This window comes from Acinetobacter sp. CAU_H_29a_1 (genome assembly GCF_058599505.1).
In genome coordinates this window covers 1,960,244-2,073,863 of record NZ_CM178655.1, presented here as the reverse complement: position 1 = coordinate 2,073,863, position 113,620 = coordinate 1,960,244, and the positions used below count along the sequence as shown (strand labels likewise).

General features: G+C 40.5%; 125 protein-coding genes, 2 tRNA genes, 11 pseudogenes and 1 other annotated feature (2 of these 139 cut by a window edge). Of the genes and pseudogenes, 83 read left to right on the top strand and 55 right to left on the bottom strand.

The features are described 5' to 3' along the window. The 3 genes from AC4MDD_RS10385 to AC4MDD_RS10375 form a co-directional block, all read left to right on the top strand. On the top strand, positions 1-324 hold the 3' portion of the coding sequence (locus AC4MDD_RS10385; RefSeq protein WP_491881578.1) for a DUF58 domain-containing protein. Its footprint begins 576 nt before the window's first position; 324 of the gene's 900 nt are visible here — the last part of the coding sequence; its start codon lies beyond the left edge, outside the window; it ends in the stop codon at positions 322-324. 9 nt (positions 325-333) lie between these two features. Next, on the top strand, positions 334-2,325 hold the full coding sequence (locus AC4MDD_RS10380; protein ID WP_491881577.1) for a transglutaminase TgpA family protein: 1,992 nt from the start codon (positions 334-336) through the stop codon (positions 2,323-2,325). A 43-nt stretch (positions 2,326-2,368) separates the two neighbouring features. Then, positions 2,369-2,445 (top strand) — tRNA-Val (locus AC4MDD_RS10375). Between the two features lie 200 nt (positions 2,446-2,645). Here AC4MDD_RS10375 and AC4MDD_RS10370 read toward each other — a convergent pair. Further along, complete coding sequence (locus AC4MDD_RS10370) at positions 2,646-3,314, bottom strand: hypothetical protein (protein ID WP_004693567.1); 669 nt, start codon at positions 3,312-3,314, stop codon at positions 2,646-2,648. 385 nt (positions 3,315-3,699) lie between these two features. After that, positions 3,700-4,919, bottom strand: a protein-coding gene (locus tag AC4MDD_RS10365; RefSeq protein ID WP_491881576.1) for an IS3 family transposase whose coding sequence is annotated in 2 segments (ribosomal slippage) — positions 3,700-4,643 and positions 4,643-4,919 — 1,221 coding nt in all. Because the reading frame shifts where the segments join, the coding sequence is not laid out codon by codon here. Continuing rightward, positions 4,528-4,644, bottom strand: a sequence feature (AL1L pseudoknot). Its footprint overlaps the gene before it by 117 nt. Before the next feature lie 273 nt (positions 4,920-5,192). Between AC4MDD_RS10365 and AC4MDD_RS10360 the strand changes: the two genes are divergently transcribed. From AC4MDD_RS10360 to AC4MDD_RS10350, 3 genes are read left to right on the top strand one after another with little or no spacing between them, the layout of a single operon-like run. Beyond that, a complete protein-coding gene (locus AC4MDD_RS10360) occupies positions 5,193-6,488 on the top strand; it encodes a S8 family peptidase (RefSeq protein WP_491881575.1) in 1,296 nt (431 codons plus the stop codon). Positions 6,489-6,506: 18 nt separating this feature from the next. Next, complete coding sequence (locus tag AC4MDD_RS10355) at positions 6,507-6,701, top strand: hypothetical protein (RefSeq protein WP_491881574.1); 195 nt, start codon at positions 6,507-6,509, stop codon at positions 6,699-6,701. Between the two features lie 55 nt (positions 6,702-6,756). Continuing rightward, complete coding sequence (locus AC4MDD_RS10350) at positions 6,757-8,061, top strand: autotransporter outer membrane beta-barrel domain-containing protein (RefSeq protein WP_491881573.1); 1,305 nt, start codon at positions 6,757-6,759, stop codon at positions 8,059-8,061. Positions 8,062-8,157: 96 nt separating this feature from the next. Here AC4MDD_RS10350 and AC4MDD_RS10345 read toward each other — a convergent pair whose 3' ends face one another. From AC4MDD_RS10345 to AC4MDD_RS10315, 7 genes and pseudogenes are all read right to left on the bottom strand, one after another. Then, positions 8,158-8,511 (bottom strand): hypothetical protein, encoded by a 354-nt coding sequence (locus tag AC4MDD_RS10345; RefSeq protein ID WP_004693562.1) that lies wholly within the window; start codon positions 8,509-8,511, stop codon positions 8,158-8,160. A gap of 209 nt (positions 8,512-8,720) precedes the next feature. Beyond that, positions 8,721-9,227, bottom strand: a complete 507-nt coding sequence (locus tag AC4MDD_RS10340; protein WP_491881572.1) for a GNAT family N-acetyltransferase — start codon at positions 9,225-9,227, stop codon at positions 8,721-8,723. 61 nt (positions 9,228-9,288) lie between these two features. Beyond that, entirely contained in the window at positions 9,289-10,584 is a 1,296-nt protein-coding gene (locus tag AC4MDD_RS10335) for a Y-family DNA polymerase (protein WP_004693560.1), read from the bottom strand. Positions 10,585-10,604: 20 nt separating this feature from the next. Beyond that, the gene (locus AC4MDD_RS10330; RefSeq protein ID WP_491881571.1) at positions 10,605-11,228 is read right to left on the bottom strand and encodes a LexA family protein; all 624 of its coding nucleotides are present in this window, start codon (positions 11,226-11,228) and stop codon (positions 10,605-10,607) included. A gap of 230 nt (positions 11,229-11,458) precedes the next feature. Beyond that, positions 11,459-12,112, bottom strand: a pseudogene (locus tag AC4MDD_RS10325) (linear amide C-N hydrolase); the annotation flags it as partial. Positions 12,113-12,152: 40 nt separating this feature from the next. Beyond that, complete coding sequence (locus AC4MDD_RS10320; RefSeq protein WP_004693555.1) at positions 12,153-12,674, bottom strand: chromate transporter; 522 nt, start codon at positions 12,672-12,674, stop codon at positions 12,153-12,155. Further along, positions 12,671-13,246, bottom strand: a complete 576-nt coding sequence (locus AC4MDD_RS10315) for a chromate transporter (protein ID WP_491881570.1) — start codon at positions 13,244-13,246, stop codon at positions 12,671-12,673. The genes AC4MDD_RS10320 and AC4MDD_RS10315 overlap by 4 nt, the downstream gene beginning before the upstream one ends. Before the next feature lie 108 nt (positions 13,247-13,354). Here AC4MDD_RS10315 and AC4MDD_RS10310 point away from each other — a divergent pair, with 108 nt between their 5' ends. Beyond that, positions 13,355-14,239 carry a LysR family transcriptional regulator gene (locus AC4MDD_RS10310; protein ID WP_490768726.1) on the top strand — a complete coding sequence of 295 codons (885 nt, stop codon included), beginning with the start codon at positions 13,355-13,357 and terminating at the stop codon, positions 14,237-14,239. 153 nt (positions 14,240-14,392) lie between these two features. Next, entirely contained in the window at positions 14,393-16,147 is a 1,755-nt protein-coding gene (locus tag AC4MDD_RS10305; RefSeq protein ID WP_491881569.1) for an amidohydrolase, read from the top strand. On the opposite strand, the gene AC4MDD_RS10300 is transcribed toward AC4MDD_RS10305, so the two are convergent. Continuing rightward, entirely contained in the window at positions 16,138-16,773 is a 636-nt protein-coding gene (locus tag AC4MDD_RS10300; protein WP_491881568.1) for a TetR/AcrR family transcriptional regulator, read from the bottom strand. The genes AC4MDD_RS10305 and AC4MDD_RS10300 overlap by 10 nt on opposite strands. 110 nt (positions 16,774-16,883) lie before the next feature. Here AC4MDD_RS10300 and AC4MDD_RS10295 point away from each other — a divergent pair, with 110 nt between their 5' ends. The 8 genes and pseudogenes from AC4MDD_RS10295 (at position 16,884) to AC4MDD_RS10260 (ending at position 27,182) form a co-directional block, all read left to right on the top strand. Next, entirely contained in the window at positions 16,884-17,906 is a 1,023-nt protein-coding gene (locus AC4MDD_RS10295) for an HlyD family secretion protein (RefSeq protein ID WP_491881567.1), read from the top strand. Between the two features lie 17 nt (positions 17,907-17,923). Continuing rightward, positions 17,924-19,735, top strand: a complete 1,812-nt coding sequence (locus AC4MDD_RS10290; RefSeq protein WP_491881566.1) for an ATP-binding cassette domain-containing protein — start codon at positions 17,924-17,926, stop codon at positions 19,733-19,735. A gap of 10 nt (positions 19,736-19,745) precedes the next feature. Beyond that, on the top strand, positions 19,746-20,876 hold the full coding sequence (locus tag AC4MDD_RS10285) for an ABC transporter permease (RefSeq protein ID WP_491881565.1): 1,131 nt from the start codon (positions 19,746-19,748) through the stop codon (positions 20,874-20,876). Positions 20,877-20,895: 19 nt separating this feature from the next. After that, positions 20,896-22,011, top strand: coding sequence for an ABC transporter permease (locus tag AC4MDD_RS10280; protein ID WP_491881564.1), 1,116 nt, complete (start codon positions 20,896-20,898; stop codon positions 22,009-22,011). A 174-nt stretch (positions 22,012-22,185) separates the two neighbouring features. Further along, positions 22,186-22,830, top strand: coding sequence for an RluA family pseudouridine synthase (locus AC4MDD_RS10275; protein WP_125281431.1), 645 nt, complete (start codon positions 22,186-22,188; stop codon positions 22,828-22,830). 136 nt (positions 22,831-22,966) lie between these two features. Beyond that, a complete protein-coding gene (gene rapA, locus AC4MDD_RS10270; protein ID WP_491881563.1) occupies positions 22,967-25,804 on the top strand; it encodes an RNA polymerase-associated protein RapA in 2,838 nt (945 codons plus the stop codon). A 159-nt stretch (positions 25,805-25,963) separates the two neighbouring features. After that, entirely contained in the window at positions 25,964-26,230 is a 267-nt protein-coding gene (locus AC4MDD_RS10265) for a PAAR domain-containing protein (protein WP_005399638.1), read from the top strand. Positions 26,231-26,367: 137 nt separating this feature from the next. Then, positions 26,368-27,182, top strand: a pseudogene (locus AC4MDD_RS10260) (alpha/beta fold hydrolase). 38 nt (positions 27,183-27,220) lie between these two features. Here AC4MDD_RS10260 and fabR read toward each other — a convergent pair. Continuing rightward, entirely contained in the window at positions 27,221-27,916 is a 696-nt protein-coding gene (gene fabR, locus AC4MDD_RS10255; protein ID WP_004693528.1) for an HTH-type transcriptional repressor FabR, read from the bottom strand. 140 nt (positions 27,917-28,056) lie between these two features. Between fabR and AC4MDD_RS10250 the strand changes: the two genes are divergently transcribed. From AC4MDD_RS10250 to AC4MDD_RS10240, 3 genes and pseudogenes are all read left to right on the top strand, one after another. After that, complete coding sequence (locus tag AC4MDD_RS10250; RefSeq protein WP_035326479.1) at positions 28,057-29,124, top strand: ferredoxin reductase; 1,068 nt, start codon at positions 28,057-28,059, stop codon at positions 29,122-29,124. A gap of 14 nt (positions 29,125-29,138) precedes the next feature. After that, positions 29,139-30,233 carry a fatty acid desaturase family protein gene (locus AC4MDD_RS10245; RefSeq protein WP_491881562.1) on the top strand — a complete coding sequence of 365 codons (1,095 nt, stop codon included), beginning with the start codon at positions 29,139-29,141 and terminating at the stop codon, positions 30,231-30,233. Positions 30,234-30,322: 89 nt separating this feature from the next. Next, positions 30,323-31,158, top strand: a pseudogene (locus tag AC4MDD_RS10240) (transposase family protein); the annotation flags it as partial. Between the two features lie 12 nt (positions 31,159-31,170). Here the strand turns inward: AC4MDD_RS10240 and AC4MDD_RS10235 are convergent. Beyond that, a complete protein-coding gene (locus AC4MDD_RS10235; protein ID WP_007116247.1) occupies positions 31,171-32,199 on the bottom strand; it encodes an IS701 family transposase in 1,029 nt (342 codons plus the stop codon). Positions 32,200-32,249: 50 nt separating this feature from the next. On the opposite strand from AC4MDD_RS10235, the pseudogene AC4MDD_RS10230 reads away from it, so the two are divergent. Next, positions 32,250-32,666 (top strand): annotated as a pseudogene (locus AC4MDD_RS10230) (transposase); the annotation flags it as partial. A 400-nt stretch (positions 32,667-33,066) separates the two neighbouring features. Here AC4MDD_RS10230 and AC4MDD_RS10225 read toward each other — a convergent pair. Then, the gene (locus AC4MDD_RS10225) at positions 33,067-33,723 is read right to left on the bottom strand and encodes an HAD-IB family hydrolase (protein ID WP_491881561.1); all 657 of its coding nucleotides are present in this window, start codon (positions 33,721-33,723) and stop codon (positions 33,067-33,069) included. Further along, positions 33,690-34,895, bottom strand: a complete 1,206-nt coding sequence (locus AC4MDD_RS10220) for a DUF1615 family protein (protein WP_004980175.1) — start codon at positions 34,893-34,895, stop codon at positions 33,690-33,692. Before AC4MDD_RS10220 ends, AC4MDD_RS10225 begins: the two co-directional genes overlap by 34 nt. Positions 34,896-35,311: 416 nt before the next feature. On the opposite strand from AC4MDD_RS10220, the gene AC4MDD_RS10215 reads away from it, so the two are divergent. The 8 genes from AC4MDD_RS10215 (at position 35,312) to AC4MDD_RS10180 (ending at position 39,376) form a co-directional block, all read left to right on the top strand. Next, positions 35,312-36,481, top strand: a complete 1,170-nt coding sequence (locus AC4MDD_RS10215) for a type I restriction endonuclease (RefSeq protein WP_491881560.1) — start codon at positions 35,312-35,314, stop codon at positions 36,479-36,481. A gap of 269 nt (positions 36,482-36,750) precedes the next feature. After that, entirely contained in the window at positions 36,751-36,966 is a 216-nt protein-coding gene (locus AC4MDD_RS10210) for a hypothetical protein (RefSeq protein ID WP_004693517.1), read from the top strand. Positions 36,967-37,244: 278 nt separating this feature from the next. Continuing rightward, a complete protein-coding gene (locus AC4MDD_RS10205) occupies positions 37,245-37,454 on the top strand; it encodes a cold-shock protein (RefSeq protein ID WP_004693516.1) in 210 nt (69 codons plus the stop codon). 341 nt (positions 37,455-37,795) lie between these two features. Continuing rightward, complete coding sequence (locus AC4MDD_RS10200) at positions 37,796-38,083, top strand: head-tail connector protein (RefSeq protein ID WP_491881559.1); 288 nt, start codon at positions 37,796-37,798, stop codon at positions 38,081-38,083. A 255-nt stretch (positions 38,084-38,338) separates the two neighbouring features. Then, positions 38,339-38,608 carry a hypothetical protein gene (locus tag AC4MDD_RS10195; protein ID WP_491881558.1) on the top strand — a complete coding sequence of 90 codons (270 nt, stop codon included), beginning with the start codon at positions 38,339-38,341 and terminating at the stop codon, positions 38,606-38,608. 104 nt (positions 38,609-38,712) lie between these two features. Next, positions 38,713-38,838 (top strand): hypothetical protein, encoded by a 126-nt coding sequence (locus tag AC4MDD_RS10190; RefSeq protein WP_017397253.1) that lies wholly within the window; start codon positions 38,713-38,715, stop codon positions 38,836-38,838. A gap of 77 nt (positions 38,839-38,915) precedes the next feature. Beyond that, positions 38,916-39,203: a hypothetical protein gene (locus AC4MDD_RS10185; protein ID WP_336000315.1), complete on the top strand. Its 288-nt coding sequence runs from the start codon at positions 38,916-38,918 to the stop codon at positions 39,201-39,203. Between the two features lie 96 nt (positions 39,204-39,299). Next, a tRNA-Met gene (locus tag AC4MDD_RS10180) sits at positions 39,300-39,376 on the top strand. Between the two features lie 189 nt (positions 39,377-39,565). Here AC4MDD_RS10180 and AC4MDD_RS10175 read toward each other — a convergent pair. Next, the gene (locus AC4MDD_RS10175; RefSeq protein ID WP_490747864.1) at positions 39,566-39,937 is read right to left on the bottom strand and encodes a winged helix-turn-helix transcriptional regulator; all 372 of its coding nucleotides are present in this window, start codon (positions 39,935-39,937) and stop codon (positions 39,566-39,568) included. A 99-nt stretch (positions 39,938-40,036) separates the two neighbouring features. Between AC4MDD_RS10175 and AC4MDD_RS10170 the strand changes: the two genes are divergently transcribed. After that, positions 40,037-41,038: a zinc-binding alcohol dehydrogenase family protein gene (locus AC4MDD_RS10170; RefSeq protein ID WP_491881557.1), complete on the top strand. Its 1,002-nt coding sequence runs from the start codon at positions 40,037-40,039 to the stop codon at positions 41,036-41,038. Between the two features lie 380 nt (positions 41,039-41,418). On the opposite strand, the gene AC4MDD_RS10165 is transcribed toward AC4MDD_RS10170, so the two are convergent. Then, positions 41,419-42,000 (bottom strand): hypothetical protein, encoded by a 582-nt coding sequence (locus AC4MDD_RS10165; protein ID WP_004693507.1) that lies wholly within the window; start codon positions 41,998-42,000, stop codon positions 41,419-41,421. Positions 42,001-42,436: 436 nt separating this feature from the next. On the opposite strand from AC4MDD_RS10165, the gene AC4MDD_RS10160 reads away from it, so the two are divergent. The 3 genes and pseudogenes from AC4MDD_RS10160 to AC4MDD_RS10150 all read left to right on the top strand — a co-directional run. After that, positions 42,437-42,646: a cold-shock protein gene (locus AC4MDD_RS10160; protein ID WP_004693506.1), complete on the top strand. Its 210-nt coding sequence runs from the start codon at positions 42,437-42,439 to the stop codon at positions 42,644-42,646. A gap of 106 nt (positions 42,647-42,752) precedes the next feature. Continuing rightward, complete coding sequence (locus AC4MDD_RS10155; RefSeq protein ID WP_078390397.1) at positions 42,753-42,980, top strand: hypothetical protein; 228 nt, start codon at positions 42,753-42,755, stop codon at positions 42,978-42,980. Between the two features lie 887 nt (positions 42,981-43,867). Then, a pseudogene (locus tag AC4MDD_RS10150) lies at positions 43,868-44,497 on the top strand (TonB-dependent receptor plug domain-containing protein); the annotation flags it as partial. Between the two features lie 50 nt (positions 44,498-44,547). Here the strand turns inward: AC4MDD_RS10150 and AC4MDD_RS10145 are convergent. Beyond that, a complete protein-coding gene (locus AC4MDD_RS10145; protein WP_491881556.1) occupies positions 44,548-45,480 on the bottom strand; it encodes an IS5 family transposase in 933 nt (310 codons plus the stop codon). A gap of 22 nt (positions 45,481-45,502) precedes the next feature. Here AC4MDD_RS10145 and AC4MDD_RS10140 point away from each other — a divergent pair. From AC4MDD_RS10140 to dusB, 3 genes are all read left to right on the top strand, one after another. After that, a protein-coding gene (locus AC4MDD_RS10140; protein ID WP_435370513.1) for an IS3-like element ISAba14 family transposase occupies positions 45,503-46,647 on the top strand; the annotation gives its coding sequence in 2 pieces (ribosomal slippage) (positions 45,503-45,767 and positions 45,767-46,647; 1,146 coding nt in all). Positions 46,648-46,826: 179 nt separating this feature from the next. Then, positions 46,827-47,276 carry a cytochrome b gene (locus AC4MDD_RS10135; protein ID WP_489774418.1) on the top strand — a complete coding sequence of 150 codons (450 nt, stop codon included), beginning with the start codon at positions 46,827-46,829 and terminating at the stop codon, positions 47,274-47,276. A 143-nt stretch (positions 47,277-47,419) separates the two neighbouring features. Next, positions 47,420-48,445: a tRNA dihydrouridine synthase DusB gene (gene dusB / locus AC4MDD_RS10130; RefSeq protein WP_491881555.1), complete on the top strand. Its 1,026-nt coding sequence runs from the start codon at positions 47,420-47,422 to the stop codon at positions 48,443-48,445. A 40-nt stretch (positions 48,446-48,485) separates the two neighbouring features. Here dusB and AC4MDD_RS10125 read toward each other — a convergent pair whose 3' ends face one another. Together AC4MDD_RS10125 and AC4MDD_RS10120 are read right to left on the bottom strand one after the other, a co-directional pair. Beyond that, entirely contained in the window at positions 48,486-49,538 is a 1,053-nt protein-coding gene (locus tag AC4MDD_RS10125) for an NAD(P)H-dependent flavin oxidoreductase (RefSeq protein WP_491881554.1), read from the bottom strand. Positions 49,539-49,638: 100 nt separating this feature from the next. Further along, positions 49,639-50,404, bottom strand: a pseudogene (locus AC4MDD_RS10120) (IS5-like element ISAba31 family transposase). Positions 50,405-50,604: 200 nt separating this feature from the next. On the opposite strand from AC4MDD_RS10120, the gene AC4MDD_RS10115 reads away from it, so the two are divergent. Both AC4MDD_RS10115 and AC4MDD_RS10110 read left to right on the top strand, forming a co-directional pair. Further along, positions 50,605-51,864, top strand: coding sequence for a putative DNA modification/repair radical SAM protein (locus AC4MDD_RS10115; RefSeq protein WP_491881553.1), 1,260 nt, complete (start codon positions 50,605-50,607; stop codon positions 51,862-51,864). Between the two features lies 1 nt (position 51,865). Next, on the top strand, positions 51,866-52,642 hold the full coding sequence (locus AC4MDD_RS10110) for a TIGR03915 family putative DNA repair protein (RefSeq protein ID WP_234305091.1): 777 nt from the start codon (positions 51,866-51,868) through the stop codon (positions 52,640-52,642). Positions 52,643-52,932: 290 nt separating this feature from the next. Here AC4MDD_RS10110 and AC4MDD_RS10105 read toward each other — a convergent pair whose 3' ends face one another. The 3 genes from AC4MDD_RS10105 to ahpF form a co-directional block, all read right to left on the bottom strand. After that, positions 52,933-53,631 carry a VIT1/CCC1 transporter family protein gene (locus tag AC4MDD_RS10105; RefSeq protein WP_234951731.1) on the bottom strand — a complete coding sequence of 233 codons (699 nt, stop codon included), beginning with the start codon at positions 53,629-53,631 and terminating at the stop codon, positions 52,933-52,935. A gap of 120 nt (positions 53,632-53,751) precedes the next feature. Then, positions 53,752-54,093, bottom strand: coding sequence for a hypothetical protein (locus AC4MDD_RS10100; protein WP_491881552.1), 342 nt, complete (start codon positions 54,091-54,093; stop codon positions 53,752-53,754). A gap of 180 nt (positions 54,094-54,273) precedes the next feature. Continuing rightward, on the bottom strand, positions 54,274-55,839 hold the full coding sequence (ahpF, locus tag AC4MDD_RS10095) for an alkyl hydroperoxide reductase subunit F (RefSeq protein WP_491881551.1): 1,566 nt from the start codon (positions 55,837-55,839) through the stop codon (positions 54,274-54,276). Between the two features lie 237 nt (positions 55,840-56,076). Between ahpF and AC4MDD_RS10090 the strand changes: the two genes are divergently transcribed. Then, positions 56,077-56,295 (top strand): DUF1653 domain-containing protein, encoded by a 219-nt coding sequence (locus AC4MDD_RS10090; protein WP_010326569.1) that lies wholly within the window; start codon positions 56,077-56,079, stop codon positions 56,293-56,295. A gap of 30 nt (positions 56,296-56,325) precedes the next feature. Next, positions 56,326-56,931 carry an O-methyltransferase gene (locus AC4MDD_RS10085; RefSeq protein WP_004693480.1) on the top strand — a complete coding sequence of 202 codons (606 nt, stop codon included), beginning with the start codon at positions 56,326-56,328 and terminating at the stop codon, positions 56,929-56,931. A gap of 25 nt (positions 56,932-56,956) precedes the next feature. On the opposite strand, the gene AC4MDD_RS10080 is transcribed toward AC4MDD_RS10085, so the two are convergent. Together AC4MDD_RS10080 and AC4MDD_RS10075 are read right to left on the bottom strand one after the other, a co-directional pair. Continuing rightward, positions 56,957-57,160 (bottom strand): KTSC domain-containing protein, encoded by a 204-nt coding sequence (locus AC4MDD_RS10080; RefSeq protein WP_004980128.1) that lies wholly within the window; start codon positions 57,158-57,160, stop codon positions 56,957-56,959. A 138-nt stretch (positions 57,161-57,298) separates the two neighbouring features. Next, positions 57,299-58,729, bottom strand: a complete 1,431-nt coding sequence (locus tag AC4MDD_RS10075) for a pyridoxal phosphate-dependent aminotransferase (RefSeq protein ID WP_062032676.1) — start codon at positions 58,727-58,729, stop codon at positions 57,299-57,301. Positions 58,730-58,957: 228 nt separating this feature from the next. On the opposite strand from AC4MDD_RS10075, the gene msrB reads away from it, so the two are divergent. The 6 genes and pseudogenes from msrB to AC4MDD_RS10045 all read left to right on the top strand — a co-directional run. Further along, on the top strand, positions 58,958-59,377 hold the full coding sequence (gene msrB / locus AC4MDD_RS10070; protein WP_004693474.1) for a peptide-methionine (R)-S-oxide reductase MsrB: 420 nt from the start codon (positions 58,958-58,960) through the stop codon (positions 59,375-59,377). Continuing rightward, positions 59,374-59,856 carry a glutathione peroxidase gene (locus tag AC4MDD_RS10065; protein ID WP_110975958.1) on the top strand — a complete coding sequence of 161 codons (483 nt, stop codon included), beginning with the start codon at positions 59,374-59,376 and terminating at the stop codon, positions 59,854-59,856. Before msrB ends, AC4MDD_RS10065 begins: the two co-directional genes overlap by 4 nt. A gap of 68 nt (positions 59,857-59,924) precedes the next feature. Next, positions 59,925-60,731, top strand: a pseudogene (locus tag AC4MDD_RS10060) (AraC family transcriptional regulator). A 44-nt stretch (positions 60,732-60,775) separates the two neighbouring features. Then, positions 60,776-60,988 (top strand): hypothetical protein, encoded by a 213-nt coding sequence (locus AC4MDD_RS10055; protein ID WP_491881550.1) that lies wholly within the window; start codon positions 60,776-60,778, stop codon positions 60,986-60,988. After that, positions 60,958-61,410: a LysE family transporter gene (locus tag AC4MDD_RS10050; RefSeq protein ID WP_491881549.1), complete on the top strand. Its 453-nt coding sequence runs from the start codon at positions 60,958-60,960 to the stop codon at positions 61,408-61,410. The genes AC4MDD_RS10055 and AC4MDD_RS10050 overlap by 31 nt, the downstream gene beginning before the upstream one ends. Positions 61,411-61,579: 169 nt before the next feature. Beyond that, positions 61,580-61,960: pseudogene (locus tag AC4MDD_RS10045) on the top strand (TonB-dependent siderophore receptor); the annotation flags it as partial. Here the strand turns inward: AC4MDD_RS10045 and AC4MDD_RS10040 are convergent. Further along, a complete protein-coding gene (locus AC4MDD_RS10040) occupies positions 61,960-62,910 on the bottom strand; it encodes an IS481 family transposase (protein WP_006582413.1) in 951 nt (316 codons plus the stop codon). The pseudogene AC4MDD_RS10045 and the gene AC4MDD_RS10040 sit on opposite strands and share 1 nt — an antisense overlap. 74 nt (positions 62,911-62,984) lie before the next feature. After that, positions 62,985-63,750: pseudogene (locus AC4MDD_RS10035) on the bottom strand (IS5-like element ISAba31 family transposase). 79 nt (positions 63,751-63,829) lie between these two features. Here AC4MDD_RS10035 and AC4MDD_RS10030 point away from each other — a divergent pair. Continuing rightward, positions 63,830-64,363, top strand: a pseudogene (locus tag AC4MDD_RS10030) (TonB-dependent receptor domain-containing protein); the annotation flags it as partial. A gap of 57 nt (positions 64,364-64,420) precedes the next feature. Here AC4MDD_RS10030 and dapC read toward each other — a convergent pair. From dapC to AC4MDD_RS10005, 5 genes are all read right to left on the bottom strand, one after another. Next, positions 64,421-65,590 carry a succinyldiaminopimelate transaminase gene (gene dapC / locus AC4MDD_RS10025; protein ID WP_491881548.1) on the bottom strand — a complete coding sequence of 390 codons (1,170 nt, stop codon included), beginning with the start codon at positions 65,588-65,590 and terminating at the stop codon, positions 64,421-64,423. 24 nt (positions 65,591-65,614) lie between these two features. Then, complete coding sequence (gene glnD / locus AC4MDD_RS10020; protein WP_491881547.1) at positions 65,615-68,281, bottom strand: [protein-PII] uridylyltransferase; 2,667 nt, start codon at positions 68,279-68,281, stop codon at positions 65,615-65,617. A gap of 28 nt (positions 68,282-68,309) precedes the next feature. Continuing rightward, the gene (gene purT / locus AC4MDD_RS10015) at positions 68,310-69,524 is read right to left on the bottom strand and encodes a formate-dependent phosphoribosylglycinamide formyltransferase (RefSeq protein ID WP_491881546.1); all 1,215 of its coding nucleotides are present in this window, start codon (positions 69,522-69,524) and stop codon (positions 68,310-68,312) included. A 221-nt stretch (positions 69,525-69,745) separates the two neighbouring features. Then, positions 69,746-70,093, bottom strand: a complete 348-nt coding sequence (gene ygaH / locus AC4MDD_RS10010; RefSeq protein WP_491881545.1) for an L-valine transporter subunit YgaH — start codon at positions 70,091-70,093, stop codon at positions 69,746-69,748. Beyond that, positions 70,090-70,842, bottom strand: coding sequence for an AzlC family ABC transporter permease (locus tag AC4MDD_RS10005; protein WP_062034766.1), 753 nt, complete (start codon positions 70,840-70,842; stop codon positions 70,090-70,092). Before AC4MDD_RS10005 ends, ygaH begins: the two co-directional genes overlap by 4 nt. Before the next feature lie 101 nt (positions 70,843-70,943). Here AC4MDD_RS10005 and AC4MDD_RS10000 point away from each other — a divergent pair, with 101 nt between their 5' ends. After that, the gene (locus AC4MDD_RS10000) at positions 70,944-71,426 is read left to right on the top strand and encodes a hypothetical protein (protein ID WP_178928627.1); all 483 of its coding nucleotides are present in this window, start codon (positions 70,944-70,946) and stop codon (positions 71,424-71,426) included. A gap of 301 nt (positions 71,427-71,727) precedes the next feature. Here the strand turns inward: AC4MDD_RS10000 and AC4MDD_RS09995 are convergent, their stop codons facing one another. Then, positions 71,728-72,423 carry a Crp/Fnr family transcriptional regulator gene (locus AC4MDD_RS09995; RefSeq protein ID WP_490450764.1) on the bottom strand — a complete coding sequence of 232 codons (696 nt, stop codon included), beginning with the start codon at positions 72,421-72,423 and terminating at the stop codon, positions 71,728-71,730. A 117-nt stretch (positions 72,424-72,540) separates the two neighbouring features. Between AC4MDD_RS09995 and AC4MDD_RS09990 the strand changes: the two genes are divergently transcribed. Then, positions 72,541-73,080 carry an Mpo1 family 2-hydroxy fatty acid dioxygenase gene (locus AC4MDD_RS09990; RefSeq protein WP_078390125.1) on the top strand — a complete coding sequence of 180 codons (540 nt, stop codon included), beginning with the start codon at positions 72,541-72,543 and terminating at the stop codon, positions 73,078-73,080. Between the two features lie 59 nt (positions 73,081-73,139). Here AC4MDD_RS09990 and AC4MDD_RS09985 read toward each other — a convergent pair whose 3' ends face one another. The 10 genes from AC4MDD_RS09985 to AC4MDD_RS09940 form a co-directional block, all read right to left on the bottom strand. Further along, on the bottom strand, positions 73,140-73,478 hold the full coding sequence (locus AC4MDD_RS09985) for a hypothetical protein (RefSeq protein WP_078426512.1): 339 nt from the start codon (positions 73,476-73,478) through the stop codon (positions 73,140-73,142). Between the two features lie 190 nt (positions 73,479-73,668). Beyond that, a complete protein-coding gene (ychF, locus tag AC4MDD_RS09980; RefSeq protein WP_004693442.1) occupies positions 73,669-74,760 on the bottom strand; it encodes a redox-regulated ATPase YchF in 1,092 nt (363 codons plus the stop codon). A gap of 145 nt (positions 74,761-74,905) precedes the next feature. After that, a complete protein-coding gene (locus tag AC4MDD_RS09975; RefSeq protein ID WP_491881544.1) occupies positions 74,906-75,616 on the bottom strand; it encodes a haloacid dehalogenase type II in 711 nt (236 codons plus the stop codon). 255 nt (positions 75,617-75,871) lie between these two features. Further along, on the bottom strand, positions 75,872-76,531 hold the full coding sequence (locus tag AC4MDD_RS09970) for a methionine ABC transporter permease (protein WP_004693438.1): 660 nt from the start codon (positions 76,529-76,531) through the stop codon (positions 75,872-75,874). Further along, entirely contained in the window at positions 76,512-77,582 is a 1,071-nt protein-coding gene (locus AC4MDD_RS09965; protein ID WP_491881543.1) for a methionine ABC transporter ATP-binding protein, read from the bottom strand. Before AC4MDD_RS09965 ends, AC4MDD_RS09970 begins: the two co-directional genes overlap by 20 nt. Positions 77,583-77,593: 11 nt before the next feature. Beyond that, the gene (locus AC4MDD_RS09960; RefSeq protein WP_491881542.1) at positions 77,594-78,430 is read right to left on the bottom strand and encodes a MetQ/NlpA family ABC transporter substrate-binding protein; all 837 of its coding nucleotides are present in this window, start codon (positions 78,428-78,430) and stop codon (positions 77,594-77,596) included. 9 nt (positions 78,431-78,439) lie between these two features. Continuing rightward, positions 78,440-79,282: a MetQ/NlpA family ABC transporter substrate-binding protein gene (locus AC4MDD_RS09955; RefSeq protein WP_491881541.1), complete on the bottom strand. Its 843-nt coding sequence runs from the start codon at positions 79,280-79,282 to the stop codon at positions 78,440-78,442. 22 nt (positions 79,283-79,304) lie between these two features. Further along, on the bottom strand, positions 79,305-80,723 hold the full coding sequence (locus AC4MDD_RS09950) for an LLM class flavin-dependent oxidoreductase (protein WP_491881540.1): 1,419 nt from the start codon (positions 80,721-80,723) through the stop codon (positions 79,305-79,307). Further along, a complete protein-coding gene (locus AC4MDD_RS09945; RefSeq protein WP_491881539.1) occupies positions 80,723-81,946 on the bottom strand; it encodes an SfnB family sulfur acquisition oxidoreductase in 1,224 nt (407 codons plus the stop codon). The genes AC4MDD_RS09950 and AC4MDD_RS09945 overlap by 1 nt, the downstream gene beginning before the upstream one ends. A gap of 10 nt (positions 81,947-81,956) precedes the next feature. Then, the gene (locus tag AC4MDD_RS09940) at positions 81,957-83,159 is read right to left on the bottom strand and encodes an SfnB family sulfur acquisition oxidoreductase (protein WP_491881538.1); all 1,203 of its coding nucleotides are present in this window, start codon (positions 83,157-83,159) and stop codon (positions 81,957-81,959) included. Positions 83,160-83,539: 380 nt separating this feature from the next. Between AC4MDD_RS09940 and AC4MDD_RS09935 the strand changes: the two genes are divergently transcribed. Both AC4MDD_RS09935 and AC4MDD_RS09930 read left to right on the top strand, forming a co-directional pair. Further along, positions 83,540-84,304, top strand: coding sequence for a glutathione S-transferase family protein (locus AC4MDD_RS09935; protein ID WP_491881537.1), 765 nt, complete (start codon positions 83,540-83,542; stop codon positions 84,302-84,304). Positions 84,305-84,584: 280 nt separating this feature from the next. Then, positions 84,585-85,055 carry an Lrp/AsnC family transcriptional regulator gene (locus AC4MDD_RS09930; protein WP_004693423.1) on the top strand — a complete coding sequence of 157 codons (471 nt, stop codon included), beginning with the start codon at positions 84,585-84,587 and terminating at the stop codon, positions 85,053-85,055. Positions 85,056-85,433: 378 nt separating this feature from the next. On the opposite strand, the gene AC4MDD_RS09925 is transcribed toward AC4MDD_RS09930, so the two are convergent. Then, on the bottom strand, positions 85,434-86,183 hold the full coding sequence (locus AC4MDD_RS09925; RefSeq protein ID WP_004693421.1) for a YebC/PmpR family DNA-binding transcriptional regulator: 750 nt from the start codon (positions 86,181-86,183) through the stop codon (positions 85,434-85,436). 261 nt (positions 86,184-86,444) lie between these two features. Further along, positions 86,445-87,017: a 1-acyl-sn-glycerol-3-phosphate acyltransferase gene (locus AC4MDD_RS09920; protein ID WP_490450753.1), complete on the bottom strand. Its 573-nt coding sequence runs from the start codon at positions 87,015-87,017 to the stop codon at positions 86,445-86,447. 979 nt (positions 87,018-87,996) lie between these two features. Between AC4MDD_RS09920 and AC4MDD_RS09915 the strand changes: the two genes are divergently transcribed. Beyond that, the gene (locus AC4MDD_RS09915; RefSeq protein ID WP_000102417.1) at positions 87,997-88,872 is read left to right on the top strand and encodes an IS982-like element ISAba825 family transposase; all 876 of its coding nucleotides are present in this window, start codon (positions 87,997-87,999) and stop codon (positions 88,870-88,872) included. Between the two features lie 58 nt (positions 88,873-88,930). Here the strand turns inward: AC4MDD_RS09915 and AC4MDD_RS09910 are convergent, their stop codons facing one another. The 8 genes from AC4MDD_RS09910 to AC4MDD_RS09875 all read right to left on the bottom strand — a co-directional run bounded on the left by AC4MDD_RS09910 (position 88,931) and on the right by AC4MDD_RS09875 (position 92,841). Next, positions 88,931-89,194 carry a hypothetical protein gene (locus AC4MDD_RS09910; RefSeq protein WP_004693415.1) on the bottom strand — a complete coding sequence of 88 codons (264 nt, stop codon included), beginning with the start codon at positions 89,192-89,194 and terminating at the stop codon, positions 88,931-88,933. Continuing rightward, complete coding sequence (locus tag AC4MDD_RS09905) at positions 89,195-89,404, bottom strand: hypothetical protein (RefSeq protein WP_171263857.1); 210 nt, start codon at positions 89,402-89,404, stop codon at positions 89,195-89,197. Next, a complete protein-coding gene (locus AC4MDD_RS09900; RefSeq protein WP_491881536.1) occupies positions 89,397-89,816 on the bottom strand; it encodes a DUF551 domain-containing protein in 420 nt (139 codons plus the stop codon). The genes AC4MDD_RS09905 and AC4MDD_RS09900 overlap by 8 nt, the downstream gene beginning before the upstream one ends. A gap of 111 nt (positions 89,817-89,927) precedes the next feature. Next, a complete protein-coding gene (locus tag AC4MDD_RS09895; RefSeq protein ID WP_491881535.1) occupies positions 89,928-90,605 on the bottom strand; it encodes a 3'-5' exonuclease in 678 nt (225 codons plus the stop codon). 12 nt (positions 90,606-90,617) lie between these two features. Further along, positions 90,618-91,355, bottom strand: a complete 738-nt coding sequence (locus AC4MDD_RS09890; protein ID WP_491881534.1) for a hypothetical protein — start codon at positions 91,353-91,355, stop codon at positions 90,618-90,620. Between the two features lie 30 nt (positions 91,356-91,385). After that, positions 91,386-92,060, bottom strand: coding sequence for a hypothetical protein (locus AC4MDD_RS09885; RefSeq protein WP_058869364.1), 675 nt, complete (start codon positions 92,058-92,060; stop codon positions 91,386-91,388). Between the two features lie 44 nt (positions 92,061-92,104). Next, entirely contained in the window at positions 92,105-92,413 is a 309-nt protein-coding gene (locus tag AC4MDD_RS09880; protein ID WP_394999286.1) for a hypothetical protein, read from the bottom strand. Then, positions 92,413-92,841, bottom strand: a complete 429-nt coding sequence (locus tag AC4MDD_RS09875) for a hypothetical protein (RefSeq protein WP_491881533.1) — start codon at positions 92,839-92,841, stop codon at positions 92,413-92,415. The genes AC4MDD_RS09880 and AC4MDD_RS09875 overlap by 1 nt, the downstream gene beginning before the upstream one ends. A 207-nt stretch (positions 92,842-93,048) precedes the next feature. Between AC4MDD_RS09875 and AC4MDD_RS09870 the strand changes: the two genes are divergently transcribed. Continuing rightward, on the top strand, positions 93,049-93,288 hold the full coding sequence (locus tag AC4MDD_RS09870; protein ID WP_131230200.1) for a hypothetical protein: 240 nt from the start codon (positions 93,049-93,051) through the stop codon (positions 93,286-93,288). On the opposite strand, the gene AC4MDD_RS09865 is transcribed toward AC4MDD_RS09870, so the two are convergent. The 3 genes from AC4MDD_RS09865 to AC4MDD_RS09855 form a co-directional block, all read right to left on the bottom strand. Continuing rightward, positions 93,285-93,485, bottom strand: coding sequence for a hypothetical protein (locus AC4MDD_RS09865; RefSeq protein ID WP_131230202.1), 201 nt, complete (start codon positions 93,483-93,485; stop codon positions 93,285-93,287). The two genes, AC4MDD_RS09870 and AC4MDD_RS09865, sit on opposite strands and share 4 nt — an antisense overlap. Positions 93,486-93,650: 165 nt before the next feature. Then, on the bottom strand, positions 93,651-93,953 hold the full coding sequence (locus AC4MDD_RS09860; protein WP_491881532.1) for a hypothetical protein: 303 nt from the start codon (positions 93,951-93,953) through the stop codon (positions 93,651-93,653). Positions 93,954-94,031: 78 nt separating this feature from the next. Next, entirely contained in the window at positions 94,032-94,802 is a 771-nt protein-coding gene (locus AC4MDD_RS09855; protein ID WP_131230301.1) for a LexA family transcriptional regulator, read from the bottom strand. A gap of 129 nt (positions 94,803-94,931) precedes the next feature. On the opposite strand from AC4MDD_RS09855, the gene AC4MDD_RS09850 reads away from it, so the two are divergent. The 31 genes and pseudogenes from AC4MDD_RS09850 to AC4MDD_RS09700 form a co-directional block, all read left to right on the top strand. Then, positions 94,932-95,156: an XRE family transcriptional regulator gene (locus AC4MDD_RS09850; RefSeq protein ID WP_131230303.1), complete on the top strand. Its 225-nt coding sequence runs from the start codon at positions 94,932-94,934 to the stop codon at positions 95,154-95,156. Between the two features lie 58 nt (positions 95,157-95,214). Then, positions 95,215-95,715 (top strand): phage regulatory CII family protein, encoded by a 501-nt coding sequence (locus AC4MDD_RS09845; protein ID WP_491881531.1) that lies wholly within the window; start codon positions 95,215-95,217, stop codon positions 95,713-95,715. 48 nt (positions 95,716-95,763) lie between these two features. Continuing rightward, the gene (locus AC4MDD_RS09840; protein WP_491881530.1) at positions 95,764-96,051 is read left to right on the top strand and encodes a hypothetical protein; all 288 of its coding nucleotides are present in this window, start codon (positions 95,764-95,766) and stop codon (positions 96,049-96,051) included. Beyond that, the gene (locus tag AC4MDD_RS09835; protein ID WP_491881529.1) at positions 96,048-96,356 is read left to right on the top strand and encodes a hypothetical protein; all 309 of its coding nucleotides are present in this window, start codon (positions 96,048-96,050) and stop codon (positions 96,354-96,356) included. The genes AC4MDD_RS09840 and AC4MDD_RS09835 overlap by 4 nt, the downstream gene beginning before the upstream one ends. Then, positions 96,353-96,710, top strand: a pseudogene (locus tag AC4MDD_RS09830) (hypothetical protein). The gene AC4MDD_RS09835 and the pseudogene AC4MDD_RS09830 overlap by 4 nt, the downstream one beginning before the upstream one ends. Continuing rightward, positions 96,707-97,630 carry a hypothetical protein gene (locus tag AC4MDD_RS09825; protein WP_094148715.1) on the top strand — a complete coding sequence of 308 codons (924 nt, stop codon included), beginning with the start codon at positions 96,707-96,709 and terminating at the stop codon, positions 97,628-97,630. Before AC4MDD_RS09830 ends, AC4MDD_RS09825 begins: the two are co-directional and overlap by 4 nt. Next, complete coding sequence (locus tag AC4MDD_RS09820; RefSeq protein ID WP_491881528.1) at positions 97,627-98,373, top strand: ATP-binding protein; 747 nt, start codon at positions 97,627-97,629, stop codon at positions 98,371-98,373. Before AC4MDD_RS09825 ends, AC4MDD_RS09820 begins: the two co-directional genes overlap by 4 nt. After that, a complete protein-coding gene (locus AC4MDD_RS09815) occupies positions 98,370-98,627 on the top strand; it encodes a hypothetical protein (RefSeq protein WP_491881527.1) in 258 nt (85 codons plus the stop codon). The genes AC4MDD_RS09820 and AC4MDD_RS09815 overlap by 4 nt, the downstream gene beginning before the upstream one ends. After that, a complete protein-coding gene (locus tag AC4MDD_RS09810) occupies positions 98,624-98,806 on the top strand; it encodes a hypothetical protein (RefSeq protein WP_490738433.1) in 183 nt (60 codons plus the stop codon). The genes AC4MDD_RS09815 and AC4MDD_RS09810 overlap by 4 nt, the downstream gene beginning before the upstream one ends. A gap of 165 nt (positions 98,807-98,971) precedes the next feature. Next, complete coding sequence (locus AC4MDD_RS09805; protein ID WP_491881526.1) at positions 98,972-99,376, top strand: DUF559 domain-containing protein; 405 nt, start codon at positions 98,972-98,974, stop codon at positions 99,374-99,376. After that, positions 99,373-99,861: a hypothetical protein gene (locus AC4MDD_RS09800; RefSeq protein WP_348958675.1), complete on the top strand. Its 489-nt coding sequence runs from the start codon at positions 99,373-99,375 to the stop codon at positions 99,859-99,861. Before AC4MDD_RS09805 ends, AC4MDD_RS09800 begins: the two co-directional genes overlap by 4 nt. A 104-nt stretch (positions 99,862-99,965) precedes the next feature. Continuing rightward, on the top strand, positions 99,966-100,490 hold the full coding sequence (locus AC4MDD_RS09795) for a hypothetical protein (protein ID WP_348958676.1): 525 nt from the start codon (positions 99,966-99,968) through the stop codon (positions 100,488-100,490). 995 nt (positions 100,491-101,485) lie between these two features. After that, positions 101,486-101,659, top strand: a complete 174-nt coding sequence (locus AC4MDD_RS09790; protein ID WP_171255704.1) for a hypothetical protein — start codon at positions 101,486-101,488, stop codon at positions 101,657-101,659. A gap of 265 nt (positions 101,660-101,924) precedes the next feature. After that, complete coding sequence (locus tag AC4MDD_RS09785; protein ID WP_491881525.1) at positions 101,925-102,362, top strand: putative endonuclease domain-containing protein; 438 nt, start codon at positions 101,925-101,927, stop codon at positions 102,360-102,362. Continuing rightward, positions 102,322-102,963 (top strand): putative metallopeptidase, encoded by a 642-nt coding sequence (locus tag AC4MDD_RS09780; protein WP_491881524.1) that lies wholly within the window; start codon positions 102,322-102,324, stop codon positions 102,961-102,963. The genes AC4MDD_RS09785 and AC4MDD_RS09780 overlap by 41 nt, the downstream gene beginning before the upstream one ends. Before the next feature lie 59 nt (positions 102,964-103,022). Then, positions 103,023-103,472: a DUF2280 domain-containing protein gene (locus tag AC4MDD_RS09775; protein ID WP_490738021.1), complete on the top strand. Its 450-nt coding sequence runs from the start codon at positions 103,023-103,025 to the stop codon at positions 103,470-103,472. Beyond that, on the top strand, positions 103,453-104,706 hold the full coding sequence (locus tag AC4MDD_RS09770) for a PBSX family phage terminase large subunit (protein ID WP_491881523.1): 1,254 nt from the start codon (positions 103,453-103,455) through the stop codon (positions 104,704-104,706). The genes AC4MDD_RS09775 and AC4MDD_RS09770 overlap by 20 nt, the downstream gene beginning before the upstream one ends. Positions 104,707-104,715: 9 nt before the next feature. Beyond that, on the top strand, positions 104,716-106,119 hold the full coding sequence (locus AC4MDD_RS09765; protein ID WP_491881522.1) for a DUF1073 domain-containing protein: 1,404 nt from the start codon (positions 104,716-104,718) through the stop codon (positions 106,117-106,119). Continuing rightward, a complete protein-coding gene (locus tag AC4MDD_RS09760; RefSeq protein WP_491881521.1) occupies positions 106,088-106,774 on the top strand; it encodes a phage head morphogenesis protein in 687 nt (228 codons plus the stop codon). Before AC4MDD_RS09765 ends, AC4MDD_RS09760 begins: the two co-directional genes overlap by 32 nt. Positions 106,775-106,809: 35 nt before the next feature. Then, on the top strand, positions 106,810-107,046 hold the full coding sequence (locus AC4MDD_RS09755; protein ID WP_178905251.1) for a hypothetical protein: 237 nt from the start codon (positions 106,810-106,812) through the stop codon (positions 107,044-107,046). 17 nt (positions 107,047-107,063) lie between these two features. Further along, positions 107,064-107,972: a hypothetical protein gene (locus tag AC4MDD_RS09750; RefSeq protein WP_491881520.1), complete on the top strand. Its 909-nt coding sequence runs from the start codon at positions 107,064-107,066 to the stop codon at positions 107,970-107,972. Then, complete coding sequence (locus AC4MDD_RS09745) at positions 107,969-108,298, top strand: hypothetical protein (protein WP_491881519.1); 330 nt, start codon at positions 107,969-107,971, stop codon at positions 108,296-108,298. Before AC4MDD_RS09750 ends, AC4MDD_RS09745 begins: the two co-directional genes overlap by 4 nt. 62 nt (positions 108,299-108,360) lie before the next feature. Next, complete coding sequence (locus AC4MDD_RS09740) at positions 108,361-109,695, top strand: DUF2213 domain-containing protein (protein ID WP_491881518.1); 1,335 nt, start codon at positions 108,361-108,363, stop codon at positions 109,693-109,695. A 3-nt stretch (positions 109,696-109,698) separates the two neighbouring features. After that, complete coding sequence (locus AC4MDD_RS09735) at positions 109,699-110,175, top strand: structural cement protein Gp24 (protein ID WP_317455349.1); 477 nt, start codon at positions 109,699-109,701, stop codon at positions 110,173-110,175. Between the two features lie 63 nt (positions 110,176-110,238). Then, a complete protein-coding gene (locus AC4MDD_RS09730; protein WP_348958689.1) occupies positions 110,239-111,249 on the top strand; it encodes a DUF2184 domain-containing protein in 1,011 nt (336 codons plus the stop codon). Positions 111,250-111,259: 10 nt separating this feature from the next. Further along, positions 111,260-111,655: an STY1053 family phage-associated protein gene (locus tag AC4MDD_RS09725; RefSeq protein ID WP_491881517.1), complete on the top strand. Its 396-nt coding sequence runs from the start codon at positions 111,260-111,262 to the stop codon at positions 111,653-111,655. Positions 111,656-111,657: 2 nt separating this feature from the next. Further along, the gene (locus AC4MDD_RS09720; protein WP_348958691.1) at positions 111,658-112,044 is read left to right on the top strand and encodes a DUF4054 domain-containing protein; all 387 of its coding nucleotides are present in this window, start codon (positions 111,658-111,660) and stop codon (positions 112,042-112,044) included. A gap of 23 nt (positions 112,045-112,067) precedes the next feature. Further along, positions 112,068-112,544 carry a hypothetical protein gene (locus tag AC4MDD_RS09715; RefSeq protein WP_348958724.1) on the top strand — a complete coding sequence of 159 codons (477 nt, stop codon included), beginning with the start codon at positions 112,068-112,070 and terminating at the stop codon, positions 112,542-112,544. Further along, the gene (locus AC4MDD_RS09710) at positions 112,531-112,899 is read left to right on the top strand and encodes a hypothetical protein (RefSeq protein ID WP_178905265.1); all 369 of its coding nucleotides are present in this window, start codon (positions 112,531-112,533) and stop codon (positions 112,897-112,899) included. The genes AC4MDD_RS09715 and AC4MDD_RS09710 overlap by 14 nt, the downstream gene beginning before the upstream one ends. A gap of 2 nt (positions 112,900-112,901) precedes the next feature. Further along, positions 112,902-113,441, top strand: coding sequence for a phage neck terminator protein (locus AC4MDD_RS09705; protein WP_178905267.1), 540 nt, complete (start codon positions 112,902-112,904; stop codon positions 113,439-113,441). An 8-nt stretch (positions 113,442-113,449) separates the two neighbouring features. After that, positions 113,450-113,620, top strand: partial view of a DUF3383 family protein gene (locus AC4MDD_RS09700; RefSeq protein ID WP_491881516.1) — the start only. 945 nt of this gene lie beyond the right edge of the window; the window shows 171 of its 1,116 coding nt (coding positions 1-171); the start codon lies at positions 113,450-113,452; its stop codon lies beyond the right edge, outside the window.

The window sequence follows — 113,620 nt, the reverse complement described above, 5'->3', positions numbered from 1 at the left end:
CCGGACATGGATGAATTCCGAGAATTGCGAAATTTTAAAGAGGGTGACTCTTTACAGGCGGTTTCATGGAAACAAGTGGCACAAGGACAAGGTTTATTTATTAAAGTCTTTGAACAACATCAGGATCAACACAGTTTAGACATCCACTATGCACATATGCCGAGTCCTTCACATGAAGAAAAATTAAGCTTAATGATGGGCTTGGTTGAACAATGTGAGCAGTTACAATACGCCTATGCCCTGTATTTACCTCATACTGAACTGGCCAAAGGGATAGGGCGAGAACAGTACCTTCAAGCCAAATTACTTTTGGCGCAGGCATAGGTGAGTAATATGCACTCTTCTATTCGTATTGTCATTGTGCTGACACTGAGTTTGATTTGGATCACACAACTAAGTTTTAGTCCTGTGCTATTGAGTGTCATTTTCGCCATTTGTATCGGTTGTCTATGGTATTTCATGAAATCCACGGGCAACCATTTCCCGAAATGGGCAATTTACATTTTGACCCTTGCTGCTCTAGCAGTCACTTTTTGGAGCTATCAAAGCTTCTTAGGGGTGGAAGCGGGCGTAGCCGTTTTAAGTATCTTTCTCTTTGCTAAAGCCTCAGAAACAAAAACGCAGCGTGATGTGATCATTTTGTTTAACTTTGCTTTATTTGTTGCGGCGAGTATGTTTTTACATAGTCAGTCATTTATGACGGCGGTGATGGTTTTACTCTGTTTATTGAGTTGTTTGTTGGGGCTATATCGAGTGCAAACCCATTATTTTGCATCTGAAAACTCGAATCGTATGGCATTAAGGCAAGATGCAAAACACGTCATTAAATTTGTAGGTCTCGCACTGCCTTTTTTTGTGCTGCTGTTTATCTTTTTCCCGCGTTTACCGCCACTTTGGCATATTCCAATTCCTGAAAATAAAGCAGTGACAGGCATGAGTGACAGTATGTCACCTGGAGATATTGCGCAATTATCCCAGTCCAGTCATTTGGCTTTTCGTATTATTGGGGATGTCACTCAGCTCCCCAATCGTTCAGAGCTTTATTGGCGCGCGATGGTCTTAGATCAATATGATGGGCAAAAGTGGACCAGTAGTTTTATTAATCAACAAGGTATTGCGGATAATACCTTAACGCATATCTCTACATCCAAAAAATGGAACTATCAATATCTACCCGCTGATGTCGCGATTCCGTGGATTATGGCATTGGAATATTCACAACCCTTAGAGCGACGTTATCAGCTGCGTCAGGATTGGAGTATTCAGGCTTATCGTCAAGTCCAGCGGGTGGAACCTATTGCATTGCAATGGATGGGAAATGTTCAAGTTTCTCAGAGTGAATTATCTAAGGTACAACGAAGCATAAACTTAAAAGCGCCTGAGCACATGGACTTGAAAGCGCAGCAATTGGCACAGCAGCTGTTTAAGCAAAGCGACGAGAACCCGAAACGTTATATCCAAAATGTTTTGGGATGGTATCGCAACAATGGTTTTAGCTATACCTTGCAGCCGGGCTTGTTGGGACAGCATCGTATTGATGAGTTTTTGTTTCAATCCAAACAAGGTTTTTGTGAACATTATGCTTCTAGCTTCGTGATGCTGATGCGTTATGCGGGAATTCCAGCGCGTATTGTGGTTGGGTATCAAGGTGGCCAGCCTTCACCAGATGCAAAAAGTTGGGAAGTTCGACAGTTAGATGCGCATGCATGGACGGAAGTCTTTGTGGATGGGCGCTGGAAACGCTATGACCCAACAGCGATGATTGCACCACAGCGTATTGAACAGGGTATGCAAGATTTAATGAGCCAAGATGCCAGTGTTTGGGGTGAGAGCAGTCGATGGAATGTACAGCGCTATTCGGTATTAAACAAAATGCGCATTTGGAGTGATTACGCAAGCTACCAATGGCAAAGTAAGGTGGTTGGCTATAATGCAGAGACTCAACGAGGTTGGTTACAGAAGCTAGGACTTGAATCCAGTTATTCATTGGTATTGCTGATTATGATTAGCATCGGGGGATTAGTTTTACTGTACTGGTGCGTTATATTTTGGCGTAAACGTGCTCAAACTTCTGAATATGACATTGTCATTCAGTCTTTTTCTCGAAGCTTAACAACTGAGCAGCGTAAACAAGATGCCGAAACGGTAAATCAATGGTTGTTGTGCTTAGCTCAAGACGTTAAACCTGAACAGCAAGTTTTATTTAAGCAGGCGGCTGATTATTATCAACAAATGCGTTATTCCAATACGTTGAATTCAAAAAATATTCAACAATTTAAACGGATGCTTAAAACTTGTGCATCTGCTTTAAAAAACAAGAAATAGCGCTTGTCATACTTTTTAAAAGTGAATATTATGCTTTTACTTCAGGTGTATAGCTCAGTTGGTTAGAGCGCTACGTTGACATCGTAGAGGTCTCCAGTTCGAGTCTGGATATACCTACCAAAATTCGTTGATATTTCAACACATTAAAGCCCACTTAAAAAGTGGGCTTTTTGTTTTCGGGGTATTTTCGGGGAATGGCGTAATTCCCCAATGTGGAAAACTCGCTCATTTAAACTTAAAAGCAATTATTAACGGTAGCTAAATCAATTGAATTACGTATAACGCGTATTATGTTAATTTTAGTCATTCTTATAGAAAGTCTAAAGCAAAAAAAAGATGATATAAAAAATAAGGATTAAACCGACAAAACCGATAACGATTTTAATCCCATTTTTTTGGGGCTCTTGATAGATGGGTTTTTCTATAATTATTGGTTTTTCTATAATTTGGAGTTCTTGCCAAGCTTTCAGCTCTTGAGAGCTCAGGTACCAATTAGTTTTATTTCTCTGAGAAAATTTAGAATTTTTTTGTGCTGGATTAGAGGAATCAACTTGAATTATTAGTGAATTAATAAATTTCCAACCATATTTTTCAAATTCCTTTATTTCTTCTTCATTTAACTCCATTTCCCATGAATATTCTCCGTGGGTATTACACAATACTCTAGTATCTAAAATATATTCACCATTTTTTTCAGCAAAGCAATGATCTCTATCCATATGTAATATCTTGGGTTCATTGGGGTGATCAGTGGTAATAATCCGACATAAATATAAAAATTTAAGACAAGCTTTATACTCTGAGTCATAAGCTTGAGTTTCTATAACCTTCCCTGTATCAATTACTAAGATTAGCCATTTACCATCAATTAACCTAATACACCAAGCCTTTAGGTTGTTTTTAAAGCATAACTCGTTGCCATGTCTATTAAGCAATTTTGCTTTGTTAGAAGGAAATAAAGTTTGAATATTATTTATATTAAGAGACATACAATACTGATTTCCACTTCTACATTGATCAATGCAATTTATCTTAAACTAATTGTTTAGATATTCCATTTAACATACTGGCGCTTATATGAAATCAAAAGCTGATGATTCAAGTTGTGAAAGCATCAGCTTATTGGCATGATGAACGATAGCTAATCCGCACTGGTTTAGGTGCTTCATGACCCTAGCGATCCGTTATCTTCACAGTTGCATGGCCAGCCAGTGCCTGCGCATATTTCTTCCCATACTTTTGTGTAATGTTATAAATACCCAAAGCACGTAAGTCATGCAGCGATGGTCGTTGGTTTAGTTCTAAATGATCATACGCACCAGATAAGTCCCGATACTGAACCGTACCGACTATATCGGAGACAGTTTATTTAAGTTATGCAACACAATCTAAGGTGTTGATTTTATCATAGTACATATTTTCAAACTCAAATGGTGAAACATAGCCAATAGAACTATGTAGCCGCTTTTTGTTAAACCAGTCTACCCAATTCAATGTAGCTAATTCAACATCAGCTAAGCCTAACCAATCTGCTTTTAAATATTCAATCACCTCTGTTTTGTATAAGCCATTCACCGTTTCAGCCAGAGTATTATCGTATGAATCACCAGTTGTTCCTACAAAGGCTCTTAAGTTCGCAGTTTCCAATCGCTGAGTATAGCGGATTGAAAGATACTGCACCCCTCGGTCACTATGATGAATCACATTCTTAGGCATACCCCGACTATTGAGTGCATGCTCAAGGGCATGAAGTACCATATCGGTATTCATTCGGGTGGAAACTTTCCAACCAACGATTGCTCGTGAGAACACATCAATGATAAATGCCGTATATACCCACCCAGAATGAGTCTGAATATAGGTAAAGTCAGCGACCCAAAGGTTGTTGGGATGTTGAGCTGTGAAATCACGCTTAACTAAATCATCAGCTCTTTTTTGCTGATCATCATGATGTGTCGTACGCTTATTCTTACCACGCCATACACCTTGTATTTCAAGTTGTTTCATCAAGCGTGTTACCGTGCAGCGGGCAATAGAATATCCTTCTTGTTTAAGTTGTTGCCAAACTTTACGAATGCCATAACGCCCATGGCTCTCTTGCCAAATTAACTTAATTTGCTCAGCATAATGTTGATCGTGTAAATCTCGTTTCGAACGCTTTTCAGGGTTCTGTACTAGATCAAGCTGGCGATAGTAAGTGGATGAGGCAATTGGCAATATTTGACAAATCGCTTCAACACCATACAGGGCTTTATGATCACGAATGAAATCAACCATTATTTGTGTGGGCGGCCTAACTCCGCCTGTGCGAAAAAAGCAGCTGCCTTACGAAGAATTTCATTGGCTCGTTGTAGCTCTTTGTTTTCACGTTCTAGTTGTTTGATACGCTGTTGATCTGACAGAAGTTGCACTACGGCTGGATTCTGTAGTTGTTTATGTTTTTGATGCCAAGCACGCAAAGTTTCAGGGGTACAACCGATTTTAGGAGCAATAGCTGTAATTGCAGCCCAAGTAGAAGGATAATCTTGTTCAGATTCAAGCAGCAAACGTACTGCTCGTTCTTTGATTTCTGCGGTGTATTTTAATCTTGTCATAGCGACATTCTCTCAAGAAAATGTGTCTCCTACAATCTCGGTACGGTTCAATTCATCATTATCACGTGATAGGGTCAATATTGGTCTGAGTGTTTTTTGTTCTATTAACTTTGTGAGGTGCAGATAAAGTTGCTTCAGGCTTTCGAAAATATCTTTCACTAAGGTATGATGACTGGCCTGTGATTGCTGGGGCAAAAATCCCAAAACTGTACCAACAGTAAAAAATAATCACTTGCTTTTTATAATAATTTTTATTTTTATTGGGTAAATTAGATGACCAAAAGTCACAATTTTGTGGGTTTAAAACGCCAATTTTTTCCTTCTGTTTTAGCGCTTGCGATTGGTAGTGTTCTCGTGGGTTGCGGAGGAGGTGGTGGGGGAGGTTTGGCTGAAACGAGTTCTCATATCACGCAACAGCCAACTAAAGGAGAAAATAATCCTGGTTCTGGTGGTCAAGATACGGGTACTGGCGGTGAGCAAAATCCTAATTCAGCATATATCTATGATCCGCAAAAATTTAATGTTGAAGAGCCTGATACTTCCCTAAATAAAGTGGGTGTGGGGGTGCTAGATTCTGGTGTGGGTACCAATGATTATTTAGAAGATTCTGTCAAAAAGGTTTTCCGTTATATTGAGGACTATCAAGCGGGGACTCTTACACGTGAAGACTTAACCTATCGTGGGATCGACATTCAAGATATTGATCCTGGAACCCATGGCACAATTGTCGCGCAAATTATTGCGGGTAAAATTCCTGCGAATGCAAAATATCCATTAACAGAAAGCATTGAAGGAATCGCTAAAGATATTGCTGAAATTTATGGCGTTTCTACAAGCGAGAGCAATAATGGTATTGGTTATGCAACCACAGCATATTTGGCAGCACTGAATCTCAATCAAGAGTATGGAGTGAAGTTATTTAATGGTTCCTTCGGTACTGTGGGTATGCAAGGTATTTTCCATGATGATGTTACTCAATATGCAGCACGTTTAGCCGATGGTGGCTCCTTAGTGGTCATGGCAACAGGTAATGCTGGTCTTGCTGTGCCAAGCGATGAGGTGTTGTTACCAACCCGAAATAGTGCAATTGAAAAAGGCTGGTTGGCTGTTACAGGCTTAAATGCTGAGCATACTGACTTGTATCGCAATACCAAAGGCGAAGGTGCGAATAATTGCGGACTTGCGGCACGTTGGTGCTTAGCTGCTGATTATATTGTGGGGCCTATTCAAAGTGATAAAGCTGGTAGTTTGATTTGGTTCTACGGAACATCGGGTGCAACGCCACAAGTTACCTCTGCTGCAGCATTGGTATGGAGTAAATACCCATGGATGACTAATGATCAAGTACGACAAGTATTGCTGACTAATGCCGACTATATGGATGACGGTTCTGGTCTCAATCAACTCTATAACGAGCGCTTTGGCTGGGGCGCATTGGATATCTGGAATTCTTTAAGTGGCCCGCAGTCCTTTTTAACAGTGTTTAATGAAAACTTCGAAGCAAACGTGACATCCAATGTTGCGATTTTTTCTAATGACATTGATGGTGATGCAGGTCTTGTTAAATAAGGAACTGGTACTTTGGTAATGGCTGGTGACAGCAATTATACGGGAGCAACAGATGTCCAATTAGGCAAGTTACAAGTCACTGGAAATATTGATTCTACCGTGCGTGTGGGAACGCATGGGACTTTATCTGGTACGGGTCAGACAGGAGCTGTGGTCAATCAAGGAATTGTTTCAACCCAAGATGGTCGTTTAACGGTAAACGGTAAACGGTAACTATACGCAAGAAAGTACAGGAACTCTTGCTTATGGTTTAGAGCACTATTTAACCGTGAAAGGTGATGCCACACTTGCTGGAAAACTCGAAGTTTCTGCACAGAATAAAGGCATGGTGACAGAAGGAACGCATCAGGTACTGAATGCAAATCAGGTTGCAGGTCAGTTTGATAGTTATAGCTCGACCAGTGCATTTTTAACTGTGAAAGGGTTGAGCCAGACCAACAAAGATGTTGCGGTAGATGTTGCACTCGCGGATGCAAAAACAGCAGGAACGCTGAGTAGTGGGATTTCTGATGCCTCAGGTGAGTTGCTGAATAAACTGATGGCAAAAGCCAACACACAAGCAGTTGCAGGTCAATCGACGCAGTTAACAGACTATGTGGCTAATGTACAAAAAGTGGCAACGGCAACGGCTGCACAAGCAGTGTTGAACTTAAATGCGGGTGCTTTATTTTCAGAGACGCCATCAGTATTGCTTCGTAATGACACCTTGGTTAATGCACAAATTGCACAGCGCTCATATCAAGTGAGTAAACAAGGGCTAACAGGAGCATGGGTAACAGCAGGCTATCTAGATAATACCAGTGAAGCAAAAGGTTGGGATACTGTTGAGTCTGAAATTAAGACCCTATCTGCAGGTGCTGACTTCAAAGTGACAGACCATGCTATTTTAGGTGCCTACATTTCGGACTACAACGAAGACTCTAAATTTAGTGCATCGAATGGCAAGAGTGAAACTGAGCTGACAACAATAGGTATATATGGTCAGTGGTTATCAGATCGCAACTATTATGCTGCTGCAAATGCACAATATGGCTTTGGTGATACAACTTTTGACAGAACGGTGACCGATGGCATCAAGACTGATGCAAGTCATGCTAAAGCTGATTTAGATAAATATGGTATTTATACTGAGTTTGGCTATGCTCTGCCAATGGAGCAATTCTCAATTTCACCATACTTTGCACTCAGTCATAATGCGGTATCTCTAGATCAAGTGAAAGAGTCAAGTGATCTAGGGGTGACGGTTGGTGATACGACTGCCAAAGAAAGCAAAGCACATGTTGGAAATCGCGCAGATTATCAAGTGACACAGCAGCTGAAACTAGGTGGTTATGCAGAATACGCATATGCCTTTGATCGTTCATTGCCAAATGTAAGTTTGACATCAAACATTGATCATTCAGTAGATGTTCGCTATCGCGCACCGTCATTTGACAAAGACTTTTTACTTTATGGCCTAGGCTTTAATTATTTAACAGCAAACTCTAAATGGAATATTTTTGGAGATGTGGCTGGGAATGCACTTAATGCAGAAGACTATCAAATGCAGCTTGGTCTGAAATATGCATTTTAAGTTTTTTGCTAAATAAATCGTGATTTGAAAGTAAAATAAAGGTCATGTAGGACTTGTCCCACATGACCTTTTCTAATAAACGCTTAGATATGACGTTTATTTCTTAAACTCAGTAATCTGGATTGGCTTGTCTTTGACAAACTCGACAATGCCTTCACTTCCTTTGATGTGAATAGAAACACCTTTGCCGTCAGTCATGAGCATACCACTTGCTGCTGGTGCACTTTTCAGCATGAATGTTCGATCTGAGTTATCCGTCATCATCGCTGTTTCAAAATTATCAGATGACTTCAGTTCAATGGTTAAATCCATTGGGCCAGTGAAGTGAATCACTTGTGTTTCTGCAGCATTACTGCCTGATGTATTTTCTTGAGTGACTTTTCCCGTTGGTGCAGAAGTACAACCCACTAAGGCTAAAGTAACGAGTGTTGCACCTAAAGCATTTTTCATAAAAATGACCTTTTTATATATAAATCATAAGTCCATATATACTATTTGTTATATCTTAAGTTTAAAAGTTTGCTTTACATTCGCTTTACATAAATGGAATTTTACGCTGTATAAACGTACTGTTATTCACCTTAAGCGGTTCAAAATACGGTTTAAAATATTCATTCAAACCTTACACAACAGAGTAAATTGATATTTAAAAGTTCAATTTATTCAGTGGCATTAAATGCGTCATGATAACTGACAACGCCCTGCGGTATTTCTCCATTGAAACTAAGGGCTTGAAAGTATTCGCTAGGAACGCTAGGTAAAACCAACTCTAGATTAGGCCGAAACCCAAAGCGATGATAATAATTGGGGTCGCCTAATAGAACACAGCCTTTGGCACCCAGTTGTTTTAATTTTTCAATGGATGCCTGCATCAGCTGTGACCCAATGCCCAAACCTTGTTTAGTTGGGCAGACAGAAATTGGGCCTAGGCCATACCAACCTGTTGTACCTGTCGAGATAGATACAGGTGAAATGGCGACATGACCGATAATTGAATCATCTTCAACAGCAACCAAAGAAATCGTAAGTTGACCGCTTTTTCGGAGGTTGTTCACAATGAATTGTTCAGTATGGCTGGTATGTTCTGCATTTAAAAATGCAGTGCGAGTCAAGGTCTCAATGCTTTCAATATCTTCTGGCTGTTCGTCTCGAATCGTGATGTTCATTAAAAAATCCTTATGAGTATTCGTGTAGTGTAAAGTGATCTACTTTTATGAAGACTTAACTTCAACCCACTCTAAATAGCTCCGACCAGTTGCTCAAATAGGCAGGAGAGCGATTGCACTGATTCATTTGCCAAGGTTCTTTTTTCTCATGGCAAACCCCTAAAGAAATCATATTTTTACCAAAACGTTCAGTAATGGCATCCATGGTATTGAAGAGTTCTTCACGGTCATTTTTATGGCTATAGTCGGTAAAAAGATCATGCACAAATTTAGATTTATCTATAATTTCCAAAAGGACGATGCCCGCCTTTTTGTATTTAAACCCTGACTTGTAAATTTGGTCAATGCCTTTCATGGCCGCCTGTGTAATTTCAAGTAGATCATCGGTGTGTTCATGCATGTGTACAATGGTATAGGGCGAGTAATGTTCATTTTGGCTAAAACGACCTGTTTGAATATATACCCCGATCATTTTACAAATAGAGCCATCATGACGTAAGCGTTTAACAGCACTGGCAACATATAAGCGTACAGAGGCTTTGATGTCATCAATTTCATACACAGCTTGACCATATGAGCGACTACTAATAATTTGCTTATGCGCAACCTCATCACTTTCAATATTGATGCAAGACATCCCTTGAAGCTCACGGACAGTCTTTTCCATCACTATGCTAAATTGCTTTTTAATTTCACTCGGCTTGGAGTCGATCAAATCTAAAACCGTATAAATACCCATCGAGTTTAGCTTTTTGCAGTTCTGTCGACCGACGCCCCAGACTTCACCGACCTCCACATCTGCAAGCATGTATTCAGCAGTACATGGGTCCATGTGTGCCAAATTGCACACGCCATTTAACGCCTTATTTTTCTTGGCTAAATGATTGGCAATTTTGGCTTCTGTTTTAGAACGACCAATTCCAATACAGCAGGGAAGACCAAGCCACTGCCATGCCTTGTCTTTCATGTCTTTGGCATAGTCAGTGAGGTTAAATAAATGCTCATAAGCGGTTAGCTTTAAAAAACATTCATCAATGGAATAGATCTCTTGTTCATCGGCTGCCACATATTGCCCCAATAACTGCATGAAGCGGCGAGACATTTCCCCATATAAAGCATAGTTACTCGAAAACACTTGAATATTATGCTGCTGGACAAGTTCTTGAATTTGAAAAAAAGGGACAGCCATGCCAATGCCGAGATCCTTGGCTTCTTGGCTTCGAGCAACTACACAACCATCATTATTACTTAATACAATCACAGGGCGGTCATTGAGCTTTGGATTAAAGACGCGTTCACATGAGACATAGCAATTATTCACGTCAACGAGCGCGAATATTTCAGTTTCATTTTTCATATTGCTTCTTCTTATTATTCTTAACGGTGGTACAGACGTTTTAAGTTAAACGTCACCACTCCCCAAATGACAAAGGTTTGATTTTCTGTAGGAATAATATGTTCATACTCGGGGTTTTCAGCTTTTAGCCAAAGTTGAGGCAAAGGGTAGTTTTCATCTCCAAAAATGTCTTTGATGTCCGACTTTGACATTTTGTTTGTCATCATCAGTCTTTTAATAGTGGAGTCATTATTATCAATTAAAGCCACCACAATGTCGTAGTGTTTGGCTTCAATACTCCGATCAATAATAATCGGGTCATTTACTTCAAGACCTACGCCCAACATTGACTCACTGTCTACATGAGCGATGAACGTTGAAATGGGGTTTTGTATTAAGAATTCATTGAGATCGATGGCTTTGCCTTGCTCATCTTTAGTGCTGAACGCTGGGCCTGCTGGAATGCGTTCTAAAGAAACAGGAATAGAGACTTTGGACTGAGGTAGAACAGGAGACAGCCTAAGTTGATCCGCAAGTTCAGCTTGCTGCGCAATTTGTTCGAGCATGCTATTGATGGTGGGACTGGGTTTACCTTCTGGCCCCATGATATCTTGTAAAGACGACCATGCGTCGTCCGAGAAGTAGATAGGTAACTTCTTTGACATGGTGAATACTCCTACGCTACAAGGCGTGTTTGGAAGTGGAATCTGTCTGTTTAGAATATGCTGATGTGGGTGAAAACTCAAATTTAAAAACACTGAATAAATAATGCTCCGTCAATTTTGGTCGCGGATAAGAAAAAGTAAGAAACTTTCTTTTAGATGATGAGTAGCCCTTTGATCAGGGCTATTATTGATGGTGATTATATTTTTAAGCCGATGATATAACTGAAAACTTAGGGATTAGTTCCTAAAAACTCAAAAGGTTTGGTGACTTTAAAGGATGCATTGGCTTTGCCTGCATATGTCATCGCTTGGTCTGGGCCAAGTTCTAACTTCTTGGTTTGACCATCTTTAAAGTTAATTTCCTTTAAATCGACCCAAAACACATTTGGTGAAACGGCAGATTCAAAGAAATATAAACCACGTTGATGATTGACCACCGTACGCCAACGGGTTGAGGAAATATTCGGCTCTTCTTCAGTGTTTAGGCCAAAAGGGACTGAGGTATTGCGGATGACACTAAATACACTGGCGAGCGAATGGTCTGGAGTTGCATTTTTTGGAATCGCATTGATATAAAAAGAAGCACGGGCAAAACGATCAGATGCGCGGTTAGTGCCTGGAAGCATGGTTGTGCCACCAATTTGCTTCCAATAGCTATTTAAAGCGAGCTGTTGATCAAAGGTTGGCGAGTTGGTCATCACTTGATACTGTCGACCATGATGAATGACTTGTTTACCGTTAATATACTCAATAATGGCACTATCACCCGTGGCATCGGAAATGGATAAATGCAGGGTAGCTAAACGTTTCTCACCCGTAACTTGGTCAGTCACAACGATGAAAGGCTCTTTTTCGAGTGCCTGAATGGCTTCATTCACTGTGGCATTTATCTAGGCTCTAGACTAGCAGAATAGATATGTTAGTCTAGAGCCATAAAAAAAGTGCGCCTGACATTGCTCCAAAGAGCATGACCCATAGTGGATGAATTTTTTTCACTAAGCTTAACCCCGTTGCCACGATAACGATCGCGATAAGTAACCAGTTCTGAGCAGATGCTGCGGCAATAATATAGGCACTGACCAAAACCAAGCCGACAGTAATTGGTTTCAGTGCTTTTTCAAACATGCTACGTAGCGGATGATCCTTAAACTGATTCCAAAACTTGAGTGCAAATATAGTCAGTACAGAAGAGGGCCCAAACTTCGCCAGTGAAGTCACAAACAGTCCAGCAGGTCCAGCCACATGCCAGCCGACCAGTGGCACAATCATCATATTGGGGCCCGGAGCCGCTTGCGCCATGGCAAACATGGTGCTGAACTCTGTAGCAGTAAGCCAACGATGCACTTCGACCACTTGATGTTGCATTTCAGGCAAAATGGCATTGCCGCCACCAAAGGCCAATATAGAAAGCTGGGTAAAAACGATAGCTAAGGTGATTAAAATCATGCGTTTTTTCCTCTTTTTTTCAAGCTTAAGACTGCGACATTGATGCTGACTAAGATCAGTAACGTTAATGCCAAGGGAATCTTAATGATCAACATAAAGACAATGGTCAGTGCAATAGTAAAGATCGTGAGGTAACTTTTCAGAATGGGTTTCAACATTTTCAACCCCATCGCAAATAGTAAACCTGCTGCCGCTGCTGCTAGTCCCTGTATCATGTGCTGAATCACGGGGATACTTTGAAATTGGGTATAGAGCTGATACAACAAAATTACAATCACCGTCGGTGCAAAAATCAACCCTAGAACAGCACTAATAGCACCTTTAACCCCCTGAAACTCATAACCAATCGCAACGGCCATATTAATGATGTTTCCTCCAGGGAGGATTTGACAGACACCCAATAAGTGCGTGAACTCTTCCGTGTTGAGCCATTTTTGGTCTTCTACAACCATTTGATGTGCAAGTGGCAATACGCCACCAAAGCCCATGAGTCCCAGCTTCATAAAGCCTGCAAATAATTCCCGTGAAGTTGGATGGGTTATTTGTTCAGCAGGGAGCACTTCAGGGTTCATGTCTTTCGCCTTTTGTGGAATGTGCCCAGTATGAACCTGTAGAGATATGTTGAAAAATGCTATTTTTGACGTTATATATACTGAAAAAGTATGTTTGATAGGGCAGACATGATCGATATCCATAAACTCAGAGCATTTGTTGCAGTGGTAGAAGAAAGTAATATTTCGCATGCTGCTGTTCGTTTGAATATGCAACAACCACCGTTGACACGGATTATCAAAAGCTTGGAAGAAGAGTTGAATACTCAACTGCTAAAGCGTTTGCCGCGTGGTGTTGAGGTGACAGAAGCGGGCAAGGTTTTATACAAAGAAGCCCTTGCGATATTGGCGCATGCACAGTTAATTCCTAAACGTGTGCAGGATATTTCTTTGGGGGTCGAAGGTCAGATTAATATTGGCTTTACCAACTCGGTTGGCTTACATCCTTTTTTACCTACCTTGCTGCGTAACTTTCGGGAAACTTTTCCACGTGTTTCAATCCATCTGGAAGAAGATGGCAGTAGCTCGCTGATAGATTCCATTAGTAATGAAAAAAATGACATTGTGTTCTTACGTAAACCCGCACCCATTGGCCTTGGTTTAACCAGTCTACATGTATTAGATGAACCACTCATTGTGGCTTTACCCAACAATCATCCTTTGGCTGAACAAGCCGAACCGATTCACTTGCTGGATCTTGAACCGCATGATTTTGTGTTATACCGACGTTTAGCTGGACAAGATTTATTCGATAATATTTTGGCCAGTTGTTACCAAGCTGGATTTAGTCCCAAAATTGTACAAGAAGCGCCACGTTTAACTTCAAGCTTAAACTTGATTGCTGCGGGGATTGGTTTATCCATCGTACCTGAGGCCATCCGTGACTTTTGGAATAAGCAGATTGTTTATAAAATGCTCAAGGCCAATAACCCTTGCATTGCGCCGATTTATGCAGTGTATAAAGAAAATATAGACAATGTCCGTTTGCAACACATCTTAAAGTTATTGCAATAATCTGTTGAATATTGAGCACCTTATTCTGCCTGACAAGAGCCGGCTTAAAGTGCTAAGGTAGAGTGATGATGTGTTGTATTTAAAGTTTTATACCTATAACGAATGCTCGTACGGAGCAAAATATAATATTTAGCAATATGAGGTGTTTAACCCATGCTTTTTAATAAGGTTTCTTTTGCACTCACGGCTCTACTTTCTTCCACTGTGGTAATGATGAGTGGTTGTGCAACCAGTCTGTCTAGCACCACTTCAAACACACAACAACAGTCGCAAAATGCCTTATTGGTCTATGGTGGCCCCATTTTAACCATGCAAGGCATGCAGCCCAGCTATGTCGATGCCATGTTAATTCAAGATGGAAAGATCCGTTATACAGGCACATTGTCTGAGGCTGAAAAGCTTGCGCCACAGGCGAAACGCTTAAACTTGAATAACAAGACCGTCATCCCTGGCATCATCGATGCCCATAGTCATTTAAACTCTGTCGGTATGCAGCAAACTGTGGCAAATTTATATCCGCCGCCAGATGGCAAGGTGGTGAGTATTGCCACACTTATCCAAGAAATGAAGGCGTGGGCGAAGCAAAATCCAACCTTTGTCCAAGCCACTTCTGGTTGGATTATTGGCAATGGTTATGATGATGCCCAGCTACAAGAGAAAGCTCATCCGACAGCCACAGATTTAGATCAGATTTCAACGACTCAACCGGTGCTGATTTTACATCAGTCAGGGCATTTGGCCTCTGTGAATCACAAAGCGCTAGAGTTGTTAGGCCTTAATGAAAAAAGTAGCAACCCCAGTGGTGGTGTGATTCGACGCGTAGTGGGGACCAATATTCCGAATGGTGTACTGGAAGAAAGTGTTGTGATTGAAGCCATGTTACAGGCTTTTAAAACGGTCCTACCTGAAATGATGCAGCAGATGGCGTTGACTGCGGTACAGACCTATATGAAAAATGGTTATACCACGGTACAAGAAGGACGAGCTGATCGTGGTACTTCAGAACTTTGGCGCAGTTTGGCCAATCAAAACAAATTAGCCATCGATGTCGTTTCTTATCCTGATATCAGTTCTGAACAGGCGTATATGCTTGAAAAAGGTGTAAGCAAAAACTATGTCAATCACTTTAGAATTGGTGGCGTGAAAATTAGCTTAGATGGTTCACCCCAAGGTAAAACGGCATGGTTAACCGAACCTTATGTGGTTCCGCCTGAAGGGAAAGATAAGAACTATCGTGGCTATCCTGCATTTCCAGAGCAAAAAACAGTCCAGCACATGATTGACTTGGCTTTTGAGCACCAATGGCCAATTTTGGCACATGCCAATGGTGATGCCGCGATTGATCAATACCTTAATGTGATTGCCAATGCGCAAAAGAAATATGATGCCTCACAGCGACGAGATGTGATTATTCATGCGCAAACCATGCGAGAGGATCAACTGGATCGGGCGAAACAGCTTCACTTGATTCCCTCATTTTTTTCTTTGCATACCTATTACTGGGGCGACTGGCATGTGGCACAAACCTTAGGTGAAAAGCGTGCTGAACACATCTCACCAACAGGTTCGGCCTTAAGAAAAGGCATGATTTTCACCGAGCATCATGATGCTCCTGTTATCCCACCGAAAAGCATGATGGTGTTGGATGCAACGGTTAATCGCACCACGCGAACAGGCAAAGTTTTGGGTGAGGCACAAAAAGTCAGCCCGTATATCGCACTTAAAACGATGACGGACTGGGCTGCATATCAGTATTTTGAAGAAGATATCAAAGGCACATTAAGTACTGGGAAATACGGTGACTTTGTTGTTTTGAGTGACAATCCAATCACAATTGAACCATCTAAAATCAAAGACATCAACGTTCTTGCAACCTATAAGCAAGGACAGTTGGTTTATCAAAGATAAAGTTGTTTAGCGGCCTGTAAACCTGCAACTGAAAAGGTCATGAGATGTTTGACCAAAAGTGCAGGTTCAAGCTTGGAGACATTTTTAAGTGGGCTTGGACCATTTGCATCTGCCAAAATCAACATCATACAAGGCGCGACTGTGCTGAGTACACAAGGCAAAAGTGCAGGGTGATTTTCATCAATGCCTGAAACTTGGCTAATAATTTTTTTAACCAAAAGAAACTTTCGCGCACCATCATTTTGCATAAACGAGTATAGGTGGGTAGTCGGTGAAAAAAGTTCGCGAACAAACACTTTGCTATGCCAGACATCGGTTTCAACCAGCTTACCGATCAGGCTTTCAAAAAAAGCTTCCAGTTTCTCAGTAGGCGTTTTAGAGCTGTTAAGCAAGGTTAAGAGTTCTTGTTCATCAATATAATGCGTATGTGCTTCGGCAAGTACGGCACGATATAAGCCATCACGACCATCGAAGTGATAGTTAATGGCAGCTAAATCGACTTCGGCCAGCTTGGCAATGGCTTTACTCGTGGTTTTTGCAAAACCATCCTGAGCAATTAGGCGGCCAGCAGCATCCAAAATTTTCGATTTGGTTAAATCACCATCGCTACGTCCAGCTCTAGACATTATTTACTCTGCATCAAAATTTAGACTTGAAGTATATCTTTCTTAACTGAATTGTTATAGTTTAAATTAAATTTAAACTTGTATTAAAACTAAGCGAAGGTTTGGTGTGCATGAACAAAAGTAAGTTCATATTACTGGTTGGGGTATTGCTCATTGCTGTAGCGGCTGCATTGTTGTGGTTCAGTCGAGAAAAAGATGATCCCGATCATCTGGTGCTATATGGCAATGTTGATATTCGACAAGTCTCGCTGGCATTTGAAACGGCTGGGCGTATTCAAAGCTTATCTGTTCAAGAAGGCGATCGCGTTCAAAAAGGTCAGGTTCTTGCAGAACTGAATACGGACTCGCTGACTATACAAGCACAGCAAGCCCAAGCACAGTTACAAGTTCAACAGCAAACCTTAAATGAACAAGCTGCGGGCAATCGACCTGAAGAGATTACCCAAGCGAAAGCGAAAGTACAGTCTGCCCAAGCCCAATTTGAAAATGCCGATAAACAATACCAACGTTTAAATGTCTTAAATCGGAGTACTGCGGGTCAAGCGGTGAGTAAGCAAGAGGTTGATGCTGCAAAAAGCAATATGAAAATGGCGGAAGCGGCTGTAGGTGAAACCAAAGCCAACCTAGAGCTACTTTTGAAAGGTGCGCGCCCAGAAGATCGTGAAGCGGCTAAAGCACAATATGAATCGACCAAGGCCAATCTTGATTTGATTGATTACCAAATTACTCAAAGTAAGCTGCTGGCACCTGTGAATGGCGTTATTCGTGCACGTTTACAAGAAGTCGGCGACATGACGACTTCAAACAAGTCCGTCTATACCATTGCCCTGATCCATCCTAAATGGGTGCGTGTTTATGCCAGTGAAATGGATCTTGGGCATATTAACATGGGCGCAGCAGCACAAGTCATTCGTGACTCACAACCAAATCAGCCCATCACAGGAAAAATTGGTTATATCTCATCTGTGGCGGAATTTACCCCGAAAACGGTACAGACCGAAGATATTCGCACGACTTTGGTGTATGAAGTCCGTATTTATGTCGATGACCCGAATGACCAACTGAAGATGGGACAACCTGTAACGGTGAACATAGCCAAATCATCGCGTCCAACTGCCAAGAACAATCCTTAGGGCAGGGGAGTATGTCGATGTCAGTAGAGAGCATTGTGATTGCCACGGATTTAAACAAAACCTTTAAAACAGAACAAAAAGGTTTAAATGATGTGCAGGCTTTGCAAGGCATAAATATGCAGATCAAGGCAGGACAACTAACGGCTTTGGTTGGGCCTGATGGTGCTGGTAAAACCACATTTTTAAGATTGATCGCAGGTTTATATGAGCCAACTACTGGAAGCTTAGAGGTCTTAGGAATGGATGTCGCCAAAGATCCACAATCTGTGCAAGATCGTATCAGCTACATGCCGCAAAAGTTTGGTTTGTATGAAGACCTCAGTATTCAAGAAAATTTAGACTTGTATGCGGATTTGCATGGCGTGCCAATGGACGTTCGCAAGGAGCGTTTTGCACGTTTGCTCAAGATTACCGACTTGGCGCACTTTACTGAGCGTCCCGCAGGAAAACTCTCTGGGGGTATGAAGCAGAAGTTAGGTTTGGTCTGCACTTTAGTCCGTTCACCTGAACTATTGCTGTTGGATGAGCCAAGTGTCGGTGTCGATCCACTCTCACGCCGTGATTTGTGGATCATCATTGAACAATTGGTGAGGGAGGAGAGCCTGAGTGTCATTCTCAGTACGGCGTATATGGATGAAGCTGAGCGCTGTCATCAGGTTTATGTCATGTTGGATGGGCAAGTCTTAAAGCAAGGTACACCCGACGAGCTGACGGCTCAGGCACAGGGACAAACATGGCAAGTAAAACCCAGACCTGACATGAAGGCGCGGGTGTTACAAGCACATTTACTTGATCATCAATATTATATTGCCGATGCAGTGCCCAAAGGAGATGTAGTGCGTTTTATTACGCGAACTGAAAGCTCAACACTTCCTACAGATCTGTTACCCAAAGGCCTTGTTGCGGAACAGAGGCCAGCAGAATTAGAAGATGCATTTATGTTGCTTTTACATGTGGCGAAGCATACTCAAAAAATGGTATTGGCACAGGAAAATTTAGCTTTAGACCCTTCAATAACTTTGATAGAAAACTCTGATCCACCACAAGTGAAAACAGAGCAGAGTGTAAAACAGCAGCTTGAAAAACCTGTGATTGTGGTGAAGGATTTGGTACGCACCTTTGGTGATTTTACCGCCGTGGCCAGTACCTCGTTTGATGTGTATCGAGGCGAAATTTTTGGTTTACTTGGCCCTAATGGTGCAGGTAAGACCACGACGTTTCGTATGCTCTGTGGCTTACTGCCCGCCAGCAGTGGTGTGTTGGAAGTGGCAGGCATGAATTTACGTACAGCTCGTGCGCAGGCAAGGGCAAAAATTGGTTATGTATCGCAGAAGTTTGCCCTGTATGGCAATTTGAGCGTATTGGATAATTTAAAATTCTTTGGTGGCGCTTATGGCTTATCGGGCAAACAGTTAAAGCAGCAAATTGATAAAGCGTTGCTCCAATTTGAACTTAAGCCATACGCAAAAAGCGGTGATCTACCAAATGGTTTTAAACAGCGTTTGTCGATGGCAGCAGCACTGTTACATCAGCCTGAAATTGTATTTTTAGATGAACCGACCAGTGGTATTGATCCGTTAGCAAGGCGCTCTTTTTGGTACACCATTGGAGAGCTAGCGAACCAAGGCATGACCATTATTGTGACCACACACTTTATGGAAGAAGCTGAATATTGTGATCGGATTGCGATTCAAGATGCAGGGAAATTGTTGGCGATTGGCACACCTCAACAGATTCGTGGGATGGCACAATTAGAGGGTGTAAACGATATGAATAGCGCTTTTATTGCCATCGTTGAACAGTCCCGTGCGGACATGCAGGCTCACTGAGGAGCGTCAGATGAATCATTTCTCAGCTTTCTGGACACGACTGTTTGCCTTGACACGTAAAGAATCCAAACAGCTGCTTCGTGATAAAAGTAGTATGGCGATTGGTTTCATTCTACCGATTATTTTAATTTTGTTGTTTGGTTATGGACTGTCTTTCGACTTAACCAACGGACGCGTTGGGGTGGTGGAGCAACAGCCCACGCCACAGAGTCAGCAACTGATCAGTGGGCTAAACGGCTCTAAATACATTACCGTCAAGCATTATACAAGCTTTAGCCAAGCTGAAGCCGCAATGGGCAATGCTGAAATTGATGCTATCGTTAATATACCCAGCAACTTTGCGGAGCAATATGCAAAGGGGACTGGTACTGTTCAAGTCATTACCAATGGCCGTGCCACCAGTATTGCTTCGGCTTTGCAGGGTTATATTACCAGTGCGCTTAATACCACCAGTTTGATACAAGCAGACCGAACAAATGCAGATTCAGTGGGTGGCATTATCACGGTTGAACAACGTATGTGGTTTAACGAGTCTGCAAATAGTACATGGTTTTTAGTACCGGGTTTAATTGTCCTAATTTTGACCTTGGTTGGAGCATTTTTAACTGGCTTGCTGATTGCACGTGAGCGCGAGCGTGGCACTTTAGAAGCATTATATGTTACGCCCGTACGTCCTCTAGAAATTGTACTTTCAAAACTGGCGCCCTATATCGTGATTGGGATGATCGATATTGTGATGTGTTTAGTTGCAGCACATGTTCTGTTTGATGTCCCCATCCGCGCATCACTGCTCTCTGTCATGAGCGCCTCTTTTTTATATTTAATGGTGTCGTTACTGCTGGGTCTGATGATTTCAGGCCTATCAAAAAGTCAGTTTCAAGCCAGTCAAATGGCACTACTTGCCAGCTTCATGCCTGCTTTAATGCTTTCAGGTTTTGTGTTTGATACACGGAACTTACCGCTAATTGTGCAAGTTATTAGCAATGTTTTACCTGCAACGCACTATATGACTTTGATTAAAACCCTATTACTCGGTGGTGATGATTGGTCTTTGTGGTTCAAGGAATGTGGCATTTTATTGATTTATATTCTGCTATTCACGGTAATGACCGCGCGTACGCTGAAAAAGCGTTTGGGCTAGCGAAAGGAAAAATGGTGTTATGGCAACGTTAATACGCTGGTTTCTTTATCTTTGGGTGCTGATCCGAAAAGAGTTTTTAGCCATTTTAGTCGATCCTGCCAATCGGGTGACCTTAATCGCGCCTGTATTTATCCAAGCGGTCTTGTTTGGTTATGCCGCAAGTTATGATGTCAATCATGTTGATTATGCCGTGCTGGATCAAAGCCGAAGCCAAAGCTCACAACAAGTTTTAGCGCATTTAGATGGTTCAGGAATTTTTAAACGAACAGCAGATTTGCAAAATAATCAACAAATCCAACAGGTGATTAATGATCGAACAGCCTTGGCGGTCATCACCATTCCTGCTGATTTTGAGGATAAGCTAAATAATCAAGAGTCTTCGCCGATTCAAGTGATTCTAGATGGGAGAAACTCATCGACTGCAAGTATGGCGGGCTCCTACATCAGTAGTGTGGTGGGGCAGGTCAATCAAGAACGATTGGGAACTAGCTTAGCGATTACGGTACAAGCGCGAACATGGTATAACCCGAATGTCGAGTCGAGATGGGGCATCATGCCATCTCTGATTGCAACTTTAAGTATGATGCAGACACTGTTACTTTCGGCACTTTCAGTAGCACGCGAGCGTGAACAAGGGACTTTTGATCAGCTCTTGGTGACACCTTATACCCCGACGCAGATTATGATTGGGAAGGCCATTCCGCCGATTATTATTGGGGTTATTCAATCTTCCATTATTTTGGCGATTATTCTGTTCTGGTTTCAGATCCCGATGAATGGCTCTTTGACCTTACTTTATTTTGGATTATTTGCCTTTAATATTGCCGTTGTGGGGGTGGGACTGTCGATTTCAGCGATTGCACTCAATATGCAACAAGCCATGCTGTATACTTTCTTTTTGATCATGCCTTTAACGCTTTTATCAGGCTTACTAACTCCTGTACAAAATATGCCTGAAGTATTGAATTGGCTGACTTATGCCAACCCGCTACGCTTTGGCATAGACTTGGTACAACGGGTGTATTTGGAAGGTGCGAGTTTTGCGCAAGTGAAATGGGACTTTGTACCAATGTTAATATTAGCCATAATTACCTTGCCTTTGGCTGCGTGGTTATTTAGAAATCGTTTGTCATAATAGAGTGATATCTCTATGTCTCACTTATCGATACAGACTGTGATTCGGCGTTTGACGTTAAATAATGCAATCAATATCGGTTCATGATTAAAAAAAACGATTTTTGCATTGTATTTCTGGCTTAAGCTTTTTATTATTGCCCGCTTGTTTTCGCGATCAGCTTGGAATGGAACCTTGAGTAATTTTCTAACCGAACACCTGATTCATCGAGATGAAGACTTTATGGTCATCCATAAGCCTGCAGGTATACTCACCGTTCCGGGGAAGACAGAAGACTTACAAGATTGTATGATCAATCGTTTAGTCAAACTAGAACCTAAAACACTACTGATCCACCGTCTTGATCGCGATACCTCAGGTATCTTAGTTTTTGGTCTCAGCCGTTGGGGACAAAAATCCATTTCTCGTCAGTTTCAAGAACGCCAAACCGATAAAACCTATCAAGCGATTGTGGCTGGTCATTTAGATGGTCAGGGCACTGTTGATGTGCCTGTGATTTATGATCCATCCCGTCCACCGTTACATATTGCAGAGCCTAGTCATAACAAGCCTGCTGTAACTGAGTGGAAAGCCATTGAACATTTTGAAATACAGGGTCAGCCCGTGACTCGTGTGGCGCTCACCCCCATTACAGGGCGTTCGCATCAACTTCGTGTACATATGCAGTTTTTAGGTCATCCTATCGTGGGAGATACACTTTATGCTGCGCCTGACCAGCAAGATTTGATGCCGCGTTTGTGTTTACATGCAGAGCGTTTGAGTTTTCATCATCCCCAAACCAATGAACGTATCGAATTTATTTGTCCAGTACCATTTTAAGTACGTGGAATCATCAAATTTGCTCACTTTTTTAGTGAGCTTTATGTCAAAATATATTGCTTAAAGGTGTATAATTTTGCTCAAATATCAAACAATGTTTGAGCATTAAATTTGCAGTCCTAACTTGTAGATAAAGGTGGAAAAATTGCAGCAGTTTGCTATTGGTCAACGTTGGTTATCAGATACAGAAACGGAACTAGGTCTAGGAGTTCTTATTGATGTAGATGAGCGATCTGTCAGCATCTTATTCCCTAAAAGTGATGAAACACGTGTATATGCACGGAATAATGCACCTTTATCACGTATCATTTTTAACGTGAACGATGAATTACAAGATCAAGAAGGCACCAAGTGGGCGGTTGAATCACATGAAGACCGTCATGGTGTGGTGCGTTATAACGTTGTTCGTCGCTTAGAAGATGGCACGGAAGAACGTAAATCCCTGAATGAGACCCGCATTGGTGCTCAAATTCAGCTGTCTAAACCGCTTGATCGCTTATTGGCAAGTCAAATTGACTATAAAGAATGGTACGACTTACGTATTGAAGCAATGCTGATGCAAGCCAATATGAAGTCGAGCCCTTTACGTGGCATGGTTGGTTCACGTGTCGGTCTGATTCCTCATCAGCTGTATATTGCACACGAAGTGGGTCAGCGTTTTGCACCCCGTGTCCTTTTAGCCGATGAAGTTGGTTTAGGGAAAACCATTGAAGCTGGATTGATCATCCATCAACAGCTTAAAACGGGCCGTTCAGAACGCATCCTAATTTTGGTACCCGATTCACTGCAATATCAGTGGATGATTGAAATGCGTCGTCGTTTCAATTTGAACTTCTCATTATTTGATTTAACCCGTACGGCTTCAATCAAAGAACATGATCCTGAACTGAATCCATTCTTAACTGAACAATGCATTATTGCGTCAATCGATTTGATGATTGACCATGATGACTTGCGTGAACAAGCCCTAGAAGCTGGTTTCGATCTGTTGGTGGTCGATGAAGCACATCACTTGATGTGGAATGAAGAAGACGGTGGTAATGACCGCTATGACTTGATCGAAGAGCTAGCAGAAAAAACTCCGGGTGTTTTACTGTTAACGGCAACTCCAGAACAGCTGGGTGTGGAAAGTCACTTTGCACGTTTACGTTTACTTGACCCACAGCGTTTTAGTTCGCTAGATCGTTTCTTGGATGAAGAAACCCAGTATCAACAAACTGCAAAAATTGCTGAAGTACTGATGTCAGATATGCCACTTGAAGAAGGGCATTTAGCTGCATTGGAAGGTTTGCTAGGACATCGTATTGAAGATGCACCCGAACAACGTTTCCGTGCCATTCATGAGCTTTTAGACCGTCATGGTACAGGGCGTATTTTGTTCCGTAATACCCGTGAAGCCATTCAAGGTTTCCCAGGTCGTGACTGTCAGCCTGCACCTTTGCCTGCACCAGAAAACTGGTCTAAAGACGGTAAATTACGTGAACAAATGTGGCCAGAAGAAGCACAGCTTGACGGTGCGTGGATGGAAGCTGACCCGCGTGTCATGTGGCTCATGGAAAAACTACGTACAGATTTAAAACACAAAAAAGTGTTGTTGATTGCACGTAGTGGTCCAGTAGTTGAAGCGCTTGAAAATGTACTCCGTTTACATGCGGGTATTCGTACCGCTATGTTCCATGAAGGCATGAGTTTACTTGAGCGTGACCAAGCGTCGGCCTACTTTGCTGAAGAATCTTATGGTGCACAAATTTTACTGTGCTCTGAAATTGGTTCTGAAGGTCGTAACTTCCAGTTTGCATCAGATTTGATTTTATTTGACTTGCCTGCGAACCCAGATGTACTTGAACAACGTATTGGGCGTTTAGACCGTATTGGTCAAGAAAATCGGATTCAAATTCATGTGCCGTATCTAATTGGTACAGCGCAAGAACGCATGTTCCGTTGGTATAACGAAGCATTAAATATTTTCAGTAATATCTCGCCAACGGCGCAAACTTTACAAGAAAACTTTATTGTTGAATTGAAAGATTGTTTACTGAAGGATAAAGGTCAGCAGTTTGATGACTTACTCGAAGCAGTTAGCGTGCAACGCGAAGCCTTAGAAGCAGAGCTACAATCAGGTCGTGACCGTTTGCTTGAATACAACTCTTGTCGTCCAATTGTGGCGCAAGAAATTGTACAAGCGCTTGAGTCTTATGATGACAACACCACTTTGCCAATGTTTATGAAGCGCTTTATGGCGTCGACAAACATTGATTTTGACGAACAAAGCAACGGTACAGTCATCATTAAACCAACCGATCAAATGCAAGTTCAAGGCCTAACCTTGGACGAAGAAGGTATGACTGCGACCTTCTACCGCGATCAAGCTCAGATACGTGAAGATGCTCAGTATTTAACCCTTGAACATCCATTTACTGAAAGTGTGATGGAAATGATCAACACTCAAGGTTTTGGTAGTACCAACGTTGCAGTCTTGAAGTCAGCGGCTTTACCACAAGGTTCTGTGTTGTTAGAAGTGTGGTTTAAGGTCGATGTAGTTGCACCGAAAGCATTGAATTTGCCTTCAAGCTTACCGCAGCAGCTGGTTCGCGTTTTGTTAAGTGAAAAGGGTCAAGACCTGTCGCAGAAAATTGCGCCTGAAATCTTAAAACCGTACTTGCATCATTTGGATGGTAATAGCTGTCGTCAAGTCGTGAAAGCACGCCGTGAAGTGATTGAACAGCGTTATGTACAAGCATTAGAGCTTGCACGTGCGGCTTTACCGAGCTTTGTGCAACAGGCGAAAGAAGTCTACGGCAGTAAGTGGCAATACGAAATTGACCGTCTGATTTACTTAAAGCAGTTTAATCCGAGTATTCGTGAAGACGAAATTTCGCGCCTACAAAAACTGCAAAAAGAAGGTCTTGGTTTGCTAGATGGCTTATCGGTCACACCAGAAGCAATTCAAGTGATGGTTGTGGTTAAACCATAATTCGAATCGCTGTATGAAAAGCACCTTCGGGTGCTTTTTTAATGAATTTTAAAAAAGGGATGTCTAAGTTGTATTTGAAAAGTAATTCATTGAAATTTTAAGCGCTTGCTTATGCTAGAATTTTCGCCATTAAAACTCTAATGTATCGAACAATAAATTATGTCTAAAGCTCTAGTAACAATGGGTTCAAAAACAACACATGGTGGCATCGTCACTGAGTGTGAAAACAGTTTTGTGATCAATGGTATTGCTGTGCATTTAAATGGAATGAAGCACTTTTGTCCAAAGTGTCGAATGGTGGTTTCTGCGATTGCAGCAGATCAGAGTACAACGGTCTTGGGGCGTGCTGTGGTGATTGCCGGAGACAAAACCAACTGTGGCGCTACTTTCTTAGGCAATCAAAATCTAACTGTTTCTGCAAAGTGATCTCAGATCTATCACGGAATATTTTTAAAAAGTGGCCGAAGTGATCAAAGTCCATGACTTAGGATTCATCCTGCGCCATTTCGTTTAGATTAAAAAACGATTATGGTAAAGATGCTATAAAAATAGATTTGAATGACATGAGCAAACCAGCCTTACACTTTACCCATGCAAACGGCATTCCCTCGGGCAGCTATCAAAAATTTTTCCAGTTTTTAAATAAAGATTTTGATGTCAAAGCAATTCCGATGATTGGTCTAGATCCGCGCTATCCCGTGGAATACCGTTGGGAAGCGTTGGTGGATCAAGTTATTTCAGATATTGAACAGCAGTTTCCACGGCAACAAGTGATTGGTTTAGGGCATTCTTTTGGCTCTTTACTCACACTTATGGCGGCTTATAAAAAACCACAGTTGTTTTCGCAAGTGATTATCATGGACCCACCGTTTGTGATTGGTTCCAAGGCCTTTTTATTTGAAGCGTTACAAAGGCTAGGATCAAAGTCCATTGAAAAACTAACCCCGCTGCGGTGACCGTCAAACGTCGTGATCATTGGGAGAGTGTTGAACAGGCCAGTCAGGCGCTTAGACCGAATCGTATTTTTAAAGACTTTGATGAACAGTGTTTTGCGGACTTTATAGCGTGTGGTTTAAAAAGTGATTCGACTCGAAATGGGGTGACGCTAACCATTCCCAAACATACTGAAGCTAAGATCTTCAGGACAGTGCCTGCATGGTGGTGGCGTACCCCACGCAAAGCACCTAATATGCCAATTCATGTGCTGACTGCAAAAGATAGCCAGTTCTATAAGCAAGGTTTACCCCAAGGGATGAAAAAGACCTATGCGATCGACTATAGTGTGCTTGAAGGCGGGCATATGTTTCCGCTAGAACAACCGAAACAGACCGCCGAATTTGTGCACCAGCTCATTAAAGAGCAACAGCGAAACAAATAAGAAGATATTTCAGTGAATCTGTTGAGTGTAATAACAGATTAGCGAATCATCGCCTCATCCAAATGACGTGAACCTTCCAAAATCATGCGAATCATGATCATAGTTTGTTCAGCCATTTTTTTACGCTCTACACTTGGCATATCAATCACTTTGGCACCCATATTGAAAACCAGTTGTGTGATTGCCATGGACACCAATTCAGGGTGGAAGAGTTTGCTATTATTTAAACGTTCTAAACGAATTAAATCATCTTTGAGTTCTTGCTGGAAATAATTCAACTGTCTTTCGACCGCATTTTTATAAGATGCTGAACCCGTATATGCTTCGCGTAATAGCAGGCTTAAGTTGCCGTCATCCGCATCTAGTTGTTCAATAAAAACTTCGACTGAGCTACGAATAATACTTTCTTGGCGAATGGCCTTAATCCGTGCTTCATGCAAAATTTGGCGTAGCACAACACCTGCACGTTCAATCAACTCAATAGCAAGTTCATCGGTATCTTTAAAATGACGATAAAAACTATTCGGCGCAATGCCTGCTTCACGTGCGACTTCGCGCAAACTGAGGGATGCAATACTTTTTTCAGGACCAATCAAATTTAAAGCAGCTTGAAACAGTTCATCTTTTGTAATCGTTGCTTTTCGACCAACACTACGTGCAAGCACTGGTGCATGTTTTTTTGAAGCTTCATGCTCTGTGTTGGTTGTATGGGTTTGAATGGTGGTCGGTGTCATATTTATCAAGTAATTAAATCAATCGGTTCATTATAGCCCCACTGGTCGGCATTGTGAAACGAAACGAAACAATCAGAGTATATATACAAATATATATACATGTGTATAATAATTCAAAATCTATGGCGTGGTCCTTTACTATGCAGATCCTTGAAAGAACTAAATCTCCTTTAACTGAGTATGCTGAGAGTGTTATAGACCGACACACAGCTAACTTTTGGCTTCAAAAAATCAACCCACTTTGGTCGATACACCAAGCTTTGGGTAAAGTGGTAAAAAAAGAGCAAGTTGCACACGATATGGTGAGCTTGACGCTGCAAACCAATCGTCATTTTCAAATGGGGCAAGCGGGGCAACACCATCCTGTATATGTCGTGGTTCAAGGCGTACGTTATGAACGTACCTATAGTTTGACCCAGATTGATGCGCAACATGTCTTACTGAATGTAAAAATGGTAGACCAAGGCAAGGCAAGTCATTGGCTATGTGAGCAGGCTCAAATCGGCGATGTTTTAGAATTCGGTCAGCCTTATGGCGATATGCAATTGACTGTAAATGATCAACAGTTAATTTTACTTGCTGCGGGCAGTGGTATTACCCCCATGCTGAGTTTACTGAAACGTTTAGAGAAGACCGCTAAGCTTAAAAAGCAGCCTGTACATTTGATGTATTGGGTGAAAAAACATACTGATGCAGCTTTCAAAGCATATTTTGAGCAACTAGCAGCACAATACTCAAACTTCACATTCAGCATGTTTTATACCCAAGAGTCAGATGAAGGTGAGCGTTTAAACCAAAACCATATGTCTGGATTGGATCAGCTTGAAAATGCAACGGTATATGCATGCGGCCCTTCAGGTTTTGTGGCTACGGTTGAGCAGCTTTTCGCTCATGCCAATACCTTAAAAACTGAAGCGTTTAGCATGAGTCCATTTGCAAATGATGATGTTGGTTTTGTGAATATTACCTTAACAAAGTCGAAGAAAATTTTAAGCATTCCAAAAGGCCAATCCATTCTTGCAAGTTTGGAACAGCAAAATGTGAAGCCTCAACATGGCTGCCGTATGGGAATCTGTAATAAATGTGCCTGCAACAAAGTCGAAGGTTCGACTAAAAACTTGGTCAATGGTGCACAAAATTCTGAGCCTGGAAATTTTCTAAAAATTTGTGTCAACACGGCACAAACCGATCTAATTGTTGATTTATAAGGGGAATAAATACAATGAATATGCCTGTTAAAGTTGAATATTTTAAAAACCCGAAGAATCGTGAGTTAACGACATTTGAGTTAGATGAACTTGCACGTGAGCTAGATGCCATTAAGCAAGAAGTACTGGATGATATTGGCGAGAAAGATGCGCAATATATTCGTCGTGTCTATGCAGCGGTGCGTTATGCATCTATTGCAGGTCGTGCATGTTTATTTGCAGGTTGGTTCCCACCTGCATGGGTGTTGGGCACGGGCTTGCTGAGTTTTGCCAAGATTATGGAAAACATGGAATTAGGTCATAACGTGATGCACGGTCAATTTGACTGGATGAACGACCCTAAGTTTAATGGTCAAAACTATGAGTGGGACATCGTAGGTACAGCAGACAATTGGCGTCAGACTCATAACTATAAGCATCATACTTATACTAATATTAAAGGGATGGATGATGACATTGGCTATGGTCTGCTTCGATTATTCCCAGAACAACGTTGGAAACCGGGCTTTTTATTGCAACCGATTTATAGCATTCCATTTTGTTTGTTGTTCCAATGGGGCGTTGCGATCCAAAATTTGGAGTTAGGCAAATACTTCAAGGGGCGTAAAAGCAAAGCACAGACTTTAGCTGAATGGAAACCTATGCAGCGCAAAATTGGTAAACAATTGTTTAAAGATTATGTGTTTTTCCCACTTATTGCAGGACCTGCGGCGTTGCCTGTGTTTACAGGGAATTTAGTTGCAAATGGTATCCGTAATATGTGGACATTTAGTGTGATTTTCTGTGGTCACTTCACCAAAGACGTGGAAGTTTTTCCGAAAAAAGTACTGGAAAATGAAAGCCGTGGTCACTGGTACATGCGCCAAATTCGTGGTTCGTCAAATTTAACAGGTTCAGAAGCATTCCATATTTTGACAGGGCACTTAAGTCATCAAATTGAGCATCATTTATATCCAGATGTACCTGCGCGTCGTTACCGTAAAATGGCGCCGAAAGTACAAGCAGTGTGTGAAAAATATGGCATTAACTATAACAATGCCAGCTTAGTAAAACAGTATGGTAGCGTCATCAAACGTATTGTGAAATATGCGTTTCCCTTTAAAAAGTAAGTAAAAAAGCCACTTCATTTGAAGTGGTTTTTTTGTTATTTACTTTGTCCCGTCCTGAAATAAGTTTACACCTTTAAGAGGCTTATTTTATGGAACATGAACGAGAATAAAGAGTTAAACGTACACAAGGTGATTATAGCTTTGCCTTTAAAATGATGGTTGTACATGAAGTAGAAAAAGGGCAAATTACTTATAAACAAGCTCAGGCAAAATATGGTATTCAAGGAAGATCAACTGTGCTGGTATGGTTACGCAAGCACGGACAACAGGACTGGACTTCGAATATGCCGCCTTCTTCTAAACGCCAATTAACACCCCAACAACGAATCCGCCAATTAGAAAAGCAGTTAGCCGCAGAAAAGCTTAAAACTGAATTTATTCAGGATGTGATTTATCACATTGATAAAGAATGTGGGACTGATCTTGGAAAAAAGTATACCGAGCACGTTTCAAAGATTGGCAAAGCCAAAGAGGACTAAGCGTTTCACGTTATTGTCAGTGGTTGGGAATCACCCGACAAGCTTATTATCAAGCAGAAAAACGTGCTCAAATGACTGCACAAGCAACTGAACAAATACTTGAGTTGGTTATGGAATATCGTTGTCTCATGCCAAGTATCGGAACACGTAAGTTGTATTGGCTTATTAAAGGCAAATTGTTGCAGCGTGGTTTAAAGTGTGGACGGGATCAGTTATTTAAAATATTGAAAGAGCATAATTTATTGATTCGCCCCAAGCGTCGCTATACAAAAACTACGGATAGCAAGCATTGGATGAAGAAGCATCCAAATTTATTAAAGGATTATTCAGCAGTGCAAGCCAACGAAGTCTTTGTTAGTGATATTACTTATGTTGAGAGTGCTGAAGGCGTACATTATTTATCATTGGTGACAGATGCTTATACCCGTCAGATTAAAGGTTATAGGACTTACGCACTATTATTTATAGATTCTCTGTGGTAGCAGATGATTTTTATCGAGAATAAAGTCATCAATGAAGTTTTTGATAACTGGTCTAAATAATTTCTTCTGCCAACGATATACATTTTCAAAGATCCGCTCAAACTGGTTCTTTTGTATCTCGACGTAGGCCATCAAGGCTGAAAAAATATGATTCAAAATCAGTTTAGATCGTCTTACTTGAAACTTTTCAATATGACAAACCTGTTTAATCACCCGGTGATATTGCTCTATTTTCCAATGACTTGAATGTAATTCATGAAAACCCTCAAAGGACAATAAATCATCTTCATCTTGATGCACAATATAAAACCTCTGCTGTTCTTTTAACTGAGTCTTAAATAATTGTACAAAGCCAAAATCTTTGAGCCAGACCACTTGACCCTGATGGAAATTTGGCAATAAACGCAGTTGAAACCATTGTCCTTTTTCTGGGGAAACCTTACGGTTACAGTCGATACCAAACATAAATCGAATACCATATTTTCTTATGGTTTTTAGATTTCCAGTCGATGAATACCAACTATCACCTGTAATAAATTGAATCTTTGCACCCCAACTGAGTACTTCACTTAACATATCCATAAAGTAATCATTCTTGGTTTTACTTTCAGATTTGTCATAAATTCGGAAATTAATTGGAATATTTTGACCATTCTGATCTGTCGCATACAAGGTAATGAGATTAATACCCTTGACGGATCGGTGGTGTTTGCCTGACCAAAAATAGCTAACCAAGTCCATATGTTGACTATAGGGTTTATCTAAAACAGTATCATCAATACTGACTATAAGTTTATTATTATCAATATGTTGAATTGCTTCTTGATATAGGTCGTGAGGTGTGTAGTCTTCACGTTCTAGAAAGCGATTTACACTATCATGCGAGATGTTATAAGTCTCGGCAAGTTGTGTGCAGCTAATAGAGTTCGGTTCTGTCATGAGAAAGCCCATATAAATGGGTAATGTACAAGTTGCTGTAGAAGCATGTTTAATTCGTCTGATCACAGATACTTTATAAAGTATTTTAATACTTTTTTGAATCCGTCAATGCGTAAGTCCTAGGTTATAAGTTATCGAATGATATGCGTGCGGAGAATGTTATGCAGGCTCTACATATGGCGATGCAGCATGTGACGGATCGAGCGACTAGGATGATTCATCATTCAGACAGAGGCTCTCAGTATTGCTCTGAGCTATATCAATCGGCATTGCGCCATTATGGGATATGTCCTTCCATGACAGATGGATACCTTGCGAAACAGTGTTTCTCATATCAAAATGCATTAGCAGAGCGGATTAATGGAATATTAAAGCAGGAGTTTTTAACTACACGATGTCAAACCATGAAGGAGTTAGATCACTTAATTACGGAATCTATCATGATTTATAATTGCTATAGACCACATTTAAGTTTAAATATGAACACCCCGAATCAGATGTATGAGCAAACTAAAACCGAGCTAATTGCTTAACTCGGTTTGAAGTGGAATACTGTCAATCTATTTCAGGACAAGACAACTAAATTGACGTAATGTCTTTACCAGATGATTGTAATCACCTTGTTTGGCGATATTGAGCACATGTTCAATCTCGTGTTTTAACCATTTTTGTTTTGAAGCATTAAAAGCGAACTGCGCCAATAATACAAAGGGGCTTTCACCGAATTAGATCGAAAGACCTTTGACATACTTGGGTGGAGATAACTGTTCCATACTGATGCCTTTTTATAATTTAAGTGGAATGGTTCTCAAAATATTTTTATTAGGCAAAATTTATCATAAATATATTTTTTGGTAAATAAAACATACTGAATTTTAATAATAAATATTTTTAAAAATTTAATATGGTTAATTATTAAACTGTGCTTAATAATTAGCTTATTTGACGATGATTTGATGTATTTGACAAGTCGGGAAGGCTTAAATCTGTCCCTACCAAATAGCTAAAATCGGCTAAAGACAACATTTGTTTATCTTCAATACTGTTTCCATAAGCATAAACGGCATGATAACTATCCAGCGCATATTTTTCTTGGATACGTTGCGCTTTGTACTCACAACTACAGTCTGCAGTCAGATAGCGCCCTGTATAGCGTTGCTGGTCTTGTTCAACTTGGGTACAGATCAGATCGATTGAGAGGATTTCACACACATATTTTAAATAGATATCAATCGAGGCAGAGACCAAAACGACATCATCACCTAAACTTTGGTGTTGCTTCAGTTGGCTATAGAGTGCTGGGTTGAGTCCTTTGATTAAAAGTTCTGCATAGCGTTTTGCATAAGCGTCAATTTCGCTCACTTCAGCTTGCTTAAACATCGCATGGAAGAGCTTAGAGCGCATATCATGCGCAGGATAAAAACCTAAATAATAACTTTGAATATAAGGCAGAACTTTTAAGCCTTGTAGGGCAATATGCCGTTTCGAGTGTACATAGAAGATGAACCCCGTAAAACTATCTTTGTCATACAGGGTGCCATCAAAGTCAAATAAGGCTAGATTTTTATGCGCTTTGCACGTTGCATGCATGTTTGATAACGTCCATTGACACGAGTGGCAAACCAGTTGGTATTATAGTCACGGCTGAGCTTCGGACCAGAAATGACGACTTCTGGCATCATGGCATAGAAAGGTTCTTTTTTAGTGACTTCTTGATAAAGCTTAGCCACAGCGCGATAGGTTGCTGTATCTTCAAATTTCTTCTCTTTCTCTTTTTTCAGGTCAGAGCGAATTTGACGTGGAGTAACCAAAATATTGTGCTGAGCGAAAACGCTGATGAGTTCACGCTCTGATTGACTCTTTGCAGATTTAGGTGAGCCATCTTTGCCATAAAGCAACAAGTCACCGTCTAAATCAAGTTCAGCTTCAGTTAAGTCATTTAACATACTTTGGAAAGCTGCATTTCGACTTGAGTACATACCCGAGTTATAGTCAGCAAAACGGTAAAGCGGTTTGTCATAGTCAGCAGGGTACATCATCAGTCGGTGGATGCCGTAGTACAGACCACCATATTGGCTATAAAGGTCGGTACGTAGGTCAGCCATGCTGCCACCTTCGCGTTTATTATCTTTGGCATAACCGATATGCACTTGCATTGAACCCAATGTAGTAATTGGGTTCATTTTTTCGCCCACGTCTTGACCCACAAGTTTGGCTGCACCTGTGAGTGCACTGACGTGATAGTGCTTTGACATATAGTCAAAAATTTCACGGTACAGTTCATCCAGTTCACGTTCTGTTTTAACGCGGCGCATTTGGCTTAAATAGTTATCTTCAGGGCTTGGCTGCTCTTTTAAAACCTGTTGGAAATAGCCTGCAATGGTGCCACCAATGGCATCGCCGAGCTTATCTTTAAATTTTTCATCTAAGCGATCTTGGACTTCTTTAACCGCTTTTTCACCTAAACCGTAAACTTGTGGGTCTGCAACAAAGTTAGACTCTTGATCAACCACGGCAATGATCGAACACATATTCTCTTTATTTTGCGGAATACCAAACTGCTCTGAAATATCGTAAATATCTTCAGCCCATGAACGGCGGTCATTTACGCGTCCGGGAATGATGCGTGCGATTTGTTCAGCATTGAGCTTAGGCTCATCATCTGTCCACCATGAACGATCACCGCAGGCGGTTAAGCCTATAGATATGGCCAAGACACTTAGTGTTTTTAAACCAGAAGAAAGAAACAGCTTTTTATTCATAAACAGAGAACACATGATAAAAGGTGAGCCGAAACAGCAGGTGCAGTATACTATGTCGGTCGAAAAAGTGATGAATTTATATGTATATTGGTCGGTATCAACTGTCAAATCATTTGATTGTTGTTCCGATGGCAGGTGGGTTCGATTATTAAGAATAATGAATGTTATTCAGCCTGTTATCTGTTTTATTATGACGGATGGCGCAAAATTAGTGTAATAGATTGAGGAGAACTTAACTTATGATTCTTCCATTTTTTGAACTTCTTTTTTTAATAAATCAAACAGAAAATAGTCCAACGAATAGACTGTAATGAGATTCTAAAAACAAATTTAAATTAATATTTGAAAAATAAAGTAAAAGGGTTAAGATTTAAAATTAGATCAAAAAATATACTTGTAATAATAATGAGGGGAATATGGAAAATTTTATTAATAGACTAAGAAGCCATATTGAGCATGTGAAAAAAGTAGGGGGCCACTGTACTACAGAAGAAACAACTAAGCAGGCTTTAATCCTTCCTCTATTAGATATTTTAGGTTTTAGCCCTTATGACCCGACCAAGGTGCTTGCAGAATTTGCAGCTGATTTTCCAGGTGTGAAATCTACAGAAAGAGTTGATTATGCCCTTTACTGTAATGGGCAACCTGTAATGTTTATTGAAGCAAAACCTTATGTTGCTAATTTAACGAATCATGCTCCGCAGCTATCTAGATATTTTAATAGTAGTTTAGGGGTGACGATTGGCGCGATCACAAATGGTAAAGAATGGAGATTTTTTACTGATTTAATTAATCCAAATGTGATGGATGATAAGCCATTTTTAACAGTTGATTTTACGAAGAATAAAGCCGAGGATTTGACACAGCTAGCTGAGTTTAAACATGATAATTTTCATGTAGAAAAGCTACGCTTTTTTGCTGAAGAAAATCAATATATCCAGCAGTTTAAAACTGTAATAAAAAGAAGTATTAATGAAGTTGATATTGATTTTGTTCGCTATGTGGCTCAACAAGCAAGTATTCTTCGTCAATTAAACACTAAATTTTTAGAGTCAATTCAGCCTTTTGTAAAACAAGCTGTTGAGCAGTCAATTAGTGATACCGTTGTTAAAGGACTATCTTCGCCTACAATTATTACTGCCCAGCCAGTTGAACAAAAAGTAGAGGAGACTATTGAGATTGTACCCGAAAGCTCAACACTATCTGACATTGTTAACTCTGAAAATGAAAGAATTGTGACTACTGTTGATGAACAGGAGTTAAGTCGTATTGTGACAGAGCTCTTTCCTGAAGTTGAATTGGTGGCTAAAGACACAGAAAGCTATTTTAGCGTGCTGTTTCAGAATAAAAATAATCGCTGGTTATTTAGATATGATGTAAATCGTAAGAGACCAACCATTCAGTTTGCAGTAGCAATTGATGACTATCGAAAAAAAGAGTTAGAGCGGGCAGGATTGGAAGTGCAAAATAACGGTCAAGTTTTTTTAGATAAACCTGAACACATATATAGAGCCGTAGGCATTTTAAAAGATTGCTTGGATTACTGTAGTAATGATGACAACTTTAAAAGAGCATCTAATTCCTAATAGAAAAAGCCACTTTATAAGTGGCTTTTTCATAGCACAGTAAAACTTCATACTTGAGAGATAGGATAGACCTTACTTTGTCATTACAAGTCATCCTTGGACGTGACCGTCTTGCAAAGGTATCAAACGATGTTTCTAATTTTCGATGAACTATGAATAAGAGTTATGGAGTACAGCCAAAGGCTCGATAACAAGCCTCAAAAGCTTATCAAAGAGTAGGCTTCCTTATTTGTGCTATAGTTTAATTGTTACTTAGCAGGTAGAACAATATGAATATCTGTATTGGTGGTGACTTGGATGGTCAAGTAGTGATTTTAAATAAGATGCGATTTAATGCAAAAGAGATAGATCAAAATAAATCATCGAGCTATATCAAGCAAAAGTATGTTAAGGGCGATCAAGTCTTTAATTTTTGGCGACATGCAGAAATGAAAATATGGGATGTCACCCATCAAGTTGAGTTGATTTTAGGAAAGAAAAATTAGCTAGAAGCGGGCAAATAAGCTTTATTCGCTTTTAGTGAAGATTTTCTTATCAATATGGATAAAAAAGCATTTCATGTGAGGTTGGGTGGTAGCAATAAAATAATATGTTAAGGTCTATCTATTGCACGCTAAAAAGCTTATAGTGATAGTGTATTAGAATTATTTATTTTATTGTATTTACTAAAGTTATTTCGCAATTGATTCAACTCTGCGGTTTATCCGATGTATATGATTTAAAAGATTAATTCTTATATTTTTCAAAATTTAAGAGAATATTTATGTCAAACATTACAACTGGTACCGTTAAGTGGTTTAATGAAACTAAAGGCTTTGGTTTTATTTCTAGCGATACTGGAGAAGACGTTTTTGCACACTTTAGCGAAATCCAATCAAACGGTTTCAAAGTGTTGAATGAAGGTCAACGTGTTCAGTTTACGATTGTAGCTGGCAAGAAAGGCCCTCAAGCAAGCTCTATCACAGTAATCTAAGAATATTGTGAATTAAAAAACCCGCTTCAGTTAGCGGGTTTTTTAATGGCAGCTTATTTACTACTCAGTTGTTAAGGAGTCGTACGCTCACTATCTTTAAGCGGTGAATGGCTTATTTAAAAAATATATGAACAAATATTAATTGATCTATAAGAAATCTTTTGAAGGACTTATTAAGAATAGTAGAAAAATCCCTAGATAAAGGGATTTCAATGCCAAGTAATCAATATAAGAATATGAATGAGGTGAAATTGTGATATTTGCTATGACACCGTAAAAGACTCTAGGAACGAGTTTAGTGATGAAAGTGTAAAAGCTGACTCGGAAAAATGGAGTGATCTATGAGTATTGTTGAATTACATGAAGTGAAGTGCCACTTACACTATGCCGATGATAGCAATGATGTTTCATTAAAAAGCTTTATTGTTGCTGCTGACGCTATAATTAAAAATTACATTACAGATAATTTTGCATCGGAATATCCATCTGTCATTAAACAAGCAGCTTTATTATTAATTGAATACTGGGAACAGCACAGAAAAGATGGGGGAGAGGTGTCTGTAAATGGTAACTACTTGCCGATACCCGTACTCTCTTTGCTTAATCTATATCGTAAGCCCACTGTTTGATAGGTGATGTAGATAATTGTATGTATCTTTAGGCATGATATATTTGAAATCACCACATTGTAATTGAGAATTATTTGCATTTATTGGGTTTCTGCGTTAGAATCAATTTCAAGAATAAAATAAAATTTGACAATGATGTTTCATTAACCCAGCTCTATTGATTCTCCAAAGGCTGGGTTTTTTATCTGCTTTAACAAAAAATAAAATTAGGTTAAATTATACCGATTGTTAAAATAATTATGAGAATAAAAGATCATGAACAAAAAATTTGAATTACATGTACTCAGCCAAATCTATGACTTTCTAATTGAAAGAGAAGGATTCACTGCTCTGAATCTTCATTTTAAGGTTATGGAATTTTTTAGGGAGTTACATGTGGGGGATAAGAGGGATTTTATTGTTTTGGCACCAAATAAAATCTCAGGTAATTTTGGTGAGGTTACTCATATTCATTTATTAAATATTCCTCATTTCCATGAAAAAGACAAATTCATTTATTGGGCACATAAAGCTCTAAATCGCTAAGCGCCTCATCTGTAAAGAAAGAGAATGAGGTTGTTTCATAAATTAAACATTGAAATCTTTAGATTTTGATAAGTTATATTTTTAAATCGTGCTAGGCAAAAATGATGAAAATATTTGCAATAGTAAGTTTAGTTTTAATGCTGGGATTAACGGCATGCCAAAAAAGAGATACAGATACGAAAGAGCAGGATAAAACTACAACGCCACATTCCATGGATAAAGATCAGTAAGAAAAAGCTTGCCAAATGGTGGGCTTTTTCAAGAGTTAAAATGGTATAGTAGTGCTGTCATTTAAGTACTTTTTTCTATGTCTGAAACCTATAAATACATTTACACCCAAATTAGTACATTTGGATCATTACCTACACATAAAGTTCTTATAAGTAGTGTAGGAAGGAAGACAAAATTAGTTTTCGCTGATAATACTTTTGTTTATAGTACTGTTTCTAATTGGGCTTTAAGTCATTCGGGTCTTGATTCTAGGAAATCAATATGGTCTGAAGAGCCTAAATCATTTTTAGACAGTGAAAAAACAAGATTAAGCATCTATAGAGCCTCACATCCTGCTTTTATCACTGAAGCAAGCATTGGTTAAGCACTAGAATTTGTATGTTGCTCATGTAATAACTGCTTATATTACAAATAAAGTTTGCTTTGTGGGTGCTTAGGGCGTATAAAGCTAACTCGTTGATGCGGGATGGAGCAGTCTGGTAGCTCGTCGGGCTCATAACCCGAAGGTCGTTGGTTCAAATCCAGCTCCCGCTACCAACGAAAAAGATTCAAAGTTTATAGCCTAGTCTTCACAGATTAGGCTTTTTTTATGGCTGGTTAATTTTATACATAGCGGTTTTTAAGAACGTGCTTTTATACAAGTTACTGGAATGGTGTGTAAGCAGTGAAAGCACAGTATTTCTAGAAAATATCAGAGTTGTAAGTGACGTAAAACAGGTTTAAGTTTTATTCTGATTCTAAAGGCATAATGGGTTTTCCAAATAAACCAATATTTTTATCCCCCCATTGTTTTAATGCAACCAAAATAGGTGCTAAAGAAGTGCCTAGTGTTGATAATCGGTATTCTACTTTAGGAGGAACAACGGCATAAACCTTTCGTAGAATCAGTTGATCCTCTTCAAGTTCACGTAATTGTCTAGTGAGCATTTTTTGAGTGACATTTGGAATTTTCTTCCTCAGTTCATTAAACTTTAAAACATCATCTTCTAATAAATGCCATAAGATAATACTCTTCCATTTACCATCAAGTAAGCCTATGGCAGCTTCAACAGAACATCCTGGTGTGCAATCAAAACGCGAATGTTTTAGCTTACCCATTTCAATAGTATCCTTTTGGTAACTATAAGACGAATTTGTCTGTATAACTTAAAAAAGAATATTAAGTAAACTCAAATAACAAAACAAGAGGACAAGTGAATGAAGGCTATTTCTTATATTGACGGCATGGATCATGGATTTCAAAATCCATTGGTAGATATTGAAAAAGCGATGCCGAGCTTAAAAGATCGGGATTTGTTGGTTAGAATCAAAGCGATCTCGGTTAACCCTGTTGATACTAAGGTTAGACGAAATCCAGTAGCAGTAGGCAACACGCGTATCTTAGGATGGGATGCAGTGGGTGAGGTTGTTGAAGTCGGTTCTAGTGTGCAACATTTTAAAGTCGGAGATCAGGTCTGGTATGCAGGTGATTTAACTCGAGATGGGAGTAATGCTGAATATCAAGCAGTCGATGAGCGTATTGTTAGCTTAAAACCTCAAAGTCTTAGTGATGCTGAAGCTGCTGCACTGCCATTAACCGCTATTACAGCGTGGGAAATGTTATTTGATCGTTTCAATGTTGATTTAGATCAATCTGATAATATTTTAGTGATTGGAGGGGCTGGCGGCGTAGGGTCTATTGCAATTCAATTACTCAAAGCTAAGACAAATTTAAAAGTTATTGCTACAGCATCTAGGGAAGAGACTAAAGCATGGGTTAAGTCTTTAGGGGCTGACTATGTCATCGATCATACCGAAGATTTAAATACGCAAATCAAAGCATTGGGCTTAGATGCACCTCAATATATTTTTTCAACCAATCAAACAGAAACGTATCTTCCTCAAATCTCTAAGCTTATTGCTCCACAAGGAAAGTTTGGCTTAATCGATGATCCGAAATCACTAGATATCGGTGAGTTTAAGTCTAAGTCGGTTTCTGTACATTGGGAGTTCATGTTTACACGTTCAATGTTCAATACAACAGATATTGAACAACAATCTCAGCTCTTACATCAGGTTGCAGAACTAGTAGATAACCACAAAATTAAAACCACGCTGAATCAAACTTTAGGCAAAATTAATGCGAAAAATTTAAAACTTGCTCATGAACTGATTGAAACTGGCCGAGCGAAAGGAAAAATCGTTTTGGAAGGCTTTTAACTAGTTTTAAGCTCAACTTAAATAAATGGGTTAATTTTTAAGTTAAACACTTGAAACTATACAATTAGGATCAATATTCTCAGCAAGGCCATTCTAGGGTTCAGCGCACTAGGATGGCTGTCCTCTTTTCGAAATCCGTTTCACTCTTGTACACATAATAGAGAGCTTTTGGAATAATTTTTTCAATTCATTAAGTATTATGTTGTAAAGAATGAAACACACAACTTTGATTTAATATATTATCCTCAGCATAAGTCTAGATAGAGCGCCGTGTGGCGCTTTATCTTTATTTAAGTTAAATCAAAACAGTGCTTTGTGAGTATTAAAAATCTTAAGTATGGAGGATTTTGTATAGTTGTGATTATTTGAATACCCAAGAGCTATTTCACTGTTCCTGCTTTTTGCATTTCTTGGTAAAGCTGATCAAGATAATGTTGTTGTTGGACGTTATCTTTAAAGTATCGTTGATAATTCACACTACAACTATCGATATCGGCGATATTATTGAGATTGAATGTCCAATCATCCGTATTTTTAACACGAATGCCTAAGTCATCACTACATTTCTGCCAAAGTTGAGAAAATCGTGTCTGCTTATTGCTAGGGAGTTGGTTGAAGCGTGCATAAACGCTGAAGCCTTTCATTTCTGAGTTAAAATATTTGTGAATAAAACCAATGGGTACACCAGCCCAATTCATTGATTGATCTTCTGGGAAGAAAATCCTGATGAGTTTTTTTTCGTTCAGTAATGAATCTTGTTGGCCTGATTTAAAATGTTGTTCTTCATATTCTAGTTTTGTGCCTATAGGTACATTGATCTTTTTCACGATCATTGGTTGTGTCGTGATGTAATAGGGATAATCAGGCCTACTATTGCCGCCTGTAGGGTTCATATTGCCAACACATGCTCCCAAATTTGAGAGTAGGGCGATGCAAAAGATTAATCTAACTTTATTATTCATTATTGATCCTAAAAAACTTTCTTTAAAGGCTATTTTATTTATCCAGAATGAACCCATAGTACACCTTATGCGAAACGTTTGAAATTTCACCTCTAGCCTCAATATTTTGGTTCAAGCTATTCTAAGGCTCAGCACACGACTAGGGCTTTTTTTTAGATGCTACAACTACTATTTTTAAGGACGTTTCAATTGATTGCAGGAAACACCTAATATAATTAAAATTTATGACAGCTATAAATAGCTTGAATATTTATTTTTTTCATGTATACTTGGCCTAACTAGAAAAAAGTAATGTTTAGTAAATCTTCTTTAAGTATCGCAGTTTTAGTCATAATCCTCCGTTGTTTCAGATATTAAGCTCCACTTTTATTATTTTCAAAGTTACATCTAGTCATTTATTTTTGACTAAAATTATTAAAATTCAGCAGGATATATTATGTCTACTACAGTTACCGGTACAGTTAAATGGTTTAATGAAACTAAAGGCTTTGGTTTCATTCAACAAGAATCTGGTCCAGATGTTTTTGCTCACTTTCGCGAAATCGCTAGTTCAGGCTTCAAAACATTGCATGAAGGCCAACAAGTGTCATTCAGCATAGAGCAAGGTCAAAAAGGCCCAAATGCTGTAAATATTGTTGCTTTATAAGAAGCATTAAATATAAAAAAGCACTGAATAGTGCTTTTTTAATGACCAAAAATTATTAATTAAATATTTATTCCTTGTTGGAATATATGAAAAAAACTGGTGAAATTTGAAAAAACTTAATACATTAATTGCTAAATCTTCAAATGGTACTGAAATTATAGTCTCGTTAATTCCTCTAAATAAAATGCAAAATACCCGTGATGGATTCAAATCTATTGAAGTGGGTAAGCGTGTGTTGCTTCAGTCTGGAATCGAAGTGGACTTAAATTTAGATGGTAGAACATTTTATACCGCTTTAAATCAATTATTTAAATTTAACTATAAAGTTGCCTAACTAAATATTTGATTATATTGTTTTTAAATGAATTAATATTATAGGTATAGAAAAAATGTTAAAGAAAACGTTACTGTCAAAGATCAATTCGGTACTGAATACTCTATTCAGGCAACTGTAGATAAAAACTCTTGCAGCACAATGTTGCATTCAAATTTAAGATATATAACTATTGATGGCGAAGATATTCGTCCTGGTTTTGAAATGTTCTTCCAAAGTCTCAATAGCGGTAAAATTTTCAAGTTGATCTGAATGTTATTATTTTTAAGTTGGTCGTGATGACTAATATTACATTATCTTAATCACCCCCAATTACTCCTCCTCAAATCTATTTGAATTATAGAACAGTTATTTTAGATAATTTGAAGAGGGCTATGTCAGGCAGAATACTTTTGTTAATAAGTAGTTTAATAACATAGCTAAAATGTATTCTTAGCAAAAAATCTTCTGTGAATGTCAAGAAAAATTCATTTTATTATATAAATATTATAGGTTTAATGATTGTTAGCTTGTCCCCGAGGAATTCTTAATCTCCAAATTTCTTCCAATAATTGGTTTCTCGATGCAGCCCTTTGCCTATTATTCCTTATATTCCTAGCTCAATTCGCTCCTAAATGAGTTCACAGAAAGTTTTCCGCAAATGGGTTTTTAAAAACCAAATTCATAATAGGTGTCTGCCGTATGACAATATGACCTATATCATATTTGAGCTCATTGAAAGTAAGTATAGAAATGCTAGCGTATGACGATCAACACCTGTTTGAAATGAAGGCTGCTTTTTCGTATTCAAGATAGAATTTACTGCATTAAAAATATAATAAAAAGTTTTACAATAAAGATAATAATAATTATCATTCTCGAAAATATTCTACAAAAGAGGAATAAAAATGCGCTTGTCACACTTTAGTCTTTGTCTACTTACGGCAGCTATTTGTACCCAACTGTATGCTGAAGACACAGCAACAAATGACTCTACAACACAAAATACTGAAGCTAAACTTCCAACTATCGTGATGACAGCAACACGTACACCGAAAAGCATTTCCGAAATTGCAGGAACTGTCCAAACCATTTCTGCTGATCAAATTGCGCAACAGGCTGGTCCAGGTCGTAAAGTTGCAGATATTTTGGCGCAACTGGTTCCATCTTTAGCACCAAGCAGTGGAACGAGTAGTAATTATGGTCAAACTATGCGTGGACGTAATGTACTTGTAATGATTGATGGGGTATCACAAACCGGTTCACGTGATGTAGCGCGTCAGTTAAATAGTATTAGCCCAAATATGATTGATCATATTGAGGTGGTTTCAGGTGCGACCAGTATCTATGGTTCAGGTGCGACTGGCGGAATTATTAATATTATTACCAAACGTGCTGACAAGTCTGAGCTTGTAAGCTTTCAAACGAAATTAGGTGTGACATCGGCCGATAATTTCCGCGGTGACAGCCTAGCTTATCAAGTGGGACAAACAGCTTCATTTGCAAATGACAAAGTCGACGGTTTTCTTGGCTTAGAGGCTTTGTTGCACAAAGATTTAAAATTAAAGCTACTCTGAGCTAGTCAAATTTAAGACACAACTCGGGTATGAGGTCGGCCTAATTCCGTAAATTTATTTAATACTGCCACACGTGCATGAATCTCATTGACTTGGCTTTGAAAGTTTCTCGCACTGAGTTTATCCCCCAATAATTTGATGCAATGCATCTTGGTTTCAACCAAACTGCGCCGATGGTAACCTGACCATTTTTTCCATATTATTCTTCCTAAATGCTTAACTGTTCGAAGTAATTCATTTCGCTCTCGCGAATGAACTTTTGTATCTTTCCAAGGTCTCGCATTTTTCCTAGATGGAATCACTGCATGCGCTTGCCGATCTGCAATGACCTGACGGCATTGTTTTGTGTCATAAGCCCCATCTGTATAGACTGAATCAATCTGTTCATCCAATGGGATTTGATTTAGTAAATCACCAAGGACTTGCGAATCACTCACATTGTTGGTCGTGAGTTGAACTGATCGTATTTGTAGGGTTTCAGCATCTATACCAATATGAAGTTTTCGCCATTGGCGACGATATTCAGGCTGATGTTTCTTGCGTTTCCATTCACCTTCACCTAAAAACTTTAAACCAGTAGAGTCGACAAGTAGATGTAGTCCATCACTACTTTTTTGATAGCCAATTACAAGATCAATATGCTTTTGTCTTCTGCAAATGGTGGAATAATCTGGCGCTGTCCAATCTAAACCACAAAGCTTAATGAGGCTTTTCACAAAGCCAGTGACCATACGTAAAGAGAGTCGAAATAAGGATTTAATCATTAAACAGCATTGGATGGCTGTATCTGAATAAGTTTGATTTCGACCATGTTTACCTTTGGGTTGAGCGTACCATTGAGTCTTGGGATCAAACCAAATCGAAATGTTTCCTCGATTAATTAAGGCTTGAGAGATGGATCCGTAAATTTGAACAACTCCTATAAGTGATATTCTGCTCCTCAAATGATGTTATAAACATCAATATATGGAGTATTTTATGGCACGTAGACCAAGAAGAAATCATTCAAATGATTTTAAAGCTAAGGTAGCACTTGCTGCGATTAAAGCAGAAAAAACACTTGCTGAATTGAGTGCTGAATTTGATGTTCATCAAAACCAAATTATTGACTGGAAAAATCAATTGATCTCAGCTTCCTCGCAAGCTTTCGATCAATCAAAAGCTCCATCAGAACCCCCCATTGATCTTAAAAAGTTACATGCAAAAATCGGTGAGCAGGCATTAGAAATTGATTTTTTAGAAGGTGTGTTGAAGAAACTGGGCCGCTTCAACCACAAAAGTTAATCGACGACTCACTTCAGATTTCAGTATCTAAGCAAGCTAAGCTGCTGAAAGTCTCCCGTGGTTGTTATTATTATCGCCCAAAACCTGTTAGCTCATCAGATCTGAAGCTGATGCGATGTATTGATGAATTACATATGCAATATCCTTTTGCAGGCAGTCGTATGATGCGTGATTTGTTGAATCGTCAAGGGCATCATATAGGACGACGTCATACACGTACTTTAATGAAGAAAATGGGTATTCAGGCGTTATATTGCAAACCAAATTTAAGCCAGGCTAATCAAGCTCACCGTAAATATCCATATCTGCTCAAAGGGTTGGCTATTCAGCGCAGTAATCAAGTGTGGTCTACGGATATAACGTATATCCCTATGGCAAAAGGCTTTGTTTATTTATGTGCTGTGATTGATTGGCATAGCCGCAAGGTACTTGCGCATAGGGTATCGATTAGTATGGAGGTGGATTTTTGTATTTCGGTTTTAAATGAAGCGATTGAAAAATATGGATCACCTGAAATATTTAATACAGACCAAGGCAGTCAGTTCACCAGTGATGCATTTATTGATGTATTGAAATCAAATGGCATTCAAATCAGTATGGATGGTAAAGGTCGATGGGTAGATAATGTGATGGTTGAACGATTATGGCGGAGCGTTAAATATGAAGAGGTGTATCTCAAAGCTTATAGCAGTGTCACAGATGCGAAAAAGCAATTAAGTGCATATTTTGAGTTTTATAATTTGAAACGACCTCATTCGAGTCTAGACAAAATGACACCAAATGAGTTTTACTATGATCAGCTACCCCAACAAAACAAGGTGGCTTAACTAGAGCGGAATATCACTTATAAATACGCTTTTAGTTGTTCAAACAAGTGGGACCACCTCTCTTGATTGTATTTGGACCAGTTGATTGTACGGTAGATATTAGGTGCAGGCTTCTTCATTCGGAAATTATATTGCTGAATTAGACCTTACGAACAGCTTTGTGCAACAAAGCCGTTGCAATGGTATATCTGACTGCAGGTGATCCCACAATAACAGACTGGAAAGGCCAGATTCATGTTGCAGGTGGGATTTTAATATTTATTTTATTTTTCTTGAGATTGAGTTTTGTTTTTCTGTATAGAAAAAGTATTCCTAAAACTGAAATAATTAATTCTTACCAGATAATGTTATTTAAAACGGTCAGATTTTTCCTTTACTTAAGCTTATGTATTGTTCCAATTGCGGGGTGGATGACATTATCGAGTTTTACTGATAATTTCCACGTTTTATCTTTAAATTTACCGCTTTTGAGTACTGTTTGGGGGAGTGACTATATTGCAGATGCGCATCAATTTTTAGGGAATCTCTTTATTGCGCTCGTGGGTTTGCATGCCTGTGCGGCATTGGTTCACCACTTCATTTTCAAAGATAACGTCTTAAAAAGTATGCTTTTTAAAAAAATGATGTGATTTAGAGGCTATCTGATGGCTGCCTTTTAGATTCGTCTGGCTTTTTTATTATGAGTATTTCATAGTCACATAACACATGATAAAAGATGAGCCGAAAGTGTAGATGCAGTATACTGTGCCAGTCGAAAAAGTGATGAATTCATATGTATATTGGTCCGTATCAACTGTCAAATAATTTGATTGTTGCTCCGATGGCAGGCGTAACTGACCGTCCATTTAGGTCTCTGTGCAAATACTTTGGTGCAGGGCATGCTGTCAGTGAAATGATGACATCAGACCAAACGTTACGGATGAGTAAAAAAAGCTTATATCGTGCTAATTTTGATGGTGAATTGGCGCCTATTTCAGCACAAATTGCAGGATCAGATCCCAAAGAGTTAGCGGAAGCTGCACGATATCAGGTCTCAAATGGTGCTCAAATTGTGGACATTAATATGGGGTGTCCTGCCAAGAAAGTCTGTAATAAGCTGGCGGGTTCTGCACTTTTAAAAGATGAAGACTTGGTGGCTCGAATTTTGGATGAAGTTGTGGCTGCAGTTGATGTACCTGTCACACTTAAAACTCGTTTGGGTTTTTTGAATGGTCATGAAAATATTTTGCGTGTAGCGAAACGTGCGGAAGAGGCGGGTATTGCTGCGTTAGCATTGCATGGGCGGACCCGTGAAGACATGTATTTGAACACGGCTCGTTATGATTTGATTAAAGAAGTCAAACAGCTCATTCATATACCAGTGGTTGCCAATGGGGATATTGATAGTCCAGAAAAAGCCAAATATGTACTCGATTATACCGGTGCAGATGCAATTATGATTGGTCGCGCTGCGCAAGGGCGTCCATGGATTTTTCGTGAAATCGCACATTATTTGGAGACAGGTGAACATTTGGCTGCACCAAGTATTCAAGAAGTAAAAGAAGTTCTACTTGGACATCTTGCCGAACTGTACACATTTTACGGGGAATATTCTGGCTGCCGAATTGCACGTAAACATATTGCTTGGTACACCAAAGGTTTACGTTCAAGTAATGAGTTTCGCCAGAACATGTACAAAGTGGAAAGTACAACTGAACAATTTAAAGTGGTCGCGGACTACTTTGACCAATTACTTATTCATGGTGAAACCATGAATGACGTACAAGTTGAACAGGTCAATTTATTGGAAACCAAATAAACAAAGCTCCACGTATGGAGCTTTGAGTGAATAACGCGATTTAATAGCTGACTTGTTGCATTTCAACCAACAGTTGGTTAATTAAGTCCGGTGCTTCCATGGCACGAATTTGCGACACATTTGTACCTGCCCAAAATGCGCCAAAACCTTGATCGCCTTGTTTGGTCGCTGCGGCATGTAATTGTTTTCCAAGATCATAACAGTATGGATATGCAGCAACCGTAGGGCGATTCGGTAAATCAATTTGAGTATGCCAGTGACCCAGTAAACCGCGCGCAGGGCGACCTGAAATACTGGCACTTATTTGTGTGATGTGCTCATGGAAAAGTGCATGACGGTAGGCATCATTGGCATTCGATGTTTTGCATTGTACGAAAGCTGTCCCCAACTGTACCGCACTCGCACCTAGGCTTAACATCTGCTGAGCCTGTGTACCATTCATAATGCCACCCGCAGCAATAATCGGGCACCGACAGTGCTGAGTCAGTAATTGTACGAGGTCGACCGTACGTATTGCACTATCAAAATGTTCATTAAAAATCCCGCGGTGTCCACCTGCTTCTATGCCTTGAGCAATAATAAAATCAATTCCTGCTGCTTCAATGGCCTGTGCTTCCGCTAGGTTGGTTGCAGAAACCATGGTTAAAATGCCAGCGTCTTTTAGCACCTGTATTTGGTGCGGATGCGGAATACCGAAGTGGAAACTCACGGCTTTAGGGCGAGTCTCAAGTACAACATTTAAAAAGTCATCATTGTCCAAAAAGCTAGGATAAATACAGTGCAGTTGAGTAGGTGGTTCTGCATCGTATTGTTCAAAATGAGGTCTTACAAAATCAATCCATGTTTGTGCGATAGTTGGATCAAGTTCGACACTTTGATGACAGAAAAAATTAACTTGAAAAGGTTGTTCAGTTAGTGCTTGGGTTTTTAAAATTTGAGTACGTGCGGCCTCTGCTGTGTTTGCGCCTAATCCAAGTGAGCCTAGCCCGCCTTGATTTGAAACCTCCGCTGCAAGCTCTGGTGTAGAAACACCGGCCATCGGTGCAAGGAAGATAGGATGTTTAATTTCAAGACGTTCTAATAATAAAGACATGTACTTGCTCCTTTTACATATAGACACTTTGCCCAAGCACTGCAAAATTGGCAAATAATATTCAGTATTTTCTCGAAAAATATCTAGGGTCTGTTGACATTTACTGTTCATAATTAACCCTATAAAGGTAGCCATAAAAATATACAGGCTAAAGCAACAGAACTTTGATAATTTCTTTTGAGCTTGTCATATCGAGTAGCTATTCCTCTAAATTGCTTTAATCTACAAAACATATTTTCAACTAAATGCCTGATTTTATATAAATACCAGTCCATATGGTCATTGTTCGATTGGCTATTTGTTTTCTTTGGTATATTCGCTTTAGTGCCTGTTTTCCTGATCTGTTCACGCAGTGGTTCTGAATCATAGCCTTTATCTGCACATACCACTTTTGTCTCTTTTAAATCTAATGTTGATATTAAATCAGGTGCAACTTTAACATCATGTGTGGTTCCATCGGTAATCATGAAATCAATAGGATTGCCATGTGCATCAACAATCAAATGTATTTTTGAGGAGTTTCCTCCTACACTTTTAGAAATAGATTGATTCGCTATGCCGGCAGAATGTTGATGAGCACGTACATGAGAGCCATCAATAAAAATCCACTCCATATCGGGGCATGAGGCTAATAATTTGAATAATCTAAGTAACTTACCGCTGCTTGACCAACGATTAAAACGTTTGAAAATAGAGTTTGAATGACCAAAACAACAAGGAATATCTCGCCACGGACAGCCTGTTCTAATTCTATAGAGAATAGCTTCAATAAAATTGCGTAAATTTGAGTTGTGGTGAATGGATAAATTACGCAGAATAACTTTCAACTTTTGCCAGTGTTGATCTGTCAGCATGGTACGAGGCATAGCGAATAGTAAAATTGGGTTTGGCGATTTGATTTTACTACTTCGCTATTTTTTTAAGCTAAAAGTGTCAACACACCCTAAAGCAATCACGTTTATTTTTCGGTTTTTAGCGACGGGCTATGTCGTTGGGTATGTGTATTGGTAATGCTTTTAGTCTGAATTTTTTTATACTTTTATTTTAGATTTTACCGAGGATCGTCATGACCGATCGTATCCGTGAAAAGCTACAGATTTTAGCTGATGCAGCTAAATATGACGTGTCCTGTTCGTCCAGTGGTAGCAATCGTAAAAACAAAAACCAAGGTTTGGGGAATACAGGAAACGGTATCTGCCATAGTTATACAGAAGATGGTCGTTGTGTTTCATTACTTAAAATTCTATTTTCAAATGTCTGTATTTTTGATTGTTCGTACTGTGTTTCTAGACGCTCTAATGATGTCAAACGAGCCGCGTTTACCGTACAAGAAGTGGTGGATTTAACCATCAACTTTTACCGCCGCAATTATATTGAAGGTTTATTTCTCAGTTCAGGTATTTTTAAATCAGCTGATTTCACTATGGAGCGAATGCTACAAGTAGTGAAAAAGTTACGCCTTGAAGAGAACTTTAATGGTTATATTCACCTAAAAACGATACCAGGTGCTTCCCAAGAGATTATTACCGAGGCGGGCTTATATGTAGACCGCATGAGTATTAACTTGGAAATGCCGACAGAAGTTGGTTTAAAACAGTTTGCACCTGAAAAATCACATGCAGAAGTACAAAAGGACTTGGGCATTGTACGCGATCGCTTAATTAAGTTGACGGATGAGCGGCGTGTGATTCAGCATGTGCCGAAGTTTGTACCAGCGGGACAAACCACTCAGATGGTGGTGGGCGCACATCAAGAAACAGACAAAGATATTATTTTAATGGCAGATCATCATTACAAAGTGTATCAGCTCAAACGGGTGTATTTTTCAGGTTATATCCCAATCAATGAACAGGAAAAAATGCTTCCTGTTGTGGGTTCTGCACCGCCATTATTAAGAGAAAATCGGCTGTACCAATCGGATTGGCTCATGCGTTTCTATGGTTTTGATGCGCAGGAAATTGTGAATGATCAGCATCCGAATTTAGATTTGGACATCGACCCGAAGCTAAGTTGGGCACTACGTAACCCTGAGCATTTTCCTGTTGATATTCAACATGCAGACTATCGTATGATTTTACGTGTTCCGGGGATAGGTGTTCAATCGGCTAAAAAAATTGTGCAAGCTCGTCGTTTTGGGCAGATTTATATCGATCAACTAAAGCGTATGGGCATTGCTTACAATCGGGCACAGCATTTTATTCGCTGTGCAGATACGCCAAAGTTTAAAAAAGAACAACAAGCGAACCAGATTCGGCAGCACATTTTGCAATCGGGGCAATCTAAATATCAAAAACAGCTTTCACCTCAACTGGGCTTTGGTTTTTAGTATGTCGATATATTGCTTTGATCAAAGCATGACTGGGTTGCTGAGTTGTGTGTATAGGAGCTTTCAGTTTAAAGATTTTGACGTCAAGCTTGCATCTAACAATTCCCAAGCCAGCTTGTTTGATGAGTGTATTGAGGTTGCTTCAAATGATGAACACGCAGAGCGAGTTTGGCGGGGATTAAAACAAAAAATCACAGCTGAGAGTCTGCGATCTTTTTATTATTGCTTTCTGTCTGAGCAGGAACAGGCACATCAACATCTTTTTAATTTCTGTATCTATGTGTTTAAAAATACACATGCGGTAGATCATAACTATGCGCATACGGATGTATTGGCTGTTTCGCAGTGGGCCAAACAAGTGGGCAGGGAAAAGCATCGTATGGAAGCTTTTGTCCGCTTTAAAAAATGTCAGGATGGATTGTTTCTAAGTTTGGTACAGCCAGATTTTAATGTTTTACCACTGATAGAACGGCATTTTAGAAACCGATATCAAGACCAAAGATGGTTGATTTATGATGAAAGAAGAAATTTTGGAATTTATTATGATTTGACAGCTGTGCATCAGGTGAAGATGGATGTGGATCAAATTGATCATGCACACAAAGTCGGACACAGCCAGTCCTTTAGTGTTGAATTAGATGATGATGAGCTGCTGTATGACCAGTTATGGAAAGATTATTTTAAAAGTATCAACATCGAGGCAAGAAAAAATATCAAAATACATGTGCAATATGTTCCTAAACGCTACTGGCGTTATATGAATGAAAAAACAATCTAGCGAGATGTAAGCAGGGAGGAGTTGGTTCATCATTTCTATGACGTTTTGGGCTGCTATGATGAAGAAGAACAGACGTTAAACAATTCATACTAATTCGAGGCTAAGCTTTCTCACCTGTAGACTTGAAGCGCAACCGTCAGTAATGGTGCATCTGAGTAGTGGCTCAGAGAAAAATGTGCAAGCTTAAAGTTGATGATGAATGATGCTTCAAATAGTAAAAAGCCCATTCAATCCATGGGCTTTTTACATTTTTAATAGGTAGATTGTTAACGCTTATCGTGTTGTTGACGTTAAACATGCACATTAAATAGTGAACCAATCCAACTGGCAAACAGCATCGCAAAAATCCCCCATAGCGTCACACGAAATGCGCCTGTCCACATAGATGTCCCAGAAAAATAGCTTGATAAAGCCCCTAAACCGAGTAAAGACAGTACGCCTGTAAGGGCAACTGACTGAGTCAGATAGCCTTGAGGGCTTAAGAGAATGGCCAGCATGGGAAACAGAGCGCCCAGTGAAAAGGCGAGGGCAGAAGAGCCCGCGGCTTCAAGTGGTTTAGCACTGGTATTTTCATGGATGCCTATTTCATCACGTGCATGTGCAGACAGTGCATCATGTGCGCTGAGTTGCACCGCGACTTCATGTGCTAGCTCGGGTTCTAGTCCGCGTTGTATATAAATTTGAGTCAGTTCTTTAAGTTCTAAATGCGGGTTTTTATCTAATTCTCGGGCTTCATGTTTTAAGTCAGCTTCTTCAATATCTGATTGAGACTTCACCGAAATATACTCACCCGCAGCCATAGAGCTCGCACCTGAAATGAGCCCTGCAATACACGTGATGAGTAAGGTATGGCTGGTTGCGCCACTGGCCGCCATCCCCATAATCAAACTGGTCACTGAAATGATGCCGTCATTGGCACCCAATACCGCTGCACGTAGCCAACCAGTACGATGAATTAAATGAGGTTCAATATGGTGAGAATAGGACATGACGATAGATCATCCTCAAAGTTTTAAAGTTATGATTTATTTAATAATGCAAGTTTCATCTACTATAGCATAGCCCATAAAAAAGCCTCCGAGTGGGAGGCTTTTTTAAGCTTAGAAATATTATTGCGCTTTTTCTTTTACATCAGCAGCGCCTTGTTCTACTGCACCAGCAACATGAGCTGTTGCTTCTTTAGAGGCATTTTTAACATCTTCAGCAGCAGCTTCTGTTTTCGTAGCAGCTTCGTCAGCGGCAGCACCAATTTTTGCAGATGCTTCATCTGCAGCTTTTTGAGTGTCAGATACGGCTTCACTTGCAGCTTTGTTAATGTCATGACCTGCTTGTTCAGCAGCATTTTCAAGGTGTTCACCTGTCGTTGCACCTGTTTCAGGTGCTTTTTCTTTTGAACAACCCACTAAAACAACAGCAGCAGCAAGACCTAAAGCAATAAGTAATTTATTCATTTTCATATCCTTTTCGTTTTATACCCAAAAGTAGGGGTTGGGCAAAATATAATCTAATTTGAATGTAAAGCAGACTACATTATTGTTAAAAAAATGTAATTTTTTATAAAAAACAGCGTGATAAAAAGGCTTATAAGCTGAGTTGCCTATAAGCCTTTAGCAGAGAAGCGTCTGAGAGGATTACACGCCAGAACGAATAATATAATCAAAAGCAGACAGTGATGCTTTCGCGCCTTCACCTGTGGCAATGATGATTTGCTTGTAAGGTACTGTCGTACAGTCACCTGCGGCAAATACACCTTTGACATTGGTTTCATTGCGATCGTTAATCACAATCTCACCACGGTTTGAAAGCTCAACCGCTGTTTCTTTGAGAAAATCAGTGTTTGGCAATAAACCAATTTGTACAAAGATTCCTGCAAGCTCTACCGTATGTTCTACATCGGTCGCACGGTCTTTATATTTCAATGCTGTCACTTGTGAACCATCACCCACAACTTCAGTCGATAGTGCATTCAGGATCACTGTGGTATTAGGCAAGCTATGCAATTTATCTTGCAACACTTGGTCAGCACGTAGTTTGGTATCAAACTCAACTAAAGTCACATGTTCAACAATCCCAGCAAGATCAATCGCAGCTTCGACACCTGAGTTCCCTCCACCAATTACTGCTACACGTTTGCCTTTAAACAGTGGACCATCACAGTGTGGGCAGTAGGCAACACCACGAGTACGATATTCTGCTTCACCCGGCACATTCATCTCTCTCCAACGTGCGCCTGTTGAAAGAATCACCGTTTTAGATTCAAGTTTTGCACCATTTTCTAAAGTGACTTCAACCAAGCCATTCGCTGTCTCATCCGCACCTTTGATGTTAGAGACACGTTGTAAGTTCATGATGTCCAGACCGTACTCACGTACATGTGCTTCCATTTCAGCAGCAAACTTCGGCCCTTGAGTCTTTTGAATCGAGGTATAGTTTTCAATGTCCATGGTATCCATGACTTGACCACCCATACGTTCAGCCACGATCCCTGTTTTAATACCTTTACGTGCTGCATAAATGGCTGAGGTATTTCCCGCAGGACCACCACCAATCACTAAAACATCAAAAGCATCTTTGGCATTGAGTTTTTCAGCTTCTTTAGCTGCTGAATTGGTATCCAGTTTGGCAACAATCTCTTCCAAAGTCATACGGCCTTGACCAATATGGTTGTTGTCTTGGAACACCATCGGTACAGCCATGATTTTGCGTTCTTCAACTTCGTCTTGGAAGAATGCCCCATCAATCATGGTGGCTGTCGTGCCTGGATTGTAAATGGCAATCAGGTTCAAGGCTTGCACCACGTCTGGACAGTTATGACAGCTTAAAGAGACAAATACATCAAAGTTAGACTGGATGCCCAAACCTTTGATTGAAGCCAAAACTTCATCCGATACTTTGGGTGCATAACCAGAGGTTTGTAACAATGCCAAAATCAAAGAGGTAAACTCATGCCCCATCGGTAAACCCGCAAAGAACACACGCGGCTCTTCACCGGCTTTTGCCACACCAAAGCTGGGCGCACGTGAGTTTTGACCATCAAAACGTGCAGTCACCAGTGGAGACAGTGCTGCAACCTCTTCAACCAATTCTTTAATTTTGTCTGATTTCTCAGAACCATTCAAAGTCGCAACCAATTCAATCGGACCTTCAAGGCGTTCAAGAAGTGTTTTTAATTGAGTTGAAGTATTTTGATCTAACATTGTTAAGCTCTCCAAAGCAGTCTATAAATTTATTTGATAGAAGAATCATAGAGTAAATCTAAAAATAGATAAAACAGTTTGTTTTTATTTTAATAATCGGTTTTATAGATTTAAAATGTTTTCTTCAATCATTTCATAAAGCTATATGGGGGATTTAAATGATTTTTCAAGTGATTTGCAGTTTAAGCCGTATAAATTAGGTATGATCAAGACAATTAAAAAATAGGGAAGCAAGCGATGCAATTACAGCGCGGTATCTATCAGCATTATAAAGGGCAACTGTATCAAGTTTTACATGTAGCGACGCATAGTGAAACTGAAGAAAAACTGGTGGTTTATCAGTGTTTATATGGTGATTACTCGATTTGGGTACGTCCACTTGTCATGTTTACTGAAACGGTAATGCTAGAAGATGACCGTGAAGTTGAGCGCTTTAAACTGATTCAAGAAGTATAAACAACGCTAAGTAAAGTAGAGGGGGATTGGATGATGCATGCAGAATTTTTGAGTAAAGTATCGGCTTTATATCAACGCTTTCAAGAACATGACAGTACGCAAGCAGATCGTATTGCGCGCTTTCGCAATATTGAGCCTGAGTCTGCACAATTTTTGGCGCAACTGGTGCATATTCAACAGCCTGAGCAGATATTAGAAATAGGTACATCAACAGGTTACTCAACCTTATGGTTGGCTTATGCTGCGCAACAAGTGAATGCTCGATTAACCACTTTAGAAATTGATGCTGAGAGAAGTCAACAAGCCGCTAGCCATCTTGCGGATTTCAATTTATCCAATGGTGTTGAGTTTTGGGTGGGTGACGCAGCTGAATATTTGAAGCAGTCGCAAGCCATCTTTGATTTTATATTGCTAGATGCTGAGCGTGATGCTTATGTCGACTATTGGCCAGATTTGAAACGGCTGATGTGTGTTTCACGCGGAGTTTTGGTGGTTGATAATGTTCTATCGCATGCAGATCAAGTCATGGACTTCATCGCGCTTATTCAGCAGGACGAGCAGTTTAGCCTGTCTACATTAGCGATTGGTGCGGGCTTGTTGGTGGTGACGTGGAATCATGAAAAACAATCAGGATAAATCCTGATTGTTTGAGATTCAAAAATTAATGAATACTTAAGCGCGTAAAGTGCAAATCATATTCTAAATATTTATGAACAAAGGCTGTTTTATTATTACATCGAACTAAGTTGTTATAAATAAATTCAGGCACAGGGTGGTACAGCTCGCCTGAACCATCGGCATAGAAAATTTTTAAATAGCGTGTGGAAGCGTTGTATTTCCAAGATGTTACCGCAATTGTCCCCATAAGCGACTCCCCATCATTTACATGGAATCACAGCAATGTGGCTGCTTAATTTAAACTTATGCCAAACTTAAAAAGTGAAGTATTACAGTTTTGTAAATAAAAAAACCGTACATAAAGTACGGTTTTTTAAGTGATCAATTAACGCATTTTCGCAAGGAAACGGCCTACTCGGGTAATGGCTTCACGTAGTTCATTTTCAGCAGGGAGGAATACCACACGGAAATGATCTGGTGTAGGCCAGTTAAAGCCTGTGCCTTGAACCAGAAGTACTTTTTCCGCACGAAGTAGATCAAGCATCAGTTTTTCATCATCTTGAACTGGATAGATTTCTGGGTCCAATTTCGGGAAGCAATACATCGCGCCTTCAGGTTTAACACAAGATACGCCAGGAATGTCATTCAACATTTGCCAAGCAATATTACGCTGTTCGTACAAACGACCGCCTGGGCGAATTAAATCATTGATTGATTGGTAACCGCCTAAAGCTGTTTGGATCGCATACTGTGCTTGGTGGTTGGCACACAAACGCATAGAAGCGAGCATGTCTAAACCTTCAATATAATCGACCGCACGAGACTTATCACCTGTGATTGCCATCCAGCCTGAGCGGTAACCCGCAATACGGTATGCTTTAGATAAACCATTGAATGAAATACAGAGTTGGTCACCCGCTAACGCTGCTACAGAAACATGCTCAATACCGTCGTAAACGATTTTGTCGTAAATTTCATCTGCAAACAAAATCAAATCATGCTTTTTAGCCAATGCGACGATTTGCTCAAGTACATGGCGTGGATAAACTGCACCTGTTGGGTTGTTTGGATTGATAATCACGATACCACGGGTGCGTGGTGTGATTTTACTCTCCATATCCGCAATATCGGGATACCAGAAGTTTTCTTCATCACATTTATAGTGAATCGCTGTACCGCCTGATAAATTCACCGCAGCCGTCCAAAGCGGATAGTCAGGCATCGGCACGAGCATCTCGTCACCATCATCTAACAAGCCTTGCATCGCCATCACGATCAATTCAGAGACACCATTTCCGATATACACGTCATTAACATGCATATCTAAAATGCCTTTTTGTTGATAGTACTGACAGATGGCTTTACGCGCAGGGAAAATCCCTTTTGAGTCGGTATAACCTACTGCATTTGGTAGGTTTAAAGCCACATCATTAATAATTTCTTGAGGTGCTTCAAAGCCAAACGGTGCAGGGTTGCCAATATTGAGTTTGATAATTTTATGACCAGCTTCTTCCATTTCATTGGCCGCTCGTAACACTGGCCCACGAATGTCGTAGCAAACATGCTCGAGCTTAGACGATTTTTTTATTTCGCGTGGGGTTTGGAGAGTGTTCGGCATTTTGATGTTCTCGGAAAGAGTGGAGGTCACTTTTGCATAACGATATAAATAACTTTTAAATGTTTCTGTTGTTACTAGGTCTAGATCATGTTCATCTCTAAGTAAAGCAACAATTTTTTCATGCGTAAATCCTACCTGTTGATATTGTTTAATCACAGGCAGTAGATGTTTAAAAATAACGCTCTTTTTTTGCGACATTTTTTAATCCTAAGCAAGAATGTCAATAAGACTAACATTAAAATTGCTTCCAAAAAAGCATTTAAGAAATAAAATTGCTCACCATGTTTTTAAATTTGCTTACTTTTTGCTTTTATTGGGATTATAGGTCTTTTGTAAATTGTGAATTAAACACTAGAAATTTTAAGATGAATCACGTAAATATGGGATTATCCTATTTTAAATAGCAAGATAGAAAGGGACCTAATCATGGGAAAGCTCAGTAAAACAGACCGAGAATGGCAAAGAGAGTTATCACCAGAGGAATTTCGCATTACGCGACAAAAGGGGACGGAGCCAGCTTTTACAGGTAAATATTGGAATACTAAACAAGCAGGGACTTACGTATGTCGCTGCTGTGGGACACCTTTATTTATTTCTGAAAATAAATATGACAGCGGTTGCGGATGGCCAAGTTTTTATAAGCCCGTAAATACAGCTGTTATAGAAGAGCATCAAGATACTTCACATGGCATGGTGCGTACTGAAATTGTATGCCATCACTGTGATGCTCATTTAGGCCATGTTTTTACAGATGGACCTGAGCCTACAGGTTTACGTTACTGTGTAAACTCGGCTTCATTAGAACTAGAAACACAAGAAAAAAGTGATGAGGATACTTATCCATGACCAACATTTATCAGTTTGAAGCGGAATTGTTAGATGGGAAAAATAAATCTTTTGCTGACTATGAAGGCAAAGTCCTGCTCATAGTTAATACAGCCAGTAAATGTGGCTTTACTCCACAATTTGCAGGTTTAGAAAAAATATATGAACAATACAAGGCACAAGGTTTTGAAGTTTTGGGCTTTCCTTGTAACCAATTTGGGGGGCAAGATCCGGGAAGTAATGAGCAAATAGGCGCATACTGTCAAAAGAACTATGGAGTTAGTTTCCCTATGTTTTCCAAAGTCGATGTGAAAGGCCCTGAGGCTCACGCCATCTTTCGTTATTTAACTAATAATAGTAAAGGTATTTTAGGTAGTGGGATTAAGTGGAATTTTACCAAGTTCTTAATTGGAAAAGATGGCAAAGTAATTAATCGATATGCGCCAACCACTAAACCTGAAGCAATTCAAGATGATATTGAAAAAGCACTGCAAACGTAAAATTTTTTGGACTGGTTGTGAATAGTCAGTTTCAGCCTGATCGTGTAGAGTTTTGGAGTGATTCATGCATGCCTTATGTGGAAACACGTAGGGCATGTGAAAGTCGTGCCTGTTATAAAGCTCATAGTCATCCGACATTTTCAATTGGAACGGTGGATCAAGGCAACAGTATTTTCACTAGCCACTTCGGTGGAACGTAACAAATAGACGCGGGTATCTTGGTATTGGTTCTTACACATGTCGAACATGCGTGTAATCCTGTTCCAGATCAGGCTTGGAGCTACCAAATGATGCATTTAGATGCACGTTGGTTGAACCAGTTAATACAAGAAACTGCACATAAAGATACTTATCAAGACATACCGCAGTTCAAACCCGTGCTGTATAAACAGCCTAAGATGTATCATGACTTCAGTTGTCTTAACAGTCAATTATTTGATACTGCACTGTCTTATTGGGAAAAAGAACAAAGCTTAATCACAACACTTACTGAGCTTTTATTTCCATATATTCATCTAGAATTGCTTGCTCCTCAACACTATGCACGGCAAGAGTTTAAGCAGCTTTTATCAATGATTCAGGATGTTGACGTGTTTTTATCATTAGAGCAAATGTCGCAAGAAGTCCAATTGAGTCGATATGCCATTATTCGGTTATTTAAATCATCTTTAGGCATGACGCCGCACGCTTATCAATTGAATCATAAAATTAATGATGCACGTACATTTTTAAAACAAGCCATGGATATAGCGCAACTGAGTTATACGCTGGGCTTTAGTGACCAAAGTCATTTTCATCGTGTTTTTAAAAATTTAACGGGCACTACGCCTAAGCTCTATCAAAAGCAACATCGCGCAATTTTATCCAAGAGTTGATCTTAATCCGTCGTTAGGCTTGTCTCACTTTTAAAGAGAGATAAGTGATGGAGCTTTTTATTGTTATTGCTGTGACGCATTTTATGGCTTTGCTTTCTCCTGGCCCCGATTTTTTCCTAATTCTGATGACGGCATTAAACAGTGGGCAAAGAAGGGCACGATATACAGTTTTCGGTATTGTGGCTGGGAATGCTTTTATTCTAGTGCTGATTTTTGCTTTACTGGGTTGGCTTGGCCATATTCATGCTATGTTCTGATTTTGCTACGCGGATTAGGTATTGCGTATTTGTTGTATTTGTTGTATTTGTCTATGCAGTGTTTTCGCGATAAGTATCATGAAAATGTTGATGTTCAAGCGCGTGATCCTGCACCTCCTCAAACGAGAATTCTATGTTTTACTCAAGGTTTACAGTCAAGTTTGCTGAATCCTAAAAATATGATGTTCTATAGTAGTTTGATATTGCTGGTTTATTCAAAATTTGATTTTTATACTTTGCTTTTAATGAGTCTCTGGATGGTGGCACTGGTTCTGATGTGGAATCTGCTGTTGCTTAAGTTATTGAGTTGGAAGCGTTGGAATCATTTTTTAACCCAGCGACTCAATTGGCTTTATAAGATGTCAGGGTGCTGCTTTGCCTCTTTTGCAATCGTTTTGCTATTAGATGGACTTGTAATATGAGCATCTTAAAGTAAAAGTCAATCAGTTGTCTGACCTCATAAGTTATAACAATGGAATAATTAATTCTCATTTGAATTTACAATTTAAATGAGAATTAAATCATTTTGACTAAGATCAATTCTCATTTACTATCAGGCTCGAATTTTAGATTGATGAAAAAGGGTAGGAAATGGTTAAGCTGAAACCATTGGTGTTAATGATGGCATGTGTATCTGGGTACAGTATTTCATATGCTGCCGAAGCTCCAGTAGTCGTTGAATTTGACTCATCATCTCAGGCGAGTAATGTTACAGCTTTGGAAACAATCCGTATAGTTGCAAGTGCCGATGCTTCTGCAAATGGTTTAATGGAGGCTTTCGCTGGTGGACAGGTCGCGACTGGCGGGCGAGTTGGGATTTTTGGGAATCAAAAAACTCTTGATACGCCATTTAACTTAACTAGCTATACCAACCAATATATTCAAGAGCGTCAAGCAAAGAGTGTTGGGGATGTACTAAAGGCAGATCCGAGTGTACGTGTTGGACGAGGATATGGTAATTTTCAAGAAAACTAGGTGTTTAGTCCCGGCATTTGATGGATCGGATCAATCTTAAAAAGTTCAGGTTCATCTGTCCACTGTTTGCAGATGAATTCGTAGGGAGTCAGGCCTCTGAGTGTTTTGAGTCTGCGGCCGAAGTTGTATGCAGCAATAAAATCAGCAAGGTGAATGCATAGCTGAGTGTGATCGTCGTAATGGAACCGTTTGACAGTAGCTTCTTTAATCGTTCGGTTCATCCTCTCGACCTGTCCATTGGTCCATGGATGCTTAACCTTGGTAAGACGATGTTCAATGCCACATTCAGTACAAACCCGATCAAAGATGTGCTCAGAGGCGTAGCGATCACAGGTGCGGTTCGTGAACTGGATGCCGTTATCTGTTAGCACCGTATGGATTCTATAGGGCACAGCCTTAACCAGATTGCGCATGAACTCCGCGGCTGCCATCTTACTGGCTTTAGTATGCAATTCAGTGAACGCAAACTTGGAAGTGCGATCAATGGCAACGAAGAGATAAAGCTTACCCTGTGCTGTTTGCATCTCAGCAATGTCGATATGAAAGTAACCAATGGGGTAGCTCTTGAAGCGCTTCCTGACAGGGCGATCACCTTGTACCTCAGGCAGTCGTGAAATACCATGCCGCTGCAAGCAGCGGTGTAACGACGAGCGTGTCAGATAAGGAATACTCGGCTGCAATGCATAAAGGCAATCGTCTAGCGGCAACAAAGTGCGTTTTCGAAAAGCAACAATTGCCGCCTCATCTTCAGGCGATAACACGCTTGAGCGAGGATTCTTTGGGCCGGTTGTAAGATCATCTACTGAAGTACGTTTCTTCCATTTTGCGACGGTCTTTTGATTGATGCCGTAACGCTTGGCTAGCGTTCTTAAGCTCTCTTGACTATTTTGTATTGCTCGACGCACTGCCTGTGTCGTTGTGGCGCTGCTGTGTAGAACTTGTCCCATAGTGCTTCCTTCCATTTATCTGAGAATATTGCACCATTAAAATCTGGGACTAAACACCTAGGGTCTGTTGACATTTACTGTTCATAATTAACCCTATAAAGGTAGCCATAAAAATATACAGGCTAAAGCAACAGAACTTTGATAATTTCTTTTGAGCTTGTCATATCGAGTAGCTATTCCTCTAAATTGCTTTAATCTACAAAACATATTTTCAACTAAATGCCTGATTTTATATAAATACCAGTCCATATGGTCATTGTTCGATTGGCTATTTGTTTTCTTTGGTATATTCGCTTTAGTGCCTGTTTTCCTGATCTGTTCACGCAGTGGTTCTGAATCATAGCCTTTATCTGCACATACCACTTTTGTCTCTTTTAAATCTAATGTTGATATTAAATCAGGTGCAACTTTAACATCATGTGTGGTTCCATCGGTAATCATGAAATCAATAGGATTGCCATGTGCATCAACAATCAAATGTATTTTTGAGGAGTTTCCTCCTACACTTTTAGAAATAGATTGATTCGCTATGCCGGCAGAATGTTGATGAGCACGTACATGAGAGCCATCAATAAAAATCCACTCCATATCGGGGCATGAGGCTAATAATTTGAATAATCTAAGTAACTTACCGCTGCTTGACCAACGATTAAAACGTTTGAAAATAGAGTTTGAATGACCAAAACAACAAGGAATATCTCGCCACGGACAGCCTGTTCTAATTCTATAGAGAATAGCTTCAATAAAATTGCGTAAATTTGAGTTGTGGTGAATGGATAAATTACGCAGAATAACTTTCAACTTTTGCCAGTGTTGATCTGTCAGCATGGTACGAGGCATAGCGAATAGTAAAATTGGGTTTGGCGATTTGATTTTACTACTTCGCTATTTTTTTAAGCTAAAAGTGTCAACACACCCTAATAAACAACGTGGCATTATGCAAAATGGTGTATTTAGTGATTCTGGTGAATACGTTCATCGGGGGCTAGAACTGAGCAGTTATGGAAAGCTTACAGACTCCTTGACTGTTTTAGGTGGTTTAACGTGGATGCATGCGACGCAAGAGAATACTGGCTCAGCTATTTATGATGGAAATTATGAAGTAGGGGTTCCAAAGTTTCAGGCGAACCTAGGCACGAATTGGAAATTACCACTCCCGCAAGATATTTCTTTGAATGCCCAATTGACTTATACAGGTTCAACTTATGCAAGCTTGGACAATAATTTGAAAGTTAAAGATTGGACTACGCTTGATTTAGGTGCAAGTTATAGAACTCAGTTTGGTCAAACCCCAACAACATTTAACTTCCTTGTGAATAATGTATTTGATCAGGATTATTGGGGTTCTGTTGGTCTATATGACAATATTAACAATACAAGCAACACCAATAATGGCTATTTAGTTGCTGGTTTACCGCGAACATTTATGCTTAGTGCATCATTTGATTTTTAATCGAATAAAGATAAGAAAACCTCCGTTATGGGAGGTTTTCTTTTTAGATGAGCTTATTTATAAAATTGCTTTAAGGCGAGCAATGACTTGTTCACACTGTGCAAGATCTGCAACTAGCGCAAGACGCACATGGTTTTCGCCTGGGTTACCTTGCTCAGTATCGCGTGACAAATAACGTCCAGGAAGTACTTTGACATGTGCTTTTTCCATGAGCATTTTTGCAAAAGTTTCGTCATTATCTACTTTTAACCAGTAGTAAAAGCCTGCATCTGGTTTTTGTAGGGGCAGTATATGGCCTAATTCCTTTTGAAATAAATCAAATTTTGCACGATATTGCACACGGTTTTCTTCAACATGCGCTTCGTCATCCCATGCTGCAATCGAAGCCAATTGGTGCTGTACAGGCATCGCCGCACCATGATACGTACGGTATTGTAAATAAGGTTTGAGCAATGCTGCATCACCCGAGACAAAGCCAGAGCGCATACCCGGTAAGTTTGAGCGCTTAGACAGTGAGTGGAATACGACACAGTTTTTGTAGTCATCTCGGCCTATTTCAGCACAAACTTCGAGTAGGCCCACAGGTGCAGTATCAAACCAAAGCTCTGAATAGCATTCATCCGATGCAATGACAAAACCATATTGGTCTGACAGTGCGATTAATTTTTTGAATTGTTCTTTTGATAACACCGCACCAGTTGGGTTTCCCGGTGTACAGACAAATAACAAGGCTGTTTTCTCCCAGACTTCAGCAGGCACAGCATCAAAGTCACCGAGATAACCATTTTCTTCGGTGCAATTTACAAAGTACGGTTTTGCTCCAGCAAGTAAAGCGGCACCTTCATAAATTTGGTAGAACGGGTTAGGCATAACCACATAAGGCGCATCTTCACGATTTACCAATGCCTGCACAAAAGAGAAAATTGCTTCACGTGTGCCCGAAACAGGCAATATATTGTTTTCTGCACTAATCTGATTGAGTTGAAAACGACGGGTTAGCCAGTTTGCAATACTGGTGCGTAATTCGGGTATACCTTTACTGTTTGGGTAGGTCGATAAATGCTGAAAATTAGAGATAATGGCTTGTTTCACAAACTCGGGTGCAGGATGCTTAGGCTCACCAATCGAGAGTGGAATGAGGGGTAAGTCTGCGGGAGTAATATCCTGAAATAGTTTATTCAACTTTTCAAAAGGATAAGGGTGTAAAAGGGATAAACTCGAGTTCATGAAACAAAATACCAGTGTGTATTGTTAATGTTGACCACAGACCTGACTAGAGGCTTCATCTAAGGCTGATTTTAGTTGTGCAGCAAAAGTTTCAGCTTCAGTTTCGGTCATGGGTTGACCATCTTTTTTGGTGACAAAGAAAATATCTTCGGCACGCTCACCTAGGGTGGCAATTTTAGCAGAGTGAATATCTAAACCTTGCATCATAAACAACCCGCCTACTTTGGCAAGTAAGCCGGGATGGTCAAGTGTTGCAATTTCGACCATGTTTTGTTGCAGTGCTTCATTCAGCGTAATATCAACGGTGTTTTCAATGTCAAAATGACGCAGCTGACGTGGTATGCGACGTTGCATGAGCCCAGGGTATTTATCTGAATTGGCTAATGCATCTTTTAACGCTGACAGCACTTTGGCTTCACGTTCAGGGTCGGTTAGTAGCGTACCAAAACGGTCAAGCACGACATAAGTGTCTAAGCTAAATGCTTTGGTCGCGGTAATAATACGCGCATCTTGTACGTCCAAATTCATACGATCGAGAATAGCAACCGTTGTTGCAAACAGGTTGGGCTGATCTTGGGTATAAATAAAGATTTGTACCGCATCTTGAGCAAATTTACGCTGTGCACGCATCAAAACCAGCGGTTCAGGGTTGTCACCGTGTTGTAAAATAGCACGTGTGTGCCAAGCAATTTCATCGGCAGATTCTTTGAGGAAATATTCATCCCCCAGTTCTTGCCAGACTTTTTCGACATCATCTAGTGCAAACTCTTCGACCAGTTGTTCGCTGGCAGAAAACTTAGTGTCCTCGATGAGCATTTGATAATCCACAGGACGGCCTAAACCTGAGCGAATCACGTCACGTGCATGGGTATAGAGCTGACGCATGAGAGATGCGCGCCACGTATTCCAAAGTGAAGGATTGGTTGCATTGATATCCGAAACTGTCAACGTATATAGATAATCGAGATGTTCCATGTCGCCCATTTTCTCAGCAAACGCTTTAACCACATCGGGGTCAGAAATGTCTTTCTTTTGAGAAGTGACGGACATGAGTAAATGATTTTGGATGAGCCATGCGACAAGGTTGCATTCGCGTTCGGTAAAACCGTGACTACGACAGAATTCAATCGCATCGGTTGCACCTAGCTCACTATGGTCACCGCCACGGCCTTTAGCAATATCATGGAAAATGGCAGCCAAATAAACAATGTCACGACGTGCCAGACGTTGGAACACTGAACTGACGACAGGGAAGTCTTTGGCAAACTCAGGTTCTTTGAAACGGTTTAAGTTGCGCAGTAATAATAAAGTATGTGCATCCACGGTATAGATATGGAACAAGTCGTACTGCATCAACCCCATAATCTGCCCAAATGCAGGAATATAGTTACCTAAAACGCCATAACGTTTCATTGCCACCATGGTTTCGTATAAACGATGGGGTGAGCGAATGATGGCCATAAACAGGGCTTGATGCGCTGGATTATCTCTATATTTTTGGTCAATGAGTTTAGCCGCCAAAATTAACAGCCGTAGCGTACGCGCGCGAATGCCTGTAATTTCAGGTCGATTAGCCAATATATAGAAAATTTCTAAAATAGCACTTGGGTTTTCAGAGAAAATCTTATGGTGTTGAACCGCTAGTTTGCCGTCGACCAGTTTAAAATTTTCATTGATTTCTTCAATGTTACGCTCATAGTTCGGTAGGCGTGGGGTAATCACAGATTCATTGAAATAAGCCAACAGCATTTCATTCAGCGTGGTGACTTGTTGAGCGCTTCGATAATAACGTTTCATGAATTGTTCAATTGGGTAATTCGGTGATTTACCTTCTTCACGCACATAGCCAAACTTTGCGGCAATGTCACGTTGATAGTCGAACAGTAAACGGTTTTCATCACGTTTAGTGAGGCGGTGTAGGTGATGACGAATTTCCCAGAGGAAGCTTTCGGCTTCTTCTAATACCCCCAACTCAAACTCCGAAATAAAGCCTAAATGCACCAAGTCATAAATACGGTTGACGCGGAAATGCCGCTTAGCAATCCAACCAATTTGGTTAATGTCCCGAATGCCACCCGGCGCATTTTTAATATCGGGCTCTAGATTACTTTCCGTAAAGTTATGCTGTGCATAACGCTTAGCCTGTTCTTCCATTTTTGCATCATAGAAGGTTTTGTCTGTCCATGTTTGTGAAACAATGCGTCGCGGCCATTTGGCTAAGTGTTCATTGCCTGTAATTAAACGAGATTCGATGAGGGCGGTGGCAACTGTTAAGTCGGAGGTTGCTTGCTCAACACAGTTGGTAATGGTACGTACACTAATGCCGGGCTTGAAATTGCCGACATCCCAAAGTGAGGAAATAAAGACAGAAATGAGTTTCTCTTGTTCTTCGCTAAACTCATCCTCAGACAAGATCATGATGTCTACATCTGAGTAAGGTAGCATCTCTTTGCGACCGTAACCACCGACAGCAAATAAACTTAAGTCTGTCTGATCGAGTTTTGCATATTTCCATAGGAAAATAAGCGCTTCATCGGTCATATTTGAACGCGTTAAAATGACATCGCGGATGGATTGGCCATGATCAAAACTTTCTTGTAATTGATTTTCGACATCACTACGCCATTGATTAATCGCTTTGATGTCGTGATTACTGCTGACATAGTTAAGCAGTGGAGAAGTATTGATCATGAACCGTATCCGTATATTTTAACAATGCTTAATTTTGATGAACGCTCACCAGTCCAGCAGCTTCGGCCGCTAGTTCACGCGCTTGGTCGGTTGTTTCAGCCCGCGCTGTCGCAACGCCCATACGGCGACGTGTAAAGCCTTCTGGTTTTCCAAAAATGCGTAAATCAGTATTTGGGTTTGCCAAAGCAAGATTTAAGCCAGAAAAAGATAAGTTATTTGCATCCACACCTGCATAGATCACGGCACTCGCTGCAACGCTATGACGTGCTGTATTTACAGGTAGGCCCAAAATCGCACGAGCATGTAGTTCAAATTCACTTTGGAACTGAGAGGCAAGCGTCACAAGACCTGTGTCATGTGGGCGTGGAGATACTTCACTAAACCACACTTTATCGCCTTTGACAAAGAGTTCTACACCGAAAATACCACAGCCACCCAATGCGATGGTGACTTTATTGGCAATACGCTTTGCTTCGTCGAGGGCCGCTGGTGTCATGGCTTGAGGCTGCCAGCTTTCAACATAGTCGCCCGCGTCTTGGCGGTGACCAATTGGGTCGCAGTACGAAGTTTCAATTTCACCTGTTTCTGGGTTTTTTGAACGTGCTGTTAATAGCGTAATTTCAAAATCAAAATCAATTTGAGATTCTACAATGACAGTCCCTTGATTTACACGACCACCTGTTTGTGCATATTTCCACGCAGCATCCACTTCTGAAAATTCTTTTACGCGGGATTGGCCTTTACCAGAAGAGGACATGACTGGTTTAACAAAGTTTGGATAACCAATGTCATCACATGCAGCACGGAAAGATTCTAAAGTATCTGCAAAACGGTAAGCCGATGTCGGTATGCCCAGTTCTTCGGCAGCTAAACGACGGATGCCTTCACGGTTCATGGTTAAATTGACCGCTTTTGCAGAGGGGATGACTGTGGCAATATTTTCTTGTTCGATTTCAACCAATACTTGTGTCGCAATGGCTTCAATTTCAGGGATAATTAAATTCGGCTTAACGTCCTGAATGAGTTGTTTAAGCGCTGTCGCATCTGCCATATTTAAGGTATAGGCATAGTGTGCCACTTGCATTGCAGGAGCATGATCGTAACGGTCAGCAGCATGAACTTCTACACCTAAACGTTGTAAAGAAATCACAACTTCTTTCCCAAGCTCTCCAGAACCCAATAGCAGGACTTTAAATGCTGAAGGCTGAAGTGGAGTACCAATAGTAACGCTCATGTAAATCATCCATGCTTGATTTTATGGGCTTTTAGCATAGCAGAACTCTTAAAAGTGTTCAGGGTTCATTCACATAAATTAATGATATTGTCCAACAATTTTTTTTATAAAGCGGTGTATTCCAAAGTCAAAATTTTCATGCAAAAGGATGCTAAATAAACTTTTCCAATCAAGCTGGAAATGACTTGCACAGCTGAGGGCTTCAAGTTTTGATGGATGCAAGATATGGGTTAAAAAGGCAGAGGAATATAGGTATAAACCAAACCATAGCTCAGTGCTGCGGTGAGTGTAGCGGGGACAATTTGCTTAAACTTGAAATAAAGCCCAGCCAAGACGATGAAGCCGACCAACATGGCAAAACTTTTATTGGGTGTGTCTAATAATGGTGGCAAGGTCGCAACTACCAGCATCGAACTAATTGCTGCAATACCAATCGAACCCAATGCAATTTTTAACCATAAGGCACCGCGCTTTTGTGAACCTTGCTGGAATTTTTGAATGACGAAGAATGGGCCAAAGCGTGAGGCAAAATTTGCAATACCCACTAAAATGCCGACCAAAATAATTTCGATATTCATGGTTGACCTCCCATATGTTCAGGGTCTGGTTTTTTCAGTACATAGTGCTTAAACAAACCTGCAAATATACCCGAACTGATACCAATAAAAATTGCAGCAGATAAGTCAATAAAATAGCAGGCAATGGCAGATACAAGAATGGTCACAGCCACCACAAAAGTGTGTTTCTTTTCAAATGCTGCCAATAAGAAACTTAAGAACAGTGCAGGTAATAGAAAGTCTAGAGCGGCTTGTAAAAACTGGGGTAAATGACTGACTTGGTCTGCAAACATTCCCCCTAGAAAAGAACCGGTAGCCCATGCGAGCCAACTAAACAGGCTTAAGCCCAGCATCCAAGACTCAGACCACTCTTGGCGACGTTGTGACAGTTTAATCATGCCTGAGGCAAAAACTTCGTCGGTTAGCCCCCATGACCAAATAGCAGTTTTCTTTAGGTTTAGTTTATCTTGAATTAAGTTTTGTAGCGCAGGGCCATAGAGTAAGTGACGAATATCTAGGGCAATTACAGTGAGGGCAGTCATCCAAATAGACGTACCACTACCCAATAGTGCAACCACTAAAAACTGACTGGCCCCTGCATACATTGAGCAAGATAAAAATAAAGCTTCCCATGCACTAAAGCCAAACTGGGTTGCAGATACACCAAAGGCAAAAGAAACAGGTAGATAGGTAAAGATAATCGCTTGGCTATCCTTAGCCCCTTGCCAAAAGCCAGCAGCTTGCGCAGGAGTGGGATTAAGTTCGGACACAACACACCTTGAAGAAGACTTTATCAATAGGTCAAAATTGATTGTGTATTGTAACTGAATTCACTAGCATAGTGCCCAATTGTTTGTTGAGGCGTTTAACCATGTTGAAGCTCGAATTACGTACTTTAGGGCTGACTGCAATCATTGTAAGCAGTTTACTTTTGCAAGCTTGTGGGCAGTCAGAGCAAGCTCCTGAACAAAAAGTAGAAATTAAGGCTGCGCCAAAAATTACCAATGACGCGACGGAATATGCCCAGCGTGCTTGGGTGTTTATCAATGAAGTAGATGGCTTAGTCTATAACAAGCAACTGGATCAGATTGAAGCCAAAGTCCGTCATCCTGCACGTAAACTCAGTACGGACTGGCGTATCAATGTCAAAATGACAGACTCAGTGACCGAAGGGAAATACGCACTGTGTCGTAAGGCCTTGACCAGTTTAGAAGTGTGGGCACGTGAGACCTTAGACGGTTCTTCAACTGTTGCACAGAAACAGAGCGATTATGAACGTGATAAAGCACAATGTCGGGGCGCAATTGATAACCCAAGTTTAGGCAATACTGACCCTAAAAAAGTGGGTGTCTAAGACCTACATAGTGTGACCAAAAGCGAGTTTTTAAAACTCGCTTTTTTATGGTTAGAGCTTTAATGAAAAATATAATAAAAATAGTACATTACCCACTGCAGTAAAATATCGGAATTAAGTCGAATTTTAAGGGTTAATTTAAAAAATTAGTTGTTGTGATGTTTACATTAATTATTGGTCAAATGCTGCCACAGCAGTCCAAAGTCGTTGAGAAAAATAGTCAAGACGTTACGCCGTGTAGCAATATTTTTATACATCTTTTTTATATTGAATTGCGCTCTTAAGGAGCACGCTTGATTGTCTATTCTGAGCTATGTGCCATTTTATGCAGCATTGCAGGATCTAAAATCTTAATCTTTTTAAAAGCAATTGCCAGTATTCCTTGTTTTTCTAAGTTTTGAAGTTCTTGGTTGATGGTTTGGCGTGAACACATCAGCATTTGAGCCAGTTGCTCCTGTGATAAATGGATTTCATCATTGGTAATCGACAGATGGTTGCCATAACCGCTTAAAATAAACAGTAAGCGTTGAGCCAGTCGTTGACTGATATTTTGACTTTGGATTGCGATCAGTTCTAAAAAAGCGAGGCGTAACTTCTGTGAAGCAAGCTGTGCAATATGAAACCAAAATTCTGGGGTGGCTTGGATAAACGCCTCAACATCGCGTTTAGGCAGATGGAGCAGGGTGCTTTTTTGAATAGCAATCGCATCGTGCGAACGCGGTTGCTGATCTATTAACGAAATTTCTCCAAACCACATAATCGGTTCAGCGATTGCTGCAACGGCTTCTTTACCTTCAATGTCGACGTGACCTAAACGAATTGCGCCGTTCAAGACTGCATAGATGCCATCAAATAAATCTCCTGAGCGAAAAACAGCATGGTCTTTTGCAGCGTTAATATATTTGGCATGTTGCACAATATACTGTTGATAGGCGTGTGGTAGTTTGGCGAACCAATTGTTATTGAGTAATTGTTGTTGATGTTGAACTTCCAGCATTCCGCGTCCTTTCGTGATTGATCGAGCAACTTGTCAGGTCGACGACAACTTGATGGGCTGTTTTCCTTTAAAGTTATTCTATATCGTGATCAATATCATGCAATAAGGAAATACAGTATGAGTAAATTAGAAAAATTATTAAGTCAGTATGCAGCTTATCATCTTGATCATAAAAATATCGTGACCCACTTTGTGGGGATTCCGCTGATTGTGTTTTCAATTATGTGTTTAACCGCAAGAGCTGGCATGACTATTGGCAGTTTTGAAATTACCTTGGCGATGGTTTTGATATTAGCGAGTATTGTTTACTACTTAAGCTTAGATCGAATTTTTGGTGTGATCATGCTAGTGATCTATGCCATGGCTTATCCATTGGCGTATAAAATTGCACAGTTTGATTTGGGGCTTTGGTTAAGTCTCAGTATTGGTATTTTTCTTGTCGGCTGGGCGTTTCAGTTTGTCGGGCATTTCTATGAGAAGAAAAAACCAGCCTTTATGGATGATGTGATTGGCCTAGCCATTGGTCCACTATTTGTTTTGGCGGAAATGGTGTTTATGCTTGGTTTTAGAAAAGACATTGAACAACGCATGTTAGATGAAGCGCGTAAACAGCGTGCTGCAATGGATAATAAACATGTCTCTGTGACATCACATTAACTGAATTATTTTATCGATAAAAAAGCCAGTGAATTTCACTGGCTTTTTTTTATGCTGTTTTAAGATGTCTTCGCGACTTTATGTATATCTGGTTGAGCTTTGGGTGTATTCGGGTTTGAAGCATGAGCATCTTTATGGGATTTATTGGTCACATCATTGGCTTTCATTGAATCATGTTTCACCATTTTATCCTGTTTCATGGCTTGATCGTGTTTGGCCGTTTTGGCTTGTTTCATTGCCTGATCATGTTTCGTCACGTTCATGGTTGCGACGCACTTACCACCTTTATGATTTGCACCTGTACCACCCGACAGTGTTGCTCCTTGTGGGCATGCAAATGCTGTAGCGCTAAGCGTTGTGAATAAACCTGCTGCAATAAATGTGCTGATCTTTTTCATTTTCGTTTGTTCAATGAAGGCATTAGTGCCTGTGATTAAATTAGCGATAATGTAAAAGAATAGAAGTTAGAATATTGTGTGAGATCCAAACGGATCAGGTGTTCATATGTTATTTAATGCTATTTTTAAGCTTGATTTAAGCTTATAAAAAAACCCGATGGGTATCGGGTTTTTTTATACTCGGAACGACTTATACGTTAAAGCGGAAGTGTAGAACATCACCGTCTTGAACGATGTACGTTTTACCTTCTAAACGCCATTTACCTGCTTCTTTCGCGCCTGCTTCACCGTTGTATTGAACGAAATCGTTATAAGCAACACATTCAGCACGGATAAAGCCTTTTTCGAAGTCAGTGTGGATCACACCGGCCGCTTGTGGTGCGGTTGCACCCACTTTAACGGTCCAAGCACGAACTTCTTGTACACCTGCTGTGAAGTAAGTCTGTAAACCTAAAAGACCGTAGCCTGCGCGAATTACCACGTTTAGACCTGGCTCTTCCATGCCTAAAGCTTCAAGGAACTCAGCACGGTCTTCATCTTCAAGCAGTGAAATCTCGGCTTCGATTTGGTTGCAAAGCGGAACGACGATTGCATTTTCTTCAGCTGCAAGTTTTTTCACAGCATCTAAATGCGGGTTATTTTCAAAACCATCTTCTGCAACGTTCGCAATATACATGGTTGGTTTTAAAGTCATTAATCCAAAACCACGAACCAATTTACGTTCGTCATCATCTAGGTCAGCTGCACGAGCAGGTTTGCCTTCATCAAGTAAAGGTAAAATTTTGTCTAAAACCGCTTTGGTTGCAAGCGCTTCTTTGTCGCCACCTTTTGCAGATTTTGCTAAACGAGTCACTGCTTTTGTCACAGTTTCTAAGTCAGCAAGTGCAAGTTCCGTATTGATAGTTGCGATGTCATCAAGCGGGTCAATTTTACCGTTAACGTGAATGACGTTTTCATCTTCAAAACAACGTACAACGTGAGCAATCGCATCCGTTTCACGGATGTTTGCAAGAAATTGGTTCCCCAAGCCTTCACCTTTAGATGCACCCGCAACTAAACCTGCAATGTCTACAAATTCCATCGTCGTTGGAATCACACGTTGAGGTTTTACAATCGCTGTTAATTTGTCTAAACGTGGATCTGGTACAGGAACGATGCCTGTGTTTGGTTCAATGGTACAGAATGGGAAGTTTTCAGCAGCAATAGCAGCTTTAGTCAATGCATTGAAAAGTGTAGATTTACCAACGTTCGGCAAGCCGACAATACCGCAATTAAAACCCATGAAATAACTCACAACGTGTTATATAAAAATTGCCAGTGATTTTACATGAAAGCCATGACAAAGTCAGGTCTCAGGGGAGAAGAATCAAAGTTGTAAATCATGTTGTGGGCAGAACTTCCTCATTTAAGCCTTATGTATGAGCCTTTTAAGCCTTTTCTTTTAATAAAGAAACCAGATTTAAGAGGTCAGTTGCATGTAGATTATTGTCTATGCAAGGACTAGAGTCTTTCAATTGAGCTGCACCATATTCAAAGGGGCGTTCAATATAAGCTGTCCGTAGTCCACAGCCACGCGCTGCGGCAAGGTCATCTTGATGGGTGGCCACCATCATCACTTGCCTCGGTGCGACATTAAGTAAGTCTGCGACACCTAAATAGGTTTTGGGAGAGGGTTTGTAGGCTTTGAAATTTTCAGCAGAGAAAATAGTGTCCCAAGGCAATTTTGCGTACTTTGCCAGATCGACTAATAAGCGAAGGTTGCCATTTGAAAGGGTGCAAATAATATAATCTTGTTTTAATTGATTGAGTGCAGCGACTGTATCTGGCCAAGGGTTGAGACGATGCCAAATAAAGTTTAAATCATTCTTTTGTGCTTCGGACAGTGTAGATATTTGATATTTCACTAAAAGCTCATCCAAAATGAGACGGTGAATATCATCAATGGAGGTCCACGGCTGCTGACCTGACAAAACCTGATCCATTGCAGGTCGATAGCCTGCTCGCCAGTCTAATGCAAATTGGTTGGCATCGATGTTCAAGGCTAGACGTTCCACTTCTTGAACGATTGAAGAATGCCAGTCCACGACAGTTCCAAAGATGTCGAAAGCGAGTACTTTAATTTTAGGGGAATGATGCATATTGGGGTAGTTATTCTTATTTAGTCTTGAGTATACGTTATAGCTTATTCATTTTTATCTGTATATTAAGAGCTATATTTTCTATGTAAATTTGAACGAAAAACAATGTTGATTCAGTTGATTAGATTGCTGTCATAAATCAAAAGCGATTATAAATGAGTAGTGAACTTCATATTGAGACACCCTCCTTAGAAAAAGGAGGGGCTAAAAAACTTAAGTGGACAGTATAGAACTCTACTTTATGTGGAGATGGGATTAAACTTTCCTCTTATCGAGTTGATTTGCCAGATTGTCTCCAATTGCTTGCACGCACATCACCAAAATCACGAGCACGACAATCACGGCCAACATGATCTGCATATCAAAACGCTGATAACCATAACGATAGGCAATATCGCCTAAACCACCAGCACCAATTGCGCCTGCAATGGCAGAGGAGTTAATCATGGTCACAATGGTTACAGTAAAACCCGCGACAATTCCTGGTAGCGCCTCAGGTAACAACACATGCCAAATGATTTGAGTACGGTTACAGCCGATAGCTTGCGCAGCCTCAATCAGCCCTTGATCTACTTCGCGTAAACTGACTTCTGCAATTCGTGCAAAAAAGGGTGTTGCTGCTAAGGTTAAAGGGACAACTGCTGCCCAAACACCATAACTGGTGCCTACAATCCAACGTGTGAGTGGAATGAGGGCCACCATCAAAATCAGGAAGGGAACGGAACGGGTGATATTCACCAACCAGCCTAAGCTATGGTTAATACTTTTGGAAGGATAAATGCCATGCTCAGAGGTACTGACCAGAACCACTGCCATTGGCAGACCAATGAGTAAGGCAAAAAACGCAGATGCGCCGACCATGATTAAGGTGTCGATAGTGCCTGTCAGTAATAAATCAATGAGTTGGTCGTGCATAGCCCAGTACCTCTACATGTGTCACATGTGCTTTTAGTTTTTGTAGTAGTGATTGAATTTCTAAGCCCAGTGTGGGGACAGCAATAACCAATGTTCCAATTAAATGGTTTTGGATGGTGTCGACCTGACTTTGATACAAATGCACAGTTTGTGGGAAATGATCCAAAATATGTTTTAAGTCAGGGGGATGATGCGCATCTGACGTTGAGCGAATTTTGAAAATGGCATGTGTATCGAGCTGCGTAGGTTCAGCATTCAAGCGAAAGGGCAAATCGAGTTGTTCTAGATTCAGTAGTTCTTGGGTAATGCCTTGCTGTGGTTGAGAAAACACAGACCAAACTTCGCCTGATTCCACAATTTCACCGCCATCAATGACCACGACCTGATCGCATATTTCCCGAATCACTTGCATTTCATGGGTAATCAATACAATGGTAATACCCAACTTTTGATTAATCTCTTTGAGTAAGGACAGCACCACAGAGGTGCTTTCTGGATCAAGTGCAGATGTCGCTTCATCACAGAGTAAAATTTCAGGATGGTGGACCAATGCACGAGCAATGCCGACGCGCTGCTTTTGACCGCCAGACAGTTGTGATGGGTAATGCTGTGCCTTATCGCTTAGCCCGACCAATTGGAGAACTTCGTTGACACGTTGTTCGATGTCTTGCTTGGGATAATTGGCCACTTTGAGGGGTAGTGCAACATTTTCATAGACTGTTTTGGCAGACATTAAATTGAAATGCTGGAAAATCATACCAATGCGTTGGCGGAGCTGAATCAGCTCAGCGTGGTTCAATGCTGCCAAGTCTTGCTGATGAATATGAATATGACCTTCACTGATACTTTCTAAACCATTTAAGGTGCGGAGCAGGGAAGATTTACCTGCACCACTTTTGCCAATAATGCCAAACACTTTCCCTGTCGGGATGTCTAGGTCAATATTTTTGAGTGCATGTACAGTTTGACCTTGTACTGCATAATGTTTGTTTAAGTTACGAATTTTGATATGTGGAATTGAAAAATCCACATGAGAACCAAAGCTGACCATTCTTTTTCTCCTTATTTCCAGCCTTCAAACCACAGACCTTGGCCAAAATCACGATCTAAAATTTCTTGAACGTGTTTTGAGTTTTGGAATGCTTGCACAAAAGTCGCAAGTTTTTGGTTTTGATCTGGATAGTCTTTACGTGTCACAAATAAAATGGCGTATTTCTTGTCTATCGGATCAAGAAAAAGGGCATGATGCGGATCTGTGACCTTGGCCATTTTTAAATAATGCGGGAAGCCAAAAATTAAATCGGCATCATTAAACGCATGGGCAGTTTGTGGGCCTTCGACTTCAATAAACTGAAGCTGTTTAGGATTGCTCACAATATCTTTTACGGTAGACAGTTCATTGTTGATGTCTTTGAGCTGAATCAAACCTGCGCTATGTAGTAAAATTAGAGCACGTGCCGAGTTTACAGGGTCATTGGGGATGACCACACGTGCTTGAGTTGGTAGTGCATCTAAGGACTTATATTTTTTTGAATACAGTCCGACATGACTTCCTGTTCCTGTGGCGAATGCATGCAGATCATAATTTGTTTCGCGAATCGCATTGCGTAGAAAGACACTTTGCTGAAAAAAATTGGCATCAATGTCACCATTTTGCACAGCAACATTTGGCGCATGCCAGTCAGAGAATTCAACCAGTTTGACTTGAATGCCTTGCTTTTTTACATCTTCTGCCACGCTTTGCAGCAGTTCGGCATAAGGTGGGCTAATACCAATCGTTAAGACATCATCTTGTGCATGGCTTTTGCTATAGCGGTAACCCGCTAGAGCAAAAATTGCCACGATGATGCTTAAGCCAATCAGCCATTTTTTTCGATTTTGAGTGAAAGATTGCGTCATGGCTTATACTCACTTCCAACCTGGGAACCAAAGTTTTTCACCAATTTCACTATTCAAAGTCTGTTTAACTTTGTCTGATGTTTGATAAATCTTGATGAACTTTTCAAGTTGCGCGGCTTTCTCTGGATGTTGCTGTTGGTAGTCGTCACGCACCACAAATAAAATCGAATACAGGGTATTGGTGTTGTCATCTAAGATCAGTGCATCATTTGGGTCGATGGTTTTTGCAAGACGTAAATAATGTGGATAGCTAAAGACCAAGTCAGCATCATCAACGGCACGTGCAGTTTGTGGACCTTCAACTTCAATAAACTGGAGCTTTTTAGGATTGCTCACAATATCTTGCAGGTTGGATAGGTGATTGTTTGGATCTTTTAAGCTAATCAATTTAGCCTGTTGTAACAGTAAAAGCGCACGACCTTGATTCACTGGATCATTTGGAATAACTGTACGTGCATTTTCAGGAATCGCAGCAATCGAGTCATATTTTTTTGAATATAAACCGACGTGTGTGGTGACGCCTTTATCCAGTGCTTTTAGTTTAAATAGGGTTTCTTTGATAGCGTTATCTAAGAAGGGCTGATGCTGAAAATAGTTAGCATCAATATCACCATGGTTGAGCGTGATATTGGGGGTATTCCAATCCGAAAACTCGACCAGTTTGACGTTGATGCCTTGCTGTTTTGCTTCTTCCACAGCCACCTTTAATGGACTGGCAAAGGGTGGGCTGATCCCAATCACCAGTTCAGAGTTACTCGATTTTTTATGATAAGACCACGCCACCAGTGCAATGACGATGGCAGCGACAATTACCCCAATAACGGTAAATTTTGTTTTTGCAGTTTGAGCCATGATATTTCTCGTATTTTAAAATTTATGCGGTTTGTTTTTGCGGTGTTTTAGGATGAGAGCACGAGCTTTGACATCGATACTGCTGTACAGGGTGGTTTGCGGCCAGTCGGTCACCTTGAGCGAATAATTTGTGGCGTAAACTACCTGTTTCATAGGCGGTTTTATAACGGCTACGCTCTTGTAACTCTGGGATGACCCAACGAATAAAGTCTTGATGTGACTCTGGGGCAACGGTTCGTGTGAGATTAAAGCCATCTACGCCAGTTTCATCTAAGAGCTGAATGAGTTTTTCTGCTACAGTTTTTCCACTCCCGACAATCAGTGGATAGCGTCCACCGAGTACATGCTGGGCTTTTAAATCCGCTCGCGTAACTTTTTGCTCTTTAAATTTGTTATTGACCGAGGCAATGCTATTGGTTTGTTTATAAGGAATCGCTTCATCATCTGCAAACTGTGATAAATCTATTCCAACTGAACTTGAAAAATGTGCCAAACCTGCTTCTGGACTGGCATAGCGAATATATTCGGCGAGTTTTTCTTGTGCGAGTTTGTCCGTTTCTGCAGTCACTACACTAATGCCAACAAAGAGTTTAATGGCTTGTTCATCACGCCCATGGCTTAATGCAAGCGCACGAATCTTATCGACTTGCTGTTTCAGTTTTTCAGGCGTGTCAGCACCAATAAACATGGCTTCAGCATGTTGAGTTGCGAAGGCTAAGCCTTTACTTGAAGCGCCCGCTTGATAAAGTACAGGTGTCCGCTGTATAGATGGGGAAACCTGAAAAATGCCCTGACTTTGGAAGAATTTGCCTTGATGCTGTATGGCATGAACTTTTGAAGGATCGGTAAAGACACGGTTTAATTTATCTTTTTGTATGGCATCGTCTTCCCAAGAACCTTCCCAAAATTTATAGCAAAGTTCGATAAACTCTTCAGCTTGTTCATAACGCAAGTCGTGATCTTTTAAACCTTTTTGACCAATTAACCGTTCTGCGCTGTCTAAGTAACCCGTGACAATGTTCCACCCAATACGACCGTTTGTTAGATGGTCGAGGCTCGCAAAGCGTCGTGCAAATTGGTAAGGCGACTCATAGCTCAAATTTACAGTGACGCCAAAACCTAAGTGCTGTGTAACGGCAGCCATAGCAGAAACGAGTGTACTTGGGTCATGGCTTGGAAGCTGAATTGACTCTTTTAGGGTTAAATCCAGACCGTTTTGATAAACATCGTAGACACCCGTAATGTCGGCGATAAACAACCCATCAAATAAACCTTGCTCTAAAGTTTGCGCCAAATCGGTCCAATAGCTGAGTTCATTAAAACGATGTGACTCATCGCGTGGGTGTGTCCACAAACCGTGATTGATATGACCTACGCTATTCATATCAAAGGCATTCAGGATGATTTGCTTCGACTTGTTATTTTGAGATGATAATGTCATTACAATGTCCCTCTGCGTGGCGGAAGTACACCATTAAGAAGATAATTGGCAATGAAGTAATATTTCCAACGTGACGCATCATGTAGCGTGTGAACACGTGCATTACGCCAAAAGCGGTCTAGGCCATCTTCACGCTGACTACCACGACTGCCTGCCAGTTCAATCAATTTCGAAGCGGCTTTTAATGCGGTTTCTGTACTGTGTGCACGAACTTTCGCTACATCCAGTGATGCTTTAGCAATGTTTTCTATGGTTGGATAAGGACGTGCTGCATCGATTGAGCGAGCCGCTTGTTTGAGTAAGACTTCACTGGCACGAACATCGGCAATTACTCGTCCCAGTTCAAACTGTGTTAGAGGATCATCGGTTGCCTGTTCAACAGCAGAGTCAATCCACGGACGAGCCTGACGCACACGAACCAGTGTTTCCTCAAAAGCAGCACGCGCGATGCCTGTTTCAATGGCAGCATGCATAATTTGAGCAAAAGGCCCAACCAGAGTCGGTCTAGAAAAAGCGGTATCGAAAGGAACAATATCTTCAGCATCTACAGCGACATGATTGAATTTGACTGTACCGCTGCCTGTGGTACGTTGACCAAAACCCGACCAATCATCAATCAGTTCGAGTCCTTGGCTACTCCGTGGGATAAAGACCAGAAACTCTTTGTCATCGGCATCTTTGACTAAAGTGGGGATGCGGTCTGCAAACAGACTACCTGTGCAATAAAACTTTTCACCATTGACCACATAGCCTTGTTCAGTTTGGCTGAGTGCAGTTTGTTTTTGTGTTGTATTTTTAGTTTTAAACTCTGCCAAGGCATTACCAAAGCGTGCCCCTCTGAGCACTTCTGCATAGAGTTTACGCTTTTGTTGTTCAGTACCGTTGTTACGTAAAACCTCTAAGGCATAGAAATGGTTCTGGGGAATTTGTCCAATCGAACCATCTACACCACTTATTAATGCGATAATTTGCGCGACCGTATAACTGGAAACATCTGCGCCCCCGAATTCCTTCGGAACAGTAATAGCCCAAAGCCCAGATTGGCTATAGGCTTCGATTTCCTCAAAAGGCAAAATTCGTTCAGCATCGCGTTGGATGGCCTGATGTTTAAACTGCTCAGCTAAATTTTTGGCAATCTCTAAGGCTTCGGCATCGCTTTGAATAATATGTGCATATGCCGCGTTTTGGGATTGAAGTGGAAGAATAGGTTGAAATGAAGTCATAACGTTCTCCTTAAATCCAAGCGTGGCGAGCAGGGAAAGTGTTGTTCAAATAATAGTTACCCAGTGCATGCAGCTTCCAGCGGATCGGGTCGTGTAAGGTATGCACACGTGCATTGCGCCAATGTTGATCTAAATTATGTTGGCTTAGGCTCGAACGACTGCCGCCAAGCTCTAGGAGTTTTTCAGAAATTTGTAGTGCAGCATCGTTAGCATAGACCTTCGCTTCGGCGACTAAAATAGAGGCTTTAGCTGCTTGTTCGGTACTGACAACGCTCAGTTGGTCGAGCTCATCTAAATATTCAGCAGCTTCATCGAGCAGTAGGATAGCGGCATCTAACAGGACAGCGGATTTGCCGACTTCTTGTAAGATGTAATGTTCAAAACTGGCTTTCTCAACTTGTGCATCGACAATCGGTCGGGCTTTTTTAACTGCTGACAAAGTATCTTCAAATGCAGCTTCTGCAATACCGACATCAATCGCAACTTGCATTAACTGCGAGAAAGCACCACGATAATTGACGTCTTCAACCAGTTTCCGCTCATCAAAAATAAGTAGTGGATCGACTTCAACCCGTTGTAATTTTACTGTGCCGCTTGAAGTTGTACGCTGACCAAAACCGTTCCAGTTATCGATGACTTCAATGCCTTGTGCTGTGGCATCAACAAGCGTCAGTACCACATATCCTTCAGGGTGAATGGCTTTAATAGCTAACCAATGGGCAAAGCTACTGCCTGTAGAGTAGAACTTTTCACCATCGACATAATAACGACCATTTTCAATGTTTAATGCTGTACTCAGAGTTTTAGTGTCTTTGGTATTTCGTTCAGGGCCGCCATTGGCAAGGCGTTTACCGTTTAATATTTCATTAAAAATAAACTGTTTTTGTTGTTCGCTGCCCAAGATATCAATCATGTTGAGCAGCGCAATTTGGTTTTGTGGAATTTGACCGACACTTGAGTCGGCTTTATTAATAATGCGAAAAACCTGAGCTAAGGTTTTGTTGGAAACAAATGCGCCTCCAAAAGCTTGAGGAATACGAATACCGCCTAATCCTTTTTGGCTAAATAACTCGACTTCAGCAAAAGGAAGCTGACGGTTCTGATCACGTTGATCCCGACCTTCTAAGGCAAAGTCAGCGACATGATAGGCTGCATTAATCGCATCCTGATCATTTTGTATCACGTGAATATTTTTAGAGAGTGTATGAGACATAAAAGCACCTTTACTTAATGCCTATACGCTACTTGGGATTGCTTGAATGATTAAATGAAGGATTTTGAATTACTTAGCAGCTAAAAAGTTAAAAATAAAATATGCTAAGTTTAATCATTTAGATAATATGTTAAGCATTTGAAAAATAAGGAATAACTAATTTAACGAAGGGGTGAATAGTATGATTAAAGCCTTGCTTATCAAGATTTGAGATATTGTAGAGAAAAAAACGTATAAATTTGATAAAGGCTATTGAAAATTTTCTAGGCAGTTTTGAGTAAAAAGTACATTGTAAATCCTAAATACAGTGACTAAAGTATCCAACTGAAATAGATGGCTTTTCTGAAAAGCCAAAATAGAAAAATAAATGTGGAGCATTTATGAGAACTTTATACCAGTTTCCTTTATCTCATTTTTGTGAGAAAGCTCGCTGGTTGCTCGATCATAAAGAGCTAGATTTTGTCGCACAAAATGTGGTGCCTGGCGTTCATCGGGCTTTTGCACAGTTAAAGACAGGGCAAAATAAATTGCCTATTCTGCGTGATCAAGACAAATGGGTCGCTGATACCACCGAGATTGCGTTATATCTGGATGAGCGTTATCCAGAACATCGACTGTTACGTAATGAAGCACAGCTTCGTAAAGAAGCTTTAGATGTTAATGCGTTAGCCAACGACTTGGGATTGCATGTCCGTCGTTGGGGGTTGGCCCATGCATTGTCCGATAACGATCAATCGCTACAGATTATGTTGGGTGAAAAGGGCTATTTACGTAAATTTGAAAAATACACCAAACCTTTAATGAAAACTTTGATGTCGAAAGGCTATGAGTTGAATGCAGAGAAAATAGAGCATTCCAAAGCCGAAATGCAGCGTTTAATTGGAGTATTGAATGAGAAGTTAATTGCTAATCATGGACGTTACTTTGTCGGGGATCGTTTAGGTTTGGCGGATATTGCTGTATGTTCGATGTTAGCACCTGTGCTGGAAATTAAAGGGACACCTTGGGAAAAAGATCATGAGGAAAGTCTATCTGAAGAATTTAGTGCTTATAAAACCTATTTAACCAATTTACCTTTGGGGCAGTATGTTTTAAGAGTCTATCAAACCGAGCGCAATGCTCGAGTCGACTGGCGCGGCGTTTAAGATAAGCTCAAGTCAAACAAGGCAAAGGTGATGTGTGATAGAGACAGCCTTTGCCTTTCTTGTATTTTCAATATCATGATTTATAGAAGCTGAATAGAAATTTTCTCAGTTGATTTGCAACTTTGTAAAAGATCATGGCACTCTTTGTCTAAAAAAGCTGATATCTTTTTATTAATCTGAAAATATATGAAAAAAAACTGCAAATAAGCTTTATCTTTCATTTGAAATGCTTAATATGAAATAAACACCTATAAACATAAGTTGTCATGAGAGTTAAATAATGGAATTAGATCGTTTTGATAAGCAAATTTTAGAAATTTTAAGTAATGAAGATATCAATCTAAACGAATTATCAGAGCGTATTAATCTATCGGTTAGTTCAGTACATCGTCGTATTAAGCACCTCATTGATAACGACATTATGACCAAAGTTAAGCGTGATATTAATTATCAAAAGCTCGGTTTTAGTCTACATGTTTTGCTACAAGTATCTTTGAGTAAACATGATACCGACACTTTTTCCAAGTTCTTGGAAGAGCTAGAAAATATTCCTGAAGTAACCAATGCCTTTTTAGTGACAGGGCAGTCGGCAGACTTTATTGTTGAAGTTGTGGCAAGAGATATGGAAAACTATAGTGATATTTTACTCAAACGCATTGGTAAAATCGAACATGTGGTGGCACTGCACTCAAGCTTTGTGATTAAAGAATATAACGTTTTTAACTGTAGTGGTTTGTTGAGCAAAGTCTAAGTCACGCTGAACTTGTATGAGTCTAATGAGTAGTAGGCTTCCTACTTTCAAAAGTTTGCATATTATCAGCCATAATTTTAGCCCTAGTACCAGAAGAGCACATGAGCTGTATGTTAGAGGTGCTACAGCAGGATGATGTTACTATTCAATTGGTCGTGAAAAACGCTCCGTGGTAAAGTTTTCTGATCTTTCGTGATCGCTTGTTGGAAAATCAAAAATTAGTGGCGGCGTGTAACCAACTAAAGCAAGACAGCCAACATTTAATGATGGATGAATATCGATTTTAAAAAGCCAAATTTATTGAAAGTGTATTCAATCAGCCATAAAAAATGCGCTCTCAAAGTTATGTTTGAGAACGCATTTTTATAAAGCAGTAGATTAAGCGTCTAATTCTGCCAATACTGCGTCAGAGAATTCAACGTTGGTATATACGTTTTGTACGTCATCTAAATCTTCAAGCATATCAATCATTTTCATAATCTTTTTGGCTTGATCGATATCGGTGATTTCGGCTTTAGTTGAAGGGCTCATGACCACTTCAGCATTGTCCGATTTTAAACCTGCAGCAGTTAAAGCATCTTGTACATCACCAAAAGATTCAGGTGTAGTAATGACTAAGATTTCATCTTCATCCACTTCGATATCTTCAGCACCGGCTTCAAGTGCCACGTCCATGATTTGATCTTCTAAAGATACATCTTCAAAAGTGATCTCACCACGTTTTGTGAACAAGAAAGCAACTGAACCATTTGTGCCTAAGTTACCATCTGTTTTTGAGAAACAGTGGCGGACATCTGGTACAGTACGGTTTAAGTTGTCAGTCATAGTTTCTACAATAACTGCAACTCCACCAACACCATAACCTTCGTAGGTAATTTCTTTTAAATCATCGTTATCTTCACCACCAGCACCACGTTGGATTGCCCGGTTGATGACGTCACGTGTCATATTCACAGAAAGTGCTTTTTCTACAACTGCACGAAGACGTGGGTTGCTTGCAGCATCACCACCGCCAAGCTTTGCAGCAGTTGTTAATTCACGAATAAATTTGGTAAAAAGTTTACCACGGCTAGCATCTTGTTTTGCTTTACGATGCTTAATATTGGCCCACTTGGAATGACCCGCCATGCGAAATATGCTCCTTGTAGATTGGCTTTGTGCCTATCAAATTGTGCAAATTCTACCATAAGCACTTTTTTATGCGAAAGTAGGTGTTTTTCTGAAAATAGCCTGAACAAACAAAAAAAGAATTAAAATTGTTTGAAATAAAGCCAGTTATTTAAAATTTACCCTGTGAGGCAGTTCACTTTAAAAATTAACTGTTGGGAAACACCTACAGAGACCTAAAAGAATAGCGTCTTCACATTCTTTTAGGTTAATTAAACGACCTTATTGTGCAGCAGTTTTAGGTTCTGGAATCTCAATATCTAAACCAACATGCTCTTTATAAAGTGCTTTAATAAGCGCTAAGTCATGATCTAGGTCTGTTGGGTAGATTTTTCCAAAAATACCACCTTGCTTGGTTTTTGAGTTCGCGTACATCAGCACAATAGGCACATTTGCTGCTTTAGCAATATGCCAAAACCCAGTACGAATAGGTTTACGTACTTCACCTGATTTGGCACGTGTCGCTTCAGGTGCAATGACTAAATTGAATTTTTCATTTTGGCTAAAGTGTTCAACCATTTGAGACACAATGTCTTTATTTGACTTACGATCGACCGCGATACCACCAATGGCTTCGAGTATGGGCTTCATTGGCCCTTTGAATAATTCTTTTTTAATCAGGGTATGGATTTTCATATCGTAGATTTGAAAAATTGCCAGTGACAAGACAGCATCCAACATAGAAGTATGTTCAAATCCAATAATGACTTGCTTGTCTTCCAAAACGTTTGGTTCTACATGATATTTCCAGCCTGCGAGTTTAAACGCAGACTCACCAATGAATTTTTTTAACATGAGCATAAAAATACAAGTGTTTTTTAAAGAGGCTAATGTCTGCTTGTTTGCGGTTTGAGTCAAGTCCTACTTGGTTGTACTTGCCACTTTTATGAATCGGCTTGAATCCTAAGTAGTTGAACAAGGTGAGGGTAGAAATGGAGCATTAAGATGTTTTAAATCTAATCAAATAGAAAATAAATATGGTGAAAATGAAAATACTACTATTCATAATCGAAATGACGGATTAGACTTTGGTCTAAGATTAAAGTGTGCATTTTCACACTTTAACTTTGGTTTAACAAAGTTCAGGATTGTTAAAATGGCTTATCTTTCGACTTTTGTATGTGCAATAATTCTCTTTATTTTGGTTGTTTTATGGTCAATTGTTGAGTTTTTCATTGAGTCACGAAAAAAAAAAGAAGCCAGTATTTAGTTTTTATCCAATTTAATTAAATTTTATTATTCTAGTATTTATAAGTGCTTTTGAGTCTTAGTATGTAACTCAAAGATCGTGAAAGACCTGATATGTCAGTTTGATGATGTAAATTTCCCTGATTGTTTGGATAGTGTACAACCATGTATGAAAAAGCTTGTCTTTTGAAAAAATCTTCGCTAGTATTCATTTCGCCTGAACTTGTTGATATATAACAAATTCAGCATATTAGGGCCTATAGCTCAGTTGGTTAGAGCAGCGGACTCATAATTCTAAATTCTCCTATAAAATTCGCAATTCCATACAATATTTCGCAATATCCTGCATCTTAAATAATCCTCAAACACCTATATTTACAGCATATTGCAATATCTGACTATCTATTACGATCTACGGAAATAGCTCTAGCGTCTACAATGAGTCTACTTGTGGTTCCAATTTGTAGACTCTAAGTAGACTTACTAAAATATAAAATCATATACGCCAATCTCAACTTTTTAAGTCATTGAAATAAAAAGGACATAACCTCATTTTAAATCCGTCTATGAAAATAAAATTACAGTTATGTCCACTGAAGAATTTATCATCATTGTCTATTTAATCATAGAGGAAATTTACCCAACTATAGTCTCTGAACCATTAAGAAAACGTGGTTTTCCACCTGCTTTAACCGATATTGAAATTATCACAATGCAAATTGTTGGTGAGTGTCTCAAAATGGATACGGATAAAAGCATATGGATGTTTTTTAAAAACAATTACTTAAGTTGGTTCCCTCATTTAGGTTCATATCCTAACTTTTGTAAGCATTGTGCAAACTTATGGCAAGTTCATCAAAAAATCACAGCCCAATTAACTGCACATTATGGTCAGGATCATATTCATTTTATTGATGGATTTCCTATACCTGTTTGTCGTTATAGTCGAGCAAAAAGACACAAGAATTTCAAAGAACATGCAGGTTTTAGTTATTGTGCTGCACAACAAGAGAAATACTATGGTTTTAAAGGGCATCTTGTAATTAATTTGGAGGGTATGATTACTGGCTATACTTTCGCTCCAGCAAATGTAGATGAGCGTGATGTTGCACCAGAAATCACAGAAAATATTCATGGGTTACTAGGTGCAGATAAAGGTTACTTAAGACCCAGCTTGAAAGAATACTATAAATTTCAGTATGTTGATCTACAAACTCCTTTAAGAAAGAATATGCCGGACTCTAGATCTCAAGAATCAATGAGGTTGCTTATGAGAGCACGAAGGAAAATTGAAACGGTCATTGGTCAATTAACTGATCGCTTTAATATTCAAAAAGTAAGGGCAAGAGATTTATGGCACTTATCGCATCGTTTTATCAGAAAGATTTTGTCACATACGGTCTGCGTCGTTATGAATAAAAAATGTGGTTATTCGCCGATTCAATTTGAAAAGCTTATTTAAAGTTGAGATTGGCGTAAAATCATATTCAAAAATAAAGCCCTCAACTGAGGGCTTTTTATTAGGCTGTGTGTTGGAGCCGGTTGCTGTCCATAAATTCTAAAACATCACTTTTTCGGTAGAGTACTGTTTTAGCTGTCGGTTTTGAAAAGGGGATTCCACCACCTTCACATCTTTTCTTTTGCAGCCAAGCCAGTGAAATATGAAAGGTTAGTGCAATGGCTTCGGGTGGAAAATCCGCTTCAGGCGGAGCATTGCGAAAATCTTTAATGACGGCCTTTTTTTCGCATGCAGACATTTTATCGATTTTAGTTAAACGAGCCATTTAAGATACCTCCTTCTTAATATCAATTAACTCAAACGGTAATTTGGTGTCCAAGCCCTTGCATTCATCTTTATATCCAAAACTTACAAGGATGTGATAAAGGGCAGAGGCTTGCTCCGCCGTGAATGTCTTGGTTGTGCCTGATTGACCTATAACAAGTGGTGCGAATTCTTCAGCAAGGTCTTGGGCGATGTGTTGGAGGTTAGTCATGGGTTTGCTCCTGTGCTTCGATCGCTTCAGGTAGGGGCATCCAATGGGTCACATTTTCAAAAATACTTGCTGCACCATTAATCCAAAAACCTTCTTCAAAAAAAACACCATACTCATTTTTGCAGGACTCAAGATATTCAGCCACGCAGGTTTCGAAACCATCGCAACTCAGCACACTTTGATTAAACCCTGGTAGCTTATCCTTAACTGAAATCCACTCAGGCACCGCTTGGGCTGTAGCTGCTTGATTGAATCCATAAAGCGCGCCATTTACCCATGCCGCCAATCCAACAGGCATACCGTTATTCTTCTCAACATAACAACCCAAGTGCTCGTCAAAGTTAAGATACTCGAGCTTCTCCTCAACATATTTAAGCTTCTCAAATTCAGCTTTTAATTTTTTAATATCCATCACACTCTCCTGAGCAAACATCTGCGCAAAATCCTGATTTATTATTAAAATTGCGCAAATAATTGCTCGAAATATTCATTTAACCGCGTTTCACATATATGCGAATTTCCATCACTCCACCTCAATTGCTTTACGTAGGTAAGGATCTAAGTCATCTTGACGTAGCAACCAAGTCACGTAACTTGGATCAAGGTCTTTAATTGCTGTGCCTTTATGCTTTCCAAAAGTTATGTACTTCGGTATACGGGCAGTTTCTGACATGATGAAAAGTGAATTCATGTCTTTAATTCCAAGCTGCTCTACTAATGTTTTTAGAATTACACCAGTGAAATAGATGTCTGCTTTAGCATTGTGGGCATGTCGAAGGTGTTTTCGTGCAAGCTCCAAATCATCCATAACGTGGTAGTACGTAGCGCCTAGTGTGTGGGGCAGGTCGGGCCATACCATGCGACATAAAGCCAACGTGCAAATACCTTTGACAGTGAAGTCTGGCTGGCATTTCTGAATAGCTTTAATGTCATAATCAATATTGTGTCCAATCAGGTATTGAACACCTTGAGGCATCCTGAAGGTGTCAAAGCTTGGCTTTTCAGCAATATCAGTTTCAAGAATGTGGTGCGTTGCTAAAGCACCCAGAGCGATAGGCTCAGGGCATGAGAAGTACTCATCAAAAACTTCCCCTTGGTTGATTACCAACACCCCTTGCTCAAAAGAGCAAGGTGCGTAAGCAATCTCAATTGGGTAACCATTCAGGTCGTGAGTTTCTGTGTCTAAAATCAATGCATTCATAGCCAATTAACCTCAGTACGGAAAATCATCTTGCTGGTTGGCACCTAATACTGGTGGCACATCATTGTAATAACCATCAAACCCTCCTTGGTTGTAACCATTGTTCTGGTTAAAACCCTGGTTACTTCCACCATAACCACCACCATTATTTTGTTGGTAGCCACCACCATTGTTGTTTTTAGGCTTACGTGTCGTGATAGGGTTAGACATAAGCGAAGCAAGTGATTTTGGTAGTGCTTCAGGTGTAGTTTTACGTTCAATAATTTCCTTGGCCATCAACTCACTTTGAGCGTGAAAACAAGAGAAGAAATTCATCTGGTGTTTCCATTCACCGTTGTCATTTTGGTAGTTTTCACGCTGCAGAAGAAAACCAATACGCTGGTTAGCCACTTCAGGGGCTACTACACAATTTTTAGTAATACGCTCTTTAGCGTCAAAGTCATATTTCTCTAAAGGTGCATTTGTTGGTGTTAGACCACGAGCCCCTACACAAGCGAGCAGAGCATTAATTTTGTGAACTCCACCCAATGGAGTACCGTCTTTTTTCTCGGTCCAAATAGAAAATGAAGCAGATTCTTTATTGTCTGTTTCAAATTCAATTTCAAAACCAGTTGTACCTGATTTCGCTGTGATAAATTCCATATGCTTAATCACACCAACATATTTACCAGCTTCTTCAATACGTAGACTGCTGTCTGCTTGCTTTGCTGAGTCAGGGTTAAAGCCAAATTGTTTGTATTGCTGATTCATGAGTGTTACTCCAAGTTTAAATTTAGGTTATTAAGCAGATTGGTCTTGTGTTTGAATTTGAGGGTTTGGGATGCCATAGAATTCGCAAATCGCCACATCCACATGGTTTAAATCGTTTTCAATATGGTCAGTTTCAAACAAGCCATCAGGGGACTTAACAGTCGAATTTCCATTGTTTTTAGTCTGGAATACGTATTGACCATTAATCACCGCAGTCTGAAGGCAAGTGGTTACCATGCCCTCAAGAGTGATTTTCTCGTCTAGCATCTTCCCAATAGTTTTGATCTTGGTTTTACCCTGAGCGTCTTCTTCGGTATGACTTAAAAGGTATACGCGCTTATGGTCATGGGCATTAATTGCTGCGTTGAACACATCCCATGCATTGCGGCCGATCTCGGTGAACTTATCAAAGCTCTTTTCAGAACTGCGACGCATGAACTCATTCGCCATAACATACTGAAAGTCATCAATAATAATGATTGGGCGCTTAGATCCATTAATTACATTAATGATGAATTGAGGATTATCAGAGACCAAAATTGAACCCTGCTTGTTTTCAGGTGTGATGTATTTCCAATTAGGTGAACGAAACGGTAACGGCTTTTTGATTACTTGAATTAACAGCACATTTCGCGGGTCCAAGTTTCTTAGGCTTGTAGATTTGCCAGTACCAGACTGGCCAAGGATTAAAGTTGCAATACTCATTATTCATTACTCACTATTCATTATTTAAAGGGGAGGATTGGTTGCTATCGAGCACCAACCCAACCTACGCGACGCTTATACTCACGCCGTTCACGAAGTGGAATATGTGTACGTTGTAGGGCGATTGCTAAGTTCTTCTTACGCTGGAAAGCTCGTTCACGTTCAAAGTTTTCACGGATCCAAGGCTTGGAAACATGAACCTCAAGCGTGATTAGCTGTTCGGTACCATCTTTATTGACCACATAGATATGGCGACCTTTTTCAAAGTATGTTGAATGGCCTAGACGCATACGGATGTTGCCTTCGTCATCTTGGCTGATGAACTCAGAAAACTTTTGAGTAGAAGTAGTCATTAGCCTGCCTCCACTAAACGATGTTTTTCGATATAGCCTTTGATGAGGGCATTGAAGTTCTGATGGTCGATGTGGTTTGTGAAATCGCTGTATGGATTGCCTAGGGCATCTGAAACGGTCACTTCATCAAGGCTGGTTACGTCGACAGCGGTGAATTCGCTACCCGGTACGCCGTAGCTGTCTTTAAATGCTTCAACTTCAAAACGTGCAGTAACACGGAAACCATCTAAACGAATAATCGCTTCGCCGTGGTTATCACCAGTCATGCGTAATGCAAGAAGCTGATATTCAGAAGGGGCTACGTTGGCAACGATAGGTTGTGCAGCCTTAGGCTCAGGATTGAATGCGAAAGCGAGTGCACCCATTGTTACAGCAGTTACACCAAGAGATATCTTGATGGTATTGAAAGGGGATAAGGTTTTGTTCATAATTGATCTCGCAATTTGCAAAAGCGCATTAGATTTCTCAGGTCGGTGCGCTTTTTTAATGTCTGTGAGATAAAATATACCTGTGGGGTAAAATAAAGTAAATACCTGCAAGGTAAAATTATTAAAAATATTTTTACTAAATTGGTAAATTGAGATTAAATAGACAAAAGAAAACCCACCGCTGGGGTGGGTTGGGTGGAGTTTGTTATGAGTAATAAATCAAAAAAAGAAGCTAGATTGAAGCTTTTAAGTCCAAATGATCGTGACTTTAGCAACAAAGATATAAATCAGCGGATTGCTGACATTAATGCTGTAGATGAATTTATTAATATTAAAAAAGTTAAAAAAATCACAGTACATGTTTGTGAAAGCAAGGTGCCTCAATTTGAGAAGCACATGGCTAAGTTTTTTAAAAAGCATGGATATAAAGCTAATATTAGTGACTAGTCTACTAATTTTTGCCATATACCTGGATCACTTGTTTGCTCATCATAACCCCTTTCGATTTGCTTCAAGGATTCCAAGTATACATGGACCCATAATTCTGCATCAGTGATATCAAAAGCACTTTCATTCTTAGATCGTTCATTAATCACAGCTTTGGTTAACTCAATAGCCAAAGCCTCTTTTGTTTCTTGTCTCATTCACATCTCCACCCGATCTGTTCTAAAGGGCTGCGTCGGGTTCGCAGTTTAAAAAATCATTGAAACCCAGCAAAGGGTTACGACTGCACAGAGTAGCCCTAATTTTATATAGTCAAATTTATTCATCTTAAATTCGCCTTATCAACCTCAAGCCATGCTTAGGGTTTATTTATCAGAATACTTTTCTAAAAAGTCATCCACCCAACCTTGTGCTGTATCAAGATTGGTTATATCTGCTAGTTTTAGATTAGTGCTTTCTGCTTCGTTAAAGCCCTCAATAATCGCTTCAAATATGTTTACTTCACCAATGACCTCGTGTGCAATTTCCGCAGGGTCATAGCTTTGTTTAGCTTTTTTAAGCGAGGCTATTTGTTTATCAATTCCTGCGCCAATTTTTTCTAATGCCAATTTGAATTCTTGACGATTAATTGTTAGCGCAGTTTTAGATTTATTAAGTGTAGCGATCATTTTGTTTTCCTTTTTTAAGAATTCTTATCATAGGATATCTTGGTTGATATCGTGTTAGACCTTTACTTGTTACAGCATCTATGGCTTTACGAGCGCTAATTCCAAACGGCCAACAAAATTGATTTCATTAAGTTGCTCATTCGTAATAAATTCATCTGGGTAGCGAACTTTATCTGGGTTATCACTTGCAAGCCTTACGGTTTTGCCACCTGCGTAACTAACAAAAATTCGCTTCATTCTTAATTCGTTGCTATGTGTAAAAACATATACATTGCCATTTTTCAGCATATCTGGATCTTTATCAGATATGTCTACAAAGAGTGGGCTATCAGGAGCCACAGTTGGCCACATACTGTACTCAGATGAGTAGATAATTCTTAAATTTTCAGGTTTTGTTTGAATACCCATGATTTTTAGTATGTAAGGATCTATATCAAGATATTCACTCACATCTTCTAAAAAATTCTCAATACCTGCACCACAGGATGCTTTGATATCCTTGTAGACAGGGATTCTCACATTGGTGGCTTTTGCGTCACCACTTCTAAATTCAATTGGGGCAATTTTAATACCGCTCGATTGAGCATGACTTGATTCCGAGTCATTGGAGTCAAGTGAAAAAGCATTTGCCTGATCTAGATACCCCTTTGGTTTTCCAAAAGCCTCCTCGATCTTTATCGCAGTTTCATCCCCAATATTCTTTGTTGGATTTTTACCAATATATTGACTGATTAAGTTATAGGAAATACCGGTCTTTTCAGCAAAATCCGCACGACTCAATCCAGATTCCTTTAATAAATTTCTAGCATTCATTAAGCGAATCTCATGAATTTGCATTAAGCCTGTCATACGAACCCCACATTTAAAATTACTTGTTAAATTTACCCGATGGGTAGAAAAAATAAATACCCTGATAGGTTGAATTAAATTTACCTTATAGGTATATTTGTATTTAATTTACCTATTGGGTGTATTTAAATGCCAAACTTATATGAATTCTGGAAAGCTTTAAGCGAGCCTGAAAAAAATAAATTTTGCGAGCGCGTAGGAGTTTCTTATGGATACATGGAGTCGCATCTAATCCATGGGCGCAAAAAGCCTCGCATGGAGACCATTCAAGCAATTGTGGATGCAAGCAACGATAAGCTTTCACATAAAAAATTATTTGAATTTTTCTTAAAGAAGAATCCCTCCGCCGCATAACCAATTATCACTTTGTCAAACCTTCAAAGAAACGTGAAACAAATAAAGGATTTCACAAATGCAAGAAATAACACTAAGCCGTGAAGCCCAAACGGCAATTTTTAAAATGATTAACCAGACGCAGGGGATTTCACCTAAGGAAATTGCTCAGGTCACTGGTGACTCACATAACACGATTTGCAACTACGGGAACGTAGGGATGCCAAACCATTTACCGAGCTTAAAGAAGCTTGAAACCATCATGTCGTATACGCAGAACCCTGAAATTTTAAAGGTGTGGGCGCATCAGATGGGATACGCATTAGTACCAGTGAATTGCGACTCAAGCAAACATCATGAGCTTTCGATCTTTGAAGCAATGATGCAGCACAACATTAAGAGTGGGAAAGCAAACCGTGTTGTGTATGAGGCTTATGAAGATGGGGTGATTACACCAGCGGAATACGAAGAGATCCACCAGATTACCCAGGGCTTGATCGAGTTGATTACCGCCGTGGATCAGGCAGCACTTAAGCAAATGCAGAAGTACACAGCAAATGCTCAAAAAGAAAAAGCCTGATCGCAGAAATCAGGCTTTTTAATTCATCAATTATCGGAACCAATGAATATGAGAAGAAATTTAGCACAACAAGCAATTCAAGACAATGCAAATAACGATTTCTTACAAGGGGATACGGTGGTACTAATCGCTCCAGTGACTCTTGTGAATCGTACTTTTGATACAGGCGATTTACTTTCCGTTGAGTACATAACCCCGTTGGGTGGTATTGGCGTTACAACGAATGGTGTGATCGTTGTTGTAGATCCAACAGAGGTTCGTCATGCAACAACATTGGAGCTGAAATTAAAACGCCGCCTATCTCTTGCAGAACAAGCCTTAGCGGAGGTTCCATGATTACTAACAAAGCTCTTCAAAAGAAGCCTGAGCATAAGCAGATGATGCAGCTTCAATCATGGTACGAGCCAGCACTCCGCACATTAGAGGGATTGCTGGAGATCCGTAGGGCAAATCTTCGCAAGATCAAAGGTGATGTAAAGAATGCTGCCGTAACGCGTGATGAATTTATGGAAATGCTGATGAATGAACATCGTGTTTCAGCTTGGTATGCAGGTGAAATCATTTCAAGCCTGCATCGAGCAGGACAGATTTTTATGTTTGGGCGATTTATTAAAAATATCGAAAAAGGGGGTGCTCAGTGAGATATTCAGCTAAACGTGGGCAGAAAGATGTTCAAGCTCCAGCACCTATCGAGGTGATGATCCCTTTGCTTGATCCAGTAAAGATATACACACCTAAAGAACTTGCCGCAATGCCTTTATCAGTCATGAACCAAGCTATTGAGGCTCAGGAAGCTTATTTCATTCTTGAGCATACAACCCAAATGGGGGGGGCAAGCCATAGCGATACGTCGCCAAATGCAAGAAGGTACCCAACTTATCCAGGTGAAAGAAAAGTCACGCACCAGGTACAAGATCAACAATCAATTTGTCGAACCTCGAATTATTCGTCAGTTGGAAAAACGTGGCTTAGTCAAATTGGAGTGTGCTAAATGAGTTTATTCAGCACTGGCCATGATGTCGTGGATCAGGTTGGTAGTGTTCACCTTGAGGGTAACATCTTACCAACCAGTTGGTTTAGTACCTTCGTTTTAGAGAGTGGAAAACCCGATTTAAACGCTATCGTTGTGCTTTCAGAAATCGTTTATTGGCATCGACCTACAGTGGTGCGTGATGAATATTCTGGCCAAGTTGTGCGCGTTAAAAAGAAGTTTAAATCTGATCTTTTGCAGCGTTCTTACCAGAGTTTTTCTGATCAATATGGCTTCTCAAAACAGCAAGTCAAAGAGGCATTTGATCGTCTCGAGAAATGTGGGGTGCTAAAACGTCACTTCCGAACAATTGAAGCTAACAATCAGAAATACAACAATGTTTTGTTTATTGAGCTCATTACACCTGTGCTTTTTGAAATGACCACCCTCCCACTTTCAAAAGGGGGAGGCTCCCCATTTGAAAAGGCAGACCCTCCCCATTTCAAAAAGGGGACAAATACAGAGACTACTACAGAGATTACTACAGATATAAACACACAACAGGAATTGCCTGAAAATTCAGCTCAGGATGATTCATGGAAACCTGATCAAAATTTCATAAGCACAATTTTGCTTCAAACAAAATTCAGCCATCGCGTAAATGAAATTTTAACCATGCCTGATTTCCAGTTTCACTTGGGTAGTTTCAATGCGCACTGGGAAAACAAAATCCATCTCACCGAAAACCAAAAAACGAGAAAGTTCGCAGCTTGGTTGGTGCAGGAATTTGAGAAGCAAGTAACCAAGACAGAGCGTGAAGGAAGAAAACCAACACGCAAAAAATCTTCTGAAAAACCAAATAACCGCAACGTGAATGATCCTTGGGGTGAAGTTCAGAACTATGAACCAGCAACAGGTGATGTGGATACAAGGGGGCTCCTATGAACGCAATCGCACCGCTTAGTTTTGATATTCAGAAATCAACAGAATTTTGCCAGTTGCACCAGGCACAAATGGTTTCTTTCCGTGGTAAATCGTTCTGCAAGCAATGCTCAACGGAAGCGCTTAACAAAGCTCAAGCAGAACACCACAACGCCGTGAATGCCATGGTACGTGAAAAGCACTTCCAAGGCGCAAAACTTCCAACCCGTCATGCGAACAGTGGGTTCAAAGAATACTTGGTAGCGAATAGCGGTCAGCAAAATGCAAAAACTCAATGCGTCACATTTGTGAAAGATTTCACGAAGGGGATCAAGCGCAACTTAATCATGATTGGTCGCACCGGTACTGGGAAAACACACTTAGCTTGCGCCGTAGCTCGAAACATTCTCGAGACCCAAAAATATGCCCGCTATGTGACCTCTGAAGACATGGCCAATGAAATAGCGAATGCATGGACCAAGGCTGATGATAGTGAAGTAAACGCTGTTCATCGCTTCACTAAATACGATCTATTGATTCTTGATGAATATGGATTGCATGACCGCCATGAAAACCGTCTCCAGCTGGTGCACAAAGTTCTTTACTCACGTTATGACGCTGGCAAGCCAACCATGTTGATTTCAAACATGACAGCACATGAATTGGAACAAGACCTTGGTGATCGTCTCTGGTCTCGTTTTCAGCATGATGGGTTGGATGTGGTTGAGTGCAATTGGGCAGATGAGCGTGTTGGGGGCGAAGTGTGAAGCAGCAGAAATTCAGTACAAAACAAGCCGTGAAACAAGGCGAACGCATGGTGCTGGTTTTAAAGAAAATCATTCAGAAGTCTGGGCGAACCAGTTTGAAAGAAGTTACCGAATGGATGGAAATATCACCACGTAATGCCAATGTATTTGTAAATCAGCTTTTAGCGGAAGGGTATTTGGAGACAAACAGCAAAAGCCCTATGAGTCTTAAGGCTACCGAAAAAGCAAAACAGTTATTTGGGGTGAATGAATGAATAAAGGTGACCGCGTAAAAGTAGATTTTATTGGTGAATCAGCAACGATTTATTCAGGCAAACGCTTCACTGGGTACGGTGTATTAGATCGTGTTGAAGATGGCCGTGTATTTGGGCGCTTGGATGATGGAACGCCGTTTATGTGTTTGTGTACTGATGTGGAGGTGGTTGAGGGATGAGTGAATTATTTAAGTATCTCCTAATTTGGATTGGCATATTTCACGTGTTCTATGCTGTTTTGGGATTTCTCGATGTTCTTCATTACCGACTCTACATTGGCGTTGAGGATAAGGTGATTGTAGCCAAGACGGAGTGGGAAGAGCTTAAAGCTCTGCGAGGTGCCAGTGACCAGCATCTCCCTCGCTGAATATCGAAGAATCTACAAGCCAAAATGCAAGGCTAAACGTCCTGCATCGGTTAAGAAAGAGCGAGTAGTGAGTGAGGGTGAAGCGATTTTATCGCAGCATCTGAGAACTCTAAAGATTGAGTTTGAGCAGGAGTTTAAGTTTCACCCCTCACGTAAATGGAGAGCTGATTTTCATTTAACGGGCAAAAAGATATTGGTCGAAGTGGAAGGTGGAATCTGGAGTAATGGCAGACATACAAGGGGTAAGGGGTATTTAGGGGACTTAGAGAAATATAACGCAGCAACAATGATGGGTTATCAGGTAATACGGCTTAGCACTGAGCAAGTGAAAAGCGGCAAAGCGATTGAGCAAATAGAGAAGATGGTAGGGGATTTGGGATGACGGCAGCAGTAACGATTATGCAAGCGACTGATTGGTCGAAATACAGTTTTGAAGAATGGTGTCGTCAGCTTGGAGCTTGGATAAATGGCGACAATGAAACAATGGTAATGGTTGTTAAAACCATGCCAACAAAAAGAATAACGCAGCAGCAACGTGAGCGGCTGCTTGCAATGTACATGTCAGACGAGACTCTTAGAGATCGTCTATGCGTACGCCGAAAAGGAACATGCTGCCAATTAGACTGCAACGAAGCACGTGCAATTCAAAGACTCTTTCTTGATATTCAGCTTGTAGAAGATGAAGTCCTTCAGGAGTGGATCTCATCAATCTGGTCTCATCACGTGATAGGCAATTCATTGCGTGATATTGCTGGGAGTAATGACACATCCGTGAACCAAATTCGCCAAGATCTGAAATGCGGCCTTGCTTATATCAAAAGCAGACACCCGCATTTTGTATTTGAAACTTTTGAAAAAACCACTTGAGTGTGCGCACGGGGTATGGCATATTTCTGTTATAGTGGACGAAGTTATAGAAATTCACTAAATAAACCTCGCATTAGCGGGGTTTTGTCATTTTTGGGGTGTGTATGGCTGATGAAGATCAATTTGATAAAGAAGTCTATAAGGCATTATATGAGTTTCAATTAAAAGGACTTGAAAGTGTAAAGGCGTTGCATGCAAAACATGAGGATAAAGCTGCCAAATATTTAACATTTACATCAATAATAATTGCAGCTGTAAGTATATTTTCAAAACAGTATTTGTTTGATGTGGCAAATAAATCTTTCATCTTTTACATTATTGTCCTATTGATGGTTTTAGTTTTCTTATCATTGTCTAGTATTGCTAGAAATTTATTCCATGTTCTAGAGGTTAGTAAGGTTGGAAAGTTGGAAAATAATAAGAATATGGTCCACTACTTTACACAAAATGAACTAACGACAATCTACTATTATCTTTCAATAGATATGGCTGAGATCATTCAGACATATGAAGACAGGAACGCCATAAAAGTTGAATATTTGAATAAGTCATTTGGGGAAATAAAATTCTGTGGATTAATGTTTGTGTTAACGGTACTATTAATAATTGTCGATATTTTAATCATTTGAGTAACATGGAAAAGATTAGATCTAATAAACCAGTACCGCCTGAAGTTGATAGACCACCAATAGTTGTTGAAGAGAGAAGCGATAAAAGTAAACTGGAGCGTAGATAATATGAACATACGCGCATCTAAGCCAGTACCACCACCAGCCCCAACACCACCAATTAAAATTGTGGGGGATTCTATGCCAAAAGGCCTAGGCGGCAATAAATCGAAGTAATGACTTAATTTTTTCTGAGGCCTCACGCATGTGAGGCTTTTTTGTTGCCGAAATTTGGCAACCATATCCTGTGAGTGTGCCGACTTACAGAACATGCCTTGTGTAAACGCCTAGATGTTTTAGGCAATTTTAGCTAGGGCTTGGCAACCCGACCTTAAAGAGAATGAAAGCAAGTGAAGTTGACCGTGCATGTAAGGTTAATGTGATTGTGAGTAGCGGTAGATCAGTTGCCGAGCTGATTAATATCGAACTATAGGCAGGGGTGTGGCAGATCACCACATCCTTATTTAGTTACATAGTGAACAATAATTCATCAAAATGAGATTGGATAGATACAATTTCGGGTGATATTTTTAATTAAATATTCTACATGGATGGAATTAAAGATGAAGCTACTAACTTTATTAGGTATTGGTGTTATGGCAAGTTGCTGCTATAGATCAAAGCGCATTGCTAGCGAACACGCTTCACACTCAAACTTCGATAAAATTGTTCAAAAAGCTGCTCTGCATGGCTTCTAAACAATTTAGTTAGTGTTGGGTTTTGTAATAAATATATGATTGTAGGAGAACGAAATGCTTCAATTGTTAATTTGTTTATTTGGCCTTCATGGTGCAACTGAGATTGACGGTGAAGTCAAAGAATGCCGTGATTGTTTGAAAGAAATATAAGGCCTTTCGCTACGTTTCCTTAGTCATTTGCCGAACGGATTACGGCACATAAAACCCCGCTCAATATGCATTATTGGCGGGGTTTTTCTTTTCTTATTTGGGGTTCTTATGACAGATAAAGTACAAGCGAAAAAAGACTTAGAATTTTGCAGTGCTGAGCTGTCTAAGTATCAGAACCTAAGCCGTTCTGGTTTGACTCGGGATGAGATGCTGGCAATAGATGGCATTATGATTAAGTTGAAAGAGCGGGTTAAGAATCTAAGAACAAGCCTGTACGATTAATTAACAAATAAACCACTATTGTATAATTTCTTACATATCTATCCCTATAAATTGTGAGAAATGTATTCTTTTAGTGTTGATAATTTTTTTAATTGTGAGAGTATAAAAAAAGAACAATAAAGGGAGAAAAGTATGGCTTCACAAGATGTGCTTATAATCTCGGTTTCGGCCTTTGTCCTTGCATTAACGATTTATGAGTTTGGGCAGATGTCGATGTTGTTTTAAACTAAACCACCTTCGGGTGGTTTTTTAATGGGCGCAATATATGAATGCAGACGACTACTTCTGGAAAACCAAAAAGCGCCCACCTAAAACCAAACCACGCTCTAAACCTTTACCAAAGGCAAAAGAAAAATACTTAGAAGCTGAGGAAGCGCTATTCCAAGAATTAGAAGAACATTTAATTGGCTATGAGCGTAGATTTCAATTTGAATCCACTAAAAACTGGCGATTTGATTTTTATATTGTGAAGTTGCGACTTCTCATTGAAATAGCGGGTAGTCCTTGGGCTGTCGGGCGTGGTGGACGAAAGATAGCGAATGCATTTAATAAATATGATTTGGCTGAAGATATGGGTTACAAGATTCAACGTTTTGAGCCACATGCAATTGAGTCGGGTGGTGTGATTCGGTGGATCAAGTCGCAGTTAGAGAGATTAGAAGATGGAACAGATCAGACCATTCCCACCGACGGATCTTATTGATCATGCTGAGGAGGAAGAAGCTATTCGCCTTGCGCCCGCCGTGGAATTAAAAGAATGGGTGATTAAAAACTTTCTAACCATTGGGGGTCAGCTCCACAATCCAGATCATGACCATATCTCAGAGCTACTGCACGATGATGAAACCTTTTTAGCCTTTGCTTGGGCATCATCTGCATGCCAGTCAAAAAAGCGCATGGTACTGGGTCAATGTGAAAAAGTGATGTTTAACCAAGGTGGTTGGAAGAAAGCCCGGCAAGAACAGCAGATGCGGGACTGGTTTGGTTGTGTACCTGTTTATCTCATCACTATAGATGCATCATTCTGTGAGCAAGCTTCAGATCATGACTTCTGTGCACTGATAGAACATGAGCTTTATCACATTGGCGTAGAGCGTGATCAAGATGATGAGATTATCTATAGCGACAATACTGGCTTACCAAAGCATTACTTAGCAGGCCATGACGTTGAAGAATTCTATGGCGTGGTCAAACGCTGGGGTGCAAGCGACAGTGTTAAGCGCTTAGTCGAAATCACAAAGAATGCGCCATTTGTATCTGATTTTAATGTATCTGCGTGTTGTGGGAATTGTGTGATTGGTTAGAGCTGAAAGGCTCATTTTTTTGACCGTCTTCTTGGACGTACTTGGACGGATTGAGATTTATGGCCAGACTTAGAAAAGAGGTGCAAACGTATATAGTGCGTTCACTTGCGCAGTTTAATACCCCCCAAGAAACAGTAGTTCTTGTCAAAGAAGAATTTGGAATTGATGTTACTCGACAGCAGTGTGAAGCATATGACCCAACTAAGCGGACTGGAAAAGATCTAAGTGCCAGCTTGAAAAAAGAATTTGAGGAAACTCGAGAAGAGTACTTGGACAAACCTAAAAACATTCCTATTGCTAACCAAACCGTTCGCTTAGAGGCATACCAGCGACTAATCAATAAAGCCAAGAGCCCTGTGATGGCTTTAAAAATTCTCAAGCAGGCTGCAGAAGAAATGGGTGGCAAGTACACCAATAAGCAAGAGGTTGATCACACTACGAATGGCAAGTCGATAAATATGCCAACAACAATTGAATTGGTGGCTCCTGATGTCAAAGGTACAGATTGAATTACCGCCAAAATTAATACCATTATTCAGTACGCCTAATATTCGTTACAGATCATCATGGGGTGGTCGTGGTTCAGCTAAAACGAGATCGTTCGCGTTAATGACGGCGATCAAGGGTTATATGTATGCTGAAGCGAAGATCAGTGGATTGATTCTTGGTGCACGTGAGTACATGAACTCACTTTCAGATTCCTCAATGGAGGAAATCAAGCAGGCGATTCGCTCTGTGCCTTTTTTAAATCAATATTATGAGATGGGTGAAAATTTCATCCGCACCAAGAACCGCCGTGTGAGTTATGGTTTTGCTGGTCTTAGACATAATCTGGACAGTATCAAATCCAAAGCACGTATTTTGCTGTGCTGGGTGGATGAGGCTGAAACAGTCAGTGAGATGGCATGGCGAAAATTGCTTCCTACAGTCCGTGAGGATGGTTCAGAAGTTTGGATTACTTGGAACCCTGAGCGTAGAGATAGCGCTACCAGTCAGCGTTTTAGACATGAAGAAATCTTTGATGATCTAACAGGTGAATTGATTGGTGTTGGTGTAGAGATGAACTACAGCGATAATCCATGGTTCCCTGAAGTCTTGGAGATTGAACGCCGTCAGGATCAAAAGAATCTGGATGATGCGACTTATCGCTGGATCTGGGAAGGTGATTATCTTGAGCTTTCAGAGGCACAAATCTTTAGAAATAAATACAAGGTTGAAGCCTTTGATGATGAGTTATGGAAAACAGCAGACCGCTTATTCTTTGGTGCTGACTTTGGTTTTGCTAACGATCCGAACGCATTAATAAGATCATTCATTCTTGAGAACACACTCTACATTGAGTATGAGGCATTTGGTGTCGGTGTTGATCTGGATGAAATGGCTCAGTTCTATGATTCAGTGCCAGGTGCAAGGGACTGGCCAATCAAAGGTGACTGCTCTCGACCGGAAACAATTAGCTATCTACGGCGTCAGGGTTTCAATATTGAAGCTGCCGAAAAGTGGCCTGGATCTGTTGAAGATGGCATTGCACATATTAAAGGTTTTGAGACTGTTGTGATTCATACGCGGTGTAAGAAAACCCTGGAAGAGTTTAGAAGCTACTCCTACAAAAAAGACAGGCTTACTGATGAAGTTCTACCAATCATTGTTGATAAGTGGAACCACGGCATAGATGCACTGAGATATTCATTAGATGGCTACATTATGGCTCGCGGTGGAACTGGAGTTTGGTCGCGCCTTTAAGAGAAAATTATGGGAATATTTAAATTTACAGCCGATAGTTTTCAGAACTTTGCGGCTCGTGTTGGCTTAGGTGCTGGCAGCCAAAACGATCAGTCCAGTTATGGCTTTAACCTCACTAGTCGTAACCGTCTAAAGCTTGAAGCAATGTACCGTTCAAGTTGGGTTGTTGGCCAAGTGGTTGATGTAGTCGCCGAGGATATGACCCGAGAGGGAGTAACCTTACAAGGCTTCGATGATCCGCAGCATGGTGAAGTAATTAATGATGCTTTAGATGCGTTGCAGATCTGGGACAAGCTCAGCGATACCATTAAGTGGGGGCGTCTCTACGGTGGTGCACTCGCTGTAATGCTGATTGATGGCCAGAACGTTTCAACGCCGTTGAATATTAAAACTATTGGCAAGGACCAGTTTAAAGGCTTGATGGTTTTAGACCGCTGGATGGTTCAGCCTACACTTGAAGATCTGGTCACTGAATATGGCCCAGACTATGGCAAGCCTAAATACTATGACGTATTCCAGGATGCAGCCGGCCTGTGTGGTCAGCGCATCCATTACTCGCGCGTCATCCGTATCGATGGCGTAAACCTTCCTTACTGGCAGGCGATGACTGAAAACCTTTGGGGGCAGTCAGTGATTGAGCGTCTAGAGGATCGTTTAACTGTTTTTGATAGTGCCACCATGGGTGCGGGCCAGCTGGTCTATAAAGCACATTTGCGGACATATAAAGTGAAAGGCCTGCGCGACATTATCGCCACTGGTGGGCGTGCTTTTGAGGGCTTGGTTAAACAGATCAATCATATTCGGGAATGGCAGTCCAATGAAGGTTTGACCTTGATGGATGCAGAAGATGACTTTGCAACACACTCTTACACCTTCTCTGGCCTTGATACACTTTTGCTTCAGTTTGGTCAGCAGATCTCTGGTGCCACTCAGATTCCATTGGTGCGTTTATTTGGACAGTCGCCGGCAGGTTTAAATTCAACTGGTGAGTCTGACTTATCCAATTACTACGACAACATCAATCAGCAGCAAGAACGCCGTCTGCGTACGCCGTTGCATAGGCTCTTGGAGATAATGTCACTGTCGGTACTTGGTAAACCTTTACCTGATTCATTTAAGTTTGATTTCACCAGCCTGTGGCAGATGAGTGAAGAGCAGAAATCAAATGTGGCAGAGAAGACAACCAATGCCATTTTGAAGGCTGAAGAACAAGGTGTGATTAGTCGTCATACGGCACTTAAGGAATTACGTCAGGCCAGTAGCTCTACTGGTATCTTCTCAACGATTACGGATGACGATATCGAAGACGCTGATAATGACCCACCTCCACCAGACAGTGAGAATGATGATGAATCACTTCGATCCGAAACGGATGCGGCGGATGGAGATCGAGTACAGCCGTCAGCTGCGTAAGATTTCAGGCTATATCGATACAATTGTGAAAGGGTTTGATGTTCATGACCCGAGTACACATCCAATGATTGTCAGTTCACTGAATAAGTATGCAGACACGTTGCATCATTGGGCCAATAATACTGCTGGACGGATCATGACTGACATCGCCTTGCGTGATGAAAAGACATGGTTGATCTACGCTAAAGACCTGTCCTACGGCGTACGTGAGCAGATCAGGAATAGTGATGTTGGCGCCGTTTACCAGCAATTGTTATCTGACCAGGTGAGATTGATTAAGTCTCTGCCATTAGATGCAGCTCAACGTGTGCATGACCTATCGACCAGAATGCTGATTGAAGGTGGGCGGTCGAAAGAGCTTGCAGGATTGATTATGGCAGGCGGTCAAGTTTCCATGAGTCGTGCCAATACTATCGCAAGAACAGAGATTAGTCGGGCTGCATCGGTATTTGTTCAATCACGTGCTGAGAATCTTGGATCTGAAGGTTATACCTGGCGAACATCTGGTGATATTGATGTCAGACCAAGTCATAAAGAAATGAATGGCAAGTTTGTGTATTGGAATAAGCCGCCGACATTAGACAGGATGACTGGACATGCTGGATGTTTGCCTAATTGTCGTTGCTACCCAGACCCTGTAATACCACTCGATTGAGTGGTTTTTTAATACCTGAAATTAGTGAGATAAACATGGCGATGAATAAATTTGTGCTGAATGGCACGCCACAAAAAATTACAGATGGCTCGAAAGGTGGAGCGGCTCAAGGGATGGGTAATCGTGACTTTTACTTTGCCCAAGGTACCAGCATGCCTTCAAAGGATGTTCATTTGCTTGATAATAAAGTTAGCTTTCCTGAAGGGGTAACCCTGTGGGCATGGGCTAGTGATTTAAGTCCTGTGACCGTTGTGGTTTTAACTTCTGACTAACGAAAGGTGGTGAAATAGTGCTCTCTCTATCTGATATTGTTAATGTAAAAGTTGGAATTGGAAGGGGTGTGTTTGAGGCGCCTGGAGCCACTGTGATTAGTGGTCAGCAAAGTTTCAGCCAACTTATAAAGAAGCTCTTTGCGAATGGTGAACAGGGCTTCTTCTACGACCCTAACGATCTAAGTACGATGTTTCAGGATGCTGCGGGGACTGTACCAGTTACGGCTGCGGGGCAGGCTGTGGGGCTATGGTTGGATAAGAGTAAGGGGTTGGTTCTGGGTAGTGAGTTGTTTGATGATGCTAAGGTTACTTCTCTTGGTGGCTCAACAAAGATTTCAGCAAATACATACAATGTATTCACTGCTGATTCAACAGCATCTTATGTGGGTATTCCGACTGTAGGGGCTAATAAGAGATGGGCGATTGTAGACTTTGAGGTGGTACGTCAAGGTAGTGGAGGTATACGAATTGATCATAGTGTTGGAATTTCATACATAGTACCTAAAAGCGTAGGTAGGTACAGAGTAATCTTGCTGTGCAATCGCACAGATAATACAATTTATTTCCATAGGGACGTACATCCAACTGATGTGGATATAAAATTTCATTCGATTAAGGCTATTTCTGGAAACCATGCCTATCAATCCACTTCAGCTTCTCGCCCTATTTTACAAGACTCCCCGCGTCGAATTGATTTTGATGCAGTAGATGACAAACTCATCACCAACCTACCAACACAATTAACAGGCTGTACAGTGGTTCGCTCTGTGCCAAATGTCGGAACTCAAATACTGACAGGCCAAACAATCCCTGCAACCTACGAGGATAATACAGACCATTGTGGGTTGTTGGTGATTAACAGGGTTTTAACTCCTAGTGAAACCTCAGCTATTGCGGCTGAATTTAACAAGAGGGCTGGTGTATGAAATTTAACTTATCAGTCATCAACATCATCCCCGACGCCCACAAAGATGCAATAAATCAGATTGCAGAGCTTTATGGATGCGGGTCTAACAATCTCTCTGTAAAACTACAAGGTGAAGACGGTATTTATTGGGGTTGTCATTCGTGGTGGAAGCCTGAAGATTATGCCGTATTCAGTGATGATGAATTGCGACAGCGGGTAGTCCCTGCTGAATTACAACCATCACTTGAGCATTTGTATGAACGATTGATGTTAGATGGTGATAGTCAAGAGAACTGGCAGGCTGCATTAGCTTTAAATAGGCTTTCTGAAGTTCGGGAAGAGTAAATTAGGAAAACAAATAGACCACCATTTTAGGTGGTTTTTTATTGCCTGAATTTAGGTGAACTATGTTTAAGAAGAAACCGAAAAAGCCAGCGCCGTCTGCTACGAAAGACCGCTCCAATATCTATACGACAGGTCAGATCGGACGGACACGGGAAACCACACCAGAAGGTTATCTGCTTTGTCGCGATGTTCCATTGGCACGTATTGGCACTCTAATGTATGGCGACGGCGAAGTACCAGTCACAGCAGATAACACTGGCCTGATTCTGATTCAGCGTGGTGAGGATGTTCTATTTGATCCAAAAACTATTGCGAGTGCTGAAGGTAAACCAATTACAGATGATCACCCGGAAGATTGGGTGGGTCCTAAAAATTGGAAAGAGCTCTCTAAAGGATCTGGACACAATATTCGCCGTGGCGAGGGTATTGATTCAGATCTTTTAATTGGAGATCTACTGGTTACAGATAAGGATACGATTGACGCCGTCCTTGAAGGAAAAGTAGAGATATCGCTTGGGTATGACGCTGATTATATCGAAGTCAGTCCGGGTAAAGGGTTACAGAGCAATATTGTAGTGAACCATATTGCATTAGTAGATAAAGGGCGTTGCGGTTCCCGCTGCTCGATAGGAGATAGTTTTATGTCTGATAAGACAAAAAAGAAAAAGATTAGCTTTGCTGATCGCATTCGTAACCTGGTGAAAACCAAGGATGCTGAAGAAGCCGAAAAACTGGCTAAAGCAGTTGAAGATGAAGAATTGGAAATTGAAACCAAGGATTCAGATGATGATGAAGATCTGGATGGCAAAACGTCCGATGCTGCTGTAAATCGTCAGATCCTTAAAATGCTCAAAACTATGGACTCTCGTCTTGGTGCTTTGGAAAAGAAAAAAACCAAAGACTCGGATGATCCTGAAAAGTCAACCGAAGATGATGATAATCCGGATGATGATCCAGAAAAAACCAAGGATGACATCTTAAAGGCAGAACCTGCAGGTAAAGCTGATGAAGGCGTAACCCATACCGGTGATTCACTTAAAGAAGTGATGGTGCGTGCTGAGATCCTGTCACCAGGAATCAAGCTGCCGCCGACAATTGATAGTGCGAACAACGGTAAAGCGGTTGTACTTGCTAAACGTCAGGCATTAAAAGCTGCAATGCAAACCACTGATGGCCAGAAAGCCGTAGCGCCGTTTATTGGTGCAAATGCCAATATTGATACTCTACCAATTCAAACACTGGATGCAGCATTCATTGGGGCATCAGAGTTAATTAAACAGCAAAATAATTTGAAAGGCGTACGCTCAGGTATCACTACACGTGACTTTGGCCGTGCTGCTCCAACGATTGATCAGATCAATCAGTGTAACCGCGATTTTTGGAACAAAGGAAAATAAAACATGGCTGCTTATACATATCGTATGCCTTCTGGCATTCCGGGTGATGTGTCTCGTAAATCACACTCAACTATCGAATCACACAATATGCCGACGCCAGTGGCTGCCTTTGGTGTATTTGCCAAAATGGATGCCACAGGCAACTTGGCTGCACTAGGCTCTTCTGACACAGCTGACACGGTTTATGGTCTGATTGTGCGCTCATATCCAACAACTTCCACCACGAATGATCTAGGGCAAGCAGTACCGTCTAAAGGTATTACAGATGTTCTGGTGCGCGGTTACATGACGGTGAAATGTAATGCTGGTACAGCGAAGAAAGGTGGTGCTGTTTATGTGCGCATTGGTGCTACTGCAACTGGCAAGCCAATTGGCGGCATTGAAGCAGCAGCAGATGGTGCAAATACCATTGCTGTGAAAGCACGCTTCATGCATGACGCCGATGCATCTGGCAACGTAGAAATCGCATACAACATCTAAAAATTTAAAAGGCATGAAGGACGGCGCTATAGGCGTCTTTTTTTATGCCTGGGGAAAATAAACATGAAGAAATTACTTCTCGGTAGTGCAGTTACAGCAGGTATGGCGGCGATTCGCGCCCAAACTCGCGACAACTTCCAAACCTTTGATGCGCGCACAATTGATAGCTCTGGTGCTTTCCTGGTTGGTGAGCTTGAACGCTTAGATCCACGACTGAATGAGCCATTAGCAAGTTATACCTGGTCACGTGATATTGACCTGCGCTCTGACGTTTCAATCGCTGATGAAACATCATCTTTCACCAACTCTACTTTTGCTGCTGCAGGTGGTGCTTCACCAAATGGCAAATCGTGGGTAGGCAAGAATGCTGATGCTATCCAAGGTATCGCTCTAGATATCGGCAAGACAGCATTGCCATTGACTCTATGGGCAATGCAGGTCGGGTTCACAATTCCTGAACTGGAATCTGCGAAACAGGTAGGGCGTCCGATCGATGCTCAGAAGTTCGCAGGTCTGCAAATGAAATACCAGATGGATGTAGATGAACAAGTCTATATCGGTGACGGCATGATCGGTGTAGAAGGCCTGTTGAACTCAAGCAAGGTGGGTGCAACCAACGTGACCAAAACTTGGGCAACATCCACACCGCAGGAAATTCTGAGCGATGTAAACCTGATTCTTAATAATGCATGGGTAGCTTCAGGCTTTGCTGTATGTCCTGACAAGTTGTTATTGCCGCCTCAGCAGTTTGGTTTATTAACCACTCGCATTGTGTCAGAAGCAGGCAATATCTCGATCCTTGAATTCCTGAAGATCAACTGTCTGGCAATGTCAGTAAATGGTAAGCCACTAGACATCCAGCCTTCTAAATGGTGTGTTGGCCGTGGTGCTGCAGGTAAAGACCGCATGATGACTTATACACAAGCTGAATCACGTGTTCGTATGCCTCTTGTACCGCTACAACGTACGCCGTTGGAATATCGTGACTTGCGTCAATTGACGACTTATTTCGGTCGTATCGGTGCGGTGGAATGGGTATATCCAGAAACTGCCTACTATGCAGATGGCCTATAGGGAGAACTAAATGAGCAAGGTTCAAATTTTACTGTCCAAACCCTTAGTAGTGAATATGGGCAAGGATAAAGATGGCCAGCAAATCAACTTGAACCTACCTCAAGGTCTACAGGAAGTAGATCAAGGGGTAGCAGAGCATTGGTTTGTGAAGCATCACTCGCAAGAGATCACCCAGGACGTAGTGGTAAATCACGAGCTTCAGGAAGCTTATGACAAGCTAAAAGAAGAATTTGATGCTCTTCAAACGCAATCTGATGCAGCGACCAAGAAAATCGCTGAGCTGGAAAAGCAGGCTAAGGCTGATGCAAAAGAAATCGCTGAGCTAAAGCAGAAAATTGCTGATGCCTCCTCTGCTGACAACAGCAAAGATGCAGATCCAAAAGCTGAAGACAAAAAGGCTAAGTAATCATGCTAGATGAATCATCCTTTCGTGAATCAATGCCAATGTTTGCAGATACTGATCTGTACCCGACGGTGCAATTCAACTTCTATTTAAATATGGGAAAAAAGTTACTGCCTGAATCACGCTGGGATGATCTGCTGGATGAAGGCTTAGCTTTCTTCGTAGCGCATTACCTGACGTTGTATTTGCGCAGTATGGACGCCGTAGCGATTGGTGGAGATGCTGGTCAAGTGACTGGTAATGAAACCTCTAAGTCAGTCGACGGCGTTTCCTATTCGGTCGATGTTTCCAGTGTTTCATTGACTGATGCTGGACATTGGAATCAAACCACATTTGGCATTCAGTTTTTGCAGATGGCCCGGATGGTCGGTGCAGGAGGGATTCAACTTTGACAGTAAAAGTAACTGGTGAAGGCATGCTGAGCATACTTGAGGCCGTTGCGGAACTGTCTAGGGTTGAGGTGCTTGTGGGAGTGCCACACGGGGAAGCCCGAACTGATGAAGATGGTATGACCAATGCTCAAATTGGTTATCTATTGGAAACTGGTTCACCTGCAATGAACCTTGAACCGCGTCCGCATTTGATGCCGGGTATTGAAGCTGTACAAGATGTTATCGGGCAGCAACTTACCAAGGCTGTGAATAGTGCGTTGGATGGTAACAAACAGCGCATGTATTTCTTCTTAAACACGGCTGGCATGAAAGCAACAATGAGTGTGAAGAACCTGATTAATGCAGGTGACTTTGCGCCGCTGAAACCAGCCACGCTTAAAGCAAGAAAAGCCAGAGGCAGGAAGTCTGAAAAGCCATTGGTGGATACAGGCCAATACCGTAATTCACACACCTACGTGATTATGAATAAGGGCAAGGAGGTCAACAGTGGCAACTCTTGATGTAAGTCGTGTGCTCCTTGATCCGAAGCTGGCATCACGTGGGATTATTTGCCACCGGACTGAAGTGGTGATGGGAGACAATGGTCGAGGTCAGAAGACTGAAACCACTCATACATTCAGTGGTGTAGTGACGACTAATGATGGCAACAAGATGGATCGCCGTACTGATGGCACCTTGATTAAGGGTGCTATTAATATTCATACCCGGTTTGCATTGTCTTCTGGTGATGCAGACCATCAAGCCGATGAAATTACATGGAAAGGTCGTCGTTATATTGTGTCTCAGGTTTTAGACAATACACATTATGGCCGTGGCTTTGTGAAGGCAATTTGTGAATTGAAACTATCAGGATAAATATGGCGGACTCTACAGTAGACGGTTATATACCGTCGAGTGGAGCTGTCCAGAATGACCAGGAACTTGAGGATATTTTCCAAGGCTTGATTGTTGGAGTCACATCATTACCGGGTGCCATGGTTAGACCGCGTTGGCAGAATGACCCACCACCATTACCAGGCATTGATAAAAACTGGTGTGCATTCGGGGTGAAACATACCCGTAGTGATGATGGTCCGTACTTCCAGCAAAACGAAGATGACATGGACAGTATCCGGCATGAAAGCATTGAAGTTTTTCTCTCATTTTATGGTCCACAAGGGCAGCACTTTGCCAATTTATTTAAAGATGGCTTAGGGATTCCACAAAATATTGCCCAGATCCGGGCATACAAAATCAAATTTACAGGATGCGGTGAAATTCTTACGGCACCTGACTTTCTCAATAATCAATACGTGCACCGCTATGACATGACCGCGACATTCAATCGACAGGTCAAGCGTAGCTTTGCCTCAAAACCTTTTGAAAGTTTTCAAAAAATTAATTTTAAACGCAACTAGGAGTCATCATGACATTACCTGTTTCTAGTGTCGTCAATGTCAGCATTAGTCTTGCTGCATTGGCTGCGGGACCACGTTCATTTGGTTCATTACTTATTCTTGGCACTACAAGTGGTGTCATTGATAAGATCGAGCGCATGCGCGAATACTCTGGTATTGATGGAGTAGCTGAAGACTAC

Coding starts and splice junctions, on each gene's coding strand:
- ahpF (WP_491881551.1), bottom strand. CDS start 55,839: ATGTTAGATCAAAATACTTCAACTCAATTAAAAACACTTCTTGAACGC.
- AC4MDD_RS09780 (WP_491881524.1), top strand. CDS start 102,322: ATGGAACAGATCAGACCATTCCCACCGACGGATCTTATTGATCATGCT.
- AC4MDD_RS09795 (WP_348958676.1), top strand. CDS start 99,966: ATGGCTGATGAAGATCAATTTGATAAAGAAGTCTATAAGGCATTATAT.
- AC4MDD_RS10100 (WP_491881552.1), bottom strand. CDS start 54,093: ATGAATAAATTACTTATTGCTTTAGGTCTTGCTGCTGCTGTTGTTTTA.
- AC4MDD_RS09725 (WP_491881517.1), top strand. CDS start 111,260: ATGAGCAAGGTTCAAATTTTACTGTCCAAACCCTTAGTAGTGAATATG.
- dusB (WP_491881555.1), top strand. CDS start 47,420: ATGTATATTGGTCCGTATCAACTGTCAAATAATTTGATTGTTGCTCCG.
- AC4MDD_RS09705 (WP_178905267.1), top strand. CDS start 112,902: ATGGCGGACTCTACAGTAGACGGTTATATACCGTCGAGTGGAGCTGTC.
- AC4MDD_RS09910 (WP_004693415.1), bottom strand. CDS start 89,194: ATGGCTCGTTTAACTAAAATCGATAAAATGTCTGCATGCGAAAAAAAG.
- AC4MDD_RS09760 (WP_491881521.1), top strand. CDS start 106,088: ATGGAGATCGAGTACAGCCGTCAGCTGCGTAAGATTTCAGGCTATATC.
- AC4MDD_RS09930 (WP_004693423.1), top strand. CDS start 84,585: ATGGAATTAGATCGTTTTGATAAGCAAATTTTAGAAATTTTAAGTAAT.
- AC4MDD_RS10190 (WP_017397253.1), top strand. CDS start 38,713: ATGAAAATATTTGCAATAGTAAGTTTAGTTTTAATGCTGGGATTAACG.
- AC4MDD_RS10370 (WP_004693567.1), bottom strand. CDS start 3,314: ATGTCTCTTAATATAAATAATATTCAAACTTTATTTCCTTCTAACAAA.
- AC4MDD_RS09835 (WP_491881529.1), top strand. CDS start 96,048: ATGATTACTAACAAAGCTCTTCAAAAGAAGCCTGAGCATAAGCAGATG.
- AC4MDD_RS10205 (WP_004693516.1), top strand. CDS start 37,245: ATGTCAAACATTACAACTGGTACCGTTAAGTGGTTTAATGAAACTAAA.
- AC4MDD_RS10105 (WP_234951731.1), bottom strand. CDS start 53,631: ATGTCCTATTCTCACCATATTGAACCTCATTTAATTCATCGTACTGGT.
- AC4MDD_RS10125 (WP_491881554.1), bottom strand. CDS start 49,538: ATGTCTTTATTATTAGAACGTCTTGAAATTAAACATCCTATCTTCCTT.
- AC4MDD_RS10250 (WP_035326479.1), top strand. CDS start 28,057: ATGCAGATCCTTGAAAGAACTAAATCTCCTTTAACTGAGTATGCTGAG.
- AC4MDD_RS09770 (WP_491881523.1), top strand. CDS start 103,453: ATGTCAAAGGTACAGATTGAATTACCGCCAAAATTAATACCATTATTC.
- AC4MDD_RS09755 (WP_178905251.1), top strand. CDS start 106,810: ATGGCGATGAATAAATTTGTGCTGAATGGCACGCCACAAAAAATTACA.
- purT (WP_491881546.1), bottom strand. CDS start 69,524: ATGATTTACATGAGCGTTACTATTGGTACTCCACTTCAGCCTTCAGCA.
- glnD (WP_491881547.1), bottom strand. CDS start 68,281: ATGATCAATACTTCTCCACTGCTTAACTATGTCAGCAGTAATCACGAC.
- AC4MDD_RS10355 (WP_491881574.1), top strand. CDS start 6,507: ATGGCTGGTGACAGCAATTATACGGGAGCAACAGATGTCCAATTAGGC.
- AC4MDD_RS10075 (WP_062032676.1), bottom strand. CDS start 58,729: ATGTCGCAAAAAAAGAGCGTTATTTTTAAACATCTACTGCCTGTGATT.
- AC4MDD_RS09915 (WP_000102417.1), top strand. CDS start 87,997: ATGTCCACTGAAGAATTTATCATCATTGTCTATTTAATCATAGAGGAA.
- AC4MDD_RS10195 (WP_491881558.1), top strand. CDS start 38,339: ATGAACAAAAAATTTGAATTACATGTACTCAGCCAAATCTATGACTTT.
- AC4MDD_RS10000 (WP_178928627.1), top strand. CDS start 70,944: ATGTTGAAGCTCGAATTACGTACTTTAGGGCTGACTGCAATCATTGTA.
- AC4MDD_RS09850 (WP_131230303.1), top strand. CDS start 94,932: ATGCCAAACTTATATGAATTCTGGAAAGCTTTAAGCGAGCCTGAAAAA.
- ychF (WP_004693442.1), bottom strand. CDS start 74,760: ATGGGTTTTAATTGCGGTATTGTCGGCTTGCCGAACGTTGGTAAATCT.
- AC4MDD_RS10085 (WP_004693480.1), top strand. CDS start 56,326: ATGATGCATGCAGAATTTTTGAGTAAAGTATCGGCTTTATATCAACGC.
- dapC (WP_491881548.1), bottom strand. CDS start 65,590: ATGAACTCGAGTTTATCCCTTTTACACCCTTATCCTTTTGAAAAGTTG.
- AC4MDD_RS10215 (WP_491881560.1), top strand. CDS start 35,312: ATGGAAAATTTTATTAATAGACTAAGAAGCCATATTGAGCATGTGAAA.
- AC4MDD_RS09715 (WP_348958724.1), top strand. CDS start 112,068: ATGCTGAGCATACTTGAGGCCGTTGCGGAACTGTCTAGGGTTGAGGTG.
- AC4MDD_RS10200 (WP_491881559.1), top strand. CDS start 37,796: ATGAGTATTGTTGAATTACATGAAGTGAAGTGCCACTTACACTATGCC.
- AC4MDD_RS09940 (WP_491881538.1), bottom strand. CDS start 83,159: ATGTCTCATACACTCTCTAAAAATATTCACGTGATACAAAATGATCAG.
- msrB (WP_004693474.1), top strand. CDS start 58,958: ATGGGAAAGCTCAGTAAAACAGACCGAGAATGGCAAAGAGAGTTATCA.
- AC4MDD_RS10360 (WP_491881575.1), top strand. CDS start 5,193: ATGACCAAAAGTCACAATTTTGTGGGTTTAAAACGCCAATTTTTTCCT.
- AC4MDD_RS09970 (WP_004693438.1), bottom strand. CDS start 76,531: ATGCACGACCAACTCATTGATTTATTACTGACAGGCACTATCGACACC.
- AC4MDD_RS10345 (WP_004693562.1), bottom strand. CDS start 8,511: ATGAAAAATGCTTTAGGTGCAACACTCGTTACTTTAGCCTTAGTGGGT.
- AC4MDD_RS09880 (WP_394999286.1), bottom strand. CDS start 92,413: ATGACTACTTCTACTCAAAAGTTTTCTGAGTTCATCAGCCAAGATGAC.
- AC4MDD_RS10170 (WP_491881557.1), top strand. CDS start 40,037: ATGAAGGCTATTTCTTATATTGACGGCATGGATCATGGATTTCAAAAT.
- AC4MDD_RS09875 (WP_491881533.1), bottom strand. CDS start 92,841: ATGAACAAAACCTTATCCCCTTTCAATACCATCAAGATATCTCTTGGT.
- AC4MDD_RS10160 (WP_004693506.1), top strand. CDS start 42,437: ATGTCTACTACAGTTACCGGTACAGTTAAATGGTTTAATGAAACTAAA.
- AC4MDD_RS09800 (WP_348958675.1), top strand. CDS start 99,373: ATGACGGCAGCAGTAACGATTATGCAAGCGACTGATTGGTCGAAATAC.
- AC4MDD_RS09885 (WP_058869364.1), bottom strand. CDS start 92,060: ATGAGTATTGCAACTTTAATCCTTGGCCAGTCTGGTACTGGCAAATCT.
- AC4MDD_RS09765 (WP_491881522.1), top strand. CDS start 104,716: ATGGGAATATTTAAATTTACAGCCGATAGTTTTCAGAACTTTGCGGCT.
- AC4MDD_RS10065 (WP_110975958.1), top strand. CDS start 59,374: ATGACCAACATTTATCAGTTTGAAGCGGAATTGTTAGATGGGAAAAAT.
- fabR (WP_004693528.1), bottom strand. CDS start 27,916: ATGACACCGACCACCATTCAAACCCATACAACCAACACAGAGCATGAA.
- AC4MDD_RS10300 (WP_491881568.1), bottom strand. CDS start 16,773: ATGTCTAGAGCTGGACGTAGCGATGGTGATTTAACCAAATCGAAAATT.
- AC4MDD_RS09890 (WP_491881534.1), bottom strand. CDS start 91,355: ATGAATCAGCAATACAAACAATTTGGCTTTAACCCTGACTCAGCAAAG.
- AC4MDD_RS10315 (WP_491881570.1), bottom strand. CDS start 13,246: ATGAACCCTGAAGTGCTCCCTGCTGAACAAATAACCCATCCAACTTCA.
- AC4MDD_RS10110 (WP_234305091.1), top strand. CDS start 51,866: ATGTCGATATATTGCTTTGATCAAAGCATGACTGGGTTGCTGAGTTGT.
- AC4MDD_RS09905 (WP_171263857.1), bottom strand. CDS start 89,404: ATGACTAACCTCCAACACATCGCCCAAGACCTTGCTGAAGAATTCGCA.
- AC4MDD_RS09960 (WP_491881542.1), bottom strand. CDS start 78,430: ATGACGCAATCTTTCACTCAAAATCGAAAAAAATGGCTGATTGGCTTA.
- AC4MDD_RS10185 (WP_336000315.1), top strand. CDS start 38,916: ATGTCTGAAACCTATAAATACATTTACACCCAAATTAGTACATTTGGA.
- AC4MDD_RS10305 (WP_491881569.1), top strand. CDS start 14,393: ATGCTTTTTAATAAGGTTTCTTTTGCACTCACGGCTCTACTTTCTTCC.
- AC4MDD_RS09985 (WP_078426512.1), bottom strand. CDS start 73,478: ATGAAAAAGATCAGCACATTTATTGCAGCAGGTTTATTCACAACGCTT.
- AC4MDD_RS10080 (WP_004980128.1), bottom strand. CDS start 57,160: ATGGGGACAATTGCGGTAACATCTTGGAAATACAACGCTTCCACACGC.
- AC4MDD_RS09935 (WP_491881537.1), top strand. CDS start 83,540: ATGAGAACTTTATACCAGTTTCCTTTATCTCATTTTTGTGAGAAAGCT.
- AC4MDD_RS09955 (WP_491881541.1), bottom strand. CDS start 79,282: ATGGCTCAAACTGCAAAAACAAAATTTACCGTTATTGGGGTAATTGTC.
- AC4MDD_RS09825 (WP_094148715.1), top strand. CDS start 96,707: ATGAGTTTATTCAGCACTGGCCATGATGTCGTGGATCAGGTTGGTAGT.
- AC4MDD_RS09735 (WP_317455349.1), top strand. CDS start 109,699: ATGGCTGCTTATACATATCGTATGCCTTCTGGCATTCCGGGTGATGTG.
- AC4MDD_RS09720 (WP_348958691.1), top strand. CDS start 111,658: ATGCTAGATGAATCATCCTTTCGTGAATCAATGCCAATGTTTGCAGAT.
- AC4MDD_RS09740 (WP_491881518.1), top strand. CDS start 108,361: ATGTTTAAGAAGAAACCGAAAAAGCCAGCGCCGTCTGCTACGAAAGAC.
- AC4MDD_RS10340 (WP_491881572.1), bottom strand. CDS start 9,227: ATGAACATCACGATTCGAGACGAACAGCCAGAAGATATTGAAAGCATT.
- AC4MDD_RS10135 (WP_489774418.1), top strand. CDS start 46,827: ATGGTATATCTGACTGCAGGTGATCCCACAATAACAGACTGGAAAGGC.
- AC4MDD_RS10175 (WP_490747864.1), bottom strand. CDS start 39,937: ATGGGTAAGCTAAAACATTCGCGTTTTGATTGCACACCAGGATGTTCT.
- AC4MDD_RS10115 (WP_491881553.1), top strand. CDS start 50,605: ATGACCGATCGTATCCGTGAAAAGCTACAGATTTTAGCTGATGCAGCT.
- AC4MDD_RS09785 (WP_491881525.1), top strand. CDS start 101,925: ATGAATGCAGACGACTACTTCTGGAAAACCAAAAAGCGCCCACCTAAA.
- AC4MDD_RS10380 (WP_491881577.1), top strand. CDS start 334: ATGCACTCTTCTATTCGTATTGTCATTGTGCTGACACTGAGTTTGATT.
- AC4MDD_RS09870 (WP_131230200.1), top strand. CDS start 93,049: ATGAGTAATAAATCAAAAAAAGAAGCTAGATTGAAGCTTTTAAGTCCA.
- AC4MDD_RS09840 (WP_491881530.1), top strand. CDS start 95,764: ATGAGAAGAAATTTAGCACAACAAGCAATTCAAGACAATGCAAATAAC.
- AC4MDD_RS10090 (WP_010326569.1), top strand. CDS start 56,077: ATGCAATTACAGCGCGGTATCTATCAGCATTATAAAGGGCAACTGTAT.
- AC4MDD_RS10225 (WP_491881561.1), bottom strand. CDS start 33,723: ATGCATGCAACGTGCAAAGCGCATAAAAATCTAGCCTTATTTGACTTT.
- AC4MDD_RS10335 (WP_004693560.1), bottom strand. CDS start 10,584: ATGAAAAATGAAACTGAAATATTCGCGCTCGTTGACGTGAATAATTGC.
- AC4MDD_RS09745 (WP_491881519.1), top strand. CDS start 107,969: ATGAAATTTAACTTATCAGTCATCAACATCATCCCCGACGCCCACAAA.
- AC4MDD_RS10165 (WP_004693507.1), bottom strand. CDS start 42,000: ATGAATAATAAAGTTAGATTAATCTTTTGCATCGCCCTACTCTCAAAT.
- AC4MDD_RS10295 (WP_491881567.1), top strand. CDS start 16,884: ATGAACAAAAGTAAGTTCATATTACTGGTTGGGGTATTGCTCATTGCT.
- AC4MDD_RS09950 (WP_491881540.1), bottom strand. CDS start 80,723: ATGACATTATCATCTCAAAATAACAAGTCGAAGCAAATCATCCTGAAT.
- AC4MDD_RS09810 (WP_490738433.1), top strand. CDS start 98,624: ATGAATAAAGGTGACCGCGTAAAAGTAGATTTTATTGGTGAATCAGCA.
- AC4MDD_RS09990 (WP_078390125.1), top strand. CDS start 72,541: ATGAGTAAATTAGAAAAATTATTAAGTCAGTATGCAGCTTATCATCTT.
- AC4MDD_RS09895 (WP_491881535.1), bottom strand. CDS start 90,605: ATGAATGCATTGATTTTAGACACAGAAACTCACGACCTGAATGGTTAC.
- AC4MDD_RS09820 (WP_491881528.1), top strand. CDS start 97,627: ATGAACGCAATCGCACCGCTTAGTTTTGATATTCAGAAATCAACAGAA.
- AC4MDD_RS09945 (WP_491881539.1), bottom strand. CDS start 81,946: ATGACTTCATTTCAACCTATTCTTCCACTTCAATCCCAAAACGCGGCA.
- AC4MDD_RS09995 (WP_490450764.1), bottom strand. CDS start 72,423: ATGCTGGAAGTTCAACATCAACAACAATTACTCAATAACAATTGGTTC.
- AC4MDD_RS10245 (WP_491881562.1), top strand. CDS start 29,139: ATGAATATGCCTGTTAAAGTTGAATATTTTAAAAACCCGAAGAATCGT.
- AC4MDD_RS10220 (WP_004980175.1), bottom strand. CDS start 34,895: ATGAATAAAAAGCTGTTTCTTTCTTCTGGTTTAAAAACACTAAGTGTC.
- AC4MDD_RS10265 (WP_005399638.1), top strand. CDS start 25,964: ATGTCTAAAGCTCTAGTAACAATGGGTTCAAAAACAACACATGGTGGC.
- AC4MDD_RS09900 (WP_491881536.1), bottom strand. CDS start 89,816: ATGGATATTAAAAAATTAAAAGCTGAATTTGAGAAGCTTAAATATGTT.
- AC4MDD_RS09920 (WP_490450753.1), bottom strand. CDS start 87,017: ATGTTAAAAAAATTCATTGGTGAGTCTGCGTTTAAACTCGCAGGCTGG.
- AC4MDD_RS10290 (WP_491881566.1), top strand. CDS start 17,924: ATGTCAGTAGAGAGCATTGTGATTGCCACGGATTTAAACAAAACCTTT.
- AC4MDD_RS09775 (WP_490738021.1), top strand. CDS start 103,023: ATGGCCAGACTTAGAAAAGAGGTGCAAACGTATATAGTGCGTTCACTT.
- AC4MDD_RS10330 (WP_491881571.1), bottom strand. CDS start 11,228: ATGTCAAAGAAGTTACCTATCTACTTCTCGGACGACGCATGGTCGTCT.
- ygaH (WP_491881545.1), bottom strand. CDS start 70,093: ATGAATATCGAAATTATTTTGGTCGGCATTTTAGTGGGTATTGCAAAT.
- AC4MDD_RS10210 (WP_004693517.1), top strand. CDS start 36,751: ATGAATATCTGTATTGGTGGTGACTTGGATGGTCAAGTAGTGATTTTA.
- AC4MDD_RS09965 (WP_491881543.1), bottom strand. CDS start 77,582: ATGGTCAGCTTTGGTTCTCATGTGGATTTTTCAATTCCACATATCAAA.
- AC4MDD_RS09860 (WP_491881532.1), bottom strand. CDS start 93,953: ATGATCGCTACACTTAATAAATCTAAAACTGCGCTAACAATTAATCGT.
- AC4MDD_RS10310 (WP_490768726.1), top strand. CDS start 13,355: ATGATCGATATCCATAAACTCAGAGCATTTGTTGCAGTGGTAGAAGAA.
- AC4MDD_RS10320 (WP_004693555.1), bottom strand. CDS start 12,674: ATGATTTTAATCACCTTAGCTATCGTTTTTACCCAGCTTTCTATATTG.
- AC4MDD_RS09790 (WP_171255704.1), top strand. CDS start 101,486: ATGACAGATAAAGTACAAGCGAAAAAAGACTTAGAATTTTGCAGTGCT.
- AC4MDD_RS09855 (WP_131230301.1), bottom strand. CDS start 94,802: ATGACAGGCTTAATGCAAATTCATGAGATTCGCTTAATGAATGCTAGA.
- AC4MDD_RS10285 (WP_491881565.1), top strand. CDS start 19,746: ATGAATCATTTCTCAGCTTTCTGGACACGACTGTTTGCCTTGACACGT.
- AC4MDD_RS09730 (WP_348958689.1), top strand. CDS start 110,239: ATGAAGAAATTACTTCTCGGTAGTGCAGTTACAGCAGGTATGGCGGCG.
- AC4MDD_RS09925 (WP_004693421.1), bottom strand. CDS start 86,183: ATGGCGGGTCATTCCAAGTGGGCCAATATTAAGCATCGTAAAGCAAAA.
- AC4MDD_RS10040 (WP_006582413.1), bottom strand. CDS start 62,910: ATGGGACAAGTTCTACACAGCAGCGCCACAACGACACAGGCAGTGCGT.
- AC4MDD_RS10280 (WP_491881564.1), top strand. CDS start 20,896: ATGGCAACGTTAATACGCTGGTTTCTTTATCTTTGGGTGCTGATCCGA.
- AC4MDD_RS09865 (WP_131230202.1), bottom strand. CDS start 93,485: ATGAGACAAGAAACAAAAGAGGCTTTGGCTATTGAGTTAACCAAAGCT.
- AC4MDD_RS09975 (WP_491881544.1), bottom strand. CDS start 75,616: ATGCATCATTCCCCTAAAATTAAAGTACTCGCTTTCGACATCTTTGGA.
- AC4MDD_RS09845 (WP_491881531.1), top strand. CDS start 95,215: ATGCAAGAAATAACACTAAGCCGTGAAGCCCAAACGGCAATTTTTAAA.